Annotated in this window: 104 protein-coding genes, 1 tRNA gene, 1 rRNA gene and 2 pseudogenes (1 of these 108 running past the window's edge); 35 read left to right on the top strand and 73 right to left on the bottom strand. The window is 49.0% G+C overall.

Translation table 11 applies throughout. The features are described 5' to 3' along the window. Positions 1–591 carry the beginning of a response regulator transcription factor gene (locus BMX45_RS10505; protein ID WP_090909632.1) on the bottom strand. The gene continues 960 nt to the left of window position 1, outside the view, so only the first 591 of its 1,551 coding nucleotides appear in the window; it begins with the start codon at positions 589–591; the stop codon falls past the left edge of the window. Next, a complete protein-coding gene (locus BMX45_RS10500; protein ID WP_254778025.1) occupies positions 588–2,429 on the bottom strand; it encodes a sensor histidine kinase in 1,842 nt (613 codons plus the stop codon). The genes BMX45_RS10505 and BMX45_RS10500 overlap by 4 nt, the downstream gene beginning before the upstream one ends. Before the next feature lie 461 nt (positions 2,430–2,890). Between BMX45_RS10500 and BMX45_RS10495 the strand changes: the two genes are divergently transcribed. After that, positions 2,891–3,964: a hypothetical protein gene (locus BMX45_RS10495; protein WP_090909630.1), complete on the top strand. Its 1,074-nt coding sequence runs from the start codon at positions 2,891–2,893 to the stop codon at positions 3,962–3,964. Positions 3,965–4,096: 132 nt separating this feature from the next. Here the strand turns inward: BMX45_RS10495 and BMX45_RS10490 are convergent, their stop codons facing one another. Then, positions 4,097–4,873 carry an AAC(3) family N-acetyltransferase gene (locus BMX45_RS10490; protein ID WP_090909629.1) on the bottom strand — a complete coding sequence of 259 codons (777 nt, stop codon included), beginning with the start codon at positions 4,871–4,873 and terminating at the stop codon, positions 4,097–4,099. 202 nt (positions 4,874–5,075) lie between these two features. Further along, positions 5,076–5,630: a TetR/AcrR family transcriptional regulator gene (locus BMX45_RS10485; protein ID WP_090909628.1), complete on the bottom strand. Its 555-nt coding sequence runs from the start codon at positions 5,628–5,630 to the stop codon at positions 5,076–5,078. A gap of 166 nt (positions 5,631–5,796) precedes the next feature. Here BMX45_RS10485 and BMX45_RS10480 point away from each other — a divergent pair, with 166 nt between their 5' ends. Continuing rightward, the gene (locus tag BMX45_RS10480; RefSeq protein ID WP_090909627.1) at positions 5,797–7,245 is read left to right on the top strand and encodes a DHA2 family efflux MFS transporter permease subunit; all 1,449 of its coding nucleotides are present in this window, start codon (positions 5,797–5,799) and stop codon (positions 7,243–7,245) included. 56 nt (positions 7,246–7,301) lie between these two features. Here BMX45_RS10480 and BMX45_RS10475 read toward each other — a convergent pair whose 3' ends face one another. The 7 genes from BMX45_RS10475 to BMX45_RS10450 form a co-directional block, all read right to left on the bottom strand. Further along, a complete protein-coding gene (locus BMX45_RS10475; protein WP_090909626.1) occupies positions 7,302–7,880 on the bottom strand; it encodes a TMEM175 family protein in 579 nt (192 codons plus the stop codon). Between the two features lie 221 nt (positions 7,881–8,101). Beyond that, complete coding sequence (locus tag BMX45_RS10470; protein WP_090909625.1) at positions 8,102–8,701, bottom strand: hypothetical protein; 600 nt, start codon at positions 8,699–8,701, stop codon at positions 8,102–8,104. A 138-nt stretch (positions 8,702–8,839) separates the two neighbouring features. Next, a complete protein-coding gene (locus BMX45_RS31280; protein WP_175495083.1) occupies positions 8,840–8,983 on the bottom strand; it encodes a hypothetical protein in 144 nt (47 codons plus the stop codon). 49 nt (positions 8,984–9,032) lie between these two features. Continuing rightward, on the bottom strand, positions 9,033–9,473 hold the full coding sequence (locus BMX45_RS10465; RefSeq protein ID WP_090909624.1) for an SRPBCC family protein: 441 nt from the start codon (positions 9,471–9,473) through the stop codon (positions 9,033–9,035). Continuing rightward, positions 9,470–9,919: an SRPBCC family protein gene (locus BMX45_RS10460; protein ID WP_090909623.1), complete on the bottom strand. Its 450-nt coding sequence runs from the start codon at positions 9,917–9,919 to the stop codon at positions 9,470–9,472. Before BMX45_RS10460 ends, BMX45_RS10465 begins: the two co-directional genes overlap by 4 nt. Beyond that, entirely contained in the window at positions 9,916–10,422 is a 507-nt protein-coding gene (locus tag BMX45_RS10455) for a MerR family transcriptional regulator (protein ID WP_015738063.1), read from the bottom strand. The genes BMX45_RS10460 and BMX45_RS10455 overlap by 4 nt, the downstream gene beginning before the upstream one ends. A gap of 227 nt (positions 10,423–10,649) precedes the next feature. Continuing rightward, positions 10,650–11,570, bottom strand: a complete 921-nt coding sequence (locus BMX45_RS10450) for an alpha/beta hydrolase family protein (protein WP_090909622.1) — start codon at positions 11,568–11,570, stop codon at positions 10,650–10,652. Positions 11,571–11,728: 158 nt separating this feature from the next. Here BMX45_RS10450 and BMX45_RS31750 point away from each other — a divergent pair. After that, positions 11,729–12,001: pseudogene (locus tag BMX45_RS31750) on the top strand (MarR family winged helix-turn-helix transcriptional regulator); the annotation flags it as partial. 373 nt (positions 12,002–12,374) lie between these two features. Here the strand turns inward: BMX45_RS31750 and BMX45_RS10440 are convergent. Then, the gene (locus tag BMX45_RS10440) at positions 12,375–13,061 is read right to left on the bottom strand and encodes a TetR family transcriptional regulator (RefSeq protein WP_090909620.1); all 687 of its coding nucleotides are present in this window, start codon (positions 13,059–13,061) and stop codon (positions 12,375–12,377) included. A gap of 137 nt (positions 13,062–13,198) precedes the next feature. On the opposite strand from BMX45_RS10440, the gene BMX45_RS10435 reads away from it, so the two are divergent. Continuing rightward, complete coding sequence (locus BMX45_RS10435) at positions 13,199–14,551, top strand: MATE family efflux transporter (protein WP_090909619.1); 1,353 nt, start codon at positions 13,199–13,201, stop codon at positions 14,549–14,551. 331 nt (positions 14,552–14,882) lie between these two features. On the opposite strand, the gene BMX45_RS10430 is transcribed toward BMX45_RS10435, so the two are convergent. From BMX45_RS10430 to pnuC, 8 genes and pseudogenes are all read right to left on the bottom strand, one after another. After that, positions 14,883–15,662, bottom strand: a complete 780-nt coding sequence (locus BMX45_RS10430) for a class B sortase (protein ID WP_090909618.1) — start codon at positions 15,660–15,662, stop codon at positions 14,883–14,885. An 18-nt stretch (positions 15,663–15,680) separates the two neighbouring features. Continuing rightward, positions 15,681–21,701 carry a DUF7601 domain-containing protein gene (locus BMX45_RS10425; protein ID WP_090909617.1) on the bottom strand — a complete coding sequence of 2,007 codons (6,021 nt, stop codon included), beginning with the start codon at positions 21,699–21,701 and terminating at the stop codon, positions 15,681–15,683. Between the two features lie 453 nt (positions 21,702–22,154). Continuing rightward, the gene (locus BMX45_RS10420) at positions 22,155–22,562 is read right to left on the bottom strand and encodes a DUF7668 domain-containing protein (protein WP_090909616.1); all 408 of its coding nucleotides are present in this window, start codon (positions 22,560–22,562) and stop codon (positions 22,155–22,157) included. Positions 22,563–22,639: 77 nt separating this feature from the next. Next, positions 22,640–22,919: pseudogene (locus tag BMX45_RS10415) on the bottom strand (NADAR family protein); the annotation flags it as partial. A 112-nt stretch (positions 22,920–23,031) separates the two neighbouring features. Further along, positions 23,032–23,895, bottom strand: a complete 864-nt coding sequence (locus BMX45_RS10410) for a hypothetical protein (protein ID WP_090909615.1) — start codon at positions 23,893–23,895, stop codon at positions 23,032–23,034. 311 nt (positions 23,896–24,206) lie between these two features. Then, entirely contained in the window at positions 24,207–25,091 is an 885-nt protein-coding gene (locus BMX45_RS10405; RefSeq protein WP_090909614.1) for an NUDIX hydrolase, read from the bottom strand. Between the two features lie 77 nt (positions 25,092–25,168). Beyond that, positions 25,169–26,179 (bottom strand): AAA family ATPase, encoded by a 1,011-nt coding sequence (locus BMX45_RS10400; RefSeq protein WP_090909613.1) that lies wholly within the window; start codon positions 26,177–26,179, stop codon positions 25,169–25,171. Then, positions 26,176–26,847: a nicotinamide riboside transporter PnuC gene (gene pnuC, locus BMX45_RS10395; RefSeq protein ID WP_254778049.1), complete on the bottom strand. Its 672-nt coding sequence runs from the start codon at positions 26,845–26,847 to the stop codon at positions 26,176–26,178. Before pnuC ends, BMX45_RS10400 begins: the two co-directional genes overlap by 4 nt. A gap of 319 nt (positions 26,848–27,166) precedes the next feature. Here pnuC and BMX45_RS10390 point away from each other — a divergent pair, with 319 nt between their 5' ends. After that, entirely contained in the window at positions 27,167–28,273 is a 1,107-nt protein-coding gene (locus BMX45_RS10390; RefSeq protein WP_090909611.1) for a PRK06851 family protein, read from the top strand. Between the two features lie 545 nt (positions 28,274–28,818). Here the strand turns inward: BMX45_RS10390 and BMX45_RS10385 are convergent. The 4 genes from BMX45_RS10385 to BMX45_RS10370 form a co-directional block, all read right to left on the bottom strand. Next, a complete protein-coding gene (locus BMX45_RS10385; RefSeq protein ID WP_090909610.1) occupies positions 28,819–29,892 on the bottom strand; it encodes a hypothetical protein in 1,074 nt (357 codons plus the stop codon). A 16-nt stretch (positions 29,893–29,908) separates the two neighbouring features. Next, positions 29,909–30,982, bottom strand: a complete 1,074-nt coding sequence (locus BMX45_RS10380) for a hypothetical protein (RefSeq protein ID WP_090909609.1) — start codon at positions 30,980–30,982, stop codon at positions 29,909–29,911. A 116-nt stretch (positions 30,983–31,098) separates the two neighbouring features. Then, a complete protein-coding gene (locus tag BMX45_RS10375; protein WP_090909608.1) occupies positions 31,099–32,163 on the bottom strand; it encodes a hypothetical protein in 1,065 nt (354 codons plus the stop codon). Next, a complete protein-coding gene (locus BMX45_RS10370) occupies positions 32,138–32,725 on the bottom strand; it encodes an RNA polymerase sigma factor (protein WP_090909607.1) in 588 nt (195 codons plus the stop codon). The genes BMX45_RS10375 and BMX45_RS10370 overlap by 26 nt, the downstream gene beginning before the upstream one ends. A 797-nt stretch (positions 32,726–33,522) precedes the next feature. On the opposite strand from BMX45_RS10370, the gene BMX45_RS10360 reads away from it, so the two are divergent. The 5 genes from BMX45_RS10360 (at position 33,523) to BMX45_RS10340 (ending at position 38,560) form a co-directional block, all read left to right on the top strand. Continuing rightward, on the top strand, positions 33,523–34,377 hold the full coding sequence (locus BMX45_RS10360; protein WP_090909606.1) for a helix-turn-helix domain-containing protein: 855 nt from the start codon (positions 33,523–33,525) through the stop codon (positions 34,375–34,377). 96 nt (positions 34,378–34,473) lie between these two features. Beyond that, positions 34,474–35,346 carry an SDR family oxidoreductase gene (locus tag BMX45_RS10355; RefSeq protein WP_090909605.1) on the top strand — a complete coding sequence of 291 codons (873 nt, stop codon included), beginning with the start codon at positions 34,474–34,476 and terminating at the stop codon, positions 35,344–35,346. Positions 35,347–35,896: 550 nt separating this feature from the next. After that, on the top strand, positions 35,897–36,178 hold the full coding sequence (locus tag BMX45_RS10350; RefSeq protein WP_090909604.1) for an ArsR/SmtB family transcription factor: 282 nt from the start codon (positions 35,897–35,899) through the stop codon (positions 36,176–36,178). 62 nt (positions 36,179–36,240) lie between these two features. Then, the gene (locus BMX45_RS10345) at positions 36,241–37,287 is read left to right on the top strand and encodes an LLM class flavin-dependent oxidoreductase (protein WP_254778024.1); all 1,047 of its coding nucleotides are present in this window, start codon (positions 36,241–36,243) and stop codon (positions 37,285–37,287) included. Between the two features lie 88 nt (positions 37,288–37,375). Beyond that, positions 37,376–38,560, top strand: coding sequence for an MFS transporter (locus BMX45_RS10340; protein WP_090909603.1), 1,185 nt, complete (start codon positions 37,376–37,378; stop codon positions 38,558–38,560). Between the two features lie 284 nt (positions 38,561–38,844). Here BMX45_RS10340 and rlmH read toward each other — a convergent pair whose 3' ends face one another. From rlmH to BMX45_RS10325, 3 genes are all read right to left on the bottom strand, one after another. Then, a complete protein-coding gene (gene rlmH, locus BMX45_RS10335) occupies positions 38,845–39,324 on the bottom strand; it encodes a 23S rRNA (pseudouridine(1915)-N(3))-methyltransferase RlmH (protein ID WP_090909602.1) in 480 nt (159 codons plus the stop codon). 190 nt (positions 39,325–39,514) lie between these two features. Next, positions 39,515–40,639 (bottom strand): cytochrome P450, encoded by a 1,125-nt coding sequence (locus tag BMX45_RS10330; protein WP_254778023.1) that lies wholly within the window; start codon positions 40,637–40,639, stop codon positions 39,515–39,517. Positions 40,640–40,715: 76 nt separating this feature from the next. Continuing rightward, positions 40,716–41,294 carry a TetR/AcrR family transcriptional regulator gene (locus tag BMX45_RS10325; protein ID WP_015738090.1) on the bottom strand — a complete coding sequence of 193 codons (579 nt, stop codon included), beginning with the start codon at positions 41,292–41,294 and terminating at the stop codon, positions 40,716–40,718. 269 nt (positions 41,295–41,563) lie between these two features. On the opposite strand from BMX45_RS10325, the gene BMX45_RS10320 reads away from it, so the two are divergent. The 3 genes from BMX45_RS10320 to BMX45_RS10310 all read left to right on the top strand — a co-directional run bounded on the left by BMX45_RS10320 (position 41,564) and on the right by BMX45_RS10310 (position 42,638). Further along, positions 41,564–41,737, top strand: coding sequence for a DUF3934 family protein (locus tag BMX45_RS10320; protein WP_090909600.1), 174 nt, complete (start codon positions 41,564–41,566; stop codon positions 41,735–41,737). Between the two features lie 44 nt (positions 41,738–41,781). Further along, on the top strand, positions 41,782–42,234 hold the full coding sequence (locus BMX45_RS10315; protein WP_254778048.1) for a HEAT repeat domain-containing protein: 453 nt from the start codon (positions 41,782–41,784) through the stop codon (positions 42,232–42,234). 110 nt (positions 42,235–42,344) lie between these two features. Further along, entirely contained in the window at positions 42,345–42,638 is a 294-nt protein-coding gene (locus tag BMX45_RS10310) for a hypothetical protein (RefSeq protein ID WP_090909598.1), read from the top strand. Between the two features lie 103 nt (positions 42,639–42,741). Here BMX45_RS10310 and BMX45_RS10305 read toward each other — a convergent pair whose 3' ends face one another. The 3 genes from BMX45_RS10305 to BMX45_RS10295 all read right to left on the bottom strand — a co-directional run bounded on the left by BMX45_RS10305 (position 42,742) and on the right by BMX45_RS10295 (position 45,910). Next, the gene (locus tag BMX45_RS10305) at positions 42,742–43,782 is read right to left on the bottom strand and encodes a dynamin family protein (protein ID WP_090909597.1); all 1,041 of its coding nucleotides are present in this window, start codon (positions 43,780–43,782) and stop codon (positions 42,742–42,744) included. A 187-nt stretch (positions 43,783–43,969) separates the two neighbouring features. Beyond that, on the bottom strand, positions 43,970–44,137 hold the full coding sequence (locus BMX45_RS10300) for a CxxH/CxxC protein (protein ID WP_007129186.1): 168 nt from the start codon (positions 44,135–44,137) through the stop codon (positions 43,970–43,972). A gap of 405 nt (positions 44,138–44,542) precedes the next feature. Further along, a complete protein-coding gene (locus BMX45_RS10295) occupies positions 44,543–45,910 on the bottom strand; it encodes a S1C family serine protease (protein ID WP_090909596.1) in 1,368 nt (455 codons plus the stop codon). A 1,101-nt stretch (positions 45,911–47,011) separates the two neighbouring features. Here BMX45_RS10295 and BMX45_RS10290 point away from each other — a divergent pair. After that, on the top strand, positions 47,012–47,275 hold the full coding sequence (locus BMX45_RS10290; RefSeq protein WP_175495081.1) for an alpha/beta-type small acid-soluble spore protein: 264 nt from the start codon (positions 47,012–47,014) through the stop codon (positions 47,273–47,275). Between the two features lie 158 nt (positions 47,276–47,433). Here the strand turns inward: BMX45_RS10290 and BMX45_RS10285 are convergent, their stop codons facing one another. From BMX45_RS10285 to yycF, 5 genes are read right to left on the bottom strand one after another with little or no spacing between them, the layout of a single operon-like run. Then, on the bottom strand, positions 47,434–48,237 hold the full coding sequence (locus tag BMX45_RS10285; RefSeq protein ID WP_009591509.1) for an MBL fold metallo-hydrolase: 804 nt from the start codon (positions 48,235–48,237) through the stop codon (positions 47,434–47,436). A 7-nt stretch (positions 48,238–48,244) separates the two neighbouring features. Further along, positions 48,245–48,994, bottom strand: a complete 750-nt coding sequence (yycI, locus tag BMX45_RS10280; protein ID WP_090909595.1) for a two-component system regulatory protein YycI — start codon at positions 48,992–48,994, stop codon at positions 48,245–48,247. Positions 48,995–49,031: 37 nt separating this feature from the next. After that, positions 49,032–50,306 (bottom strand): YycH family regulatory protein, encoded by a 1,275-nt coding sequence (gene yycH / locus BMX45_RS10275; protein WP_090909594.1) that lies wholly within the window; start codon positions 50,304–50,306, stop codon positions 49,032–49,034. Beyond that, positions 50,303–52,132, bottom strand: a complete 1,830-nt coding sequence (gene walK / locus BMX45_RS10270; protein ID WP_015738098.1) for a cell wall metabolism sensor histidine kinase WalK — start codon at positions 52,130–52,132, stop codon at positions 50,303–50,305. The genes yycH and walK overlap by 4 nt, the downstream gene beginning before the upstream one ends. Continuing rightward, entirely contained in the window at positions 52,132–52,863 is a 732-nt protein-coding gene (gene yycF / locus BMX45_RS10265; protein ID WP_090909593.1) for a response regulator YycF, read from the bottom strand. Before yycF ends, walK begins: the two co-directional genes overlap by 1 nt. Positions 52,864–53,251: 388 nt before the next feature. Between yycF and BMX45_RS10260 the strand changes: the two genes are divergently transcribed. Then, complete coding sequence (locus BMX45_RS10260; protein WP_090909592.1) at positions 53,252–53,548, top strand: hypothetical protein; 297 nt, start codon at positions 53,252–53,254, stop codon at positions 53,546–53,548. A gap of 414 nt (positions 53,549–53,962) precedes the next feature. Here the strand turns inward: BMX45_RS10260 and BMX45_RS10255 are convergent, their stop codons facing one another. Together BMX45_RS10255 and BMX45_RS10250 are read right to left on the bottom strand one after the other, a co-directional pair. Next, positions 53,963–55,504, bottom strand: coding sequence for a peptidoglycan DD-metalloendopeptidase family protein (locus tag BMX45_RS10255; protein WP_254778022.1), 1,542 nt, complete (start codon positions 55,502–55,504; stop codon positions 53,963–53,965). A 306-nt stretch (positions 55,505–55,810) separates the two neighbouring features. Beyond that, positions 55,811–56,497 carry a hypothetical protein gene (locus BMX45_RS10250; protein WP_090909590.1) on the bottom strand — a complete coding sequence of 229 codons (687 nt, stop codon included), beginning with the start codon at positions 56,495–56,497 and terminating at the stop codon, positions 55,811–55,813. 253 nt (positions 56,498–56,750) lie between these two features. Here BMX45_RS10250 and BMX45_RS10245 point away from each other — a divergent pair, with 253 nt between their 5' ends. From BMX45_RS10245 to BMX45_RS10230, 4 genes are all read left to right on the top strand, one after another. Further along, entirely contained in the window at positions 56,751–57,428 is a 678-nt protein-coding gene (locus BMX45_RS10245; protein WP_090909589.1) for a response regulator transcription factor, read from the top strand. Further along, positions 57,425–58,804, top strand: coding sequence for a sensor histidine kinase (locus BMX45_RS10240; protein WP_090909588.1), 1,380 nt, complete (start codon positions 57,425–57,427; stop codon positions 58,802–58,804). Before BMX45_RS10245 ends, BMX45_RS10240 begins: the two co-directional genes overlap by 4 nt. Before the next feature lie 119 nt (positions 58,805–58,923). After that, positions 58,924–60,024: an ABC transporter permease gene (locus BMX45_RS10235; protein ID WP_090909587.1), complete on the top strand. Its 1,101-nt coding sequence runs from the start codon at positions 58,924–58,926 to the stop codon at positions 60,022–60,024. After that, positions 60,024–60,722: an ABC transporter ATP-binding protein gene (locus tag BMX45_RS10230; protein WP_090909586.1), complete on the top strand. Its 699-nt coding sequence runs from the start codon at positions 60,024–60,026 to the stop codon at positions 60,720–60,722. Before BMX45_RS10235 ends, BMX45_RS10230 begins: the two co-directional genes overlap by 1 nt. Positions 60,723–61,161: 439 nt before the next feature. Here BMX45_RS10230 and BMX45_RS10225 read toward each other — a convergent pair whose 3' ends face one another. From BMX45_RS10225 to rpsF, 18 genes are all read right to left on the bottom strand, one after another. Beyond that, the gene (locus tag BMX45_RS10225; protein ID WP_009591501.1) at positions 61,162–62,451 is read right to left on the bottom strand and encodes an adenylosuccinate synthase; all 1,290 of its coding nucleotides are present in this window, start codon (positions 62,449–62,451) and stop codon (positions 61,162–61,164) included. A 355-nt stretch (positions 62,452–62,806) separates the two neighbouring features. Beyond that, positions 62,807–64,171, bottom strand: coding sequence for a replicative DNA helicase (gene dnaB, locus BMX45_RS10220; RefSeq protein ID WP_015738106.1), 1,365 nt, complete (start codon positions 64,169–64,171; stop codon positions 62,807–62,809). A 1-nt stretch (position 64,172) separates the two neighbouring features. Then, positions 64,173–64,616: a 50S ribosomal protein L9 gene (gene rplI, locus BMX45_RS10215; protein WP_015738107.1), complete on the bottom strand. Its 444-nt coding sequence runs from the start codon at positions 64,614–64,616 to the stop codon at positions 64,173–64,175. Then, positions 64,613–66,613 carry a DHH family phosphoesterase gene (locus BMX45_RS10210; protein WP_090909585.1) on the bottom strand — a complete coding sequence of 667 codons (2,001 nt, stop codon included), beginning with the start codon at positions 66,611–66,613 and terminating at the stop codon, positions 64,613–64,615. Before BMX45_RS10210 ends, rplI begins: the two co-directional genes overlap by 4 nt. 11 nt (positions 66,614–66,624) lie before the next feature. Then, positions 66,625–67,551 (bottom strand): DUF2232 domain-containing protein, encoded by a 927-nt coding sequence (locus tag BMX45_RS10205; protein WP_254778021.1) that lies wholly within the window; start codon positions 67,549–67,551, stop codon positions 66,625–66,627. Next, positions 67,548–67,850 (bottom strand): MazG-like family protein, encoded by a 303-nt coding sequence (locus tag BMX45_RS10200; RefSeq protein WP_175320760.1) that lies wholly within the window; start codon positions 67,848–67,850, stop codon positions 67,548–67,550. The genes BMX45_RS10205 and BMX45_RS10200 overlap by 4 nt, the downstream gene beginning before the upstream one ends. 259 nt (positions 67,851–68,109) lie before the next feature. After that, positions 68,110–68,544 (bottom strand): CBS domain-containing protein, encoded by a 435-nt coding sequence (locus tag BMX45_RS10195; protein ID WP_009591456.1) that lies wholly within the window; start codon positions 68,542–68,544, stop codon positions 68,110–68,112. Positions 68,545–68,776: 232 nt separating this feature from the next. Then, positions 68,777–69,763: an LCP family protein gene (locus BMX45_RS10190; protein ID WP_090909583.1), complete on the bottom strand. Its 987-nt coding sequence runs from the start codon at positions 69,761–69,763 to the stop codon at positions 68,777–68,779. Between the two features lie 241 nt (positions 69,764–70,004). Further along, the gene (locus tag BMX45_RS10185) at positions 70,005–70,976 is read right to left on the bottom strand and encodes a D-alanyl-D-alanine carboxypeptidase family protein (protein ID WP_090909582.1); all 972 of its coding nucleotides are present in this window, start codon (positions 70,974–70,976) and stop codon (positions 70,005–70,007) included. Positions 70,977–71,196: 220 nt separating this feature from the next. Further along, entirely contained in the window at positions 71,197–72,162 is a 966-nt protein-coding gene (locus BMX45_RS10180) for an ABC transporter ATP-binding protein (protein ID WP_090909581.1), read from the bottom strand. After that, entirely contained in the window at positions 72,162–73,136 is a 975-nt protein-coding gene (locus BMX45_RS10175; RefSeq protein WP_090909580.1) for an ABC transporter ATP-binding protein, read from the bottom strand. The genes BMX45_RS10180 and BMX45_RS10175 overlap by 1 nt, the downstream gene beginning before the upstream one ends. Positions 73,137–73,147: 11 nt before the next feature. Beyond that, complete coding sequence (gene opp4C / locus BMX45_RS10170; RefSeq protein ID WP_090909579.1) at positions 73,148–74,071, bottom strand: oligopeptide ABC transporter permease; 924 nt, start codon at positions 74,069–74,071, stop codon at positions 73,148–73,150. 12 nt (positions 74,072–74,083) lie between these two features. Continuing rightward, positions 74,084–75,046: an ABC transporter permease gene (locus tag BMX45_RS10165; protein ID WP_090909578.1), complete on the bottom strand. Its 963-nt coding sequence runs from the start codon at positions 75,044–75,046 to the stop codon at positions 74,084–74,086. Between the two features lie 66 nt (positions 75,047–75,112). After that, entirely contained in the window at positions 75,113–76,876 is a 1,764-nt protein-coding gene (locus BMX45_RS10160) for an ABC transporter substrate-binding protein (protein WP_090909577.1), read from the bottom strand. A 729-nt stretch (positions 76,877–77,605) separates the two neighbouring features. After that, complete coding sequence (locus BMX45_RS10155) at positions 77,606–78,280, bottom strand: SOS response-associated peptidase (protein WP_090909576.1); 675 nt, start codon at positions 78,278–78,280, stop codon at positions 77,606–77,608. An 873-nt stretch (positions 78,281–79,153) separates the two neighbouring features. Next, complete coding sequence (rpsR, locus tag BMX45_RS10150; RefSeq protein ID WP_006207333.1) at positions 79,154–79,426, bottom strand: 30S ribosomal protein S18; 273 nt, start codon at positions 79,424–79,426, stop codon at positions 79,154–79,156. A gap of 21 nt (positions 79,427–79,447) precedes the next feature. Then, complete coding sequence (ssb, locus tag BMX45_RS10145; protein WP_009591476.1) at positions 79,448–79,942, bottom strand: single-stranded DNA-binding protein; 495 nt, start codon at positions 79,940–79,942, stop codon at positions 79,448–79,450. Between the two features lie 47 nt (positions 79,943–79,989). Beyond that, a complete protein-coding gene (gene rpsF / locus BMX45_RS10140) occupies positions 79,990–80,274 on the bottom strand; it encodes a 30S ribosomal protein S6 (protein WP_009591503.1) in 285 nt (94 codons plus the stop codon). Positions 80,275–80,512: 238 nt separating this feature from the next. Here rpsF and BMX45_RS10135 point away from each other — a divergent pair, with 238 nt between their 5' ends. Next, a complete protein-coding gene (locus BMX45_RS10135) occupies positions 80,513–80,707 on the top strand; it encodes a YjzC family protein (protein ID WP_015738119.1) in 195 nt (64 codons plus the stop codon). A 582-nt stretch (positions 80,708–81,289) separates the two neighbouring features. Here the strand turns inward: BMX45_RS10135 and BMX45_RS10130 are convergent. The 4 genes from BMX45_RS10130 to BMX45_RS10115 all read right to left on the bottom strand — a co-directional run bounded on the left by BMX45_RS10130 (position 81,290) and on the right by BMX45_RS10115 (position 82,991). Beyond that, a tRNA-Ser gene (locus BMX45_RS10130) sits at positions 81,290–81,380 on the bottom strand. 134 nt (positions 81,381–81,514) lie between these two features. Continuing rightward, complete coding sequence (locus BMX45_RS10125; RefSeq protein ID WP_090909575.1) at positions 81,515–81,736, bottom strand: DUF951 domain-containing protein; 222 nt, start codon at positions 81,734–81,736, stop codon at positions 81,515–81,517. Positions 81,737–81,800: 64 nt separating this feature from the next. Further along, positions 81,801–82,703, bottom strand: a complete 903-nt coding sequence (locus BMX45_RS10120; protein WP_090909574.1) for a mechanosensitive ion channel family protein — start codon at positions 82,701–82,703, stop codon at positions 81,801–81,803. Positions 82,704–82,718: 15 nt separating this feature from the next. Further along, positions 82,719–82,991 carry a putative Se/S carrier protein gene (locus BMX45_RS10115; protein WP_254778020.1) on the bottom strand — a complete coding sequence of 91 codons (273 nt, stop codon included), beginning with the start codon at positions 82,989–82,991 and terminating at the stop codon, positions 82,719–82,721. A gap of 242 nt (positions 82,992–83,233) precedes the next feature. Here BMX45_RS10115 and yyaC point away from each other — a divergent pair, with 242 nt between their 5' ends. Then, complete coding sequence (yyaC, locus tag BMX45_RS10110; protein ID WP_036659575.1) at positions 83,234–83,839, top strand: spore protease YyaC; 606 nt, start codon at positions 83,234–83,236, stop codon at positions 83,837–83,839. On the opposite strand, the gene BMX45_RS10105 is transcribed toward yyaC, so the two are convergent. From BMX45_RS10105 to rpmH, 12 genes are all read right to left on the bottom strand, one after another. After that, on the bottom strand, positions 83,796–84,314 hold the full coding sequence (locus BMX45_RS10105) for a DUF4446 family protein (protein WP_090909572.1): 519 nt from the start codon (positions 84,312–84,314) through the stop codon (positions 83,796–83,798). The two genes, yyaC and BMX45_RS10105, sit on opposite strands and share 44 nt — an antisense overlap. Positions 84,315–84,351: 37 nt before the next feature. Beyond that, positions 84,352–85,500 carry an aminotransferase class V-fold PLP-dependent enzyme gene (locus tag BMX45_RS10100; RefSeq protein WP_090909571.1) on the bottom strand — a complete coding sequence of 383 codons (1,149 nt, stop codon included), beginning with the start codon at positions 85,498–85,500 and terminating at the stop codon, positions 84,352–84,354. A 212-nt stretch (positions 85,501–85,712) separates the two neighbouring features. Next, the gene (locus BMX45_RS10095) at positions 85,713–86,552 is read right to left on the bottom strand and encodes a ParB/RepB/Spo0J family partition protein (protein ID WP_009591559.1); all 840 of its coding nucleotides are present in this window, start codon (positions 86,550–86,552) and stop codon (positions 85,713–85,715) included. Then, on the bottom strand, positions 86,545–87,306 hold the full coding sequence (locus BMX45_RS10090) for a ParA family protein (RefSeq protein WP_009591460.1): 762 nt from the start codon (positions 87,304–87,306) through the stop codon (positions 86,545–86,547). Before BMX45_RS10090 ends, BMX45_RS10095 begins: the two co-directional genes overlap by 8 nt. A 266-nt stretch (positions 87,307–87,572) precedes the next feature. Beyond that, positions 87,573–88,391: a nucleoid occlusion protein gene (noc, locus tag BMX45_RS10085; RefSeq protein WP_090909570.1), complete on the bottom strand. Its 819-nt coding sequence runs from the start codon at positions 88,389–88,391 to the stop codon at positions 87,573–87,575. A gap of 1,259 nt (positions 88,392–89,650) precedes the next feature. After that, entirely contained in the window at positions 89,651–90,373 is a 723-nt protein-coding gene (gene rsmG / locus BMX45_RS10075; RefSeq protein WP_090909568.1) for a 16S rRNA (guanine(527)-N(7))-methyltransferase RsmG, read from the bottom strand. Between the two features lie 3 nt (positions 90,374–90,376). Continuing rightward, on the bottom strand, positions 90,377–92,263 hold the full coding sequence (gene mnmG / locus BMX45_RS10070; RefSeq protein WP_090909567.1) for a tRNA uridine-5-carboxymethylaminomethyl(34) synthesis enzyme MnmG: 1,887 nt from the start codon (positions 92,261–92,263) through the stop codon (positions 90,377–90,379). Between the two features lie 109 nt (positions 92,264–92,372). Further along, positions 92,373–93,749: a tRNA uridine-5-carboxymethylaminomethyl(34) synthesis GTPase MnmE gene (gene mnmE, locus BMX45_RS10065; protein ID WP_036659583.1), complete on the bottom strand. Its 1,377-nt coding sequence runs from the start codon at positions 93,747–93,749 to the stop codon at positions 92,373–92,375. 190 nt (positions 93,750–93,939) lie between these two features. Then, entirely contained in the window at positions 93,940–94,728 is a 789-nt protein-coding gene (jag, locus tag BMX45_RS10060) for an RNA-binding cell elongation regulator Jag/EloR (protein ID WP_090909566.1), read from the bottom strand. Next, positions 94,725–95,615 carry a YidC/Oxa1 family membrane protein insertase gene (locus BMX45_RS10055; protein WP_009591548.1) on the bottom strand — a complete coding sequence of 297 codons (891 nt, stop codon included), beginning with the start codon at positions 95,613–95,615 and terminating at the stop codon, positions 94,725–94,727. The genes jag and BMX45_RS10055 overlap by 4 nt, the downstream gene beginning before the upstream one ends. Positions 95,616–95,690: 75 nt before the next feature. Next, positions 95,691–96,041, bottom strand: a complete 351-nt coding sequence (rnpA, locus tag BMX45_RS10050; protein ID WP_009591465.1) for a ribonuclease P protein component — start codon at positions 96,039–96,041, stop codon at positions 95,691–95,693. Between the two features lie 223 nt (positions 96,042–96,264). Then, positions 96,265–96,399 (bottom strand): 50S ribosomal protein L34, encoded by a 135-nt coding sequence (gene rpmH / locus BMX45_RS10045; protein ID WP_006207379.1) that lies wholly within the window; start codon positions 96,397–96,399, stop codon positions 96,265–96,267. A 455-nt stretch (positions 96,400–96,854) separates the two neighbouring features. On the opposite strand from rpmH, the gene gnd reads away from it, so the two are divergent. The 4 genes from gnd to gntK all read left to right on the top strand — a co-directional run bounded on the left by gnd (position 96,855) and on the right by gntK (position 101,743). Continuing rightward, entirely contained in the window at positions 96,855–97,754 is a 900-nt protein-coding gene (gene gnd, locus BMX45_RS10040) for a phosphogluconate dehydrogenase (NAD(+)-dependent, decarboxylating) (protein ID WP_090909565.1), read from the top strand. Between the two features lie 151 nt (positions 97,755–97,905). Next, entirely contained in the window at positions 97,906–98,583 is a 678-nt protein-coding gene (locus BMX45_RS10035) for a GntR family transcriptional regulator (RefSeq protein ID WP_090909564.1), read from the top strand. A 164-nt stretch (positions 98,584–98,747) separates the two neighbouring features. After that, entirely contained in the window at positions 98,748–100,109 is a 1,362-nt protein-coding gene (locus BMX45_RS10030; protein ID WP_015738131.1) for a GntP family permease, read from the top strand. A gap of 86 nt (positions 100,110–100,195) precedes the next feature. Continuing rightward, positions 100,196–101,743 carry a gluconokinase gene (gntK, locus tag BMX45_RS10025; protein WP_175495080.1) on the top strand — a complete coding sequence of 516 codons (1,548 nt, stop codon included), beginning with the start codon at positions 100,196–100,198 and terminating at the stop codon, positions 101,741–101,743. 179 nt (positions 101,744–101,922) lie between these two features. Here gntK and BMX45_RS10020 read toward each other — a convergent pair whose 3' ends face one another. Next, complete coding sequence (locus BMX45_RS10020; RefSeq protein ID WP_254778019.1) at positions 101,923–102,636, bottom strand: DUF6199 family natural product biosynthesis protein; 714 nt, start codon at positions 102,634–102,636, stop codon at positions 101,923–101,925. A 471-nt stretch (positions 102,637–103,107) separates the two neighbouring features. Between BMX45_RS10020 and BMX45_RS31585 the strand changes: the two genes are divergently transcribed. From BMX45_RS31585 to gyrB, 7 genes are all read left to right on the top strand, one after another. Continuing rightward, positions 103,108–103,254: a hypothetical protein gene (locus tag BMX45_RS31585; RefSeq protein ID WP_155984610.1), complete on the top strand. Its 147-nt coding sequence runs from the start codon at positions 103,108–103,110 to the stop codon at positions 103,252–103,254. Between the two features lie 100 nt (positions 103,255–103,354). Further along, complete coding sequence (gene dnaA / locus BMX45_RS10015) at positions 103,355–104,743, top strand: chromosomal replication initiator protein DnaA (RefSeq protein ID WP_175495079.1); 1,389 nt, start codon at positions 103,355–103,357, stop codon at positions 104,741–104,743. Positions 104,744–104,945: 202 nt separating this feature from the next. Next, a complete protein-coding gene (gene dnaN / locus BMX45_RS10010; protein WP_012818292.1) occupies positions 104,946–106,088 on the top strand; it encodes a DNA polymerase III subunit beta in 1,143 nt (380 codons plus the stop codon). Positions 106,089–106,126: 38 nt separating this feature from the next. Then, entirely contained in the window at positions 106,127–106,342 is a 216-nt protein-coding gene (yaaA, locus tag BMX45_RS10005) for a S4 domain-containing protein YaaA (RefSeq protein ID WP_090909560.1), read from the top strand. A gap of 56 nt (positions 106,343–106,398) precedes the next feature. Continuing rightward, on the top strand, positions 106,399–107,511 hold the full coding sequence (gene recF, locus BMX45_RS10000) for a DNA replication/repair protein RecF (RefSeq protein ID WP_090909559.1): 1,113 nt from the start codon (positions 106,399–106,401) through the stop codon (positions 107,509–107,511). Between the two features lie 13 nt (positions 107,512–107,524). Further along, entirely contained in the window at positions 107,525–107,776 is a 252-nt protein-coding gene (gene remB / locus BMX45_RS09995; protein WP_007129241.1) for an extracellular matrix regulator RemB, read from the top strand. A gap of 26 nt (positions 107,777–107,802) precedes the next feature. After that, positions 107,803–109,713: a DNA topoisomerase (ATP-hydrolyzing) subunit B gene (gyrB, locus tag BMX45_RS09990; RefSeq protein WP_090909558.1), complete on the top strand. Its 1,911-nt coding sequence runs from the start codon at positions 107,803–107,805 to the stop codon at positions 109,711–109,713. Between the two features lie 126 nt (positions 109,714–109,839). Here gyrB and BMX45_RS09985 read toward each other — a convergent pair whose 3' ends face one another. Continuing rightward, positions 109,840–110,652, bottom strand: coding sequence for a YheC/YheD family protein (locus tag BMX45_RS09985; protein WP_090909557.1), 813 nt, complete (start codon positions 110,650–110,652; stop codon positions 109,840–109,842). Positions 110,653–111,061: 409 nt separating this feature from the next. Here BMX45_RS09985 and gyrA point away from each other — a divergent pair, with 409 nt between their 5' ends. The 3 genes from gyrA to BMX45_RS09970 form a co-directional block, all read left to right on the top strand. Continuing rightward, a complete protein-coding gene (gene gyrA, locus BMX45_RS09980) occupies positions 111,062–113,566 on the top strand; it encodes a DNA gyrase subunit A (RefSeq protein WP_090909556.1) in 2,505 nt (834 codons plus the stop codon). 172 nt (positions 113,567–113,738) lie between these two features. Next, positions 113,739–114,851 (top strand): HD-GYP domain-containing protein, encoded by a 1,113-nt coding sequence (locus BMX45_RS09975; RefSeq protein ID WP_009591541.1) that lies wholly within the window; start codon positions 113,739–113,741, stop codon positions 114,849–114,851. A 296-nt stretch (positions 114,852–115,147) separates the two neighbouring features. Then, positions 115,148–115,343: ribosomal RNA gene (locus BMX45_RS09970) — 16S ribosomal RNA — on the top strand; the annotation flags it as partial.

The following is a 115,343-nucleotide window of genomic DNA, read 5'->3' as shown; positions in this document are numbered from 1 at the left end:
CAGGTTGGTCAGGCGGAAGAGCTGGGATACCGAGCGCTCGTCGGATATGAGCCGCAGCACGTTAACCTGGTAAGACGGATAATGCAGCGGAATGCCGAGAAGCTCGGCTCTTTGCTTGAGCTCCGAGCTTTTGATTTCGCCGTTCACCCATCGCTGCAAAATATTGCTGCGAAGAACCTTCCAATCCTCCTCGGAGCGAAACCGCTTCAGCTCCTCGCGTTCCCAATCGCCCCGGATATGCTTGATCGTTGCTTCCAGCTCCTCGATGTTGATCGGCTTCAAAATGTAATTTTGGATGCCGAGCGTAATCCCTATCTTCACATATTCGAATTCCTCATACCCGCTAAGCACAATGAACTTGGTGCGGGGATGCATGGCTTTCACCTTCTTAATGAGCTCGAGTCCGTTCATTCTTGGCATCATAATATCCGTGATCAGCAGATCCACAGGCTCTTCCCTCAATTTCTCTAGCGCCTGCAGCCCATCGTTGGCCGAACCGGACACGTGCAGATCGTATTCCTGCCAATCCACAATCGTGGCCAATCCCTGAGCAATCAAAGGCTCATCATCAACAAAAAATACGCTCCTCATGTCGTTTCCCCCTTGCGAAGCTTCGGTATTTCCATGCGGACCTCGGTTCCCTGCCCCTCCGTGCTGTGGATGGTCACGCCATAACTGCTTCCGTAATTCAGAACGATCCGTTCATGCACGTTCATCAGCCCGATCGACCGGTAGCCCTTGTCGGGAGGCTGGAGAACCTTGTCCAGCGTCTGGCGGATCTGGATCAGCTTTTCCTCCGGTATGCCCGTTCCATTGTCCGAGACGGTGATCACGACCCGGTCCTCTGCCCCATGGGCCCGGACTGAAATTTTATTGTTGTCCTCAAGCGGACGGAATCCGTGAACGATATAGTTTTCCACGATCGGCTGGACGAGCAGTTTGATAATGCTAAGGTTTTGGATTTCCGGGTCGACCTCAATTTCCGTCTCCAGCCGCCCTTCATAGCGGATGCGGAACAAGTCGAGGTAAACCGAGCACATATCGATCTCCTCTTCAACGGTAACCATCGTGCTTTTCTTCACCATATTCTTGAACATGACCGACAGGCTGTATATCATTTGGCCCACTTCCTTCGCCCCCACGAAATACGCCTTCATGCGAATGGATTCCAGCGTATTGTATAAAAAATGGGGATTGATCTGCGACTGCAGGGCAACCAGCTCCGCGTTTTTTTGCTTGATTTCCGAGGTGTACATCTTATCGATGTACTGCTCCAAACGGTCGCCCATGTCGTTGAAACGGCGGGAAATTTGCTGCAGTTCGTCTTCGCCGGACATCTGGATGCGCGTCGACAGATCGCCTTCGCCGATGCGGTTCATCGAGCGGATGATCCGCTGCACTTTTTTGGAGAATTTTCGAACGATCGTGAACGTAATCGCAAAGCTGGCCGCCATAAATACAAGCGTGACCAGGATCAGTCCGGTCCTCAAACTCTCCGTGTTCTCCTCAATCGAGGATTTCGACACGATTCCCACCACCGACAAGCCCGCATTCCCGACATTCAACATGTTCACCTTGGAGGGTTCGTCCAGCTCCACCCAGTCTCCGGCTTTTTCCGGTTCCAAGCGGTAGGGATAGGTTTGACCGTCATACACATCCTCCGAGTCGTAAATCACGGTTCCCTGGGCGTTCAACACCATGATCCGGCCTTTGACCGAAGCTCTGCTCTCGAGCCAGGTCGATATTTGCCGGGCGTCGAACTCCACGTTCAACATGCCTACCCGTTCCAGGGTCCAAGGGTCCTTCAGCTCTCGCGAATAGGAATAGGACCTTGCACTGGAGCCTGCGGCTGAACCTGAAAGCTCGTTTAGCGGCATGGTATCCCAGCTGTGCTGCTCCCGGCGGGCGAACCAGTTCTCCCACTTGCTTTTGGAACCGGATTCATTATTCAGCTGCTGGTTGGTCCGGCTGATGTGCATATCAAAATCGTTCGGATAACTGTAGATGGACACGCTTTTGGCGCTGGGCTCCTGCTCCAGGTAATTCTTCAGCAGGGTATTAAAGGACCGCAAACGCTGCTCCCCCGTCTTGGTGTACAAATCCAGGCGGTATTTGAGGTAACTCTCATATTCGTTGTTCAAAAAATAGATCAGTTCGTCGCTCAGCGTGGCGTCGCCGTAAATCTGCTGGAATATATTTTGGATGCTCTCATACTGCCGGCTCAAATAGATGTTCAGGACATGCGCGGATTTGAGATTCGCATCCGTCTGTTCACGGAGTATGCGCTGCGTCTGGTATTGATAGACCAAGGTCGCCGCAATCGCGAACAGCACGATCATGACGGCCGAATACAGCACGACGATTTTGTTGAACATCTTTCGCTTCAGATGGTTTAAATAGAATTGGCGCAGTCTGAAAATATGTAACACACCCTGTTCTATAATGGTCACTTCGGCCCCCAGTGTACACCGTTTCCGTAAACCCTGGCAATTGAATTCTGCAGCTCTGTGAATGAGCACTGCTGTACCGGGACGGCATGGACGGGCTGAGCCGCAAACGGCAGGCTTCATTCCGTTCGTTCCCACCGAACGTGTTGCAGAGTCGCTAGGCATGGAAGTGGATGTGCCGAATCCCTCAACTTGTCCGCATAGGAGATCCAGAAGCAAGCAGAAGGTTTTGCTGAAGAGAACGCAAAGGGAGGGTACCGCAGATTATTTGAGGATCCGCCGCTTATGAAGAAGGCATGGCATATCACAGCTTTTAGATAACTTCCAGCTGCCGTGAAACTAGAGGAATGCCCCGCTGGATGTTGAATATTTTATTAAGGATCCGTGTTAGCTACTGCCGTGTTCATGTTGAATGAAACCCTTACGAACCGAGGATATGACTGATGAAACTTCAATTCCTATATAATGAATATCTCAATCTGAAATTCAATAGAGGATTACCGTCCGCTCCGATAGGCGGCTTTGCATACGGCCTTCTTGAGGACGGTGGCGCTGCATTATTCTTTGCCGAGCGTAACGATGAGGCTTTTGTGGAGTGGACGTATGAATTGCAGCCGAGGGACGCCCATTATGTTGCGAGCCCGGATTGGAAGCCTGTGCTGTCCGATTCTTTTAAACAGCTGGACGTCTATGATGAATTGGTATTCTATTATCTGCTGTTTACGATCAATGCAACGACGTCCATAGCCAAGATCAACCCGTACAATGCCATGAATGATTTCATGAAGAGCTATGGTTTCTTTCAGTTGTCTCAATTGAACGGTGTCACCGGCTTGAACGAGGAACAGAGGCTGCAATTAAGAGACTTTTTCTTTTTTTTCTACCTATACGCGCACCCGGTGAATGAGGAGACCCTCTACGCCTTTTCATTCCGCGGGCAGGATTTGATCCATACGAAAACCAACATTCATGTTGAGCATTATGTAACTGCATATCACGATTACTACAGCGAGCATCTCGGCAAGCACAAAGATCAAGTATTCATCGATCCCCCTGAAATCCAGGCATGCAAACATCTTACGCTGGAGCTGTTAAGGTCCATCGAGGGCAAATCGGCCAAGCTGGAGATGCCACCGGAAGAAGGATTAGAGGCCGTACTGCGGCTGGTCAATGACGTTGATGGTTTTATGCACATGCATTCGGTGGATAAAACGATGCTATTCGGGATCATGAGCGACTTTCTCTCGGACGCTCGCTCCACCCCTTACCGCGATCATTGCTTCCGTATGCTGCTTCAGAATTATGCCTGTTATGTCCTTTATTTTGAGTTTGAGCAAATTCATCATTTGGTGGATTATTTTAAAGATACGCCGGTATGGTGCGAGAGAATGATTAATTCCCTTTTTACGGATGCTATCTTTATGCAGAAGATCCTGCGGCATCACCGGATCGATATTGCCGATTATACGAACGTGACAGCGTTCTTTAATGAGGAGGCCCGGAGGATTTATTTGTAATCGCTGAGGGAGCATTTTATGGAGACCTTGATGAAATAAACTGCAGCAAAAGGAGCGAACGCCGGGTGCGTTCGCTCCTTTTTATCATCCATCTTCCGATTCATCGCAGTCACATACGATGAAAGTCCTCGTCTAAACGTTATGCATGGTATGGTCCAAGGGTTGATTATCCGAGAACAAGTCCGGATTGTCCTTAAGCATTTCCGTTATGACATCGGCCATCGCGGCCGCATCGCATACCCGGACGACGGCATCGCCAAGCTGCCCCTTATGCATCGCGCCCCGACTTTCCAGGACCTCATCGACCTTCCAAAAATGCTCCGACCACGACAACCCGCAATGTCTGCGGGAAGGCACCGGGATCTCCGTTCCATCCGGTAAAACCGTGTACAGCTTCTCATGGCCATCTGTTAACCTGCCCGGGATGTCCACCCACTCCTCGACTCCATGAATAAAGGTGTTGCGCTTTAAATCGACACCCACTAACAAAATCGTCGCCTTGTGGTCAAGCAGCTTGCCCCAAGCGGATCCTCTGGCGCATGGCGTGTCGAACCGATGGTCGTCGTTTGTGAACGGGATGGCATCCTGGCCCAGTGCCGCCACGGAATGCGTGGGGTGCAGCGAACGCACCACATCCGGACGTTTGCGAAAAAGCTCCGGCAGGATGCCGACGCAGGATGGGGATTGGTCCACGTAAAATCTCGGATTATCCGCATTAATATAAGACCACGTGTGGGTGGGCAGCACCAGCAGCCCCTCTTTCATATACGCTGTCAGCGCATCGAGGACCGTATCCGTGCCGCCTTCGACCGGCCCCATGCTCTTCATGGAAGAATGGACCAGCAAGGTCCCTTTTCCGTCAATGCCCAGCTGCTCTAATTGCTTCATTAAGCTTTCCCATGTGTGCATGTTCTTCTCCTCCCGGGCCAGGATATCTAAACTGGCTGTCACTATTATTTTTCGATGAATTCCCAGTGCAGTTCGGCGAATGTATCTCCTTTGATAGGCTTTTACATACGATACGTCCATGATATAGAGGACTGGGAATATTTGCAATGTTCCTATGCATAGGTTCTAACGTTCCAAGCTTCGCCTCTTTGCGCCTTATCGGTTACAAATACTTTCTTCTATACATCAAGGTAATCTGATCCGCAATGTATTCAGCGCTATGCTCGGTACCATCCTTAATCCACCACATAATAATTCCCAGAAGCGATGCTGCTACAATATCAACGGAGGCAACCCGACTGGTGGAATGGATGTTTCTGGCGTCTCTGCGTTGTTCTATCGTGTTTTTCAATAGGTTCGACAAGTGGGTTTTGAAGCCCGTATGCTCAACCAACACGGCGAAAATGTTCCGGTATTCATAAAAATAATTTAAAAATGTAATCAGCTGCTCCCGTTCGTTTCTGCTCTTCACTTGTAATAACGGCTCGACTTTCATGGACAGGTCGTCAAAGATCTCATGCACGATCTGGCGCAGCAAATCGTTAATATCCTCATAATGCAAATAAAACGTGGCACGATTTAGCTCTGCGCGGGTTGCGATTTTTTGGACGGTCAATTGAGAGATTTCCAGATTGTCGGCCAGTAATGAAAAAACGGCCTGTTTCAGCAGCTTTTTGGAGCGAACGGCTCGTGGATCCACTTTTTTATGTTCAGGCATGTCATTCCTCGATTATCATTTTTTTGTCACTTCATCGACCGATCTTCCTATACTGTCGTTTAGTCGACAGTTTCAGCAGAATTGTAAATAGGAATCACTCTTCAATGCTGATAAGATATATTTTATTGACACTGTGTCGAAAAAGCAATGAAGAGAGGACAACACCATGCAAGAAGACATAAAGAACATAAATAAAGGGATATTACTAACCATCTTAATCCTTGGTTGTTTCTTATCCACGCTCAATCAGACGCTGTTAAATGTCGCCTTAAGCAATCTAATGGATGTATTTGATGTCACGGCGGCCACCGTCCAATGGATTTCAACGGGATTTATGCTGGTTAACGGGATATTGATTCCGATTACGGCCTATTTAATGAAACGCTTTACCACGCGGCAATTATTTATAAGCGCCATGGCGTTTTTATTAATCGGTTCAGCCATCTGCGCGGCGGCGCCAAGCTTTGTTGCGCTCTTGTTAGGACGGATGATCCAAGCGGCCGGTGCGGGAATTGTCATGCCGCTCATGATGAGTGTTGTGCTCGCCATCTTCCCCGTTGAAAAACGCGGCAGCGCTATGGGGCTGCTGGGACTGGCCATGATTTTCGCTCCGGCCATTGGGCCGACGCTCGCGGGATTTATTGTCGAATACCACTCTTGGCGGTGGTTATTTATCGGTCTCATTCCACTTGTCATCATAGTCATCGCATTGGCATTCAAGTATTTGGTCAATGTATCCGAAACGGCCAAGTCGAAGCTTGATGTGGGAAGCGTTCTTCTGTCAACCGTCGGATTCGGCTTTATTTTATACGGCTTCAGCAGTGCAGGCAGTAAAGGCTGGGGCGATGCCATGGTCATCCTGTCCTTAGGCATCGGGATCGTGGTTACGGCCATATTCTGTATGCGACAAGTCAGGTCCGATGATCCCCTGTTGAACCTGTCTGTCTTCAAAAACAAAATCTTTACGTTAACGTCCCTTATTAACGTATTAGTCACGATGTTGATGTACGCAGACATGATCTTACTGCCTATTTATCTGCAGGACGGTCGCGGTTTTACAGCATTCGATGCAGGACTGCTCTTATTGCCGGGTGCGGTCGTCAATGCGCTGATGTCACCCGTCACCGGCAGGTTATACGATCGTTTCGGTGCGAGGCCGCTGTTCATCATTGGTTTGCTGTTTATTATTCCATCCATGTGGGCGGTAACAAATTTATCTGAGTCGACCACGTATATGTATTTGATGCTTCGTACCATTGGCCTGCGGATCGGATTAAGCTTCATTACCATGCCGCTCAATACGGCCGGACTCAATGCGCTGCCTAAACACCTCGGTACGCACGGTACCGCGGTTAACAATACCGTTCGCCAAATTGCCGGCGCCATTGGTACTGCCGTCGTGATTACGATTTATACCGTGCAGGCGACCAGCCATGCAACTGATGTGATGCTGAACAATCCTACAACGACTGCTGAACTCCTTAAATCCCTTACATCCATTTTAGGGGCAAGCGACGCCTACTACTTCATGATGATTTTGGCCGTCATCGCGTTAGTTATCACATTATTTATGCCGATGAAAAGCAAAGCCAGGATCGAACAAAAGTCCGTTTGATAAACCTAAAAAAGCTCTTCGATACCCGCCCGCATGCGAGAATCGAAGAGCTTTTCTTAGTGGCTTCTCAAGGCGTGCTCGATTCGCTTATCCGGCATGAACCAGATTACGGCAACGAGTACGAAAAAGAAGCCGGATATCCAAACACTCACATAGGCGGTCAAGGCCGCCGTCAAGTAGAGTAAAGGAGATAGTTTCCCTTTCCGGTCTTTGCCCATCGTTCCAACGAATGAGGAATCGCCGGAATGCTGGTTCATAATCATGCGCTGAAGGAGCCAGTACGAGAGCGCAGCTAAGAATAGAATGATCCCGTACAGCGCCGTCGGTGTAGCTGCAAAATGGCTTTCCCCCATCCAAGCTGTCGTGAACGGCACAAGGGATAGCCAGAACAGCAGCAGCAAGTTGAGCCACATCAACCGCCCGTTCATCGTTCGAACCATATGCAACAGGTGATGATGATTGTTCCAGTAGATGCCGACATAGACGAAACTGAAAATATAACTAACTAGTTTTGGACCTAATTCGACTAGCGCATGCCAGTCATGGCCTTCCGGCACTTTGAATTCCAGCACCATGATCGTAATAATGATGGCCAACACGCCATCGCTGAATGCTTCCATCCGATTTGCTTTCAAATCGTCTCACCTTTTCCCCTCGCAACATATGTTTCTTATTCCATTATAGAGATCGTTTGTCCTGAGTCCACCTACTTTTCACCTGAATTTTCAGGTCGGCGAACAATAAAGAAAGGAACTGGCTCCATTGCCAGTTCCCGCGTTATTTTATGAAGCCTATAGTCATGGCTTAATGTGTATCGGTCTTAAATATAGGGGTACAAGCCAGAGCTATACACAGCTCATGCAAACTCGTATTTTTTAAACCGGTCTTTCAGTTCTTCTTCATACGGCAGCCACTCGAAATCACTCCATAAAGACATGCCTACGAGTTCCGATAGCTTATCAACGGCCTGTGCCGGACTCGTCATCCGAATGAAGTCGTCAAAAGCTTCCTCGCGGATATCCAACGCTTCCCGCAGGTAATCATCCTGAAGACGCTGTTCCTGGAGTCCATATTCGTCTCGCACCAACGGGTGACACAAGATTCTCTCGGCTTGGAGGTCCCCTTTCTCAAAAATCGACAACTCGAATATTTCATCATTGATTAAGCCGACCGTCATCACCGGCTCCTCGATAAGCCGGGACAATGATTTGCCGGCCTTCTTCACCGTACCCCATACAAAATAATCGTGAAGCACGCTGATCCAGTTTTCATTGCTGCTTATGTACATTACGGTTTTTTGCGTTTGTTCTGACTGGGCATCATCCGAAACCGCTTGGTTTGGATTGGACGACTTGCCTAATACTTCGCCCGAACCTTCGCTCAGCGCTTTTAACGCTTCAATCGTCTTCTCAAAATGGTTCGACTTGATATGCAAATTCGCGAAACTTCTTCCCACGATTTAGCCTCCTTGCCTTAAATCAATAAGATCATTAGCGTCATGATCTTCGACATGATAGCCGGCTAATATCGGTTATATAGACTCTTCAAAGCCCGGCTTTACGCGAGAGCATTCAAATTCGGTTGTGCTCACGGCTCAGCTGACGGAGAAATCAGCAAAGGCAGATCCGCCTTGATAGATAGGCGCTACAGGTCTCCACCGGTGTCTTCCGTTACCAAAATAAAAATCGCCGTCCGATTCCCCGGCAGGGATCGTGAACGGCGACCATTTTAGAGTCATCACCTAGGCAGCAGTCATTTCGGGTCAATACCGATATCACTTTACAAAGCTAGTCGGCCAATTCCGCCAGCACCTTGCCAAGTCGGTCAAGCAGCTGTTCATTAGCTTCTACGCAGAGGGGCTTAGCTTTTTCAAAATCCTCTTGTTTCTTGAAACGTTGACGGAAGGCGACCTTGGTGCGGCCATCGAAGCCCTCAAAGGTAGCCGTCACCCGAAATTCGTGAACGTTTAGATGATCAATCACGACCCGCTCCGTCGGCACGAACTCAACAAAGACATTATGGTTGGGATAATCCACGCCATCCGGTCCGTGCATGGTGAACTTCCACGTACCTCCCGGCCTCATATCGCACTCGTGAAACGTATTGCTGAAGCCTCTGGGCCCCCACCATTTTGCTAATAAATCAGGGGTTGTCCATGCCCGATACACAAGCTCCTGCGGGACATCGTACTCGCGCGCAGCGATAAATTCATTCTCACCTATGGTCATGTTCCTACCTCCCCTTCTACTACCTTGCCCAGTGTGTCCAACATGATGTTAGTCCCGTGTTCCCGTATTTCTGGCGTATCATGTCCGTCAAAGAATGCACCTTGCTCTGTGAAAATCAACTTCGTACCACCCTCCACCTTGATAAACTCGACCGTTGTGATCGAGACGGAGACACGTACGTCACCTGAATCCAATGTGTACGTATAGACAATACGCTGCTCTGGAACAAGCTCCTGGTAGCTGGCATCGAAGGTAAAGACCGGCCCTTCCGGCGGCCCGCCGCGGCTGTACTCCCGTCCCCCAACCTGGAAATCGAAGATCTCCGGCTTCGAAAACCACTTGGCTTTAGCAATCGGGTCGGCCCATGCTTGATAAACCCTCTCCGGTGTAGCCGCATAAATCCGTTCTACGACGAAGGTTCCATGCTTGACGAATCGTTCGTTCATTCATTTTCCTCCTTATGTTTCGAAATTCCATTCTCTTCGGCAAGAAAATCTCCCAACAGATCCAAATGTCGCTCCCAACCCGTTTGCCGCTCAATGACCGGTTTCTCAAATCTCATCTTCATCGCCTGCAGAAGGCTCGTGAAATCTTCAACCGTTAATTCCGCCTTGCCCTGCATAAGCTTGGATACATATCTTAGCTGCTCCAATAGTTTCTGCTGCAGTTTAATCTGTTCTTTGATTTGGTCGATCTGCAGTTCCACGATCTCAAGCGGACTAATCTGCCCGCCATTCAAGGCCGATTTAATCTCCTCCAGAGATAATCCCAGCTCCTTAAGCGATAATATCTGGTGCAAACGCGACAAATCCGATTCATTGTACAGCCTGTGGCCGGATTCCGTTTGCCCCGACGGAGAGAACAACCCGATTTGATCATAAAACCGCAGGGTTCGGACGGTAAGCCCCGTCAGCTTGGCGAGATCCCCGACCTTCCAATGTCTCTTCATGAACCATCTCCACTCTTTTGCGCTAGCTATGTACCGGTAGATCTATTGTAAAACATTACGTTACGTAAGGTTCAAGTGAAATCATGACGCTCTGCCATAATTTTTTGACGCCCTTATTTTGAACACAAGCTGTTGGTCCAGTCTTATGACAGTCCTCCAGAATAGAAACAGCCTTTGCTGACAATTGGGTATTAGCAAAGGCTGTCATATTTAATTCTCTACTTCCCTTACTTGGACTCAATACGCCCCAGCGGGATGGCGCTCTCTTCCAGAGCCGCACGAGCTGCCGGCCAGCTAGAATCTTCAAGGTCGAGCGCGTTGCGAAGGTAGGCCAACGTGAGCCGCTGGATCAAGTCAACTCGTTCGGGACTCTCATCCGTCGTCTCCGCGACACTATAGCCGGAGATCCCGCCGAGCGAGTGCTCTGCCCCGAAGAGAGTGAGCAGGCTCTTGCTGCCCGTGCTCAGGAAGTACGGGTCGGTGAACCAGTCCGGCCCCCGAGTGGACAGTCTGGACTGGTCATGGTCCCCCGCTACCACGAGGGTCGGCGTGCTCATCTCCGTGAAGCTCGGGTTCATGAAGGGAAAGTGCTCTGCCGCGAACGGACTCAAGTCAGCTCCACCCTTGCCAGTCGTGGCAAGCAGCACGCCCGCCTTGATGCGCGAGTCGGACATATCCTCTCCCGGCTCGCCGTTGTGATCGAGGACTCGCGCGCCGAGCAGCATGCTCACCGTCTGGCCTCCCCAGGAGTGGCCGGCTGCGGCGATGCGGCTCCGATCGAGGCGCCCACTAAGACCGGGAACGGAAGCTTCGATAAGATCAAGCTGATCGAGGATGCGCTTCAGGTCCTCGACTCGGAAACGCCAGATCCGTGGCGTGCGGGGATCGTCAGGAGGAAGGTTCAGCGTCCTCGAGTCGAGATGAGTGGGTTGAATGACCACGAAGCCGTGAGCAGCCCAGTAGTCGGCCAACGGGCCGTAGCCGTCCAGCGACCAGCCAAAGCCGTGCGAGAAAACAATAATAGGCAATTCACTTCCTGCCGCGGGTGCAGACACTCGCACTTGCAGATCCTCGCCGCGCCCTGGGGCCGATAGAACTACCGGTTTCACCGAGATGACCGGAGCAGACATACTAATGTTGATTTCCATAATAGATGTTCCTTTCTTGGAGAAAGATTGGCCAAACCGTTGAAGGGAAGAAGCAGTCAAGCAGATTCCTGAGATATACCGGATTCAAAGGTTGATGTATCAACCAAGGCAACAATAACACATTGAAGTTGACACGTCAACCATGCTATGATGTTTCTATGGATAAGAACGAGCTGAACGAAGAGGAAATGCGAATATGGCATATGTGGAAAGGCTCCTTTCAGAGCATTCTCGGTCGTGTAATCAAAGAGATGTCTGAACACACAGGACTATCAGAGGGTGATTATGGGGTATTGGATCGGTTAGACCTTTTGGGGAACGGTAGCCTTCGCCAACAGGAATTGGCCGACTCGATGAACTGGGATAAGAGTCGATTATCCCATCATCTGACGCGAATGGAAAAACGCAGACTTGTGATGAGGAAACCATTAGACACGGATCGTGGTGTTCAAGTCGTCATCACTCCCGCCGGAAAATCGGCATTGGATGATGCCCGTCCCATAGTCTCCAAGGCAATACGCAAACACTTCCTTGACCAATTAACGGATCAAGACATTGAGTCGATTACGAAGCTTGCGGAAAGGACAAAATCAGGGTCTTCAGGGTCTTCAGCGTCTTGTGAAGCCCCGTCGACATGACTGCATTTTTGCGGTTATTCATGAAGTGGATAAGTGAATCGGTACTCGGATGAAAGAAAAGAACTCTCCAGACTCGGAGGGTTCTTTCATTTTTATCGATATACTTCACCCTAAGAGCGGCCCCGGCTCAAGGTTATATTGGCTATGGGCCCGATCCCATAACATTCTACTTCTCCCGCTCCTTTATCACCTGCTCAATCCCGAGCAGAATCAGCTTCAAGCCGAACTCGAACGCCTTGTCGGTCCCCATCAGTTCGAACAGGCCGCTCGTGAACATTTTCCGGAACAAGCCTGCATCCGTCTCGCTCATGGATTCCAGGAGACGAAGCATTTTCCCACCCGGAAGCGCTTCCTCTCCCTGGTCTTTAAGAATCGCTGCAACATTTCGCTGGTGCTCATAATCGTCCAGAACGAAGTTGAAGACATAATTCATAAGGGTAAGAACCACTTGCATTTTCTGCTCCTGCTCAAGCGGCGTCGATTCCACACAGAGCAGCATACGGTTGTTGAGCCGGATAATGTCCGCTTCGTGGGGGAGCGTCAACATCATGAGCTGCGTGGAGCAAGGATAACGGCCGAGAACTCTTCGAACCGTTACTGCAAGCTCTTTCAGTTGCTCCTTCCAGTCTCCCTCGGAGTGGTGTTCTTCTAGAATCACCTTCGAAACGTGGTTGGCCAGACGCTGATAGAGATGCTGCTTGTTCTTGAAGTACCAGTATAGAGAGGGAGCCTGAATCCCAAGCCGGTCGGCCAATCGTCTCATGCTGAATTTCTCGATACCCTCTTCTCCAAGAAGCTCCCACGAGGTTTCCAAAATCTTATCCTCCGAAATCTGAGGCTGTTGTTTTTTCATCGGTATCCGCCCTTTTATCTAACAGTGTAAGTTTATTGTTTACAGGTTCATAAGTTCATGATATCATCTAACACTGTAAGGTTCAATCTAACGCCGTTAGATAGACACCGAAGCATATAATGAAAGTGGTGATCCACATGGATGCAGAAAACCTCCATTACTTTGAAAAAGCCCCAGTCGCAAAAGCCGTAGCTCACTTCGCTGTACCGATGATGCTAGGCACGTCAATGAGCGTCATCTATTCCATCTTAAATGCCTATTTCCTTGGTACTCTTCACAATACCGCCATGTTAACCGCACTCGCGTTAACCTTGCCGTTATTCGCAATTATTATGGCGCTAGGCAACTTGATTGGCATGGGTAGCGGTACATTCATCTCCCGTTTGCTGGGTGAGAAAAAATATGATGATGTAAAGCAAGTATCTTCATTCGCTTTTTACAGCAGTTTGGTTCTCGGTCTGATTGTGATGGCCGTCGGTCTTCCGTTGATCGATCCCATCGTTTATGGCCTGGGGGCAACGCTTGACTCCTTCGGATTCACGAAGGAGTATGTCACGATTATGCTTATCGGTTCACCAATCGTCGTATTATTCTTCACGCTGGAGAATATCGTGCGCTCGGAGGGTGCAGCCATCACATCGATGATCGGTATGATTCTCAGTGTGGTCGTTAATATTATTCTCGATTCGTTCGTCATCTTCGTGTTTCATTGGGATGTGATTGGCGTTGCGTCTGCTACGGTCATTTCCAACTTGGTTGCGAGTGCATTCTACGCCTTCCATATGGGATACAAGAGCCAATTCTTAACCGTCTCCGTAAAATGGTTCAAGGCTTCCAAGGAGATTCTGAGCAATGTATTCAAAATCGGAGTTCCCGTCTTTATTATGAGTATCTTTTTGGGTGCAATGTCGCTCATCTTAAATCGTTTTCTTATTGAATATGGGGATCCGGCTGTAGCGGCTTACGGAATTTCATCACGTTTATTGCAATTTCCTGAGTTTATTCTGATGGGCTTATGCGAGGGAGTCGTGCCGCTCATTGCCTTTTCCTTTACAGCGAATAAATTACGGATGAAGCAAACCATTGGATTTACGATCAAAACGATTGTGGCGTTAGCCATCGTATTCGGTGTCATCGTCTATCTGATTTCCGATCACTTAATCGGTTTATTTACGAATGACCCGCAATTAATTGAAATGGGCAGCTACATTTTGCATGTGACATTCTTATCCTTGTTCATTACAGGAATGACCACGTTGTTTACGGGGATTTTCCAGGGAACAGCGCAAGGAACGGCCGCGTTTATTATGTCCGTTATTCAAGGAGTTACTCTGATTCCTGTGCTCTATATCGCCAATTGGATGAACGGCTTCCACGGGGTGATCTGGTCGCTCGTCATTGCGGATGCCGTCGCATTCCTTGTCGGTGCCATCATGCTGTATGTTTTGCGGAACAAATTGCAGCCGGATTTGGATAGTTTAGTTCAGTAGAAAAATCATATAACACGCAAGCAGGCAGGATAAGGGCACTCCCCGTTTTTAGGTACATCGGCGAATAAGCATTGTCAGAATCATTAGCTTTGCGAAATAAAGAAACATATCTGTCATTAGAGGAGCTTCGTGTCATGACGGAAATGAAGCGAACAAGCGGATCAAAGGCTGTCCGTAACCCCTTGAGGATACAATTCGGGATACTGTAAATTGGTTTAAAGCAACGGACACAACTGGATAAAGGTGAGGCGTGAAAACTTCTTACACAAAAATCGCGTCCTCCAAGGGGAGAACGCGAACTGAAGCAGATTTATTTCCTGTTTCAACATCGTCATAAACGCTTTCGGGCAACCACCGCTAACCGGCCGTTTTCGGTCGAGTACTCGCACGTGGACAGTACAATAAGCTTGTCGCCATACCTGGCTGTTACGCCCGTGTCATAAAGAGCGAGTTTTTTGATGTTGTGAACATACGAATCGAACTTGGCGGGCGTACTTACATTCTCAATCTGGTAGTATTTAAAAACGTCGTCCGATTTGCGATAAACTTGTGACAGAATGACGGCAACAATCTCATACTCTTCCTTTTCGTAAAGCGTGCTGAACTGGAACGTAGCATGCTCTTTATAAAAGCTTTCGTTCTTGTACTTCATTAAATCTTTAAACATCCAGCCGCTTTTCATGTGATGGCCATGAATCAGCAAAATATCCGAACCGTTGGTCCGGCTATGCGCGTCCAAAAAGGGGAGGCCGCTTTTGTTTTCCTTTTTATCGAAATCATGATCGAGATAGTATTCCGCATCCTGTGGATTCTGCATGACCGGGTACTCAATTCGGGTGCCGTCCATCTTCAGCCAACCGACGATGTCCGAGTTCCTCTCGTAAAGCTCTCGAAATTCGGGAAGCATGACCAGCTCATTCGCCTTATGGAACAAAACGGAGGGGGATGCAGCCCCTCCGCCTTTGTGCGACCCTTCCTCCCAAGCTGTTGCCAGCTCTTCGATTTTCTGCTGCTCCGCATAATCCCGCAAGAGAGTTCTCGAAAAATTAACGAGCGAAAATACCAACACAAGGAAAGAAACGGCGATAAGAATTTTTTTGGTTTTGCTCATTTCTTACCGCCTTTCCGGTCATTGGATGTGCTTTTTCTTCTTGTTACCGAGCAGACAGAACCCGATCGTCATCAAGGACATTAGCGCCAAAGCCATATAGAAGATTGGCGATACGCTGTTGTCTCCGGTTTCCGGAGCATCGTCCAGCTCGTTATTTCCATTGCCCGCACCCTTATCGGCTAATTCGCTGACATCAGGCACGTTGTCGATGTTGCCAGGCTCCGAAGTGCCAGGTTGGTCAGGAGCAGGGCTGACAGGGCCTGGAGTTACTGGCTCTGGTGCTGGGTTAACTGGACCTGGATTCTCCGGCTCTGGAGTTGGGTTGACAGGACCTGGATTCTCCGGCTCTGGTGCTGGATTGACAGGACCTGGGTTCTCCGGCTCTGGGGCTGGATTGACAGGACCTGGGTTCTCCGGCTCTGGGGCTGGATTGACAGGACCTGGATTCTCTGGCTCTGGGGCTGGGTTGACAGGGCCTGGGTTCTCTGGCTCTGGAGTAGGGTTAACAGGGCCCGGTCCGCCGCCGGTTTTTATCGGCTTCATTGGCACGTCGTATCTTACAATGTCAAAATCGACAGAAATCGTATCACTCCTGTGCGTCTCGTATCCGTCCTTCGTTACGATCAGATAGTAATCCGCTTCAGGAAACACCATGTAAGCATAGAAGCCATTGGCGTCACTATCCTGCTCCGGGCTCTTGTTGTCATGCGGCGCAAAATTCGGAACCGGAGGGAGCGTTACTTTCGTATCCGGAATGCGGCCGTTATCTCTATTCCGCTGCGTATCCGCATAATACAGCGTAACTTTGGCTCCAGCAATTTTCTTGCCAGTGGTGGCATTTCCTGTCGTTTCATCATAAACCGTACCGTAAGGGTCGACCAATGCCTCGGAAATATTCAGCTCTCCGTTAGCCTTCACGTCAAGCTGCGTCACTTTGAAGAGCAGTTCCTCGCCGTTTTCAGCTTGATAGCGAACTTCCATGGTGTACTGCTGCGCGCTCAGCTCTTCGTCTTCTATGGAGAAGGTGCCGTTCGAAGCCAGCGGGAACGCCTTAGGACGACCGTTCTCCTGAATATAATTGCCGTCCTTGTCCTTCAAATAGATACGCATCTGGCTGGTGAACGAATCGTTGAATAGCTCTGTTGTCCCATCCAACTGCTTGAACAGAACGATCCCTACCGCCGTTATGACTGCCGGAACGGTCTCGTCTTTCACGTTGCCGTCCACATTTGCTTTTTGCGTGAACTCGATAGGCACATCTTTTCCGCCTACCGTATACACCTTCGTATACGTGATCGTATAATCGGTGTCTGCCTCGGCAGGGACGAAATATTCACCCTTCTCACTCGTCTGAATCGTCTGCTTCTCACCTGTCTTCAGATTGGTCACCGTGATGGATGCATTCGGAATGACTTCTCCTGTGTTGTTGTCACGCAGCACGCCTTCCAGATACGGGCGAGTATTTTTAAAGTGTGCCTCTGCCAATGTTTTCTCCGGAATGGTGCCTGTGTGTTCGAGACTCTCAGGATCCGTCACATAGCCGTTCTTCGAATAATCCTCCTGGGTCACCGTATACTTGAGATACGTCGGAAGACCTTCTATAACGAGCGTCTGGCCGTCGGTAAGCTCGAAGGTATCTCCGCTCGTGATTATTCCCTTGCTGCCGTCCGATTTCTCATAGGCGTAGGATTTGTCCGATCCCTCACCTGTGAAGGTGAGCGTGTACTGGAACGGCTTCGACTTGTCGTCGTCTTTGCCTTTAACCGTGTTGCTGATAAGCAGGCTGCCTTCGATAACTCGCACATTTGTGAACGGGGCAACTTCATCTTTCCCCACCATGACCCCGGTATACTGCCGTTCCTTAGGCGTGGTCACGTATTCGTCAGTTGTGTAGTCCTTCTGCGCCACCGTGTATTTCAGATCCTTAGGCAGTCCTACAATTTCCAGCGTCTCTCCATCCTTAAGTGTGAAGGATTCGCCGGACCTGATCGTGCCCGGTGTACTCGTCGCGCCATCCGACTTCGTATACGCGTAGCTTCCATCCTTGCCTGCTTCTTCAAAGGTGACGGTGTACTCGAACGCCTTCGTCTTGTCGCCGCCGTTGCCCATGACCGTATTGCTGACGGTCAGCTTGTTGACGGTCCGTTCATTGATGAAGTCCGCCTTATGATCGCCTTTATTCTCGATTGTGCCGGACAGCTCTCTGGTCCCCGGCGTGGTGATATAACCGTCAACGGTCGTATAATCGGCCTCGGTTACGGTATAGACCAAATCCGCAGGCAATGTCGGGAGCGTCACCGATTCCCCGTGCTTGAGGGTAAACTTGCCTCCGCTCTTGATCGTGCCAAACGTATTATCCGACTTCTTATAGGTGTACTCTCCGTCCTTGCCTTCGCCGGTGAAGGTCACGGTGTATTCAAAATCCTTGGAAGCATCGCTGCCGTTGCCTTCCACCTTATTGCTGATGGTCAGCTTACCTTGGGCCGGCGTAGGCACGACCAACGGATTATCGGAGGTTACTTTTACGCCATCTACCCAGATAGGCTTGCCTGGCGTATTCCCTACATACACTTGATACACATGGGTGATCGGCAGCCAGGTATTCAGATCAATGTAGGTTTCCTTCAACTCGTAATAGCCCGGATCCGGGAACAGCAGATTAAGCTTCCCTCCACTATCGGTTGTTCCTTCTGCAACTTTCGTTCCATCGCTCTTCTTATACAGTGTAAACTGTACGCCCTGCAGCGGCTTATCTTCGGGATCTACCTTTTTCAGGGGCAGCAGGGCATTGGAGCTTGAACTGCCGGCTACGTCTGAATTGTCCAGCGTGCTTTCACTTTTGGCACTGACCGTTTTCAGCTTATCATCGCCCATCAGTTTTACCTCGTTGCCCATTTTGTCGCCAGCTTTCGCTTTAGACGGATCAACCTCAGTTTGGTACACAAATTGGTAAAACTTATTAGGGTCTTTCATTTTGAATATGAGAACGGTGGTGCCTCCCACGCCTGGTGCAGCTTTTACTTGAACTTCACCATTCGGGTCGGTGAGGTCCAGCGCAGCGCCCTCTCGTTCCAGAGCACCGCTGGCAGACAGTTTAGCAGGATAGACTGCCATACTAGGCGCTGTCAGCACAAGCTTTCCGTTTTCTTCATAGCGCAGGTTCATACCTGCACCTAGGGTGTCCTGCAAATAAACGCCCTGCGTCATGTTGAATGGCGGGGTATAGTTCACCGTCCATTCCAGCACGCCTGGAACTGGCTTCGTTACCGACTTGCCCAGGGTCTGAATAGGTACAATAACTTTGCGCTGTTCGGTGAGGACCTTCTCCACGCCGCCCCATGTCATGTGCAGGTCGGCTTTGTTATACAGCACCTGCTTGTCTACGCCGTTGGTGGTGTATTCCTCCAAATATTTCTCCAGAGCCGCATTGGAAGGTCTAGCCTTTACTAAAATGACATATGGGCTTTCCAATTTAGAGAAGGAGAACGTTCCCTCGTTTCCATTATGAGAAAAGCTTACTACATGAGCACTGGTACCTGGTTCAATAAGTGTTTTGGCATCGTTTCTAACACCATATTCTGTACCCGAACCATTGTCCGAATATCCTTTCCAAAGCTCAAAATCCTTACCTTCAGAAAACGGGACGAATTCCCAGCCTTCGGGCAGTGTGTCCACTAGCTTGATATGGCTAATGACTCGATTACCGCCGTCCTTAGCCATTTCTTCTGTGTTATATCCAGGCATATTTACCCCTAGACGGAAAGTGACCGTTTTGGTTGTCCTGTCATAGGCAGAAATCGTCCATGCTTCATTGTTATCGTTTCTAATATAACTGCTAACGTTATTCGGGCTAACATTTTCAGGCGTACCATCTGCTTGCAATGGCTTTGACGCAAAGAGCATATCCTTGTTCAGCATACGCAGATGCAGGTTGGTGCTGTTTTGCGCTTGTTTTACGGTGTCGCCGTCAATGAGCAAAGCCCGATTCCAGCTTGTTTTCCCTGCGTTGATATCCTGCCTGAAGAGGATGTCTGGGTTGGTCTCAAGTGCACGGAAGCTGAAAGATGCAGCTTTATCGGTGTATCCGGTCACCTTGATCAAATCGGCCACCACTTTACCGTTCACGGTTAAAGAAATATCCTTCATGGTCAGGCCGGTTGCATTGGTCTTCAAGGTTCCTTTATGGTACTTTTTCCAAATCTGCGCGGAATTTACATTTCCTTTGATCTTTGCTATCGTTTCCGCGCTCACCTCGCCGGTTTCGTCCACAGCGTTGTCCAAGACGCTCAAATCTCCGTCATGTACCAGCACATCGTATACCGCCGCATTTGGCAGGGCATACTGCGGCGTTAGATTAACGGTCCATGTGATGGCTCCCAGGTTATAATCCTCCATCGAAATAGAACCTGCTTTTGTAAACGTGTGCGCGCCGACGTTGACAATGGCCTCATCCGTCACTGCGCTAGGTCTTGAACCGGTGATGACATCGTTGTTCTGTATGCCATCTGGCGTATCCAAATTCCAGTTGGCACGGGGATCTATACTGAAGCTGGAACCGCTTGTTACCTTGCTCTTAATCACTAATTCTACTCTACCATTAATATGCCCAAAGGAATAAACGCCGTTCGAATCTGGTGTAATTGGTTTTATTCCAGATGAAGCGCCATCCTCCCATGTCTGCCATTCAGCTGATAAAAAGTCCAGCCCAGCAGGCAATACATTGGTGATAGTAAAGTCTTTTAACCCTTTTTTGTTATACTGGTTAACCGCGACCTTCCATGTAATGGTTTCATTCGGATGGTCATACGAACCGGATGCTTGAATCCAGTCGGGTGCAACCCACGTTTCCCGTACTGCACTGGCTTTAACGTCAGCACTCGTATCTCTCAGTTCAACTTTTGGGTCAAAACGCTGTCCGCCATTTCGACCGGGATCAATTGTCACGCCCCGATACTCTTTATAATACAGATCCTTATGAAACCATGCTTGATACTCGACCTTAGGGTCCACTCCCGTTCCTGCCGGGAAGATGTAGCTCAGACTGCCATCTACATCAATGGTTGGGTCTACCTTAGTGCCGTTTACCGTGAAGGATCCCGGGACATAGACCATACGATAGTCGGAAGGCTTCGTATAGAACGTCAGCCCATCTACCGGCAACTTCATTGTTGCATCAAGCACATCAAAAGAGGATGGAGTAGCCTGGAAGGTCAAATAACCATCTTGATAGGCTGGGACGGTCACATACCACCAAGTCCAGCTCCCATTCTTAGGCCAGTTGTTTCCTGTCAAGTTGATACTATACGCCGGCGTAACATCCGGGTTCTTGAGCTCATACGCTCCCCCGAAAATCGAGATAGGCTTTGTATCACCGTAATTCATCCCCGTTACATCCGAATTGGCCGTGGTTTCAAAACCGAAGGTAACCGCACGCCCAATACCGTTAAAAAACCAATCGTCACCATTAAATACAATCTTGATGCTATCCGGGGTGAAATAAGCGATGCCAAGCTGCTTCTGACCCGTTTCAGTTGTTGCCATCAAAGGTTTGGTAGCTGTTGGCAATATCACTTCCGCGAAGTAGTCATCCCTTTTTAGTTCGATCCAGTCACCCTTCTGAATGTATAGGTTTGGATCCGCATTAGTCGGATCAGCGTCATCACCATTCACTGGCACCTTGAGGCCCTCAGATTTGAGGGTAAATGCCTGTCTGCCCTGGATTGTACCGCCGGGAGCAATGTCAGTTCCCTGCGTCACCTTCAGCGGAAAGGTTGAATTAGCATCCATGAACACCACCGTTTTGTCCGTCGGGGCTGCCATCATCACTATGGAATTGTTCGGCACATCGTACACCGCCTCAGTTACTGACGGCGGTTCGTCCGCGCTCGGCAAATCGGCTTCGCTAACAGCCGCTGCCCCAGAATCGCTTGGCGCGCTATCCGCATATCCAGTGACAGAGAACGCCACCGTCTGCAAGACAAGCATAATTGCCAGGCATAAAGAGAGTATTGCTTTACTTATGCTGCGTTTTCGTTTCAAGAAACATTTCTCCTCCATTCCCGAAACTGCTGAAATTTTTAGCGACAATAAGATCATCAACCCGATTACGCTCAACCGAATAGACATCTTCCGTTTATTTGATCCCAGCAGCCCTTTGCATCATTAAAATCTTGCGAAGTTCCCTCCTTTATACCTCCTCCCGTAGTCCGAATTTCCACACTTTCTTTTTCATAGTTTAAAAAACTAAGCTCTACAAAATCTCTACAATGCGAAGAATTGCAGACTACCTGCGTATTCATGATTACGGACTATAAGTAAAAGCAGGCCATCTGTAAACTTACAGATGACCTGCTTTAATAACCTAAATCCTTATGCCTTTTTCTTCAGTTCGGGAACAATCCTGCAAGCAACAAGATTGTATCAGCCAACAAATAGCTGTACATATTTGTAGCTGTATATGGTGGTACCTTGTTGTTCTTATATATAATGTCATTAAAGTACAGTAATCCCACTCTCAAAAATGACTTTCAAATCGTCACCTTCAACGTGAAACTCAATGCTCAAAGTCAAATCATTAGGTTCGCCATCGGTCGTCAATGCATATTCGTAAGCAATTCCGCTTCCATCGTTAAAGTGATAGAAAGATTCTTGTTGATAAACACTGCCATCTTTATAAACGGGCCTAAAGGTACACTCTACATCAAACCTATCGATCTGTTCCAACTCATTATCTTCCTTAAAACTCTCGATGACCTCTCTTAATAGCTCAACGTCCCAATTTTGCATATCATCAACGTTTCGGGCAATTTCCTCATATCGTCTGTCTGCGATGGAATCAACAATCTCTTTTGCGAATAACCGAATAACATCTTCCTCTTTGCCTAACACCCGTTTAAGCATACCCTGTGCTCCCTTATCTCCAGAATAATATGCATCTTACGGAGAGCGCCGCCCATTCACCGCTCCCTCATGACGTCTTACTCACCCTGCAGCAACTCGTCCCGCGCTTCGGGCAGCGCGAACCCCAGCAGGTTTCGGCCCCGCCATTTCACGGGGTTCTCCGCATCCGGATTGGACTGGCCCATGCCGATCCCCTATATGCGATCCCGCGGGCTGGCCTCGACGAGGATGCGATTCTTCGTCGACTTGAGATAATCGCCGAGCTCCGGATTACTGCGAAAACTTGGCCAAACTGGCTCTATTGACGATGCCGTAGCATTCCTTGTCCCAAGTATCCTTGTCAAAGTTTCGGACCGCGAATACGGGGAAAATAAAATCTCTGTCTTTGCCATGCAGCATGGCTAGAGAGGGAACTATAAAGGCGCCGCTCACAGATTGTGAGCAGCGCCTTTATTATGCTGTGCTTCTGCTAGGTCACATCTGCTTGTGACCCGAGCTTGCGGATAAATGCCTGTAAATTGTCTGTCAGAAACGTGTTGTTTGTTGAATCCATCTGAGCGATGATATCTTGTACTGTACTGGCAAACGAGCTCAAACCAGAAGTATCCACATGCTCAAATCTGTTCTGGGCAGGCAGGCTGCCTGAGGGCTGATTGGCTGCTTCATGATATTCCTTCAACCAATCCTGATTGGTTGAAGCCTTCTTCGCAAAATCCGTAAGAATGCGGCTCCAGTCTTTCCCGTTTACTATGGCGTCCTGAAGTTTGTTAAAGGTTTCGGGCTGGAACTTACGCATCATGTAATTGAGATCAACATAGTCTTCCGGTGCACCCACAGGTCTTTGCGGCGGAGTGTCGTATTGGATTTGTTTGGTTCCGGGATTGATCGTTCTTGTTGTGGAGATGGCCCCGATCTGACGAATTGTATCCATGAATGCTGCAGCCTGATCGCCCTTCATGTAGTTATCCGCTATGTATTTGGCTTGTGCAAGACCAAGTTCGAGTAAGACGGATCGTTGGCCTTCTTCTGTAATATCCGTTATGAAATTGGACTGTATGATGCTGTATACCGCCTCTTTCACCTCGGAAGATTGATCCTGGAGCGAGCGCTCAAGCGATTCATTGATCTGAACGGTGCCAAAGTAGCGTGCCGCATGATTTACGATATCAGACGTGGCCAGCTGTCTGGAAGCCGTGCTGATCTCTACGGTATCTGTGTTATGGGACAAGTCGAATTTCCCCGTGACCATTGTTGGTTGATCTGCGCGCTCTGTCGGTGGTTTGGATTGAGTGTATGCTTTGAGATCAAACAGAGTTGTATGTTGAACCTTCATTCATGAACACCCTTCGTAAAATGATTTTCGATACTTCATGTCCACATCATAATTGTCTCTTCTTGTTATCGGAATAATATTCCATATTTTGAATAGATAAGGACTAAAATAAGCAACGAACGGTTTCTTCAACCGCTCGTTGCTCTGTTCGTTTCGATTTAACCGCCGTAGATACTGTATGCAAAGTGATAAACGATATCTGAATCATTGGCGCTTGGACGATCAGTGACCTTGGCGACTACAGCACAAAGATCAAAATAATGCGAAGCTTATTGCTCCTGGCAAGTATTGACTTAGGCTTCTATCATCCATTATTCCTCCAATTTTCTCCGATACAACCGGGATGGCCGATGTCCCGCATTTTCGGTGTAATGATCGGTCTCCGCCACGAGATCGGCCACCTTGCGCCGGAAGGCCGCCTTCAATAGCTCTTTATCCATAATGACCTCAAAAACCTGCTGCAGTTCCGTCAAGGTAAAAAGCTTTGGCATCAAGTGCAATGCAATATCGGTATAATTCACTTTTCCCCGCAGCCGTTCGATCGCGCATGCTATAATCTTTGCATGGTCGAAGGCCAACCCGTTATTCGACACGATCTTATACTCCGTGCTAGTCGATGTAGTCTTCACGGTCAACGTCCTCGCCACGACCGCCGAAAGCTCCTCTTCACTGCTTAGCTTGAGTTCATACTCCAGCGTCTTAACGTATCCGTCCTCCATCAGCTCTTTCTGCTCCCGCAGCAGCCGATAGGAGACCTTGAACCAAGAGGCGTCGGCCGCATCGTCTCCCGCTCTAAGCTCCAACTTATCACTGTTGATCAGAGCCATGTAGCTGCAGCTCATCACCCAGGTTCGGGGATCTCGCCCAATATCGCTGAACGTATACAACTGCTCTAAATAAACGTCGTCCACGCCGGTTTCCTCGCGCAATTCCCTTGCCGCGGCCTGCTCAGTCGTCTCGCTCGGCTGGACAAAGCCGCCAGGCAGCGCCCATTTATCCAGGAAGGGGTGACCTCCCCGGCGGATAAGCAGGATGCGGAGTTCTTTTTCCGGTAATTTGCGATAACTGTCAGCCTCCCCATCCGTAACCGTGAAGATCACCATATCGGCTGCCACCGAAGGCCGCTCGTAATCTCCTGCCCGGTACTGTTCCAAAAATTCGCGTTCCGTAAGTCCGTTCCGATCCAACAAATCCAATGGGGGCGCCTCCTTGTTTTTTAATTCAAAACGAGCTGTGGTTATGGGTTCATTTTACTCCCTGCCTGCATTGAATGCTAACCGTTCAGCTCCCCGAAATAGTTTCGATAGGGCTCGAACTTCGCCAGCACCTCGTCTACCTTGCGCATTCGCTCCTCCAGGCTCCCCCGCAGCGTAATGTAGGGAATGCGCCGCTCCTTCAAATCCGCGATGATCTGTTTATGAAAAACATGCCGCTTCTGATCCCCGCTTCGATCCCACGTATCGTCATAAGGAATATCGTCGTCGCACAAGAAGAATAGATCGTAGCGCTGCGCATTCTCCAGAGCAATCCGGGTCAATAGCTCCGGGGCGCGGCCGTGGTAATCGAGGGCGAACATATACGTCGTAATCGCATTGGTATCAACGAACAGAAATCGGTTCGCCGTAAGCAAAGCCTGCTCTTCGCGCTCGATATGACCCACAGCGATTTCATCGAACGCTTCCAGGTCGATTCTGCGGTCCACCTGATGCTCGGTCCAATAATCGCGTCCGTATTCGCTCGCGTAGGTCGTGTTATACCGCCGTGCCAGCGCTTCGGTGATCGTCGACTTCCCCGTCGACATCGCCCCAACGAATACCACCTTCGTGATTAAGTCCCGGTACACGATATCACTTAGGAACTCCCTATACTTATATGGATTGGAACGGATCATCGTTGCAGAGATCGGAACCCGCTCACGGGCTTCATCGACCCGCCGGTCGACCGAGCCCAAAGCGAGACTCATATGCCTGCCGTAAAACTCGCTCGAATAAAAATGCGTGACTTGCTCGCCGTTCAGTAAACGGAGGATATACTGTTCTTCCCGAATCTCATGCGCTCGGTCATCCGAATACCCGTCCGGCCCGTCCCAAGCTTCAATGACCCGGACCTCCGGATATAGTTGTCGAATCCAATTTGCCCGAATATGAAGCGGGATCGGCGTGACCGTCGTCTCGTACATGACCACGATCAACTCATCGACCTCTTGCAGCGCCGTTTCGATCATGAACTGATGCCCTTTATGCAGCGGGGCAAACTTCCCCAGCGTTAATCCGAGCGTTTTCATGCCGCCACCTCCTTGGCCCCTTTGTTCCAATTGTAATAGCCGTATACCGCATTGACCAAATATGCGCTCCACATGACGATCATCAGCATGCCTTCGCTGCTGCCCTCCAGCAATCGAATCGCCCACAACAGCACCGTAAACAAATTCAACACAATATAGACCAGCCATTGCTCTTTGAATCTGCGGACCATTAAGAAGGTGGCCACAACGGACAGCACCGTCGTAGTCGCATCGATGTAAGGCGAGTTCTGTCCCGGGATGAACGAAAGCCCATATCCCAGCAGCAAACAGCCTAATACGCAGACTGCCCCAACGAGAAGCAGACCTCTAAGCTCCATTTGACGCATGATCAGCTTGCCGTCTTGGCGGTGATTGCTCCACATGTAGAAGCCAATGACGTTCATCGGAACGAAGAATAGCAGATTCAGCATGACCTCTCCAAACAACCCGTTAATATAGGCGAGATAAGCGTAACCAATGGTATTATACATGCCAAAAACATAGCTCATCAGGTTGCCCTTCGCCGCAAGCACCACGCATAGCACCCCGGTAATAAAAACGGTAAATCCGAATAAAGAGTCCTTTGAAACCACCGTAAACCCTACAGCAATCGAGGTAAACAGCGCCAACCATGCGATTTCGAACAGGCTCCAGCCGCGCGCAACCATCTTCACAATACATCCCCTCCGTTTTCTCCACTGAGTTGAACGAAAACGCCAAATCAAACTTAGGATCATTTTGTTAATAACATTTTATTACTATCAAAAATAACAGAAAAGCCTGCGCAGGGCAAGTGAAATCTGCCCATTTATTACAGGCATGATCTTTTACCTTCTGCAGCCCCGTAGTAACAAATAGCGAAAATCATGGGAGAGGACGAACACCACTTGTTACAATGCGGAATATACAAATGAATAGGCACTTATCCCAATCATGCTTACTCTGTAAACTTTGCGAATCGGAATAGGCACAAAGGAGTGTTTCAGGTTGGTAGTAAAATCATCTCACTATTTTGCCCACGGCAACACTGCGCGCGGGGCTCACTACTTGTATGGATCCGCATTTGATGGGTTGAACAAGATCTTTGTCCTTACGGGGCCCCAAGGTACGGGGAAATCGACAGTCATGCAAAGCTTGGCGGATAGCCTGCTGGATCAAGGCTTGCATGTGCAATGCTTCCACTCCCCTCTCCGTCCCGACGAACTGGATGGCATCATTTGTACGGAATTGAAGGTTGGTATTGTCGACGGGCGGGTCTGCAAGGGGATTTCGGATAGCGGGGCCGGGGAAATCGTCTTTATCCATTTCGAGGAAGCGTTTGATGACAGCCTTATTTTACCGGGAGACTTCATCACGATAGAAGATCTTAGAGGCCAGCTTGAGAGAGCCTATTCTACTGTGTATGAAACATTCGCAACGGCATTGCGGATTCATGACGAGTGGGAAAAATATTATATCGATAACATGGATTTCGCGAAGGCCGATCAGATTGCACTGGAATTAATTCAAGAATTATACGCCGGTCATGAAAGCGATACGCCAACCGCTCCGCGTCACTTATTCTTTGGAGCTGCGACTCCGAGGGGGGCATTCGATTTTATTCAAAGCTTGACCGCTCAGCTGGAAAGACGGATTTTCATCAAAGGAAGGGCGGGATCCGGCAAATCGACGCTGCTGAAAAAGCTGGCCTCCGCTGCCGAACAGAAAGGAATCGACGTTCAAGTGTTTCATTGCGGCTTTGATCCGAACAGTTTGGATATGTTGATATTCCCGAAGCTGCGAACGGCGATCTTCGACAGTACCGCTCCGCATGAATACTTTCCCGATCGGGACGGGGATGAGATCCTAGATATGTATATACGGACGATAGCCCTTGGTACCGATGAAGCCCATGCTGACGAAATAGCCGGTATCAAAGCACGCTATTCGGCAAAAATGAAAGAGGCCACCTCCCATCTGGCCGAAGCCGAAGCCATCGATTCTCAAATTAAGGCCTATTATGTAGCGGCCACCGATTTTTCGATCGTAGAGAAACTCCGCCAGCAATTACAGTCCGAATTGAATGAACTGATCGGCTCCATTCAGCCTTCATAATAAGATACCACCCAAAAGCGTGCTATTTCAGACGGGGCCAGCTGTCTAATGCAAGCTGAGCTCCGTTTGAAATTGAATCTGCTTCCGCTTCTACTATGCTCCACGGTATGGCCTTCAAGCCAAGGCCGGCTTCAGTCGCAACTCAGCGCGCCCTTCACCAATTCCAGGCATACCTCATTTCCCTATATCCGACATCCCATATTCCCTCGTTCCCCTCCAGGGTGATCGTGAACTCATTCACAGGAAGCCCCTCCGGATTACGGAGAGGCTTCCTGTGAATGAGTCTTAATCATCTCTATTTATTACTACTTCTCTAGAAGCTTTGCTAATTCAGATTATCCGGATCCACCTTGGCTTCAATTCGATTCAGTTTCAGTGTGGTGTACGAATGCTCTATCATAGAACGAATTGTTTCAGAGGCGGGCGTATCCCTTTCACCAAAATGATTGAGCGAGGTCGTAACCAATCTCTGCTCTATAATGATCAAAATCCAAGGGTTTGAATCCGCAAGTTATATAGGAGATAGGAGATTTCCACATTTAGAATTAATTCATCAATATTTTTGGTTGTTCATTGGCAGGCCCTACGATCGTGTTTCCGCCGAAACTGAGATGCTGACCATTCTTCTCTACGATAAAGCTGTTAAACGATCCATCTGCATTCATTGTGGCAATGACTGTAGGAGCCCCTTTTTTGGTGAACGTCATTTGATCCTTATCCCATGCATTTGCTCCTCTTACTCCCTTATATCCCTTCAAATCAAAATTGATCATCGTTTTTGCATCTTTCACTGCGTTCTTCATTAATGTATCCAACGTCAGCTTCTTGAGCTTTGCATCTTTTGCTTTTTCTTTCTTCTGGAATTCGTTGTAATCATCTATTCCTTCACCATTACTTTGAACATTTGCCTGGAGTAGTTCCAGCGTTTGATCCTCAATGGCAAAGCTCACATTGATCGTTTTTGATTTATACTTATATTGATACACATTCGGTTTGCCATCAAGGACAAACACACGATCCAGCTTTTCTCCTTTCTTGACCTTACCATTGGTAAGCTTGGATAATACCTGAGCAGCCTGTTTCTGCACGCTTGCCGGGGCATCGTCAGGTGCATAATTTACGCCATGTACACTCCCATCATCCTCCGTATAAACTTGTTTATTTTGTTTGGCATTCGATGAGATTGTACCCACTCGGTAGATAGACTCTGAAATACTCACGTATTTCGGTTCTTCCCCTGGGAACAACGTTTCCCATGTTTCCTTCAGTTTGCTTTGATATTTCCCACCGTTTAAATCTTCATAATTGATTGTGATACCGATATTATCTAGCTTTCCATTCTTTTTGTAGGAAATAGTATCATATTTGAAATTCTCTCTTTTAAAATTTATAACATCTTTCATGGCCGTTCCCTGAATTAACTTATAGGTATTGCCTGTTAACTCTTTCAGTTTATCCTGAGCCTGCTGCATAAGCTTCTGATCCGCCTTAACATTCTGTGAAGCATTGATACTTACCTTGTTAGCCGAATCTGCTTGAACAGGTGCCTGGCATCCCAGCAAACTTCCTGATAATAAAGCTACCCCGATCATAGGGAAAATTTTCTTTTTGTTTTTCATGTTTATAAACCCCTTTTCAGTCAATTAACAATTTGAGTTCTTCATTTGGTGGACCTTGGATGGTCATTCCGTAAAACTCGATTTTCTGATCATATTTATGAAGGGTAAAGCTGTTAAATGATCCGTCTTTGTTAAATCTGGCACTAACTGAAGGCGCCCCTTCTTTGGTGAACGTCATATAATCCTCATCCCATGCATTTGTACCTCTTTCTCCCTTATATCCTTTCAAATCCAGATCCAGCATCGTTTTTGCGTCTTTCACTGCGTTCTTCATTAAAGTGTCCAATGTCAACTTCTTCATCTCTGCACTCTTTTCATTTTCTCGCTTCTGGAATTCTTCATAACTGTCTACACCTTTACCATCCTTGTGATATACATCGGCTTGGAGCAGCTCCAGCGACTGTTCTTCAATAGCAAAGATTACATCCATCGTTTTTGATTTATACTTATATTGATACACATCTGGTTTACCATCGCGGACATACATCCGATCCAATTCAGCACCTTGCTTGACTTTTCCATCGGTGAGCTTGGAGAATACCTGAACAGCCTGCTTCTGTACGCTTGCCGGGGCTTCGTCAGGAGCATAATTCACGCCATAAATATTTCCATTCTCCTGCATATAAATTTGCTTGTTTTGCGCAGCATTCGAAGAGATTGTACCCTCATAGTTGATTGACTCTGAGATACTCACATATTTCGGTTCTTCCCCTGGGAACAAAGCTTCCCACGTTTCCTTCAGTTTGGTTTGATATTTCCCACCGTTTAAATCTTCATAATTGACTGAAATACCTATATTATCCAGTTCACCATTCTTTTTATAAGTAATAATGTCATATTTGAAATTCTCTCTTTTAAAACCCACAAAACCTTCCATAGCCGTTCCCTGAATTAACGTATACGTATTTCCTGTCAATTCTTTAAGCTTATCCTGAGCCTTTTGCATAGGGGTTTGCTCTGATTTAACACCCTGTTCAATATTTGAAATTACGTTGTTATATGCATTAGATTGATTCGATGTATCAAATCCAAGCAAACTCCCTGATAATAAGGCTGCTCCGACGATAGGAAAAATTATTTTTTTGTTCATATGAATAAACTCCTTTATTTTTTTATTTACTTACCCACAGTTTTTAACGGAACGCTTCAGCCACATTGAAATAAATCTATGAACTCAGCAGTCATCACCCCCTCTCATTGCATGAATTAGTCCGTTCCTTTCTCAGATAACTGCCTTAGATCAATTTTAATAGAATAGATCGTTCCTTTAGAGGTGTACACCGCCGTCACGTCTGGAGAACCTGCTTTGGTGAACGTTAAGGTATCGAACCGGTATTCAAGTTTGGATACGTTATAATCAGCCAAGTCCAGATTCATCCACACTTTAGCTTGTTTCACGGCTTCTTCACGAATCTTGCTCAGCTCAATCGCTTTTGTTTTCTCAACCAAGTCACGATATTTATTTTTATTATCCTGCAATTTATTGAGTTGATCCGACAACGGAAAAGCTACAATGCTTGTGATCTGATTCGTATTTTTTTGTACATCAATGAGGATTGAACCCTTGTCAGTGTTGTACACGAACTTATATACCGGGTTTTGATTGGGTCTTAGGATCATTCGACTCACTGACCGTTTACTCTGTTTAAAATCTCCCATTTTATTGAAAATGTGATCCGCTGCATCTTTTGCAGCATCTGGAACCTCGTTCTCTCCAATCGGTTGTGCCGCATAATACCAGTTACCTTTGTCAAATTGGATGGATCGGTTTTCGTTTCGCGCCTCTATGTGAAATTTGTCCTTCTCATATTCGTACATAATCACATCATGAATTGCTTCTCCTTGGGGAAAAATCTCATTCCAAACCCTCTGCAGCTGACTTTTAAAATCTTGATCCTCAATGTCATCAAAGCGAATCATCCCCGAATGAAATTTCTTATTCCCATCCGAACCTTGTACATAAAGGGTATCCGCCTTCTCATTTGGATTTACTTTCATTTCTTTGGCAAACGGATTAATATATTCAAGCAAGGACAGCCGCTCTATGGCTTGAGCCATGACAGGAGTTAGAGACACACAAAACGCAACCGATGCCGCTGCGATGATACCCACTCTTCTTGTGAAGAATGGCTTTTGTCTTGACGCTCTTTTGGATTCAAGTTTTTCTACAATCTGTTGACTCATGCTGTGCTCTGGCGTCTCCGTGTCCCGAATCATTTGCTCTACTTGGTGAATACTTACGGTTTTAGACGGATTTGGTGATCGACGCATTCACTGTCCCTCCTCCATTAACTTCCTTCGTCTGTAGTTTTTTGCGAAGGCGTTCATACTTTTTGCGCACAGTAGCGGGTTTCATATTCATAATTTCACTAATCTCGTTAAAGTGATATCGATGAATCGCACGGAGAACTAATATATGCCTCTCTTCGGCAGTCAGTAAATTTAGAAGATCCTTCAGTGTTGTTTGACTGTCTATTGGCTCAGTCGAGGTCTCAGGCTGATCATATTTATACCGATCTATAAAACGAAGCCACCTTTTTTTGCCCCGGATTTGATTCAGACTGTAATTGTAGGCAATTTTGTACAACCATGCCGAAAAAGTCATATTTGGACGATACTTATGTATTTGTTCATATACTCTAATAAATATTTCTTGGAGAGCATCCTCGGCTTCTTCCTTGCTTTTGAGCATATGGTAACAATAGATATACATTGGTTTTTCAAAGTTTCTTATAATGGAAGCGAAAGCTTCCTTATCACCAAGTTTAGTCCTTTCAACCAGCATCTCAATTTCTCCTGAGTTTGATTTATGCTCCCTGTATTGTCTATCCAAAAATCATCCCCCCCTCCTGCCTACACTCTTAAAACACCAATGCAGCTCATTTTGTGACAGCAACTTCAAAAATAATACAAAGAAAAAAACACAGCCTATAAAGGAAATAGCACTCTTCTAGATAAACCTTTTCATAACTCAAATAACGAATAACGAGAGGTTTAAGTATAGAATGATGCTTATATCTCCATACAGATGTGTTTTCCTGTCTTACCATAAGATATGAATACGTTCTAAAGTATGAAGCTTTCGCTGCAGCTGCTTAACGAGTCTATCGGCGAAAAAAACAACCATTGACGACTCTAGATCATCAATGGTTGTTTGCATTACTTATCAATCAGGTCGGTTACTTTGAGCATTCTTGCGATCAAGGCAGTTACTTCAGCACGTGTCATTTGTGCTTTTGGACTAAGGGGTTTAGGTCCATTATGTTTTATAAGGCCTGGATTAGTAAACATCTCTTTGGTGCTTTCAGTTGAAATGGGATGCTCAATCACCTTGATCGAGCAATTAGGATACATATTGTTCTACAAATACTCCTCATAGTGTTCAGGGATGAAGATCGAAATCATGCTCTCCGGTTTAAAGGGATTGACGAGGGTCTGCTCGCGCTCCGGGTCTATTTCCCCGAAACGGCCATATGTGCACGGGAGTAACAGCATCGGTACTCGTTATGGTTCTCTTTTGTGGCAACGAAACCTTAACAGAGATTATAATGATCGTATACGAAGTGCTCTGAGTCCATTTGGTTAATTACGATACGTATTCTTCCATATAAGTAATTAGAGGTGAGCTGCTTGAAAACAAATCGTTTCTCATCCGCATTGGGTGAGTTCATAAAATCGCGCAGAGAACGCTTGCAGCCTTCAGAGGCAGGGATCCAGCCGCTGCCCGGACGAAGACGCACTCCGGGACTTCGAAGAGAAGAAGTCTCTTATCTTGCCAATATAAGCGTGACTTACTATGCCTGGCTAGAGCAAGGCAACGAGGTGAATCCTTCGCCGGAAGTGCTGCTAAGCATCAGCAAAGCGCTTCAGCTTGACGAAGACGAGCAGAAGCATCTATTCGATCTGGCCAATGAAGATGTGGCGAGCGTCGTCACAGTGCCAAATAACGGTGGGCCGGATGCGGGAGTTTTGCAGAAAATCGTAGATCAACTTTATTATCCTTCTTTTATCACGGACGAAGGTACGGATGTTATCGCTTGGAATCGGGCAGCGGAACTGATCGTAGCCGATTTCGGCAGTCTGCCAGACAACGAACGGAATATGATGGACATTATGTTTTTAAAGCCGGATTACCGCAACAGACTGGTGAACTGGGAAGCCCCTGCCCGTTACGCTGTAGCCGTTCTGCGGGCAGGCTTCGATCTTTACAAGAACAACCCGTTCTATATGGAACGGTTTGAACGCTTGACGCGGGAAAGCGTGGAGTTTGTACATTTCTGGGAGCTATATGAAATCAAACAAAAACGCGTAGCCACCGCTTTATTCCGGGTTCCTGACGCACAGGAGATGGAGTTCGAGCTCCATTCCGCGGCTGTAATCGATAATGACCCAGGACTGCACTGGTGTTTCTTTGTTCCGGTGCCCGGTTCAGGTACGGAGGAGAGATTATTACGTTTACTTGAGCAGGACAGGCAGCTCCCGTAGACTGTTACTCCCGTTAATAGTATAGACGTGCTGTGGCTAGCTCCTTCCAGTTGCTTGTATGATTCAGTGGATGACAACGAATGGAGGGTGTTTAGCATGCAAACTTGGTTCATTACAGGAGCATCAGGAGGCTTGGCTTCACGTATAACTCGCCGGTTGCTGGATAGAGGGGACCGTGTAGCCGCAACGGTACGCAAGCCGGGGGTGCTGGATGATCTGCAGGCAGAGTACGGCTCCCAACTATGGCTGGCTAATTTAGATCTGACAAACCCTCAGCAAATTGCTGAAGTCGTGGAACGTGCATTTTCAGAACTGGGCACGATCGATGTGTTTGTCAATAATGCAGCCTATGGCTTGTATGGCGCAGTCGAAGAAGCAAGCGACAGACAAATTGAGCATCAGTTCATGACCAATGTGCTTGGCTCCCTGCGTGCAGCGCGTGCAGTCCTGCCCTTTTTCCGCAAGCAGGGCGGCGGTCACATGGTACAGATTTCGAGTATGGCGGGTCATTATTCTATTCCGGGTATGGGACTGTATTGCTCTTCGAAATGGGCGGTCGAAGGAGCCTTTGAAGCGCTAGCTAAGGAAGTGGCTCCGTTCAATATTAAGACCACTATGGTGGAGCCCGGCGGAATCCGAACGAATTTCATTACAAGCAACGCCATATTCGGCGAGCGGATGGACGAATACCGGGATACGGAGGCGGGCCAATTCGTTAGCCTGATGAAGGGAGAACTGCCTGGTATAGATATGAGCATGTTCAATCAAATGGTTGTCGGCGATCCGGATAAAATGGCGCAGCAGATTATTCGTCGTGTCGACCAGGGAGAGGGTCCGATACGTATGGCGTTGGGCAGTGACGCCTATGAGCAAATCCGGGCAGCCCTGCTGGACAGACTGGCCGCTCTGGAAGCACAGAAAGAGCTGGCTTACTCCACTGATTCAGATGATGTGATAAAACCATTTTAAAGGATACCAAAGCATTCGACATCCTCTACTTAAAGGGGAGCATATTTAAAACTTGCCCTTATTTGTGATACGGTTCACCTTAACGGGTCTATCTGCGAAAATAATGGCGGCCCTGTGGAAGCCAGACTTCGCTATGCCTGCTCACTTTAGCAGACTCATTTAATTAATACCGGTGCTTGGCCAGCAATGTGTCGACGTTACGCAACAAGCGATTGTATTAAAATTACGCTTGCCTTAAAGTGTACTTTAAGTCTTCTTAAGCTTATTGCTTGATGGTTAAGCCATAATCTGGTTGGCCACGGTCAGGTCCATATTTAGCTGTAAAATCCCTCTGACCTCGTCGCTTCGGCAATCGTATAGCTATGCCGAAGCGCTTTGGTGAGCGCTTCGGGCAAAATTTGAAAGTGGCATTTTCTCGGACGAGTTAAGGTGACATTTTCATAGACGATTGACAAACAGCCAAATTTTCACTTTACACCTCAGTCATTAGGTGGTAATATCATTTCTATAGTTCCATAAATATAGAAATGATGGCGGAAAGGAGAATTTAATGGCTGATGTCGATCACGATCTAGTGCAAGCTGTCAAAGTATACAAGGCTCTAGGTGAGCCTACACGACTAAAAATTGCCTTAATGCTAATAAAGCAAAAGAATCAATGCGTTACCGCGATCGGTGAACAGCTTGGACACGTAGCCGGTTCAACGTTATCCCATCATCTCAAGCAGCTGACGGAATCGGGTTTAATCCAGTCGCGAAAGAACGGTTCGTTTATTCACTACAGCGTTGATCAAGAAGTGGCAATGAAGTTTGCGCCATATTTACTGGCGTAAATTTTTTAAGCATCATTTCTATATCTTTAGAATTATAGAAAAGATAAAGGAGGGAAACCATTTTGGAAAATCGCGTGCCATTGGAACTTGGAATCTCTACATTTCTTCACACCAACCCCAAAAGAGGGGGCGTTCTGCCAGGCGAACGACTGCGACAAGCGATGGAAGAAATTCAGCTGGCTGATCAGGCCGGTCTTGATGTCTATGCGATCGGTGAACATCATCGCATGGACTACACAAGCTCATCGCCGGCAATTATTTTGGCTTCGGCTGCAGCTACTACAAACCATATTCGGTTGTCCAGTGCCGTTACGGTATTGTCTTCGTCGGATCCAGTCCGTGTTTATCAGGATTTCGCCACTCTGGATAACTTAACAAATGGGCGGGCCGAGATCATGGCCGGGCGCGGTTCTTTTGTCGAATCTTTTCCGCTCTTCGGATATAACCTGCAAAATTATGAGGAATTATTCGATGAGAAATTGGAGCTTTTACTCAAAATACGATCTTCAGAGAACGTATCATGGAGTGGCAACCATCGTGCACCGCTGCACAATATGGGCGTATACCCGCGAGCGCAACAATTCCCGCTTCCTGTATGGATTGCTAATGGCGGCAGTCCGGGGTCGGCCATTCGTGCCGGTCAGCTTGGTCTTCCTGTCATTTTCTCCATTATAGGCGGCATGCCGGAGCGTTTCGCTCCCTTAGTGCAGTTATATCTTAAAGCAGCCCAACAAGCAGGGCACGATCCTAATCAATTGCAAATCGCCTGTCATTCGCATGGTTTTATTGCCAACTCGTTTGCAGCAGCCAGAGAAAAGTATTATCCCATTATGGCCGAACAAATGAATCAAATTGGAAGGGAACGCGGTTGGGCGACTTATACACGAAGTGCATATGAGGAAGCACTGAGCCCTCGCGGCGCTCTTTATGTTGGAGATTCAGAATATGTAGCAGAAAAGATCGTGCGTGTAACCAAACAACTGGGCTTGACTCGTTTTCTTTTGTACGTTGACTTTAGTACGCTTCCGCATCGTGATTTGTTAAAAACGATCGAACGATTTGGAACAGATGTCGCCCCCCTTGTCCGCAAGGAGCTAGCTAGGCATTAAAGAAAGTAAGATGTTAAGAAATTGCAATCCTTCATTGTTATCATTTCTGTATTTTTAGATATATAGAATTATAAAGGGGAATAATTAAATGATTAAATCGTGGAAAGTTTATATTTTAGCGATTATAAGTTTTTTAGTAGGAACTTCGGAATTTGTAATTGCCGGGATATTGGATCTGGTTTCCAAAGATGTAGGCGTAACCATTGCTGCTGCCGGCCAACTCATTTCGGTTTATTCCATATCTTACGCGGTGGGTACTCCGATTCTTATTGCGGCTACCTCTAAACTAAGCCGGAGAACACTTATGCTGGCTGCTTTGGCGCTCTTTTTTATAGGGAATTTAATTACGGTGGTCTCGACGGGCTATCCGATGCTTGTTGGTGCGAGAGTGATCTTAGCTCTTAGTACAGGTGTATTTACGGTGGTTGCCTTAACTGTTTCTGCTCAAATTGCCGGACCTGGAAAACAAGGCACCGCCATAGCAACTATCATGATGGGATTTAATCTATCGCTTATTTTAGGCGTTCCTGTGGGAAGAGTCATTGCCAGCACCTACGACTGGAAAATAATTTTTTATGGAATCGGCCTTCTTAGTTTTATCGCGATGCTGGTCATTTTAATGGCGTTGCCAAAGTCGCAAGGAGAGGCAAATGTGCCTCTTAAAGAACAACTCGCCCTGTTGAAAAGGCCGCAGCTATTATTAACCTTGTCGATTAGCTTCTTTTGGATGGTCGGTTATACGATCATTTACACGTTTATTACACCATTTCTGATGAACATTACGGGTATGAGCAATGGGATGGTGAGCATCGCGCTATTTTCATTCGGTATAGCAAGTTTGCTGGGCGCTCAGGCTGGAGGTTATGGTGCGGATAAATTAGGTATTCCGCGTACGCTGAATGGAAGCTTAATGATCCACGCTGCTATTTTGATCCTTATGTCCCTCTTTGCCCATACATCAATAGCTGTCTTTCCGTTGCTGCTGTTATGGTCGTTTTTTGCTTGGTCTACGGGTCCCATTCAACAAGTTTATATGATTAGCTTGGCACCAAGCGCAGCGGGAATCCTTCTGAGCTTGAATACATCCTTCATCCAGTTGGGAATTGCTGTCGGAGCTGCCATTGGCGGTATTGTGGTGGAAAGCTTCTCCTTACAGTCAATCGGCGTGGCTGGCGCAATTGGTGTTGCAATCGCACTCCTTCCGGCTATATTATCGTTCTCGATGCGAAGTCAGTCTGCGAATGGCATACAATCCGTCACAAGCAAAGAATGAAACCATGCGTAAAATTACAAGAACAAGCAGCGGTATGTCGCTGCTTGTTCTTGTTTTCTATTTCCACTTCCTCCATCCAATGGACGCTTTGTAGAGCAAACGACTTCCCGTCTGTTGCGAAAACCAAATTGCATAGCTTTATAGCGGTTCGCTTGAGCGTATTGAATTGAGAGCCGAATGTCACTTATAACCGCAACCAGGCAGACCGGTTATACAAGAGTACGAATAACATCGACTCTAGCCTTATGTTCTGCTCCGATCTCAAAATGCACCTGAACTTCGCCCTACTTATGATACGGTTCCCCCCGATTGATCTTCACCGCTCGATAAATTTGCTCCACCAGCACCAGACGCATCAGCTGGTGCGGCAAGGTCATGCGCCCGAAGCTGAGCTTCGTCTGTGCGCGCTTCAGGACGTCCTCGGAGAGGCCGTTAGAGCCGCCGATGACAAAAGCCACGTTGCTGGTCCCGTACGTGCCCAGCTTGTCCATATGGGCTGCCAGGTCTTCGCTGGACCACAGCTGGCCACCGATCGCCAAGGCGATGACGTGGGTGTCCGGCTTGATGTGGCCGAGAATGCCGGCGCCCTCCTTCTCCTGCACTTGGCGCATCTCCGCTTCGCTCATGTTCTCGGGCGCCTTCTCGTCCGGTACCTCGTGCACGGTCAGGCGCACATAAGGCGCAAGACGCTTGCTGTACTCCGCAATGCCCTGAACCAGGTACTTCTCCTTCAACTTGCCTACGCATACAATCTGTATATTCATGGCGCTGTTTCGCTCCTTAAACTCGACTTTATGACGTTCATTCTAACATGGTGCCACTGCCAATTAAAGGACATACCATACGCATCCCACCTCCTAAGAGAGCTCTCACCCTCTTTCAATTCCACTAAACTCAAGCCGTATATTAAAAAAGAGCCCTCTCCAACGGGAGCGGCTCTTCTTCACTTCCTATCTATTTTAAAATGACCGGCAGCTCTTTCAGCGCAAACATCATCGTGCTGTCCATCCGTGCCAGCTCTACGGAGCGGTCCCGGCGGTATTCGGGGTAACGGTCCAGCAAAGTCTGGAGGGCCATTCGGGACTCCATGCGGGCTAACTGAGAGCCCATGCAGTAGTGGATGCCGCTGCCCAGACCCAAGTGAGGGTTCGGATTCCGGTGAATGTTGAATACGTCCGGCTGATCAAACACATCCTCGTCATGGTTGGCCGAAGCCATCCAGATATAAACGAACTGTCCCTGCTTCAGCTCCTGCCCCCGCAGCACCGTGTCCTGCTTCACGCTGCGGAACATCAGCTGAACGGGCGAGAAGTAGCGGAAGACTTCCTCAATGGCCCCAGGAAGCAGCTGTGAATCTCCAAGCACCGCTGCACGGACCTCAGGCAGGCTGTCGAAGGCGAGCACGGCCGAAGAGATCAGGTTGGTCGTCGTTTCGTTGCCGGCGACGAGAAGGAGAATGCAGAACCCGATAATCTCCAGTTCGGTCAGGTGTTCATTGTCGATACGGGCCTCGACCAGCTTTGTGATCAGATCGTCCTGCGGATGCCGGCGACGGTCCTCTGCGATCTCGGAGAAGTATTCGCTCATCTCGCGCTGGCATTGGTAATAGGCATCGGCATTGTCGCCAACCAGAGCATCCGACCAAGCCTTGAACCGTTCCCGATACTCCATCGATACGCCGAGCATTTCCGCGATCACCGTGATCGGTAACGGACTTGCGAGATCGGCCACGATATCCATCTTCCCCTTCTTCTCCGCTTCGTCCAGCAGAGATGTCGTGATCTCCTGGATCTTGGGGGCAAGCGATTCGATCATGCGAGGCGTAAAAGCATGGGATACCAGCTTGCGCAGCTGGCGGTGCTTCGGCGGATCCTGCCGCAGCACACTGGATTCAATAGGGTCAGCGGAGGATGAGGAGCCCTGGGAAGAGAACACTTCGTAATTTGTGAAGACCGCTTTGACATCCTCGTATTTAAATACGTTCCAGGCTCCGCCACCATCCATCGCCGCCACCGGAGATTCCGTCCGCATCTGGCGGAACCATTCCAGCGGGAGTAAACCGTTCTTATTCCATTCCATGCTTAACACCTTCGCTTTCCTCATCAAATTTGAACTGACTGGTCAGTTATAGGCATGTAAAAAAAGAAGGCCTTGCTTATTCAAGCGATATAAACAGGCCTTGGGTAATCATCGTAAAGGCAAACCGTTCCAGATCCTCGCGCGAATACCGATCTTGATGATTCAAGTAGTAATTGCAAGTGCTCTCCAGCGTACCGACGATGCTGGCAGCGGCCAGGTTGGGATCCACGGCACGGCACAGGTTCTCCTCACACTGTCCTTCCTCAATCATGCTTGCCAGAAAGCTTAAATAATTCCGCTTAAGCTCCTTTAACTCATCCAGGACATCCTGCTCAATACCGTTGGAAATCTCATTGAATACGATGTGCGAGAAATGTCGGGATTCCAGAAACAAATCCAGATGATGGCGAATCGTCCGCTCAATCTTCTCCTTCATCGGCAGGGAGGAATTCAGATCCGCTTCCGTCCGCTGCATGATATCCTCAAACCCCTGCTTCACCACCGTTTTGAAGAGCTGGGATTTGCCCGGAAAGTTGTAGTACAGTGTCCCCTTGGCAACCTGGGCGCGGGCGGCAATCTCGTCCATGCTTGCGCGGTGGTATCCGTTCTCGGAGAATACTTCAATGGCTGCTTGGATAATTTTTTCTTTGCTCACAATAGGGTCGGCCCTTTCACAGCTAAATTTAGTTCACTGTTCTTATTCTGACTGGTCAGTTCAAAAATAAGATACCATGCTGGAATAAATCAGTCAACAAATAGGTCCCTTTCCCCCATGTAAATGTTGGATTCCATCGCGATCTATTTCGATTCTTAGGTTTATTTCCGTGGTATCCTATACATATGGACCAATACGGTGTATATTTCAACAGGGCTGGTAAAGAATCAGCATATAGGAACAAGAATATACCGTAACGGAGTGATGGGTTGAGTAAATCCAAGGGCAAGGGCGGAACAGGCAGAGGCACGGGCAAGAAAGGCTGGAGCCGATGGGATGCAAGCGCAAGAAGAGCCAAGAGCAAACCCAAACCTTATACGAGTAAAGGGACCAAGCAGGCGGACAATGCAGCGGACGCCGGTAATCCTAAAGGTACCCCATAATGAACATATGGTTTTAAAACCCCTGACACAACCTAATGAAGGAGATGAACGGATTGGACAATCAAGAAGTTTTGACGGACATGCCGTCGAATTATGAGGAACTGAAAAGCTCCGCCAACCGAAACGCCAATTGGAGAGAACGCTTAAACGCCGTTGAAGAGCTGGGAAAATGGAAAAACCAGAAATCCATCGATATTTTGCTGCATAGACTGAATACGGATGCGGTTCACCAAGTGCGGGAAGCTGCCTATCATAAACTTCAGGCCTTTGGCGAGGACGTGCAGATGCCCGAAAGACGCAAAGGCGAGCTGATGAAGGACGTTTCGAAGGTGCTCCTGCGCATCAAAAAAAGTCTTCCCCGTGACCACACGTATAAAGATTTCAAAGAGAAGCTGAAGAAGATGAGAATCGACATCTACGATGCGTACGAGGGTGACAAAGGCGCCGACTTCGACAGCTGGCTGGAGCAAACGTGGTCTTCCTTGTTAAGAAGATAACGGTGAGCCCAGCCTTTCGGATGCTCACCATGTATATGAGAACTCCGGATATGTTATACTGAACACAAATATTAATTTATAGGAGTGGTACTCTGAGAAAGCAAAAGCCCATGTCGTTTGATGATCTGCTGAAGGAATTGCAAGGCCAGAAATCGGTACAGGAGGACCCGGATAACATCTCTCTGGAAAAGCTGTTCAATGAATCGTTTATGCGTAAACATTCATCCCATAACAGCTTTGGGGATTTTGTGGTAAAAGGTAACTTCCAAGTGGAAACGCACGAAGATATCGACAACATTCCGGACGAACTGTTTGACCGTCATGTCTCCAGAGAAACCGATTTCCCGGATTGGAAATCGATGCTGGAGCAGGCCAAAGCCGATCATGCGGCTGCCATGAAGTAAATAATGATAAATGTCGCTGCTATGACGCAGCTATGATCAGGGGCCGAAGGCCCCTTTTTCTATTCCATCCTTGAACGTGGTATGCATTTCGACAACAAATTGCTCACTTCGTCTCGGACTTGGATTCCGATTCTGTCCCGGCCTTTTCCCTGAATTTCTTATAGAGCTTTGTAATATTCGCCGTATTGATCTCGATGTTGTGCTCGTAAGCGTATTTCACTGCATATCCCAGCGCCATGGTTGTAGCACCCGCTACCGTCGCTCCGGCGACCGATCCAGCACCAGGGAACACCTTCACGATCTGCCGGAAAATGCTCTTCCCGATATTCCCGAATATCGTGGCAATGACGAGCTCCTTCGCCGTCTCCTTGCTGATCGGCTTATTGTACAGCACCGCAAGCCGGGTAAGCAGACTCACTTGAATGCCGGTAATCGGAATGATATCCGACCCGGGGATGGGGGATGCGCCTACTGCTCCTGCCGAGATCGAGGCACCGATGATCCACCCGTTGGCGGTCGCCGACTTTTCCTTGATGCTTTTGGCAAAAAGGATGTCTTTAGACTTTTTTTTAAGCATCTCCAGAATGCTGCTCCGCAGCCGATCGATGTTCTGGCCCGTCCGTGAGGACACCGGCATAACTTCATAACGCCCTCCGGTCTCCTTCCGGATACGCGCCACCAGGCGATCGATTTCATCCGCGGCGTCGATTTTGTTCAGCACGATCAGAATGTTCGAGTTGACGCCTTGAATTTTCTCAAATGACTTCTTCTCCGCCTCCGAGAACACGGTGCCTGCAGCGTTCAGAAAGAACAGCACGATATCCGCCTGTTTATAGTAATTCAAGGTCACCTCCGAATTGGCGGTGTTCACATCATTCAATCCGGGTGTATCGATAAAGGATATATGGTCCTTGTACTTGTGCGGATGAATCACCGTCGTTTCCCCGGGCTCGGCCCCGACGCCGGCCACCTCTTCGCCCACGATCCGGTTCATGGTGGAAGACTTGCCCGTATTCACGTCGCCAATCAGCGCAATGAGGATTTCCTGCTTCAGCTGGCGGTTGATTTCATCCATTTCCTTCTCGTAGGCCTCATCGGCTGCCCGCTTGATCTCTTCTTCCCAAGCTTTTCCGTAGTCATCCATTTCTGATCGTCTCCATTCACGATAGGTTTTCGCGCCACCGTGCAATCTATACATTCATCATACACTACGCAGGACTGTCCACCGAAGCTGCGTTTCTTCGATTCCCTCCATGATTCTCTTAAACAAAAAAAGCGTGAATTCATCACGCTTTTCCATTCGCATTATTTATTGAATTAAAAAATTCACATTACACAATTAAAAATTCAGCATGCTTCTCGCACTCCGCGCACTTCACCGGTGGGTCCCAGTCCGAAAACTCGGTCTCCTTCAGATCAACAATATCCGGAGCATCCTCATATTCATCCACGAAATTTTCGATCGCTAGTTCCACATGTTCCTTGCATACGACGTACATTCTATGCATCCTTTCTATCTTTCGCCTCATGTTGTGTTTACCTTCAAACCAGTATAGCCACTCTTCTGTTCTACCACACTCTACGAGAAAAAGAAATGTTTTTGACCCATTTATCCATCCCCGCTGTATTTCAACCCACAAATGCTTCCGATCCATCCATGGATTTCACATCCCAAGACCTTCCGCCCAACTTCATTACAGATGAGCAGCAAAAAAAGAGCGTGAAACACGCTCCTCTTTCGCGGCCGTCTCAACGGCTCGTATCTAACCTTTTTCCATCTCTATATATGGATACTATTCCATGCTAACGATAATATAACCCGCTATTTGCTTCTATAAACACCGAACAAGCACATCTTTATGAATAATGGTACACTCGCGGATCGTCCGCCAAGACAGCCTGCGTTATTCTCCAGGCTTCTCTTCCAGCTTGACCTTCAGCGACTGCAGCTTGCCGTCACGATAGAAGGTCACGTTCAGGTCTCCGCCCACCTTCGTGTTGTAGTACAGGTGCTTGCGGAGCTGGAGCGTCGTTGTAATCGGCTTGCCATCCAGCTTCACGATCACGTCGTTCAGCTGCAGACCGGCATCCAGCGCAGGTCCAAGCGCATCCAGCACGAGCACGCCTTCGGTTACCGTCTTCGGCAGCTTGAGATCCTCCTTCTCCTTCTTGCTCAGCGGAGCATACGGATTACTCAAGTCGACGGTGTATACGCCGAGATAAGGGCGGGCAATATGCCCCTTCAGCATCAGCTCGGTCACGACCTCCGTAATTTCGTTGACCGGAATCGCGAACCCGAGTCCTTCGACGCCGGTGTCGGCAATCTTCATCGTGTTGATGCCGATGACTTTACCGTTCAGGTCCACCAAAGCGCCTCCGCTGTTGCCCTCGTTAATGGCTGCGTCGGTCTGGATGACCTCCTGCTCCCAGTCGTAAATGCCGTCCTGGTTCAGGGATACCGGAATGATGCGGTTGGTATAGCTGACAATCCCGGAGGTCAGCGTATCGCCTAAACCCAACGGGTTGCCGATGGCGATCACCGTTTCGCCGAGACGAAGCTTGGAGGAGTCTCCAAATTCGGCAACCTCGCCGATGCCTTTGCTGTCAATCGACAGAACGGCAATATCGCTGACGTTGTCCGTGCCGACCAAGGTCGCTTTTTTCTTCTCGCCGCCTACCAGAACAACCTCCAGGGAATCGGCGCCTTCCACCACATGGTTATTCGTAATCACGAAGGCTTTGCCCTCGAGTTTCTTGAAGATGACGCCAGATCCAAGGGCATCCTCTTGCGAGCCGCCGAAATCCTCGCCGAAATCAAAATCATCGCCAAAGTCGAACCCTTCCGGAAGCTCGAAGTCGCCCTCATTCTCAGGCAGCGTGCCGGATTCCTCTTCCAGACCTTCACCCTCGATCCCTTCCTCTTCAGGCAGCGGTGTCTCTTTATGCGTCAATACGCTGACAACCGCAGGACGCACCTTCTGGGCAGCGCTAATAATCCGTTCATAAGGATCCCCATCCGACGTGGACAGCTGATGACTGCCATTGATCATGGTAATCGGTGACGACGTCGCAGGATGACCTGTAATGAAGCTGAACAGCATCACCGCAATCAAGGCGCTGCACACGGAACTGATCGCGGAAATCTGGAATGTGGATAAACCCTTCCTGCGGCGGGTGGTCCGCCACTTCGTTCGCTCAGATCGGTCCTCGCTGGTATTTTTGCTCCGTCTGGAAATTTTAGTTGAATAGAAATCATCGTCAAACAATCCCATTGCGATCCCTCTCTCCCCTTGGTTGCTACGCGTCAAGATACTTTACCAGCTTCAGACCTACCGCCATTACCGACTGACCTACTAAAATCATCTTGTCGTCATAACAACCGCCTTGCACCGCATGTATCTATCTTTCTATGAATCGGCAGCGTGCCACCTGTTAGATATCTCTCTAATGTATGACTCTTCTGGGGCTCAAAAAGTTGCATTTTTGAGCACAGTCTTTGAACTTTTAGTGAAATATCGCTCCTTATCCAATATTTGAACCCACAGCCAGAAATCTAGTTCCAGAAAAGGTATGTATTGACACCCGACCGTTCAAAAAAAACCCTGTATCCTTCTATTACCACAAACAGGGCGTTTTAAGCGCGAAACATCCGTTTTTTTCTAAAAAAGATGGGAATACCTGGGCCGGCTGCATTTGGCGTATACAAGCACCCCGTGCTCTAGTTCGTTGCAGGTGCTTAACCACAGCCCGCGCACCTTCCGGTGCTCCTATTGTACCACACGAACACAGGTTCACGTCAGCTTTCTTTGGTAAAAACAAATGCTAAATTGATGGCAATTTTAAGAGTCTGTGTAAAGAGAGATTTTACATTCGATCATAGCGATTGTTCGGGTGAACACAATACCCTTGTATACGAGCCAGACAGCCAAAAGGTTCCATTTTTCGAGGATTTTCCATGATCCCCTATTCCCTCATCCCCGCAATCCTGGCAGCGGCTACCCTTGATTCCTGCATTCCCCCTTTAAAGACTATACCGAACAAATGTGTTAAGAAAATGGCAGCATGGTTGGTCTTCCAAGCCAAATATTTTCATTTCGGAATGCCGCGCCACAGCTCTCCGGCGACCCACACATCATTCCTATTTGGATTCACCGTCACTTATTCTTTCCGAACCTCTCCGCTGCAAAAATACTTCCCCGTCCCCTCTGCAGTATCTACCCTGTTTGGCCTATCGAAAAAGCACATCGCCTGCGCAAGCCATAGGATTTCGATCTGCTCCTCCGTCTCCTGGCATTGGTTAGGTTATCCATTCATCTGCGGGTTGACCGCAGGGAATGTTATAAAGGGGAAATCATATGCAAGGAGGGTTAAGGATGGCAAGAAGATCACGGCGGCACCGGAGTCCCGAAATGCAGCAGTTCATGACAAACGTGATGCGGAACGAAGGCTATCAAGTCGACCCGCAGCGGCAGCAGGACCTCAAATATGAGGTGGCCAAATCACTCGGCGTACCATTGAAACCCGGAGACAACAGAGACCTGACCACCGAACAGGCGGGTAAAGTCGGCGGTGCAATCGGCGGTTCCATGGTTCGGGAAATGGTTCGTATGGCGCAAGAAAGCCTCAGCAAGCGTTAGAGACAAGCCGTTTCTCAGCACGTGATACGTCCGTCCGTAACAGCAAACAGCCCCACGTCATCAATCCATCTTGACCGTGGGGCTGTTATGTTCATGCCTATATAAAGATATCCATGTTATGAATGCTGAATTCGTCCAAGGCAAGCTGTCTCACTAAACTATTCCCCGACTTTATCCCAAGGGGTCGGACGGTCATAATACGTATCGCACAATTTAAACTCGCTGTCCTTGAAGAAGCAGCCGCGGTCTTCCATCGTATCGCGTACGGTCATTCTTGCCAGGTCCATCATGTTATGATCCAGGCTGAGGTGGGCCAGATACGTCCGTTTAGTATCGCCTGTCAGCAATTCGCTTAAAGCATCGCCTGCCGAATTATTCGACAAATGCCCCATATCGCCGAGAATCCGGCGCTTGGTATTCCACGGATACCGTCCCATCCGGAGCATCTCGATATCGTGATTGGCTTCCAGCACCAGCACATCCGATCCATCCAGCGCTTTCTTCACCTTATCGCTGACATAACCGAGGTCCGTAGCAACGCCCAGCTTCTCGTCGCCGTCATAGAAGCAGTAACCGACCGGTGCCGCAGCGTCATGGGATATTTCAAACGGCTCCACCCGCAGCGTGCCAAAATCCTTGACCTCATGACTCTCCAGCACAATCCGGTTCTCTTCCGCAATCTTGCCCAGCGACTTGCTCATCGCTTCCCACGTCTTCTCATTCGCATAAATCGGCAGATTGTATTTGCGCGCCACCGCGCCAAGCCCCCGGATATGATCCGAATGCTCATGCGTAACCAGGATTCCGTCGATTTCTTCTCCCATCATTTCGCGTTCCTTCAACAGCTCATCGATGCGCCTTGCGCTTAAGCCAGCATCGATCAGCAGTGTCGTATCCTCATTGCGGACAATGGTCGCATTGCCCGTTGAGCCGCTCGACAGCACGGAAAATGAAATCCCCATAGTCTTGTTACTCCTTTGTCGTATCGCTTTTTGGCGTCAGCACGTCCCCGCTGATGCCCTGTACATAGATCATCTCGCCATGATCCAGCGTAAACCGCCACGTCGGTGCTGCCAACTGATCCTCTGTATTAAACAACTGCCCATAATAACCAAGCTGAATATCGCGTACCGCCGAGTCAGGCGGGATGAAATTACGCTCGATAAGGGTTTCCAAGGCCTTCGATGCAGGCAGAACCTTCTGTTCCTCCATATCGCTGCTTGGCAGAATCTCAAACACGGGTTCGCGAAACGCATGGATCTTCTGGGCTTCATGGATAAACTCCAACTCCACGTTAAACAGCGGCCATTCCTTCTGCACCAACGGCCGGAATATGAAGACATTCTCCTTGTCTGACGGCTCGTCATGGCGATAGTTCCCGAGATTCGCAATCTTGCCTTCCAGTGCATTGCGCAATTCCTTCTCATCGGCATAAATCAGCTTCGTGTCCACCGGCTGCTCCAGCCCTACCGGCTCGCCCTGGGCTTCCGCGCTGTAGATATAATTAATTTTGGGCAGCTGCGGCGTTTCCGTCGGGATGGGACTCAGCAATTGAATCCCATTCTCCTCCATCACCTGCTGGGTGCTCTCGGAAAGCGAGGTGAAATCCAGATTGGAGCCGACCTGCTCGCGGTAGTCCATCCAGAGCTGATAGCCCAGCACCAGATTCAGCAGCAAAAACGCGTAAATCAGAACATTTTTGGCACGGCCCCAATCCATGAATATCCCTCCTTGTGATTCAATGTACCCCGTATGATTACTCGAGTATGACAACCGAGCCGTTCTGGAGCTTTAAAGCCCATACCGGCTTCAGCAGCAGCCCATCTCCCGTCAGCACCGGCAAATAGGCGGGATCCAGACCTGTAACCACACTCTCCTCGTAAGGCTTCAGCTTTGCTTCCAAGTCTTCGCCTCCCGTAAGCTTTACCATCTGTTTCTTCAAAGAGGCCGGCTCGAGATATAACAGCGAGCGCTCATAAGAGGTTACCGTTCCCTGCTGCAAATCCAATTCCATGACGCCATATTGGAAGCCTGGCGTATTCAGGATCGGGAATCCGCCGTAGTATTGTTGGAATTTCACCAGCGTCCGATCCTCGGATTCACCCGCTTTAGCCAGCCTGTATATGCCATTCCAGCCCCCATGCTGATTCACGAAATCGATGGCGGACAGCACATCCTTGCCGGGACTGCTCTCTCCGGATGGCGGTGCAGCCGGATCGGTATAGCTGATCCATTTCTGTCCCTGGTCCACCTGGAGGCTCCGCTTACTGTCCGTATAAATCTCGGAGCCGTCTTTTTCCCGAATGTTGCGGGTGATGCTCGGGTCAAAAAACAGGCTGCGCTGCATTTGATCAACCGTATATTCCCCGATCGGCAGCTCAACGCTGACCATATTCAGCTCCTTCTCTGGGGTATAATACCGGCCATCCACCATCTTATACGGCGTCCAGCTCAGCCCGAAGTCCACCAACTGATCCACGTCCTGTACGGTCAAATCCGCCTGGGCGGCTTCATAGACGACATCGCCTTCCGTACTGAAAAACATGACATGGATCTTCGCTTCGCCTTCCACGCTGTACAACCACATTTTGTTGATGCTTTCCCCTTCAAACAGGGTGTCCGGGACGATCTGCATCACTCTCTGGAGCAGCGTTACCGGAATGCCCGAATCAAAGCTAAGTTCAATGCCTCGATTCTCGGAACGAACCTTGGCCCAATCGATGTTGCTGACCATCCGCCGCTGGAAATTATCAAAGGTCCGGCCTTTAAGCCGGTTATACACGAGATTATAGAACGTATCGTTCGGATAAAACACCGTATGCTTGTCTTCGCCCAGATGAATGACCATTTTGTCGGGAAAGAGGAGATTCTCGGGCTTCTCTTCCGGCCCCATCTCCTCGGTTCGGATATAGGCGTCCTTCGATTGCACAACCGAGTCGCTGCCCGGAAAACGGAAAATCAACACATAACTTTGTACCAAGCTGCCAACGACCAACAGGACCAGCAGCACGGTCTTCAATCGCTCCTTCACGCTAACACCCTCCCCTCATCGTCAAGGGGCAAGGTAAATGTCACCGTGGTGCCCTTCTCCAATTCGGATTGAAGCGTAATGAAACCCCCATGTGCCCTGACAATTTCCCGGGCAATGGACAGACCGAGGCCCGTTCCGCCCAAATTGCGCGTCCGTGCTTTATCCACCCGATAGAAGCGCTCAAAGATCCGGTCCAGATCCTTCTTCGGAATACCGATCCCGGTATCCTTAACGGATAAGGATAACATGCCTTCCTCCGTTATGCTTGCATCCATGGTGATGGTGCCTCCGTCCGGCGTATATTTAAGGGCGTTGGATATCAGGTTATCGAGAACCTGATCAATGCCGTCCCGGTCCAGCATCGCCGTGGATACGCCCGGCTTCACTTCAATAATAGTGCGGATATGCTTTTGCTTCATTTGGAAAGAGAATCGGTCCTCTACATCCTCCAGCATCTCCACGATGTCCGTCCGCTCCTTATGCAGAGCGGCCTCCTTGGAATCCAGCCGGGACAAATGCAGCAGGTCCGTCACCAGCCGGATCATCCGGCCGGTCTCATTCTGGATGACGCCGACGAATCGCGGCCCCATCTGTTTATCCTCCAGCGCGCCATCCTCCAGCGCCTCGGTATAACTCTTGATCGTTGTCAGCGGCGTGCGCAGCTCATGGGATACATTCGCCACGAACTCCCGCCGGGATGCCTCCAGCTTCTCCTGCTCGGTAACGTCCTGCAGCACGGCAATCGTGCCCGTGATGCCGATCTCCCGCCGGTGAATCGGCGTGAAGGTCACGCGCATCATGAACGGTTCCCCGCCCTCGCGCGGCGTAATCTCAAGCAGCTTCGAATCATGGCCTTCGCCGCGCGCCAAGGCTTCGGATTCGGATTCTTCCAGGCCCAGCAGGGACACGATATCGTGTCCTGCCAGTTCTTCCCCCTCCACGCCCAGCATTTCGCCGGCGCGCCGGTTCATCAGGATGACACGTCCCGCTTCATCGGTTGCGATCACGCCGTCGCTCATATTCGTCAGGATCGAAGCAAGCTTCTCCTTCTCTTCTTCGTTCTGCGAGAGAGCTTCGCGCAGACGGCTGGTCATATAGTTGAACGCCTGGCTGAGCTGGCCGATCTCATCGCTGCCGAATACCGGCGTTTTCTCGGTAAACCGGCCGTCCGCGACGGCCCGCGCGTGCTTGGTCAGCTCCTTGATCGGATGGGTAATCGTATGCGACAGGATGACGCCAAGCACCGCGGTCAAGCCGAGGGCCAAGAGAATGCCCGATATAAAAATATTGTTGATCCGCTGCATCGTGCTGTACAGCTCGCTCATGCTCGCTACGATGTATATCGCGCCGACGATTTTTTCGTTGTACATGACGGGCTTGGCCACCACTTTTTTGCGGATATTATCATCGTCGATGATGTACTCTTCATTATCCTGTATTCCCTGCAAGGCCCGACTGACAACCGTCTGCGTGTTCTTGGTGCTCACATAATCGGCGTGGGAGGGCAGCGATGTGGTCAGGACCCGCCCGGTGGAGTCCAGCACCTGGATTTCGGCGCCGTTCAGGTTGAACAGATTGTTCACCATGACGCGCAGGCTCTCGATCGGATCCTCCTCGGTATCGTTCTCGCCGCCAAGGGTTTTGGCCGCCAGAACCGACATCAGCTCCGCGCGTTCCTGCAAGTCCTTCGTGAAGTTGCTGGTCAGCGAGTTCTTCATCGCACTAACAAAATACACCCCGATCAGCTGCATCGCGATCAGAATGAGAAGGACATAAATAATGATGACCTTCGCCTGGATGGTGCGGAAGAAGGACAGCCACTTCATTACAGGCCTCCGTTTTTCGCGCTGCGCATCAGGTAGCCCAGTCCGCGCCGAGTCAGGATATATTCCGGTTTGCTCGGATTCTCTTCAATCTTCTCGCGAAGCCGGCGGATCGTCACGTCCACGGTCCGCACATCGCCAAAGTATTCAAAGCCCCATACCGCCTGCAGCAAATGTTCCCGAGTCATCACTTTGCCGGCATTACGGGCCAAATAATACACCAATTCATATTCGCGGTGCGTCAGATCGAGTGCTTCCCCGCTTTTGTATACCATGTACATGTCCGTATCAATAAACAGCTCAAACAGCCGCAGGCCTTGTCCGCCTGCATTTGTGCCGCCTGTGTTATCCGCCGTGTTGTCCGGCTTCTGCTGACGTCGCAGATGCGCCTTCACGCGTGCGAGTATTTCTCTCGTGCTGAACGGCTTCGTTACGTAATCATCCGCCCCGAGCTCAAGTCCAAGCACCTTGTCGATCTCTCCGTCCTTCGCCGTCAGCATGATGATCGGGATCTGCAGGTTAGCGGCACGTACCTCGCGGCACACGTCCATTCCGTCTTTGCCGGGCAGCATCAAATCAAGTAGCATCAAATCCGGCCGCTGCGTGAGCGCAATCTCCACGGCGCTAATGCCGTCAAAGGCGCAGATGACCTCATAGCCCTCTTTTTCCAAGTTAAACTTTAAAATATCGGCGATGGGCTGTTCGTCATCCACCACCAGAATGGTTCCCTGCATCTTCCTGTTCACCTCATACCTTCTTAAAGAGGATGTTCAAAAAAGTCCCTTTTTGAACTCACACTTAAACGGTCTTCTTTTCATTTTACCACACCTGCCGTTGCTACACACCCACTGGTCCAACGTGGCTGTGCTGATTCTGGGGGTAGCCACTTTGATGATAATGTTGAAAACAGGTTAGGCCTAAGAACGCGGCTCCCCTTCGCTTTTTGAGTGTGCGTATTGAATGATGATAAGGATAGAATCGTCACTTGTATAACCGTGTACGCTTGTTGAAATTCATAACTTTTTTGGATTATCATGGAATCACCCTTTGAGAGAGATTCATCCGTTTTATTTAAGTTAAGAATGGGAGCTCAATCTATAAATACAAGGAGGAGTTATATGGATGGAAAGTACAAATATAGTTACTCATTTTAGACCCATATATATTCTGTTTATCCTCATTCTGATCATCTCATTGTTCATCATGATTTTTCGGAATCGCCATAAAGTAATCAATGGTTTTACAATTGCAATAATTACCCTTATGAGTTTGGCAGTATCCGCTCATCTGACCTATCAAATAGGTTACCTTGCAGATGAATTAGGAATCGGCGGCGACGCTGTATCCTTTAATATGTTTATTGCAGTAGTGATACTATCTTTGGTTAATCTCCTAGTCTACGCCTACAAAAGAGAATGATTCTTATCGATGTTTCCCACCCACACCACCTCCCTCGGCCGTCCCGATTCAGGGGGCGGCCACCCGCTTCGCAGCTTAGCTTGAGTGCACGGGGATGGATCCGACAGGTAAGGGAGCATGCGGTGTCATTCGGAGGGCGGCAGCGATCGCATTTGGATTCGGAAAATCTCATCGTAAGCGGCATTCCTATTTTCCGAATTCAACAGCGACGGAGGAGGACACCGCTTACGACACCACTGCAGACTATTTTCCCGTTCTGCCCCACATCCCCTTTATATCCCCTTCGCATCCCCAAATTACCGCCTGCAAGACGCAAAGATGGCCGCCCCCGTTAAGGAGCGGCCATCTTCACTATTATGATATATGAACCAATAATGGCTTATGTCGCATTGGTTTACCTAGTATAACACAGAACTACAGATATTTCATCGGATTTTGGGCAACTCCATTTTTTTGCACTTCGAAATGCAGATGCGTCCCGGTGGAACGGCCCGTATTACCCATGACGCCAAGCTTGGACCCTTGTCCAACAGACTGGCCGTTGCCGACGGAAATCTTGCTCATATGCCCATACAGCGTGCGATATCCATTGCCGTGATCGACAATGACGACGTTGCCGTAACCGCTCTGCTGACCCGCGAAAACCACTCTTCCGGAGGCCGCTGCCATAATGGTGCTTCCGCCAACCATATCAATGCCCTCATGGCTTCTTCCCCAGCGATGTCCGAAGGAGCTCGTAATGCGCGCCCCGCTCACCGGCCAAGCGAACATGCTGCCGCTGGACTTCTGGGTCACCGTTGCCGCTTTTTTCTTCGGCGCTACCTTGGTGCCTTTATACACAACTTCAGGCAGGGATTCCTGAACCACCTGTTGGCCTGTCCACTGCTTGGAGATAACCTTGCCGTTCTCTTTGGTCACGATGTAATCCACCGTCTTCACGCCGTCCTGTCCGGGACGGACGACCTTCCGTTTGCCCAGCGGGAGCTCGCTGCTCTTGCGAACGATCGTCTCTGGTTTGCTCGGCTGCTTCACCGACACCGTCTCCACCGTTCTGACCGTCAGCGGTGCTTCCGGCTTCGTCACCTGCAGCTCGGCCCCGATCTGAACGTATTTCTCTTCGAGCCCGGGATTGAGCGCCATGACGTCAGCAGACTTCATGCCAAAATGCTGCGCAATCGAGGAAATCGTATCTCCCTCTTTCACCGTGTACACCACTGGCTTGTCCTTCGTGCCGGTCAGCACCTTGACCGCTTCTTCCACGTCCAGCACCTTGTTCGGGTCAGCCTTCGTGTTGGCAAGCGAAATCTTCTCCTTGATGTCCACGGACTCGAGCCCGCTTGCGTCATCCTTCTTCTGGCTCGATGCTGATGCGGACGTTTTCGTGAAAGCGACTCTCTGCGTCTTCTCCTTTTGCGCAGCAGCCGGAGCGAACTTCAGCTTAGCCGCTTCGACGGCAGCCTTGGCCGTCTGTTGATCCTTCACGATCGCCACCGTCTTGCCATCCACCTTCAGCTCCACGCCGCGGGCATATGCTTTCAGCATGCCATCCAGCTTATGAAGCGTCTCCTCGCTGTTCACGACCGGTTTATAGGAACGGTCGGCCTTCGTGGTGATGCCGTCGGTATGAAGCACCATGGGCACATCAGGGTACTTCTCCTGATATTCCTTTTGCTTCGCTTTCAGCAGCTGGTCAAGCTGGGCATCTTCTTGAATGGTACCGATCGATTTCCCATCGACATACACATGATAGAACGAAATTGTATTCGCGTTCACGTAAGCTTTTCCGCCGGTATATATCGATCCTGCTATGAGCAATACCCCTGCCGACATCCAAATCCATCTGCGCGGTGATGTCCACCCCCGCTTTGGCGGATTCGACGACATCGGGGACTCCTGATTTGAGTTGTGATTGAGGGTAGACTGATCGGCCGCTTGCTTGCGCAAGATGCTGTCCATCCACCGTTTCCCCTTAGAACCTTTCATGTCTCTCTCCTTTAAGCCTTGTCCATATGTAAGAATCCGTTATTCGTTCATCTGAACGTGCTGACTTAGCATTGAATGTGACACAACCTGTCAAAAGGTATCAAAATTTTAACCTTTTCGATCTTCGTATACTTTAACATAGCCTTTACAATCATTTCAAGTTTACGAAAATAGCGAAAAACCCGCGCCCCGCGCGGGTTTCCTGATATTTTCCAATATGGGGCTTTTGCATGTCGGTGACAAAACGGTGACAGAGCCTGCCTGAAACCCGTCATACCGTTATTCTTTGAGCATGGTGATCAGTTTATCGAATTCTTCCGGATTCAAATATTTGGATATGCCCTGCTCGATCTCCGCAAGCTCCGCAGCGGTCAGACCGTCCTCCATCGCCTCGGAGATCTTCTGCATTTCGGATTGGGGCAGCTTGTTCATCAGCATGGTGAAAATCTCTTCCTTCTCCTCCGTTGGCAAACGGTCCTTCCGGTCCACGATGTCCCCCGGTGTCATGACAATCTCCTGACCTTCCAGGGAGGAGCGGCCGGACTCTGACGTATTCGTGCCCATGACGGGCAGGGAATTATCCGGTGCCTCTTCATCGTTCGAAGTCTCCCCTGACGTTCCCGTTGATCCTGAACTCGTCTCTTCGTCCTCCTTGGCCCCTCCATTCGTTTCGGTGCCGGCTTCCGATTCCCGTTCATCGTCCGCAGCGCCCTGATCTTCTTCCAACTGGCGATTGTCCTTCGCGGCATTGATACTGCCCGCATCCGGCTTGGTGCCGGAGCCCACGCCCAGCAACGACTTCATAATACCTCCCACCCCCATCGGCTCCGCTTCCAGTTGAATGTTAAAACTGGATAACACCGATTGAATATAGGCATTCACGACGATGCCCGTGGTCACAATCGTAAGCGTGCTCACCAGGATGGCGGTCAAGCTGATTTTGAGCAGCCATTTCATCCACTTCATCCGTATCTCCTCCTTCCTCATGCATGCTGCAATGACATGACGATGATTGCTTTCTTTTTCCAGTATTGACCGCTCGGTATCGCTTCAATCGTGGGGATCGCCAATTTTTCTATCTTCATCTGATATATTTCATGGTTCGGTTCCTTTTAGGCCACACTACTTCCATGCGATAGAGCGCTCCATCGACCGCACCAGGGAATGTATGATACATATATAGTCATTGGAACTGCTTATGAAGGAGGTCAATCTAGCAATGATTCATATATTGATCGCAGATGACGACGCGCATATTCGAGAGCTCCTGCAGTATCATCTTCAAACCGAAGGATACACGGTATTCACTGCAGCTGACGGGGAAGAAGCTTCTGCCCTTTTGGCGGAAAAACAGGTTCACCTGGCTGTCGTGGATGTCATGATGCCGAACAAGGACGGGTATCAGCTCTGCGAAGAAATCCGGCGTTATTATGATGTTCCCGTCATTCTGCTGACCGCCAAGGATCAGCTTGTAGACAAGGAGAGAGGTTTTGCCGTAGGCACGGATGATTACTTAACCAAGCCGTTTGAACCAAGGGAGCTGCTGTTTCGAATCAAAGCCCTGCTGCGGCGGTATCAAATGGTCAGCGCAGACAAAATCCGTCTGAACGAAACGACCATCGACCGCAAAAGCTACGAGGTTCAAGGACACGGAAAGGTACTGATGCTGCCGATGAAGGAGTTTGAGCTGCTCTCCCAGCTTGCGAGCTATCCGGACCGGACATTCTCGCGCGAGGAGCTGATTCAGCTCATCTGGGGAACCGATTTTGACGGAGATGATCGGACCGTTGACGTTCATATCAAACGACTCCGGGAACGCTTCGCGGACCGAGGCGGCGATTTCCGGATACGGACCATCCGGGGCGTAGGATATAAATTGGAGGCGGCGCCGCAGTGAAAACCCTCTATTCGCGCATCGTCCTCACCACCATCGCCATCATGGTGATCAGCAGCTTGATTGCTTTTGTACTGTCTAATCTGTACTACCAATACAATCTCAAGCCCTTTAACGATCAGAAGGTCACCACCATGGCCAAGGATATCGGGGACTTTTATGGCAGCCACCCGGGGACGGACATCCACGATTATCTCCATCACATCGGACAGCTCGGTTATCAATTCTATTTGGTGAACGATCATGGCAAGGAGTGGTTCTACGGCGGCATGTTCCGTGAACAGGACCTTTCGCCCGAAACGGTTCGGCAGGTGCTGAACGGGAAGGTGTACCATGGCATCGCGGAGTTTCCGTCGGAGCTGTTCATTACCGGCTTTTTCGACAATGTCCTAAGCAATTCCATCGGCATCCCCATCCAGGTCGAAGGCAGCCCTCACGCACTCTTCCTCAGGCCCGATATTACCGTCCAGTTCGGGGAGATGCGTATCTTCTTCTCCATCATCATGGTCATTGCCATCCTGCTGAGCATCCTGCTTGTCGGCATTATTACGCGCTATATCGTGAAACCGATCGTGAAGTTAACCGAGGCCACCCAGAGCGTGGCGCAGGGCCAATATGACATTAAGCTGAACGTTAGCCGGCGTGACGAGCTGGGGCAGCTTGCGGACCATTTTTCCCAGATGGCCAAAGGACTAGCGCAATTGGAGCAGATGCGCCAGGAGTTTGTATCCAATGTCTCGCATGAAATCCAGTCGCCGCTGGCCTCCATTCAGGGCTTCTCGCAGACGCTGCAAACCAAGCGCTTGTCCGAGGAACAGCAGCAGCATTATTTATCGATCATTGAGGCAGAAAGCCGCCGGATGTCGCAGCTCAGCAAACAGCTGCTTATGCTGGCGTCCCTGGATAAGGAAGAGAACATTCTCGATAAATCCACCTTCGACGTGGCCGAGCAAATCAAGCAGGTGCTGTTCCACACCGAATGGAGCTGGCGCAGCAAAGATTTGAGCATCGACATGTCGCTGCCGCCGACCTATGTCTATGGCGATCAGCAGCTGCTGCATCAGGTATGGACGAACCTCATCACCAACAGCATTAAATTCACCGCACCTGAGGGCGCCATCTCCCTGCGTGTGATCGAACACAACAAACAATGCCGCATCGAGATCTCCGATACGGGCATTGGCATTCCGCCAGAGCATCTGCCCCACATCTTCAACCGTTTCTACCGCGTGGATGAGGCTCGCGACCGCTCCCAGGGCAGCAGCGGATTGGGTTTATCCATTACCCAGAAAATCGTCGAACTGCATGGCGGACGTATTGAGGTCACGAGTCAGCCTGGAAAGGGAACCACCTTCTCCGTGATCCTCCCTAACGTATAAACAGCCTAATCTCAAGTTCATGCTCTGTTCATATTCCATTCCTATACTTGGGGCATATCCCGCAGAGATTAAAAACCGAGGGATGTGCCGCTTAATGATCAGGAATGGAGATGAGAAACATGTTTCTTGCACTGCGTGAACTTCAACATGCGAAGCTGCGCTATCTGTTGATTGGCTTCATTATGGTACTGATTGCCTGGCTCGTCCTGTTCGTCACGGGATTGGCTCAGGGGCTCTCCTCCGATAACGCCTCTTCCATACAAAATATGAAAGCCGACTACCTGGTGCTTCAGGAGGAGTCCGATCATCGGATCAATCGTTCCGTACTAACCGGCGAGATCTGGAACGAAGTGCAGAGCCGCCCGGGTGGAAACCCGGCCACTCCGCTCGGAGTACACATGAACACCTTGACCAAGGAAGGCTCCGCGGCCAAATTCGATGTAGCTTTTTTTGCCATTGATGTGGAGAGCATGCTGGCACCCCGAGTCGTTGAAGGCACGATGATTAGCAATACGGATGCAGACCTTGTGATGGCCGACCGCTCCTTGAAAGAGGACGGGTACCGGCTGGGCGACCGGATCGTGGATCAGGCTACAGGCGCCACGTTTACGATTGCTGCCTTTACGGAGGGACAATCCTTCAGTCATGCCCCGGTCATTCACATGAATTTTGAGGGGTGGAAGGCGCTTCAGCCAAACCCGGCGAAGCCAGCGCCTATCTATAATGCCATCGCTTGGAATGGAACTCCGGAGCAGAAGGAAGCCTTGGTCCGGGACGTATCCGGCATCGAGATGATCACGAAAGAGGAAGCCCTGCAGGGGATTCCCGGTTTTCAGGAGGAGCAGGGTTCTCTCACCATGATGATTGTGTTCCTGTTTGTGATTGCAGCCTTCGTGCTGGCCGTGTTCTTTTACGTCATGACGATTCAGAAAATAAATCAGTTCGGCGTCCTGAAAGCCATCGGCGCGGGGACCGGTTATCTGGTGAGGAGTCTGATCTTTCAGGTCCTTACCCTTACCATCGTCAGTCTTGCGATCAGCATCGGCCTGACGTACGGGGTTTCGCTCCTGTTGTCCGGCATCGTGCCGTTTTCGCTAACGCCTTCGGTCGTTCTGCTCTGTTCCTTGCTGTTCCTGGCGGTTTCCCTGATGGGATCGCTATTGTCGCTATATCGGGTCATCAAGATCGATGCAATCGAAGCTATAGGGAGGGCTGCATAATGACATCATCCAAGCTGTTGATGGATCAGGTGAGCAAAGAATTCGGTGACGGGGAAACCTCAGCTAAAGTACTGGACAACATTTCACTGGATATCAAGGGTGGAGAATTTGTCGCGGTGGTCGGACCTTCCGGTTCGGGCAAAAGCACCTTTCTCTCCATTGCCGGGGCACTGCTATCCCCTACCCGGGGACGAATATGGATGGGCGATCAGGAGGTCACCCGGCTCCCCGCCAAACAAATGAATCAGCTGCGGCTGCGCCATATCGGTTTTGTCTTTCAATCTTCCAACCTCATTCCGTATCTGACGGTCCGCGATCAGCTGCTCTTGATGGCCAAGCTGGCTAACCAGCACGGCCAGGAGCCGCAGCGTCGGGCGGATGATCTGCTTCACCGGCTGGGCTTGTCGCATCGCAAGTCTCGCCATCCCGAGAGCCTGTCCGGCGGCGAACGGCAGCGGGTTGCCATTGCCCGGGCATGGATGAACGATCCGGAGCTCATATTGGCAGACGAGCCGACGGCAAGTCTGGATTCCGAGCGCGGCCGGACGGTCGTTCAAATGCTCGCCGATGAGGTGAAGCTGCGCCGGAAAGCTGCCATCATGGTCACGCATGACAAGCGCATGCTGGATCTATGTGACCGGGTTGTCTATATCGAGGACGGCAAGCTGTCCGAACGAACGCAGCCGATTGTGTTGTAGCATGACAAAAACCGGATTCATCCCTAGGCAACCTAGTCGATGAATCCGGTTTTTTACTATGCTGGACCGCCGTGTACCTTGTCCAGCGCTCAAGAAGGCCATACGTCTATTCGATGGTTCGTATGGCTTCTGTCCCCCCTACATGGATCTGACTGCATTCATCCGCTGTTTTTAGCCCCAATTCCAAATGATCAGCGTGCTGCCCTCTATGTCTATCTCCATTATAGGGTGGATGGGCGGATGACTAGGGGATAATATTCTTTAGCTGAAGGGACAAATTCTTCTACCTATTGACCAGCGATGGTATACTCGAAAGCCATCTCCTATCCCGGATCTTTCACAGCCATAAAAAAGCCCGCCGAACCCTATCTTCGGCGGGTGTATTTCACATATCTTAAGGTTGAACTTTCACTCTCTCTATTCTTGGTCCAACGCTTGATTACTTCTCATAAATCGGCAGCACTTGATTCGTCTGCTCCCGGTTGCGGCCGACGGAGAAGATGGCAATCGGAATGCCGGTCAGCTCGGATACCCGCTCAACATAACGGCGAGTGTTCTCAGGCAGATCCTCCAGCGTCTTCGCGCCGGTAATGTCTTCGCTCCATCCTGGCAGCTCTTCATAGATGGCTTCGCACTCGGCTAACATTTTCAAGCTGGCCGGGTAGTGCGTAATCTCCTCACCGCGGAATTTATATGCGGTACAGATCTTCACGGTCTCCAGTCCGCTGAGCACATCCAGCGAGTTCAGGGACAGGCCGGTAATTCCGCTTACGCGACGGGCATGGCGCACAACTACGCTGTCGAACCAGCCTACGCGACGAGCACGCCCGGTTACCGTGCCGTACTCATGTCCTTTTTCACGGATATATTCGCCGATTTCATTATCCAGCTCCGTTGGGAATGGTCCGTCTCCTACACGCGTCGTATAGGATTTGGCCACACCGATGACTTGTTGAATCTTCGACGGCCCTACGCCGGAACCGATGCAGACGCCGCCTGCAGAAGGATTCGAAGATGTAACAAACGGGTACGTACCTTGGTCGATATCCAGCATGACGCCCTGCGCGCCTTCGAACAATACCTTTTGATTCTCATCGATGGCATCATTCAAGACAACGGAAGTGTCGCGCACATATTTACGAATAACCTCGGCGTACTCCAGGTATTGCGTCAGTATCTCTTCAACATCAAGCGCTTCCCCACCGTACACCTGAGTAATCACTTGGTTCTTCTCCTTCACCAGATGGCGAAGCTTCAATTCGAACTCTTCCGCATCCATCAGATCTGCGATCCGGATGCCGTTGCGTGCCGCTTTATCCATGTAGCAAGGGCCGATCCCCTTGCGCGTTGTACCGATTTTGTTCGGACCTTTGCGGTCCTCTTCCAGAGCATCCAATACCATATGATAAGGCATGATAACATGAGCACGATCGCTGATTACCAGATTGTCCGTGCTGAACCCGTTATCATGAATATAATTAATCTCTTCAATGAGTGCAGCCGGGTTAACGACCATACCGTTACCGATTACACAGGTTTTGTCTTTATAGAATACTCCGGATGGAATCAAGCTAAGCTTGAATTTTTTACCGTCAATCAGAATGGTGTGGCCGGCATTGTTGCCGCCTTGGTAACGGGCTACCACGTCGGCGCTTTCCGCCAAATAATCCGTGATTTTCCCTTTCCCTTCATCTCCCCATTGTGTTCCCACAACGACTACCGTTGACATATTCATTCCTCCGCCCGGGCTGTTACACCCTTATGATTTCGCGTAACACTGATGAAATAAATCTCTGCATGCTGATTAAAGTTCAACCTCACTGCACTAAAGCAGCAATACCAGTGTAACAGTCCCCATTTTTAAAGTCAAATACAAAAACGAACAATCGCACATCAGTGTGTACGATTGTTCGGAATTAGGACGAGATTATCGATTGATAACCATATTATTCGGGGAACTGGTATAAGAAATGCCCTATACTTACAGCGAGCGGCAGGTATTGGCCTGATCTCCGAACTTTACTTTTAGGGCTTCCTGTTTCATTAAGCAACCATGAAAGCCCGGCTAAGGGTGAATACCGTCGTTACCCGGCGGCAAAGGCATCGGCATGCGTTCGCTCGTAATTAACGAATTTATTAAAGTTCTTAAGGAAGACCAATTCCACCGTGCCTACGGGACCATTACGCTGTTTGGCAATGATGATCTCAATGATATTCTTCTTCTCGGTTTCCTGATTGTAATAATCATCCCGGTATAAGAACGCAACGATGTCGGCATCCTGCTCGATCGAACCGGATTCCCGCAGGTCACTCATCATCGGACGCTTGTCCTGACGCTGCTCCACGCCCCGGCTGAGCTGAGACAGCGCGATGACCGGCACTTCGAGCTCACGGGCAATTTGCTTAAGCGTACGCGAGATTTCGGATACCTCCTGTTGCCGGTTCTCTCCGGGCTTGCCGCGCCCATGAATGAGCTGGAGGTAATCGATCAGAATCATGCCGAGCCCCTTCTCTTTTTTCAAACGGCGGCACTTCGCACGGATATCGGCTACCGTGACGCCAGGTGTATCATCAATGTAAATCTCCGCTTCGGATAAAGCGGCGATGCCCATCGTGAGCTTGGACCAATCCTCATCGCCTTTGAAATCGCCGTTCCGCATCACGCCCGCATCGAGGTTCGCCTCGGCACAGATCATACGCTGAACGAGCTGTGGCGCGGACATCTCCAGACTGAAAATGGCTACCGTTTCCTTGGCGCGAATGGCCACGTTCTGGGCGATATTCAGTGCGAAGGCCGTTTTACCTACGGAAGGACGAGCCGCCACGATAATCAAGTCGTTGCGCTGGAATCCGCTTGTCATTTTGTCCAGATCCACAAAGCCGGAAGGAATCCCTGTCGTATTCCCCCGGTTCTGATGAAGGACCTCCACCTTCTCGAAGACTTCCATCAGCACGTCGCGGATCGCAATAAACCCGCTGCCCGTGCGTCGATTGGAGATCTCCAGAATGCGGCGCTCCGCCTCGCTGAGCATACCGGATACATCTTCTCCTCCGGTATAGCCTTCACTGACAATCTGGGTTGCCGTTCGGATCAAACGCCGCAGCATCGATTTCTCTTCGATGATTTGGGCGTAATAATCCACGTTCGCAGCCGTCGGGACGGCATGGGCCAGCTTCGCTAAATAGCTGACTCCACCGATCTCTTCCAGCTGTCCTTTATCTTGCAGAAGAGATGTAAGGGTCACCAGATCGATCGGTTGATTGCCTTCCCCGAGCTGCACCATGACTTCATAAATCATCTGATGTGATTTATCGTAGAAGTCTTCAGCCTGCACCCGCTCCATCGCCGTGATCAGCGCTTCACTCTGCAGCAGAATGGCACCCAGCACGGCCTGCTCTGCCTCAAGGTTCTGCGGGGGGACCCGATCGAAATAGAGTTCTCCTCCCATATTACTCCTCCGTAATTTGAACCTTGAGCGTCGCCTTGACGTCAGGATGCAGCTTCACCGGAACCTGGGTAACGCCCAGGCTGCGGATCGGGTCGCTAAGCTCAATTTTGCGTTTGTCGATTTTAATCTTCTGTCCTGCCAATGCTTCCGCAATTTGTTTGCTGGTAATGGCGCCGAACAGACGTCCGCCCTCTCCAGCTTTGGCTTTCAGAACCACCGTCATCTCTTCCAGCTTCTTGCCGAGCGCCTGCGCCTCTTCCTTCTCCTGCGCCTTGCGCTTCTCCTCGGAGGCCTGCTGCTGCTCCAGCGTTTTCATGTTCCCGTCGGTAGCCGGACGAGCAACTCCCCGCGGAATCAGGAAGTTTGTTGCATATCCTTCCGAAACTTCCTTCACTTCGCCTTTCTTACCTTGACCCTTCATATCTTTTATGAAAATGACTTTCATTCAAATAACCCCTCTTTCGCTTCGATGTCCTTCAGTACCTCCATCAACTTCTCCTCGGCTTTCTCAGGCGTCGTATCCAGTTGTACTGCGGCGTTCGTTAAATGTCCGCCTCCCCCGAGACGTTCCATAATCATCTGAACATTCATCTTGCCCATCGAACGGGCGCTAATGCCAATCTTGCCGTCGGTGCGCTCGCTAATGACAAAGGATGCCTGCACATCCGTCATATTCAGCAGCATATCCGCCACTTGAGCAATGAGCAGCTGCGGCATGGGCTCCCCGCTCTTCGCCACCGCGATAGCGATATGGTCAAATACCATTTTAGCATGTTTCACGATTTCTGCCTTCGCTATAAATTCTGTCAGATCTTCCTTGAGCACCCGCTGAATCATCATGGTGTCCGCTCCGTGACGCCGCAGGAACCCGGCTGCCTCGAACGTCCTTGATCCCGTGTGGAGGGCAAAATGCTTGGTATCCACCGTAATCCCTGCCAGCAAGGCCGTCGCCTCAACCGGAGTAAGGGATACCCGGTCATGAATATATTGCAGCACCTCCGTCACCAGCTCGCAGGTTGAAGAGGCATACGGCTCAAGATAGATCAGCACCGCGTCATTAATAAATTCTTCGCCGCGCCGGTGATGATCCATCACGACCACCCGGCTTGCGCGATGAACCAGCCTCGGCTCCATCGTCATGGAGGCTTTATGGGTATCCACGACAACGAGCAGCGTGTGCTCCGTCATCATCTGCATCGATTGTTCGGTGGAGATGAATCGGCTCATCAAGGCGTCATCCTTGCGGACCTCTTCCATAATCCTCGAAATGGACGGATTCATTCCCTCCATCACGATATAAGCCTCGACTTTATACATTTGGGCTGCTTTCAGGATGCCGATCGCAGCGCCGACCACGTCCATATCCGGCAGCTTGTGGCCCATGATGATCACTTTGTCGCTCTCCTGCATCAAATCGCGCAGCGCATGGGAAATGACTCGCGCTCTTACGCGCGTTCGTTTCTCTACCGCGTTGGATTTACCGCCATAGAAGGAGAGCCTTTGGCCGGCTTTGACAGCGGCCTGATCTCCGCCCCGGCCCAGTGCCATATCCAGACTGGATTGGGCTAGCTGTCCCAGCTCCGTGATATCGTCTGAACCGAAGGCAAGACCGACGCTCAGCGTAAGCGGTACCTTCAGATCGGCCGTCATCTCCCGGACTTCGTCCAGGATGAGAAAACGGCTGTTCTCCAGCGCATCGAGCGACCTGTGGTTCAGCATCATCAAATAGCGGTCCGAGGAGAGCCTCCGTAAGTAGACATTGAACTCCCGGGCCCAATTCGTTATCTCGCTGGTGACCTTTGCAATGAGTGCCGTCCGCTGTTGATCATCCATTCCCTGCGAGGCCTCATCGATGTTATCCATCATGATAATGCCCAAGGCCAGCCGCTCATCCTCGTACTGCTGCCTGAGCACCGCCAGCTCGGTGATCTCATCCAGATAAATGAGTCGCTCATCCGGAATGACCGTGGCTCCATAGTACTTATCCTCATGGGAAATCTCCAGCCGAATTTCCTTCGGCGGCTTCTCTTTGCTATCCTTCTTCTCCTGGATTTCCTTTAGCGCTGTCACCAGCTCGGGGAACAGCTCCTGCAAGGAAGCGCCAACCAGCGGCTGTTGGGGAAACATATTGACTACGAATCGGTTATGCCATTCCACGGTCTTATCCTCGCTGTACAGCACAATGCCAAATGGCAGCACGCTGACCGCTTCGCCCTCGACCCGCTGAATCCGAAACGACAGATCTCCGATATAATCCACCAGCTCGCGGCGAAACTTCATCTCCGCCTTCAGCATCGCGTAGCCGCCTACCACCGCAAGCAGCAGCCCGACCAGTCCCAGGATCGTATTGTAGAACGACAGAAAAATAACAAGCAGAAGCACCAGCGCAAACGCCCAGACGGTATGATAGCCGTGCCAGCGTTTCTGCAGAAATTTAGGCATGACTCATCACCCTATCTTTTGTTTTTACTAAATGCCTGACGAAGTGGGAACGCCAGATCCAGGATTCCGATAATCATTGCCGGCGGGAACAGAACAATCGGTATGGCCGTCAAAAGCGGCGCGATGGGATGCCACTTCCGCTCGTGTGCCAAATAATAGAAGAAGCTCAGCGCTTGAATCATGAAGCAGATCTGCAGCAACGGCGTAGCGTTGGCCACTATCATCTTCATGAAGGTATTGTCCGAATTGACGGTTGCTATGTTGATGAAGAAAATGAGCAGGTAGTACCAGATCAGTGAACGCGGGAGCATCCATTCTCTGGCTGGCTTCAGCCGCGGCACGGATAAGCCCATGCTGCTGAGGGTGGGCCGTGCCAAAGCATGGGTGACCACCGTCATAAGGAACGAGCTGATAATCATCGCGAACGGTACCAAACGCATCGTTTGATCTTTAATGAGTTGTGTATCGAGTTCGGTGCCAAGGAACTGGCCGCCCAGGCCGCCTTCAACACCCATCTCGGTAAGCGGAGCGGTCGTCATCTTTACGATCTCATCCACATATTCCGACAGGTTCAATTGGAAGAAGGCCGTGCCGATCATCAGCAGGACAAGCAGTTCCACCAGCATGACGGCCATGCCATACTTCAGCACCTGCATGGCTGCCTTCCGTTTCCGGTATAAATACCCCATCACGATCCCCGGAATGGCAAAATAGATCGCGAGCAGTAAATAAATGGGATGAATCAGAAGAGCAATCAGCCACACCGGCACCACATGCATGATAAATGATTTTGTATTCAAAGCCGTAAACAGAATCGCAACCGGCAGAACCAACAAGAAAGCCGTTACGATCGAAAAGGGTGTGAGTAGTGACAGCAGCAGCAGCAAATATACAACGCTCCATACCGCCGTAGTCCAGCGCAATTTCAATATGTTCACCTCTTACGCAAATGTTCTTCGAGCGCGGAAATATCCTGGTACCAATCCTCCAGCTGATGTCCTTCCTGCTTATGCTTTTTCAATTTCTCCAACAAGAGATCGTCCAAATCCCGATAGGTCAAGCCGAGCCTTCGGCCCAGTATGTAGGAGCTCATCATCAGGCTTGCCAAACTGTCTCCAACCTTTGTAGTGCTGCCTTCCCATAGAGCTTTGAATAACCGGGATACATGATCAATTACTTCGGTTTTAAGCCATTCAATCACTTTGGCGCGTTTCGCTACATCCAAGTCCTTCGGCATATTCGGCATATCCATCTCTCCCTGAAAACAGCTTTATTCTCCATTATAGCATAAAAAAAAGCCGCCCACACAAAGGCCCTAGGGCACCCTGTCCAACCTTATTCCCCATGGCAGAGATAACTTACCTTCTCTTTGTACTCCAAATGGCCACCGGTTATTCCCCTGCATGCCAGCTACTGCCCCGATTCTATAGAAATAGGACGTGTTACCCACGATGTCCCCGTGGTCCCACGCCCTTTGTTGTTTCGTTCCTGCTTGATTATGTTGCCCCTTGGGATTCCATCGTCTCCTTGGAAACAAAGCGTTCGCAGTACTCGATGATTAGGCTTCTGCGGACAATCCCGATAAATCGGTTCATGTCGTCCACCACAGGCACAAAGTTCTGTACCTTGGCCAAATTAATCAGATCCTCCATCCGGGCATCGATCGATACCGGCTTGATATCCATGCGGAACGGAACATCCTTCAGCAAAAATTTCGAAGCGTTCTCAAAAGTGATTTTGCCTTCCGAGTTCTTCATATGCCATAACAGATCGCCTTCGGTTACGGTGCCTGCATATTGCCCGTTCTTATCCAGCACGGGCACCGCCGTGTACCGGTGAAACTCCATCCGTTCCAGCGTCTGCCTGAGCGTGGAGTCCAGCGTTAAACAAATCACTTCCTGCTTCGGTAATAGAAAAAAAGCGATATTCATAATGCATTATCCTCCTTATGACTCCAACCTCATGGAGTCATGTTAAGTAACCTTCCTGATCCAAAAGCTTGGTATGCAGGTTACTCCTTCCCCTATCCATACTCATACATACGTTAACTCCGTCGTTTCGATTCCCTTGTATAGGGCACAAAATCAGCAGCCAGGCAATCCGGACTGCTGATTGAGATGAAGCAACGTACTATGACATCATTCGGATGTACCGGTGTTTATGTTATTGCAATTTCTGTTTCTCTGCATCTTTAGGCTGCAGCAGCTGGTCTGCCGGCGTATCTGGGTTCATCCAGTTGTCGATTAGATCGCGGGCTTCCTGCACGTCCTCCATGTCGGCCTCATTATAATAGATGCCGTTAATTTTCATGCCTTCTCCCATGATCGTATAGCTGGTCATATCCACTTTCCCCCCGGTCAGCATCTGCTTCGCCAGGTCAATAATGAATTTAGGCTGCATATCGGTCTGGAAATTATCTCCCATGATCTGGATCAGTTCAGGCACCTTGCCGATCTGATCCAGCTTCATGACCCGCTTAGCCGCTACATCCAAAAATACTTGCTGTCTCTTCGCCCGATTAAAGTCGCTATCTTCACGATAACGGACATAATTCAAGGCTTCCTCGCCATTGTAAATCGGCTTGTTGGCTTCAATCGTGAATTTCTCATGATCCCTGCCTTTGTTGACGATATCCTTGCGGATCGGCAACTCGACGCCGCCAATGGCGTCAACGACATCCTTCAAGCCTTGAAAATTAATGGAGGCATAATAATCAAGTTCCTCATCGAAAAATGCTTCCATCGTATCTTTCGCCATTTGATGACCGCCAAATGCAAACGCATGGTTGATCTTGTCTTTCTTGTCCTTGCCGATAATATCGACGTACGTATCCCGCGGTACCGAGATTAGGAGCACTTTGGACTCCATGGGACGTACAACCGCATAGATCAACGTGTCCGAACGAGCCGGCTCGTCTTCCCGCTGGTCGCTTCCCAGCAGCATGACCGAGAACGGCTTGCTCTGGAGTACGACCGGTTCAGGCGTCTTGTCGCTCTGAAGCGGCTTATACGATTTCTGTAATGATTCCTCTACGTCCTTTGCCATAAACAGATCAAATGCCACGACCGCAAGCTGCGTTCTGAACAGAAATGCGGAAGAGCCCAGCAATATGACAACAGCGAGCGTAATATATAATGATTTCCTCTTCATGAGTTCAATTCCTTCTTTATTATAAAATAAATTAATGGATAAGTCAGATCGTTAAAGGTCTTTGCTTGCACCCTAAGCTGCTTGGCTCACCCTCCTCTCTTATTAAACGGGAACTCCTCCCGTTGACTCACTTCATACTAGTAGGTCAGTTGCAACACATCATCTATTGTAAACCAGAATATTGTCAAATGTGAACCCTTCACGGGCAGTTCTATAAATCTACCAAATCCTCATTGATTCGTTAAACCGGTCTGTTCACATGCTGACGAGTGGCTGCGGTCCCCGAATATTGGAACCAGTCATCCAGCCGCTCTCTCCACGTCAAGGTTTTAGAAAATCCGTAATCGAACAGCTTTCGCGTCTCTTCGAACCTTGCTTCTTTGGATTCGGTACCCATGACAACGGCAATAAGCCGGCTGCCTTGCTTCTCGGCTGTTCCCGTAAAGCAGTACCCTGCATTCGCCGTGTACCCTGCTTTTAATCCATCGGTGCCTTCGTAGGAATATGGACCGCCAAGCGAGGGCAGCATCCAATTGGTGTTGCTCAAATATAAATTGCGTCCGCTTATCTTCGTCTGCGTTTTGCTGGAAGTGCTTAGAATATCCGGATGGCTTCTAATGAGATGTGCGGCTAGTTTAGCCGTATCTTCTGCAGTCATTACCGTTTCTCCATCCGATGACCAGGCGTGACCATTGGCGGTGCCCTGCTCGACGCCTGATGCGTTCACGAAATGGGTGGCGCTGGATAAGCCAATCTCTTTGGCCTTGGCATTCATCTTCCGGACGAACGCTTCCTCGGAGCCCGCAAAATGCTCGGCAAGCGCCACGGACGCATCATTGGCGGAATAAACCGTTATGCTCTGGAACAATTCGCGAACCGTCAAAATTTCGCCGGGCTTCAAGGCGATTTTAACGCCTCTGACATCACTTGCGGTATCGCTTATTTTGACTTCATCGTCCCAGGATCTCTTCCCGGTCTTAATTTCATCCAGTATGACCAATTCGGTCATCAGTTTGGACATGCTAGCAGGCGGTAAGGGTACGTCGCCATTCTCGCTGAGCAAAATACGCCCGGTGTTTAAATCCATTAAGACGACGGCTCGCGCGTCGACCTTCGGTTTAAACCCCGCTCGTTCTATATTTCCTATGACAACCGCCCCTATGGGGACGATAATTAGCAACATCATGACCAGCCAAAGCCACCGTTTTTTCATAGAATTAGCCCTCCATAGTTATAGACGGTTGAAAGAGGCATTTGGTCTGCTTTTTTTTGAATTTTCTGTTTAGAAATTTTTGTAAATGAAACGACTGTGTCAGGAAAACGAAAAAGACCTCCTAACCGTCCGCAGACGATAGGAAGTCCTTCTATGAATCTGTAAATCTTCTAATCATCACGCTGATTGCTGTCAGAAAATCTGGATATGATGAGTCCTATTAAGCGTAGTGACAAGCAACAAAGTGATCATTTCCTACATTGCGGTATTCCGGTACTTGCTGTTTGCACAGGTCCGAAGCCAGCGGGCAGCGTGTGTGGAATTTGCAGCCTGAAGGCGGGTTCGCCGGGCTTGGAATGTCGCCTTTCAGTACGATCCGATCACGCTTCAGCGTTGGGTCCGGTACCGGTACGGCAGACAGCAATGCTTTCGTATAAGGATGCAGCGGGTTGCGGAACAGTTCTTCCTTGCTGGCCATTTCTACCATCGATCCCAGATACATTACCCCAATTCGGTTGCACAAATGCTCTACAACACTGAGATCATGAGAAATGAACAAGTAAGTCAGCTGCTTCTCGCGCTGCAAATCACTTAATAAGTTGATGATTTGTGCTTGAATCGATACGTCCAATGCAGATACCGGCTCATCCGCGACGATAAAGTCGGGATTCAGAATCAACGCACGGGCAATCCCGATCCGTTGTCGCTGTCCGCCGGAGAACTCATGCGGATACCGATCGTAATGATAGGCAGCAAGGCCGCAAATTTCCAGCGTTTCAATCACGCGGTCTTTAAGTTCCTTACGATTAACTAACCCATGATCAATGAGTGCTTCGCCGATGGCTTCGCCCACTTTGATTCTTGGATTCAGCGAGCTGAATGGATCCTGGAATACGATCTGCATCTTCGGACGCAGGGCACGCATCTTCTCCTTGGACAAGGTATGGATGTCGGTACCGTTGAAGATGACCTTGCCTTCCGTTTTTTCCAGCAATCGAAGAATGGTTCGTCCAATGGTGCTCTTGCCGCAGCCCGATTCACCTACGAGCCCGAAGGATTCACCTTTGTTGATGGTAAAGCTGACTCCGTCAACGGCCCTTACATTGCCCACGGTTCGTTGAAATACGCCGCCGGTGATGGGAAAGTATTTCTTCAAACCGTCTATTTCGATCAGTGCTTGACTCATTAGGCTTTCCCCTCCTCTTCATACAGCCAGCAAGCGACCTTATGGCCGTTAGGATCCGTACCGAGCGGAGGCGTTTTCTCCTTGCAGATCTGCATGCAGAATTCGCAGCGATCATGGAAATGACAGTTGTCTCCAAGATCTACCGGGTTAGGAACTTGTCCCGGAATCGAATACAGACGTTCTTGCGTCTGATTAATGACCGGCTTCGCCTTCAGAAGACCTTTGGTATATGGATGCTTCGGCTGTTTAAACAGCTCGATGACCGGAGCCTCTTCTATGACTTTGCCTGCGTACATTACGACAACATAATCCGCCATCTCGGCAACAACGCCAAGGTCATGCGTGATCAGCATAATCGAAGTGTTGAGTTTATCTTTAATGTCGCGCATCAGATCCAGAATCTGGGCTTGAATCGTAACATCAAGCGCCGTTGTAGGCTCATCCGCGATCAGCAGCTTCGGATTACAGCTGAGGGCAATCGCGATCATGATCCGTTGGCGCATACCGCCGCTGAGTTCATGCGGATAAGAGTCGAAAATCTTCTCCGCACGCGGGATTCCAACCAGATTAATCAATTCGATGGCGCGTTGTTTTGCTTCTTTACGGTTTACGAGCTGATGAAGCAGGATCGGCTCCACAATCTGCTCTCCGATCGTTAATACCGGGTTGAGCGAGGTCATGGGTTCCTGGAAGATCATGGCGATATCATTGCCGCGAATCAAGCTCATCTCGCGCTTGCTCATCTTCAGCAGGTCCTTGCCTTCATACAGGATTTCTCCTCCTACCGGAGGCGTATCGATCAAACGCATAAGAGACATGGCTGTTACGCTTTTACCACAGCCTGACTCCCCCACCACACACAGTGTTTCACCTTCACGGATTTTGAAGCTTACATCGTCGACGGCTTTCACGGTGCCTGCGGAGGTTTGAAAATGCGTTTTTAAATTACGGAATTCTACTAATTCTTTTGCCATATTCGCATCTCCTACTTCTTCATTTTCGGGTCAAGCGCGTCGCGAAGCCCGTCACCGATCAAGTTGATTGCAACTACGGTAACCAGAATACACATGCCTGGCGGTATCCACAGCCACGGCCGCTTACGGAAGTCGATGAGATTGTTAGCGGCAGAAATCATATTCCCCCATGACGGCGTCGGTGGAACAACACCAATCCCGAGAAAGCTTAGTGAAGATTCAAAAATAATCGCGCCTGCTACCCCTAGGGTTGCAGATACAATAATGATAGGGACCGTATTAGGGAGCAGATGGCGGAAAATTTTCCGGCGATCTTTAAGCCCTAAAGCTTCTGTTGCTTGCATGAACTCCTGCTCGCGGAGCCCTAAGATTTGACCACGTACAAGACGGGAGATACTGCTCCAGCCGAGCACCCCGATAATCAACATCAGGAAATAGATACGATCTGACGGTTCAACCTTCAGGTCAGACAATATCGCGCCCAAAATGATCAGGATCGGCAGCGTAGGCAATGCCATAAAGATATCAGCAATACGCATAATCAGCGTGTCCACCCATTTACGATAAAAACCTGCTAAGGCTCCCAAGGTTGCTCCGATGATGACCGAAATGCCTGTCGCAACAAGACCAACCAAAAGAGATATTCGTCCAGCAAGCATCATGCGCAGGAGAATGTCGCGTCCCAGCTTATCCGTTCCCAGCCAATACTTCGAGCTTGGCGGCAGGTTCTTGTCCAGTACACTGTAATCATACAGAGAATAAGGTGAAAAGAAAGGGCCAATAAAACACAGCAAAAACATAAATACAATTATGAAAAGTCCGATGACAGCAAGACGGTTTCTGGAAAAACGGCGAATAGCGATCCGCCACGGGGAATCCGGCTGCTTCTTCGGAACTGGTAGATTCGTTTTTAAAGGTGCAGCCTCTGCGGACAAATGAATCTCCTCCTACTTTAAGCGAATTCTTGGATCTGCAGTTCCGTACAGAACGTCAGACAACAGGTTGCCGAGAAGTGTCAGTACGGATATGAATACCGTGAAACCAAGCATAAATGGATAGTCTCTCATGTTGATCGATTCCAGATATACCTGCCCGACCCCAGGCCAAATGAAAATTTTCTCCATGATGATGGCGCCGCCGAACAAAGAGGGCAGCTCAAAGCCCATCAGCGTGATCGCAGGAAGCATGGCATTACGCAAAGCATGCTTGAAAATAACCGTACGTTCCTTCAATCCCTTTGCACGGGCTGTGCGGATATAATCCTGACGGATAACCTCCAGCATGCTTGTACGGAAATACCGCGTCAAACTGCCTGTGCTCAGCATCGTGAGTACGGTAACTGGCAAGAACATATGCCATGCAATATCGATCAATTGATCCCATGTACTTCCATTCATTCCCGAAGTCTTCATACCGCCAACAGGGAACCATCCTAAATCCAAGGCAAAAAACTTGATAAGCAGGAGTCCGATAAAGAAAGAAGGCAGTGACATGCACAAGAAAACTAATAAAGTTATGATCTTGTCAAACAAGGAATACTGAAACTTCGCTGAGAATACGCCAGCAAAAGCAGCTATAACCCAACTCAAAATTAAACTGAAAATCGCAATAAAAAAGGAATTCCATACATAATTATTCATTACGGTTGTGACAGGTTGTTTGTGCACAAGGGAATCTCCGAGATTACCCTTTAACATATTGCCGACCCATGTAAGATAACGCTCTACCGGCGGCTTATCCAAACCATAAATTTCCCGAAGCTGAGCTGCTTTCTCAGCAGTCATCGTCGGGTTGTCCACTGCAGTGATATAATCACCAGGTACTAAAGATGATATCGCAAATATGATAATCGAAATCCCGATCAATGTCGGAATGATCTGCAGCAGCCTCCGGATAATGTACTGCTTCATAATATTCCTCCCGGCTTATAAGTGCATATGCCCAGCTCTTGCGAGCTGAGCATATGTTTCTTGATGCTATTGTTGAATTTCTGCTTTGTACAGGTCAATTGCAAAGTTTTTGTAAGGTGTGATGTCAACGCCTGTCAATCTGGAGTTGATTGCCCAAGCATCACGTCTTTGGTAGATCGGAAGATCCGGAACGTCTTTATTCAGCACTTGATATGCTTCAGCATAAGCCGCTTTACGTTCTTCCAGATCAAAGGCGTTCAGACCTTTCTTCATAGCAGCATCATAGTCGGGATTGGAATATCCGATGTCGTTTTGTGGTCCATTCGTGATATAAACTGTTGAGTCTGGATCTGGAGTCAAGCCCCATGCAGCAAAGAACATTTCGAAATCGCCTTTGTCCTTCTTATCCATGATGGCGTTAAAGTCCAAAGTTTCAGCTGTCAATTTGATGCCCAGCTCTTGGTAGTTCTGTGTCATGACCGGAATCAAAGCATCAATTACTGGGTTGTCAGCTGTTGCCGAGAAATGAACCTCGAATTTCTTGCCGTCTTTTTCACGGATGCCGTCAGCACCTGGAGCCCAGCCTGCTTCATCAAGAAGCTGCTTCGCTTTCTCGATATCAAACTCATGAGGCTCAATACCTTCTTCCGTGTAAGCCCAAGATACGCTGGATTGTGGAATGTTAATGACGTTTGCATATTTACCATAGATAATTTCAACAACTTCGGCGCGGTTCAAACCATAAATCAACGCTTGACGAACTTTAGGATCTTGGAATTTAGGATCTTTATGATTCATCGCCACATAACCATAACCATTGGTTGGGAAGATGTTAATATCCAAGAAGCCCATCTCTTTCAACGCTTCTACGTTATCTTCGTTAACGGTTACCATATCCATATCGATTTCACCGGATTGGAACATAGCCAATTTGGTTTCGTCAGTTGTAGTCTTGTAGATGACGTTCTTAATTTTTGGAGCGCCCAGGAAGTAGTCCGGATTAGCTTCCAGAACAACCTCTTGTCCAGGAGAGAAGCTCTTCAGCACATATTGACCGCTACCAACTGGTTTAGCATGCAGGTCTTTCATGTACTCCAGGTTGCCTTGCTTGTAACCTTTTCCATAAACGGATTCTGGAACAAAAAATACAGTACCCAGGTTATCCTTTGTCATGGCATTTGCTTCGGTAACTTCGATTTCAATGGTATTGTCATCGATGACTTTAATACCGGAGATTTCATCAGCTTTACCTTCGTTATACTCTTTTCCGCCTTTAATGTTCACGGACAGCAGATCGGATTGACCGTCGTAGCTGGAGTCATGATAAACTTTCATTGCGAATGCATAGTCTTTCACAGTAACCGGTTCGCCATTAGAGTATTTTACACCCGGCTTCAATTTAAACGTGTATTTCAATTTGTCTTCGGATACTTCAACGCTCTCAGCCAGGCGATTATTATAAGTTCCATCACCGTTCAGCGAGAAGAAAGAATCGAAAATTGCATCTACAACATAACGGTCATACGCTGTTTGCCAGTAGAATGGGTTAAATACCCCTTTAGGTGCTGTCATACCAACGACGAGTGTGTCTTTACGTGCCAACGCATTCGCGGGATTAGCAGATGGATCTTCTGCCTTGAAGTAGCCTTGGCTGTCGTTTCCATTTTCAGCCGGCGGTTCTGTAGTATCTTCGCCTTCAGCTGGTGGAGTTTGCTCTGTTTGATCCCCTTGACTTGGTGGCTGTTCTGCTGTTCCTCCGCCTCCGCAAGCTGCTAATACCGTGATGGCCAGAAGCATGATTGCCAGCAGGAGTGACATTCTTTTCTTCATGCGAATCCTCCTCTTAAAAAATGTTGTTGCAATATAAATTATCAGGACGAATATTGAAATCATCCTTAAATAATTTCGGTACTGAACGTTTCGTTCTCTAGGATGTCATTGCATGATGTGAAATAACTTGAAAGTTTTACAGAAAATATACCATTGGTCAATTAGTGCCAAAGTCTCTAGCAATATCTTCTTGCCTATAAAATTAATGTTATGATACGTGTAAATTTAGGTAACGTCAATTACTTTTTTTCATATTTCTCAAAAATCATGTTTTTATCGTCGTTTTCGAGGTTAATAATTCAGTTTATCTCCGTTGTATATCCTTAGTTTACTGAAAATGTATGTAATATCAAGATTTATTTACATTTTATAACTATAATCGCTTTCGATTTTGTCGGAATTATGTGATGTTATATCACAAATGATTTGAATTCATCTCTAATATTTTGATTAAAAGTGTTATAAAACGAATTATATGTTATATTATATCACACAATCATAGTTTAATCTCTGCTCAATCTAAATAAAGCCCATTTTTATGTAATATTTTATCCTAACCGTATGCTTCAATTCTGTATTAGGTGACGCCTGTTTGGAGGTATTACATTTCATGATTTCGTCTCTCTATTGTATTAAAGCTTAAAAAAGCAACCCGGGGGCATCTTCCGGATTGCTTTCATGTTCTGTTTCATGTCAGATAAATCAACTTCGTTCTTTCATACTTACGAACTACAGATTCTTCACCCAAGCTAGCTTCAAATCCATTTCTTCAATGCACTGTTGATGATCATGCGTGTCGTCGGCCACTAAAGGCGTTACCGGATATATGCGCATCTGTCCGCGGTAAGTATGGAGCAGCGGATGAACTGCATGCCTTCCCTGGATTTCCGGGTCTAGCCACTTGGCCATGTTTTCTTCCGACAAGATTGCCGGCATCCTTGTTTCGAACTCCGATATCGCTTCATTTGCATCCGTCATCAGCACCGTGCAGGTTCTCATTTCATTTCCCCTGGCATCCCGCCATGTCTCGTATAGGCCCGCCATACCAAATATTTCATTCTCTCCGATCACGGTCCGTACGGCATAACTCCGTTTGCCGACCGTTCTCCAGTAATATAGTCCGTTGCAAGGTATAATGCATCGCCTCGTATCAATCGCTTTGCGATAAGTGGGATTCTGATCAACTGTTGTAATATCGGCATTGACCGCGTCTTTTCCCCAATATGGAACCAAGCCCCACCGATACTCATCGAGTACCCGCTCCCCCTGTTCCTGTACAATGACGGGCATGGTTTGGGTAGGACTAATGTTGTACCGGCTTTTGTAGTAATACATGACCCGGTGGATGCCAAAGTGTTGATTCACTTCTTCGAGCCCTGCGGACAGCGAAAATCTTCTGCACATACGACTACCTCCTTTTTCCTTTATCGTTTGGATAATGGAGGAGGAATATGCATAATAAGACTAACATCATGGAGCTTCCACTTCATGTCCGCTTGTATCCCTGGAGAGGACATCACCAGTTTGAAAAATTTCTGCAATTTTAATGTAATCGCATTATTAAATTTTTCTTACCGCATGGTCACGGCCATATTCGTCTATCATGTTTGTACACGATAGACATCAAACTTCATATGAGAATAAGATATAGGCCCTTACCATTCTCTTTTTTCGATATAGGAGAAGGATCGCATTCTACATACAAGACAAATATCATTTCACCCTGCATGCGGAAAGGCTACAGATACTTATATATAATAGAAGGAATTTTTTCAGCCTACTTTGCGATCGGCCTACATTCATGGATTCCTTTGTAGCAGGAGCACCCATTGTTCTTATCATTGTATTGCTTACAATAGACACTGTCCCTTCAAAGCAGACATGATTTCAGGGCTTTAAAACTGGAAAGCTTTACACTAGGCTTGTATTTATTGATCGTTGCTACACTTTAACAATGTACACTCAGAGGAGACACGATTCTTCCATGAAGACATTATACCCCAACATTTGGATAAGCCTGTTTGAGATCCGAATAGTCTGTACCTGCTCTAGTTTTATATCTGATTAACCTCTGCCTCTCAACATGGATGCTTTCACAATTCCCAATGGGCAGCGACGTGTGATCCTGAAACCATCTGCCTGACGTTGCTTACTCTACCACAGACCGCATATGGCCAATGTTATCCCTTGCTAGATGTTGAAGTAAGCACTTGCGTTGTACCTAATAAAAAAGCGGCCCAGCCAATGATTAGGCTGAACCGCTTTACGCACAAAAGATTACTCCGTTGTGTATGGAAGCAATGCGATTTGACGGGAGCGTTTGATCGCGATCGTCAGGGCACGCTGATATTTAGCGCTAGTACCTGTTACACGACGAGGCAGGATTTTTCCGCGCTCGCTGATGAATTTCTTGAGCAGGTCTGTATCTTTATAGTCAATGTGAGTAATTTTGTTCACAGTGAAGAAACATACTTTACGACGCTTGTTGCGGCCGCCGCGGCGTGCCGGTCTTTTGTCGTTGTCTCCGCCTTCTCTTTGTTTAAAAGCCATGTGTTGTCAGTCCTTTCCGTATTAAAATGGCAAATCATCATCCGAAATATCGATCGGTTTTCCTTCATCGGAAAAAGGATCCTGATTGTTGTTTCGCGAGTAGTTATTGTTCCCCCGGTTTCCGCCACCGCTATTGCTGTTGCTTCCTCCGTTAAACGATGATTCCTCACGATTTCCTCCGCCACCGCTTGTTTCACGGTTTGACTCCAAGAAGCGAACATTATCGGCAATGACTTCGGTGACGTATACACGCTTACCTTCGTTATTCTCGTAATTTCGCACTTGAATGCGCCCTTCTACAGCCGTCAGACGGCCTTTGCGCAGATAGTTTGCACAAGTCTCCGCAAGCTGTCTCCAGGTCACGACCGGAATGAAATCCGCTTCGCGCTCCCCGCCTTGTCCAGTAAACGGACGATCAACAGCAAGTGTAAATTGCGTTACAGCAACACCTGAAGGAGTATATCGCAGCTCGGGATCCTTAGTCAGTCGGCCAATCAAAATGACACGGTTCAACAATCCAATCCCCTCCTTAGAACGAAATCAATTACAAAGTTTGGTCCGTATTAAGCAACGTCGTTCGTGATGAGATAACGAATGACTTCGTCAGAAATCTTCATGAGACGCTCAAGCTCAGCTACAACTTCAGGTGTTGCGTTGAAGTTTACCAGAACGTAGACGCCATCACGGAATTTCTTGATCTCATACGCAAGACGGCGTTTACCCATTACGTCATGCTTTGTAATTTCTCCGCCGTTGGAGATGATGCCTTGGAATTTATCGACTGCAGCTTGAACAGCTTCTTGTTCAATGTCAGGACGAATAATGTACATCACTTCATATTTGCGCATATGTTTCACCTCCTTATGGACTTCGGCCCTCAATCGATGTTGAGAGCAAGGAGCGAGTCTAACTCGCACCATAATACTATACCAGAACGGATGATCGGATGCAAGTTTCTTTTCAAAACCAAACATGCCCTCTTCCCTTTATTACCGTGCCTTTCTCTCTTTCCCTGCAATGATTTCAGGTCTGTTGGCGCATGATAATACATGCAGTCCATCCATCATAATGAGGAGGAATTCCATAATGGGAGAACAGACCGAATTTCGTGCAGGCGACAAAGCGCCAAACAACGGCATTTATATGGAAGTTGGCGTTAGAGACCATATTATGGGCATCGAGAACCCGCGTCAAATTAAAATGAGCAAGGGCGACACCTTTCCTGAAACTCAAAATGATGATCGCGTATGGTTAAACAAGCGTCGGGTGCAGCCTAAATAACAGCCAGGAGTGTTCCAGCCCCATGGTATTGTTCAGTGTCCGTCCTATTAGATCCTGAGCACTGCCCCACGATCGAGCTTTGCCTATATGGCTGTCGTTCAAGCAATGAATGCGGACCATTTACTCTAAATTGTTATCCGTTGAAATTAGCATGTATACAAACAGCCTTTAGGCGCACATTATAATCAGGCGGTGCATGAGAGAGGTGTGGTTCCGTTGAACGTTGCAACTGAACAACGCAGAAGGTTTCTGATCGTCGCACGAATTGCAAGCTGAGGAAATGAGCCGAGTGCTTGACCTTCAGGACAAGTGAAGCTGGTTGACAAGGTTCGCAGAAGTGCTGATAAAATGATTCCAATTCGCAAGCACCGCCTACCCAGAAGGAAGGGCCCATTAGGGCCCTTCTTTTTATGTTCATATCCCGCTTCCTGATCTGGAGTCATCCTCTCGACAACGAAAAACACCCTCATGCAGGCTAACCTGCATGAGGGTGTTTTATTCAAAGGCGTCCGTACAGCTTATCGCCTCGGCTTATGTAACAATATCGTCTGCATCCATAACAGCGGAACTTAGAACGATTGGTGGCGGAAAGGGTGGGATTCGAACCCACGCACGCCTTGCGACGCCTAGCTGATTTCGAGTCAGCCCCCTTGGGCCTCTTGGGTACCTTTCCACAGCAAGTTTGATTATATCATGGAAACGTTATCTGGTCAATAGCTTGTCTCCATCTCTTTTTAGCTGCTCGATCAGATTCGCCTTACCGGCTTCATGAACACTGGCTTGGGAAGATCTTTCGGGGAGGAAATATTAAGGTGTATCTCCTGCCCCTTCCGATTCCTGTGCCGAACGTAAAACCTTCTTCATATTCTTCTCGAACTTTACACGGGGGATCAACACGCTGTGCTGACACTTCGTGCATTTAATCCGAATATCCATCCCCATGCGAATAATCTCCATCTCATTATTTCCACAAGGATGGGGCTTCTTCATCTGAACGATATCCCCTAACTGAAAAACCTTGCGCTCCATGGTTACCGCTCCCTTTTGTTTCGTCGCTTAATATCTATTATATAACATCGGATTACCGAATAGATCAACCCTGAGCGCGTTCTTGCCCCAGCTCGCGTGCTTCAATGGCCTGTTTGATATCGGTAAAAATCTGGCGTTCCACAGCTTCCCTGGCATTCGGATTACACTCGGCTACGATGCGAACCACATATTCCGACGTTGTCAAAGACTGGATCCCCAGCACATCCGGCGAACGCTGCACCTCGGGCCGGCGGTCCATGATTCCCGTAAGTGCCGATTGAATCAATGTGATCGTATCCTTCACCTGCTGATCGTTCTTCACTGGCAGATCCACTATCGCGAGCGAGTTGGAAAGAGAGTAGTTCGTAACGCTGGTAATCATCCCGTTCGGAATGATATAGGTTTCCCCGTTCAACCCCCTGACACGCGATGTGCGCAGTCCGATCATTTCGACCGTTCCCCGATACTCGCCGCTCTTAATCACGTCACCTACGGCGAACTGATCCTCGAATATAATGAAGAAGCCGGTAATAACATCCTTCACCAAACTTTGTGCACCGAAACCGATGGCAAGACCCAGTACACCGGCACCAGCCAACAGCGGTCCTAGCTTGAAGTTGAACTCCGACAGAATAATTAAGATCATGACAAAGTTACATACGACGGAGGTTACATTTTTTAACAATTCCCCTACCGTGACAAAGCGTCTTGAGTTCACCTGGATTCGGCTCTTCTCCTGCCGGAGCAGAAACTGATCAATCATTTTATACACAACCCGGATCACGAGACGCGTCAGAATAAATATGATGATTACCCGAATGCCGGATGATAGAATATTCGTCCACATCTCTTCATTCGTTAACCATCCCCAGATCTTATCTTTCAAGCCCTCTGCCTCCTCAGCTATCGTTTGCAAATCTACACCATCTTCTGTAGTTTCCCCAGACAAGTAACCAAAGCCCCTCATCCCTGATGTCCTCCCTTATTCTTCGATGTTGATATACCTCTCGTTGTCATCAAGCGCAAAAATGCCCCGGATCTCCACATGCTCCAGCCGGATGATCTCTTGAACTTCCTTTAACGCATCAGGGGGGAATTGAATCGATAATGCACAGCCAGCCGTGATCTCTTTCGGCGTAGGGAACAGATCTATTTCGATATCCGCATACTCCAGCAGCATTTCCGCGCGCAGCGCCTGCTGGGTGGAATCGAATGCGATCACCATCGCACCTTCCACTGCCCAATCCTCCTTCATGCTGCCTATCATTTTAGTTGTATGTATCTCTCATCATCATGTCCGGCAAACAAGAGTTTTATATAAAACTCTTAAAATAAATCAACATTTCATAGAACTTCTGCGGGTCCATGTCCTATACATATTCAAAGCACGGCCATCGCTCGAAATGATGAAATCGTATTTTTAGCAAAACGCAAAGTATAAAAACAGTCTTTCATCCATATACTGATACTACCAAATGCAGACGAAAGGAAGATTCTATGAACCGTCTATCTAAAATCACGTCTCGCCCGGAGGCTTCCAGCTTAAAAATACCACACACGGACCCTAATATCCATTCTGCTATTATACATCGCTTGCTCTTTCATCTCTCTGACGCCCGTATTCAGCACCGGCCGCTTGTCATTGTCTGCATCGGCACCGACCGGTCCACCGGTGACTGCCTGGGACCGCTGGTCGGCACTTCGCTTGCCCGCTACAACAGTTCGCTGTTTCATCTCTACGGGACGCTGGACGAGCCTGTCCACGCCATGAATCTGAAGGATACGCTGACCGCCATATATGAGAAATTCGATAACCCTTTTGTGATCGGTATTGACGCCTGCTTAGGCCAATCAACCAGCGTAGGCTCCATTCAGATCGCCGATGGCCCTCTTAAGCCTGGAGCCGGCGTACATAAAGAATTACCGCCGGTTGGCGATATCCACGTCACGGGAATCGTCAATGTCGGCGGCTTTATGGAATACTTCGTATTGCAGAACACTCGATTAAGCTTGGTCATGCGTTTATCTGATATTATTGCAACCTGCCTGTTTGCAGGGATCAAAGAGTGGAACCGTTCTTCCCTTCTTGCAGCGCAAGAGTAACGGCCTCCTTTTCTTCCGGAGACAATGGATATTTGGATTGCCCATCCTTCAATGGTTTGGCGTACACATAGGAGCTCTCCCGGTTATGCAGACCGGTCAGAACGATCCCTTCCTCCTCCTCACTCAGGATAGCCAGGGAGAAGCTCATTTCGTTCCCCCGCTCGCCAAATGCATTATATCTGACGATGCCAACTTTGGATTTCATTCCTTTCAAGCTGCCGTTGATGGAATCCAGCATTTTTTGATGACTGGCATGCCCTTCTTCAATTTCATCCATTTGGATTTTCAACTGGACCAGCAGCGATTCGATATCTTCCACCCCGCTGCCTGCCATCATCGCATCGTATCTGCGCTTCATCTTGCGCAATTTTGCCCCTTGAACAATTAAGGTTATCCATAAGATCAAGATGATCATGACCATTCCGACGACAAACCAATGAAGCTGCTCCATGATCAATTCATTTAATTCAGACATGCTTTCTTCCTTCCTCTTCTCCATCTTGATCGTTTGTTCAACTGTGAATTTCCTTGATCGCTTTTCGCATGAATTCGATTTCGTCACGGCTCGTAGAAATCCCAACGCTCGCTCTGACTGCACCCGTATGTTCCGTTCCTGATGCCATATGGGCAAGCGGTGTACAATGATAACCGGCACGCACGGCAATCCCATATTCCCGGTCCAGTCGAAAAGCTATTTCGGACGCGTCGAATTTTTCAGACACAAAAGCCACGATGCCTGTCCGTGCTTTTCCAAGAGCAGGACCGAGTAAACGAAGGCCTCTTACCTCTTGCAGGCCCTCCATCATATATTGCGTCAATCCCCATTCATGCCGGTAAATATGCTGCGGTGTCCATTCAAGCACCTTCCGCACACCTGCTTGCAATCCCGCATATCCAATCGTATTCGGCGTTCCTGCCTCATATCGATCCGGACGCACCGTCGGCTGTTCAATTGCCTCCGATTGACTGCCGGTACCTCCATGCAGCAATGGTTCCAGATCAATATCAGACGAGATATACAGTCCCCCTGTTCCTTGAGGCCCCAAGAGCCCTTTATGCCCGGGAAACGCCAGCATACCCACATGCATCTTCTCCACATGAATATCCAGCATACCGGCACTCTGGGCAGCATCCACGAGCAGTATAGCCCCTTTCTTCTTCGCCAGTTCTCCTATCTCAACAAGTGGAATAATGGAACCAAGCAGATTGGAACTATGACTGCACACAACAAGCCTAGTATTAGAACGAAAGGCTCCCTCGATTCGTTGCAGATCAAGCTGACCCTCCTCATCAACGGGAACATAGTCTACTTGTATCCCCCGGGTGCGCTTCAAATATTCAAGCGGCCTGCGCACAGAATTATGCTCAATCATCGTCGCAATGACATGATCGCCTTCACGCAAACACCCTTTGATGGCTAAATTAAGCGCTTCGGTCGTATTCGATGTCAACGCAATATCGTTGGGGTTCTTCACTCCAAACAAATCTGACAGCGTCTTCCGTGTTCCATAAAGGACACGGGATGCCTTCACCGCCATTCGGTGACTGCCTCGCCCCGGATTTGCAGCCGCCTCTTCCATGGCCCTCTTCATTGCCTCAAACACTTCAGGAGGCTTGGGCCATGATGTGGCGGCATGATCCAGATAAACGATCGGGTCCATGATGTTTCCCCTTCATTTTTCCGTAGTATTTTCCCTTTACAATACATATTCAAGCATCTTCAACTTCCACCGATAAATGAAGTACCTCACGTTTAGTTAAATAAAGACATATCTCATTCCCTTTCAGGAACGTCGACATGTCTTTGGTTTTAATCAAACTCAATCTTTAACCAGCCACTCATCAACGGAGTCTTCAGATACTAAGCCTGCTCTTATTGAAGCAGTTCCAACAACCGCTCCAAATCCTGCTTGCTGTAATAATTAAGCTCAATCTTCCCTTTATCCTTATTGTGCTTAATTTTGACGGTCGTTTTAAACCGTTCTCTAAGATCTTCTTCCAGATGATCGATATAAGGATCGCGATTCTTGACCTTAGGCTTCGCTTTATCCGCTGGTTTGCGGTCCAGATTCTTAACCGCTTCCTCCAATTCGCGGACACTCCATTCCTGCTCCACGCATTGTTTCGCCAGCTGTTTGACAAGAATCGGATCCTTAATTCCCACGATCGCTCTAGCATGTCCCATCGACAATGTTCCACGTGAAACATTTTCCTTCACTTCTTCTGGTAATGAAAGCAATCGCAAAAAGTTAGCGATATGGGAACGAGATTTACCGACCTTCAATGACAACTCTTCTTGGGTTAAGGAAAATTGTTCCATGAGCCCTTGATAAGCTACCGCAATCTCCATGGCGTTCAGATTCTCGCGCTGCAAGTTCTCAATGAGGGCAATCTCCATTACTTGTTGGTCACTGAAGGAACGAACCACCGCCGGAATGGTTGCTTTTCCGCAATATTGGGATGCCCGGAATCTTCGCTCCCCGGCAATAATCTCATAGCCCTTCAGCACGCTGCGGACGATAATCGGCTGAATCACACCATGCTGACGGATCGATTCCGCCAGCTCCTGGATCGCCTCATCGTTAAAAGTCTTTCGCGGCTGATACGGATTCGCTCGCAATTGACTGAGCGGAATTTCCACTACCTTGTCATCATCATGAATAGACAAAGATGGAATCAGCGCATCCAGCCCTTTTCCCAAACGTTTACTCATAAGAGATCACTTCCTTTGCCAGCTCCAAGTATACTTCCGCTCCCTTTGAACGGGGATCATACGTAATGATCGACTGTCCATGAGACGGCGCCTCACTCAAACGAATATTTCTCGGGATAATCGTTTTGTACACTTTTTCCTGAAAATACTTTTTCACTTCTTCAATCACCTGAATGCCCAGATTCGTGCGCGCATCCAGCATCGTCAGCAATACGCCTTCTATCTTGAGTGATGTATTCAGATGCTTCTGAACGAGGCGAACCGTATTCAACAGCTGACTCAAACCTTCCAATGCGTAATATTCACATTGAATCGGGATGATGACCGAATCGGCCGCCGTCAATGAATTGATCGTTAAAATGCCAAGCGATGGAGGACAATCAATCAAAATATAATCATACTGGGGTTTGACTAATTGGAGTGATTTCTTCAATCGTACTTCACGAGAAATCGTAGGAACAAGCTCAATCTCGGCGCCAGCCAATTGAATGGTGGCCGGAATGATGTCCAGTCCTTCGATATTCGTCCCACAGATGGCGTCCTTCGGGTGTACTTCATTGATGATAATATCGTAAATGCAATTTGCAACATCGGCTTTGTTAATGCCAACCCCACTCGTTGTGTTACCTTGGGGGTCTATATCCACCAAAAGCACCCGTTTGCCTAGCGAAGCCAATCCAGCTCCCAGATTGACGGAAGTCGTCGTTTTGCCGACACCGCCCTTTTGATTTGCTATGGCAATTATCTTTGACACTCATTTCACCTCAATGTAGGAAGACTCTTCTAAGTAGTCGCAATAGATGATATACAGCGAAAAGCTGTATATGTAATATGTGAGCGATCCCGTAAAATACGGGATGCCCAGGATATAGCGCTCGATGAAAATGAGTAATAATTAAAATTACATATTTCTCATCTGCAGCACAAAACCTAACAAGCAAAGATATCGCTGCTGCAGAGAATCTCGATCTCTTGATCAACAGAAAAAGCGGTACGATGCATACCGCTTCACACCATATCTTAACGTTTAGGTATTTTTATAACGATTTCATAGTGATCTTCGTGATCATTCTCCGTTGTTTTGATAGCCATCCCTGATCCGGATACCATATCAATCGATTGACGAATCGTATTCAGGGCCAGGCGAACATCTTTACTATACGATATGCGCTTGGCCTTCTTCATTGTCGTTACTTCTTTATAAAAGGCGATACGAGCCTCCGTCTGTTTCACATTCAGTTCTTTGGTAATGATTTCTTCCAGCACTTTAAGCTGGGTTTCTTCATTATCCAAGGAAAGCAGTGCACGCGCATGACGCTCCGTCACCTTGCGTTCCATTAAAGCCACTTTGGCCGCTTCCGGCAGCTGCAGCAAACGAATCTTGTTTGCAATCGTGGACTGGCTTTTGCCTAGTCGCTGTGCCAAGCTCTCCTGTGTTAATTGGTGAAGATCGATCAGCTTCTGGTAAGCGACTGCTTCTTCAATTGAGGTAAGACCTTCACGCTGCAGGTTCTCGATTAACGCAATGGAGGCTGCTTGTGAATCGTTGAACTCCCGAACAATGGCCGGAATCGTGTCCAGACCCAGCTTCTTAACCGCACGCCAGCGGCGTTCCCCTGCAATGATCTCATACACGCCGTTTCGGACGCGAACGACGATAGGCTGAATGACTCCATGGGTTTTAATCGTCTGAAGCAGCTCATCAATCTTCTCGTCATCAAAAATCGTCCGTGGCTGGTATGGGCTGCTGACAACCTCGTTTACCGGGATTTGTTTCACTTCATCCCCTTGGTTCCGCTCTGCCGCTAAGCCAAACAATCTCGAAAATTGTTCTTTCATTCCGTATATTACCACCTAATTTCATGATAGCACGGATAAGCCTCCGGTTTATCCCGGAATCGGTTAAACGATTGAACAACCACAATGTGGAGCATACACGGATCGTTCCAGACACCATCTAGAACTAGTCATTCAAGTTGTTACGGTACTGGAAATCATTGTGATGTCAGGCATTTCCCTGCAAAAACAGATTTCATGCTGATTAGAGAAAATCGTCTGTGGCGATAGCCGTGTTTTCTCTGATCAAACCCGCTGCATGAAGCGGTTGCTTCTTGAGAGATAGATCAGGAGGTAATATCATGATGTTTACTATCAATCGATATCTCACAAGCGGTATATATTTTGTTCTACTTCGCATGAGGCCAAGAACCCCTTGGGTTAATATGGCACTTCCAAAAAACAGCAGTCACAACGATCAATGGTTGTTGACTGCACGAAGCAAGGATGGAAAAGTCACCAAACCAGGATTTATACTCTTTCATCCCTTCAAGGAACGGGCAAAAGGGCCCGCCAGCTCAAATGGATACTACGATTCTATTCTACCACTTTTTGTCCTATAACTCTATTCTCCAATATCACCTTTTTTCCTGCATTTCTCGCTTGCTTTATACAGGATTGTGCACAGTTCCAAAGTTTATCCGTCAAAATCATGTTCTTGAACCGTATCTCCCCTTCCATTGCCTTATCTATGATCACAGCATCTATAATAATTGTAGGATTTGCCAATCATGAACTCGCTTCTATCATCATCTGCAATGAAAGCAATTGACCCTATAAAATGGGAACTTTCATTCATGATAGTTCCATCCAACTTATTCCTTAAAAAGTGTCTTGGCGCAGGTTACAACTCTACCAGGAAATATAATCCTGCCATAATAATAGATATCATATATTCAGCGTACCTCAAACATTTGAAATGTTTCACGTGAAACATTCAAAGCTTAACAAATACATCCAAGGGACTAATGCTTAGTAGCCAATGTGTTACACCTGTTTTAGAAACGAAACATTTCCGAACTCAGCCTTTCGCTATCCAACGAATGACACTTCCTATTATTCAAGACGATGGTTAGCAAACTAAACACCCGGATTTAAATGCGAGCCTCACGGTATTACTCCATATAAGGATGAATGCATCAGTTCACTAACATGCCCTCTCTTAATCAATAATACAAATACAGTAAATAAAAAAAGAGAGGACTCTTATAAGAGTCCTCCTCTATAATCTGTTCGCATCTCATTTCCGAAGTCGCTTTTGCTTACACGATCGGCGTTTTGCTGGCCGTACCCGCCTTACGGGGATACTTGGAAGGCGTCGCTCCCTTTTTATCGATCACCACGATATGCCGGCCAGATTCCTCTACAGGCAAAGAGAACGAATGAACCTTGTTCAACGCCCCTCTCAGCTCTTTCAAACTGCGGGCCGCCTCCTTCACCTCTTCCGTAGGGTCGCTGCCCTTCATCGCCGCGAATTGTCCCCCTACCTTCGTGAAAGGCAGGCAGAACTCATTCAATACAGCCATTCGAGCTACCGCTCTTGCTGTGACCAGGTCGAACCCGTCACGGTACCCATGTTTGCGGGCAACCTCTTCTGCGCGCCCATGGATCAGCTCAACCCCGGACAGTCCGAGGGTATCAATAACATGCTTCAGAAACGTAATTCGTTTATTCAGCGAATCTACAATCGTCAGTTTGAGATGGGGAAAGCAGATTTTTAACGGGATTCCCGGGAAGCCGGCACCTGATCCGATATCCGCCAGATTGCCGATCTTGTTCATATCCACGTAAAAGGCAAGCGTAATCGAATCATAAAAATGCTTCGTATAAACCTGCTCCCGTTCGGTTATCCCGGTTAAATTCATTTTCTCATTCCATTCCACCAGCACTTCGTAATACATCTCAAACTGATGAAGCTGTTTCTCGTCAATCGTGATCCCGTGCTCGCCGAGCCGGTCAACAAAAGCTTTCTGAATGTCGTCCATTCCTTATCCTTTCGCTGCGGTTACCCGGTTATAATGCTCCAGGTAAACGAGAAGTATCGAAATATCCGCTGGCGTTACGCCGGCAATGCGCGATGCCTGGCCGATGGAAATCGGTCGGATCTTGTTCAGCTTCTGCCGAGCCTCCATGGCCAGTCCGTTGATCTCGTCGTAAACGATATCCTCCGGAATGCGTTTCTTCTCCATCTTCTGCAGCTTTTCCACATGTCCCAGCTGTTTCTCAATATAACCCGCATATTTGATTTGAATTTCGACTTGCTCCTTCATTTCCTCATCCAGCTCGTAAGGAGACGGCGAGAGAGACTCCACCATGGCAAACGTAATCTCCGGACGACGCAAAATGGTCAGCATATTGCTTCCGTCCACGATCGGTGCTGACCCGGCGGCTTCCAGCATCGCATTCACCTCAACCGGTTTCACCTTCGTTTGACGAAGACGTTCGATCTCCTGCTCAACGAGCTGCTTCTTCAGCACGAATTTGGCATAACGCTCTTCCGAGATCAGTCCGATGTCATGACCGATTTCGGTAAGGCGCAGATCGGCATTGTCATGACGGAGCAGCAGACGGTATTCTGCACGGGAGGTGAGCAAACGATACGGCTCATTCGTCCCTTTCGTCACCAGGTCATCGATCAACACTCCAATATACCCCTGGGAGCGATCCAGAATGACAGGCTCTTTGCCCTGCACTTTACGAGCCGCATTGATTCCAGCCATAATACCTTGGCCTGCTGCCTCTTCATATCCCGAGGTTCCATTGATCTGACCGGCCGTGAACAGGCCCGGCAGCTTCTTGGTTTCCAGAGAAGGCCACAGCTGCGTTGGCACCATGGCATCATACTCAATCGCATAACCGTTACGCATCATTTCTACCTTCTCCATTCCGGGAATGGAACGAAGCACCGCAAGCTGAACATCCTCAGGCATACTGGTGGACAGACCTTGCACGTAGTATTCTTTTGTATTTTTACCTTCAGGCTCCAGGAAAATCTGATGTTTCGGCTTATCGGCAAAACGAACGATCTTGTCCTCGATGGACGGGCAATAACGCGGACCCGTTCCTTCTATAATGCCAGAGAACATCGGCGCGCGATGAAGGTTGTCATTGATGATCTTATGCGTATCCACCGACGTATACGTCAACCAGCAAGGAAGCTGCTCATTGTCGGAGGATTTCGTTTCGTAAGAGAAGAACTTAGGCTTCTCATCCCCAGGCTGAATTTCGGTCTTGGAGAAATCAATCGTATCCTTATGCACCCGCGGCGGCGTACCTGTCTTGAAGCGAACAAGGTCGAATCCAAGCTCGCGCAGGTTATGCGCAAGTTTTACCGAAGGCTGTTGATTGTTCGGACCGCTCTCATACATAAGTTCGCCCATAATGACTTTACCGCGCAGATACGTACCGGTTGTCAGCACAACGGCTTTGGCGCGATATTCCGTACCCGTCTGGGTCACTATCCCCACGCACACGCCATCCTCCACGATGAGTTGATCCACCATACCCTGACGAAGGGTAAGCTTCTCTTCCTTCTCCATCGTTTCTTTCATCGTATGCTGATAAGAAAACTTATCCGCTTGAGCGCGAAGCGCGTGGACAGCCGGACCTTTACCCGTATTCAACATGCGCATTTGAATGAAGGTTTTATCGATATTGCGGCCCATTTCTCCGCCCAGCGCGTCGATTTCGCGTACGACATGTCCTTTGGCAGGACCTCCAATGGACGGGTTACAAGGCATAAAAGCAACCATATCCAAGTTGATAGTAACCATCAACGTTTCAGCACCCATACGCGCGGATGCCAGTGCAGCCTCACAACCGGCATGACCCGCACCGACTACAATCACGTCATAAGTGCCACCCATATAACTCATAGCTCACCCTCCTGTTCTTATTGTGTTATATACGTTATCAAGGGGCATCCACCTCGGATATCCCTGAAATTGTTGAGCTGTTCCTACTCTATATAGTAAGCCCTGGAGCTTATTTACCCAAGCAAAACTGTGAAAAAATTTGATCGATGAGCGAATCGCCAACCGCTTCGCCCAGGATCTCGCTTAACTGTTCCCAGGCCATTCTCACGTCGATTTGAATCATATCGATCGGAATGAGCTGTTCGGCCGCATCGTAGGCATCCTGCAGGGACTGCTTGGATTTCTTCAACAAGGCGATATGCCGCACGTTGCTCACATAAGTCAAATCCCCGCCTTCAATCTGGCCGCTGAAGAACAGGTTCGATATGGCCTCTTCCAGCCGGTCAATCCCCTCCTGCGCCTTCACCGACATCGGAACGATCAATTCATCGGGATAATACCGATGGAGAATGTCCAGATCGAGATTAGACGGTAAGTCCATTTTATTCATAATGACAATGCATTGTCTACCGCGTATTTGTTCCATCAATTCCAATTCGTCCTGATGCAGCGGTTCGCTGGCATTCAGCACGAGCAGAATGAGATCTGCCTCGTTTACCGCATGCTTGGATCGTTCCACGCCGATCTGCTCCACCACATCCATCGTCTCCCGAATGCCTGCGGTATCCAGCAGCTTCAACGGAATGTTGTTAATGGTGACAAATTCCTCAATCACATCGCGAGTCGTGCCCGGTATATCCGTGACAATCGCCCGATTATCCTGAGCCAGCGTGTTCAGAAGCGAGGATTTGCCCACGTTAGGACGCCCGACAATGGCAGTCGTAATCCCTTCCCGCAGAATTTTCCCTTCTTGCGCGGTCTTGAGCAGTTTATCGATTTCCCCCATCACCAGTTTGCTTTTCTCTTTAATGAATTCCGAGGTGAGCGACTCCACGTCATGCTCGGGATAATCGATATTCACTTCGATATGGGCCAGCGTTTCGACCAGGGTATGGCGCAGCTCGTTGATTTTGCGTGATAATGTACCTTCGACCTGCTTGAGGGCAACGGAGAAGGCACGGTCCGATTTCGAACGGATCAGGTCCATGACGGCTTCGGCCTGAGACAAATCTATCCGGCCATTTAAGAAGGCCCGCTTCGTAAATTCTCCGGGCTCCGCCAAACGGATGTTTAATTGAAGCAGCAGGTCCATGACCCGCTTCACGGAGATGACGCCGCCATGGGCGCTGATCTCCACGACATCCTCGGTCGTGAACGAACGAGGGGCACGCATGACGGTCACGAGCACCTCTTCCAGGTTTTCCCCCGTTTTCGGATCCACAATATGACCGTAATGAACGGTATGGGACTCCACCTGCGTTAGTTTGTTTTTACTTTTGAATATACGCTCCACTTCCCGAACGGAGTCCGGCCCGCTGACGCGAATAATCGCGATGCCGCCTTCACCGACTGCCGTAGAAATGGCTGCAATCGTATCGCTAAACATCGTTTCCTTCACCTCTTTCTATTTAAAAAACCTCGGGATTATACCCCAAACGGTGTACTCCCCCGCTGCTTGATCTATCATCTTAAACAAAAACCTCCTGCGGAAGTCTTTGCGTATAGGTCTCTCTAAAAAACAATGACTCCCTCTCGAAGCTTAAGGAGTCATTGTTTATATAGGCTCTTCAACTCATTTAGGACGACTTGGGCGTGATGACAACCCGCCGGTTCGGCTCTTCGCCCTTGCTGTACGTCTTCACGGCTCCATGGGACTGAAGCTTGGCGTGAATCACCTTCCGCTCCGCAGCAGGCATAGGCTCTAGCACAATCTCTTTGCGGGTCTTCAGAACCCGTCCCGCCAATCGATCGGCCAGATCCTCCAGCGTCTTCTTGCGGCGGTCGCGGAAGTTCTCGGCATCCAGTACGATGCGCAGATAACTATCGGAGTACCGATTCGCTACGATATTCGCCAAATACTGAAGTGCATCCAACGTCTGGCCCCGGCGGCCGATCATCAGTCCGAGTCCGGCTCCGGAAATTTGAAGCGTCGTAAAGTCTTTTCCCTTCTCCATCTCAACGGAGATATCAAGCCCCATGGCTTGTCCAGTATCGATAAGAAAGGCGATGGCTTCCTGGTAAGGGTCCTTGCCTTCAAGAGAAGCTGTTCCGGGGCTCTCGGCAATCGCGATGCCCGCAGGCGCTGCCTGCGTCGCCACGGAGGCATGAGAGACCCGAACCGTTTTGGCCGGAACAGCTTGCGTACCCGAAGGAGAAACTTCCTTCACAGATGGTTCGCCGCCGGCACCGTCAGGCAGGAGCGTTAGTTCGACTTTCGCTTCCTTGACCCCGAACAGGCCCAGGAATCCTCTTGATGGCTGACTCAATACTTGAACCGATACTCGGTCTTGACTTACACCCAAGCGGGCCAGCCCTTGTGCGACAGCATCTTCAATGGTTTTTCCTGTTGCGACGATTTTACTCATCTCGACTTCTTGGCTCCCTTCGAACCTTTTTTCCCGCCTTTGCTGCCACTCTTCTTCCCGCCCTTGTTACCGCTCTTGTTGCTCTTATGACCTTCGGTTGCGCTGGCAACGCTTGCCACGACTGCAGCCTTGTCATTGTTGCGGTACAAGAAGTAGTTCTGCACGATCGTGTAGAGGTTACTGTAGAACCAGTACAACGGAAGTGCGGATGGGAACTGGAAGGACATTACAAAGATCAGAATCGGATAAACGAACAGCATGAACTGCATCATCCCCATTTGCGGAGACGGGTTCATCTTCATCATCATTTTCGTTTGGAAATAAGTGGTTGCAGCGGCAAGCACCGGCAAAATAAACAGCTTGTCCGGTTGACCCAATTGCAGCCACAGGAATTCGTGATCACGAAGGAGATTGTTATAGTAAATCGAATGATAGAGTGCGATAAATATCGGCATTTGTACGATCAGCGGCAAACATCCCGCCATCGGATTAACCTTATTCTCCTGGAAAAGCTTCATGGTTTCCATTTGGACTTTTTCAGGCTGATCTTTATATTTCTCGCGAATTTTCTGAATTTCAGGCTGGATGGCCTGCATTGCCTTCGAGCTTCTGACCTGTTTCAGAGTCAGCGGTAAAATCAAGGTACGGACGATAAGCACCATCACGAGTACGGACAATCCGTATTCGCCGTTAAACCATGTCGCAAACGTATCAAGTGCCCATGTAAAGTAATAAACAACGTTGCTTTGCCAAAAGCCCCCATTTTTCAAGTCTTCAATGGTACGCGTTTGGTCAGCTCCAGGCGCACAACCTGATATAACGGCCACTGCGAGTATTACAGCGGTGAGGAGGAACCATTTTCCTCGTCTTGTCTTCATGAACGACACTTCAAAACCCCTCTCTTCGCCATTCCATTCCACGGTAAATCATAACATATTTATATGGACAAATAAACACATGGTTCAGCCCCTCTTCGCTTTCAAAAGGGACGATTTCCTCAATACATGAAGCACGCTTTTCTCCAGCTCCTGATAGGACTTGTCGAGCGCTCCCTTTCGAACGATAAAAATCAGGTCGATATGCTCGATAATCTGGTGCTGATGGTGCCTGACAATCTCTTTAACCAGCCGTCTCATCCGGTTGCGGACAACCGCATTGCCGATCTTTTTGCTGCACGAAACGCCGACGCGAAACTGTTCTACCTCTTTTTTGCGCGACCAATAGACAACAAATTGATGATTGGCGAAGGACTTTCCGTGTCGATATACCCGGCTGAAATCAGCGCGGTTCCGTAAACGAAGTTTTCTATGCACAAGTTTCTACCGCCCTGCCGTTAATCAAGTTCATTACATCCTGCGCTGCTGTGACATCCCTACTATTATAATAGTATAGGCATGCCAAAACCGCGCTAAACACCCGATTGCGAACCTTTACCACTCCATGTAGCTTATATTCTGCCGGTTTCAAAGGAAACTCCTCACACCGCAGCAGATATTACGAAAAAAAGACCACCTCGGTGGTCTTCGTGGCACAATATTAAGCGCTCAGTACTTTTCTGCCTTTTTGACGGCGGTTAGCCAATACTTTGCGTCCGTTCTTCGTGCTCATTCTTTTACGGAAGCCGTGTACCTTTTTGCGTTTGCTTACATTCGGTTTGAAAGTCGGTCTCATGAATTAATGCACCCCCTTACAGGAATATCGCTTACCCATATTTTAAGATCAAAACGTCAATCGACGCACTTTCACGGAAGAATAGACCGCGATTTGTTGAACCGACGTCTATGGACGTATCTCTTGTAAACAGACCGCTACTTGCTAGCGGATAATGTTCTCATCTTCACAGAAAATGCCTTTATACATTTAATCACGTTCAGGCCCAAAAGTCAAACCAAACTTGACTTCGACCAGCTCATAAGTTTTCCACAAGTAGTCATTATTGCTAGTTTTGAATTATCCACATGGGGATAACCTATTTGAACACGTTGTGGATGGTCCCTTTTAGGTCAATATTACGCCCTCCAGCCCTCTTCATCTCCCATGTTTACACCAGAGCCATAAAAGAGTAGTATAAACATTGAATTTAAGTTGTATACAAGTATACACCTAAGAAGGAGCTGCATTGTTTTATGAAAATAGGCATGATCGGTCTGGGGAAAATGGGCCTCAACCTGGTTCAGAATCTGATTCACCATCAGCATCAGGTCGTAGCTTACGACTTAAATACGGAACTGGTCGCTCAAGCCGCCGAGTGCGGCGCGGAAGCTGCGGCATCCACCGAATTGCTCGTAGCTAATCTGGATAAACCACGCATCGTTTGGATGATGGTGCCGGCCGGTAAGATCGTGGATTCGGTCATCGAATCGCTTACGCCCCTGCTCGAGTCCGGCGATATTTTGATTGACGGCGGCAATTCGCATTATAAGGATTCCATCGCCCGTGCAGCACGCCTGGCGGAGCAGGGCATTCATTATTTCGATGCCGGCACTTCCGGCGGCATGGAAGGCGCGCATAATGGAGGCTGCTTCATGATTGGGGGCAACCGCGACGTATTTAGCGGCGTTGAGCCCTTGTTTAAGGATATGGCTGTCGAGAACGGTTACTTGTATGCCGGTGAAAGCGGCAGCGGGCATTTTCTGAAGATGGTCCATAACGGCATCGAATACGGTATGATGCAGTCCATTGCGGAAGGTTTTGAAGTGTTGGAAAAGAGCGCGTTTGATTTTAACTATGAGGATGTCGCGCGGGTATGGTCGAACGGCTCCGTCATTCGCAGCTGGCTCATGGAACTGACGCAAAACGCTTTTTCCAAGGATCCGAAGCTCGAAGGCATTAAAGGCGTGATGAAATCATCCGGCGAAGGCAAATGGACGGTGGAAACGGCACTCGAAGTTCAAGCCAGCGCACCGGTCATCGCCATGTCGCTGTTCATGCGCTATCGCTCCCTTGATCAAGATACGTTCCACGGCAAAGTCGTTGCCGCGCTTCGCAATGAATTCGGCGGCCATGCCGTTGAGAAATCGGAATAACCTATATTCTCTTTCAGCACCCTGCTGTTTCTTTAGGGCATGTTCCCTGCAGACATTATGACCAAGCTGGGCATGGTCCCCCTTTCATTCCTTGTGGTATGATGATCACTGGAGAACGTCAAGAATCAGTACTGGATTGGAGAATTACGCTATGAAATTTCCCTCAACGTGGCTTCAGGGAGCCTCTCTCGGAGAGGCCATTGCCAGCGAACTCAGATTGCAGATTATCAGCGGCACCATCAAGCGCGGAGAAATCCTATCCGAGAACCGGATCGCGGGTGAATTCGGCACGAGCCGATCCCCTGTGCGGGAAGCGATGAAAACGCTGTCCAGCGAAGGGTTGATTCAATTGGAGCGCATGGGAGCCGTCGTCATGGGCTTATCGCTCAAGGAAGTCGAGGAATTATACGATGTCCGTTTTCTTATCGAGAGCTTTGTGCAAGGACATGTGTTTGCGAATCCGCAGCCGGAACTGATCCAGCATTTAAAGCAAATCGTCGATCGGATGGAGCTTGCCGCCAAACATCAGGATCCAGTGGAATTCTCCTATCAGGATTTGGCTTTTCATGAACGGATTATAACGGAAGCCAACCATAAACGAATTCTTCATCTGTGGAAGAGCATTCGCCCTATCGTGATCACGGTGATGCTCATTACGACGCGGCAGGTATTCGGTGGCGGGGGCGCCAAGGTTCGCTATGTCATGGACAAGCATCTTCAGCTTATTGCGGAGATGGAATCCCTGGATCCGGCACGGATCCAAACGGCGGTTCAGCATTACTTCGATGATTCCCGTCGGACGCTTCATCTTAGTTTTCCGGAGGGTTAATATAATCCTCCCTTCCTCCGCACTGACATTACATGTGTATGCTCTAAGTTGTCGACAAGTATACAATAGAATTCGCTTTTGTTTTGGGTATACTACCGCAGAACAGCCCGATGATATTAACCATTTCCCAATTCAACTGGGTAATCTATAGGAGGAAGCAAGATATGAATTCACTATTCGGTCTCAGTCATAACGCTACCTTAATGATCTGGACACTGCTGACGATCGTCTTCCTGATCGTGCTGATTTCCAAATATAAATGGAATCCTTTCGTAACCTTACTGATCTCCGCACTGATCCTCGGTCTATTGACGGGCATGCAGCCTGCGGATGTGATTACTTCGATAACCGGCGGTCTTGGCGGAACGCTCGGAACGATTGCGATCGTTATCGCCCTTGGTACCATGCTGGGAAAAATGATGGCCGAATCCGGCGGCGCCGAGCAAATCGCCACCACCCTCGTGGACCGCTTCGGCGAGAAGCGCGTCCACTGGGCCATGATGATCGTCGGCTTTATTGTCGGTATTCCCGTATTTTTCGAGGTTGGCGTCATCCTGCTGATTCCTATTGTGTTCACGGTTGCACGCAAAACGAAAATGTCCCTGCTGCACATCGGCATTCCGATTCTAGCCGGATTGTCCACCGTTCACGGGCTGGTGCCTCCGCATCCCGCTCCGATGATTGCCATTGAAGCTTATGATGCGGACCTTGGCATGACCATTCTCTATTCGTTCCTGGTCGGAATTCCTGCAGCGATACTCGCCGGTCCTGTGTTCGGTAAATTTATCGGCAAACGGATTCGAACCGAACCGCCCGAAGAGCTGGCCGAGCAGTTTTCAAGCAAAGCGGAACGAGGCTTGCCAGGCTTCGGCATCACCTTGTTTACGATTCTGCTGCCGGTCATTCTGATGCTTATCGGGTCCGCGGCCGATATTATCGATCCGGAGTCCACCAGCTTCATTTCCGTGTTCTGCAAGTTTATCGGTCATGAAATCATTGCCCTGCTCATTGCTGCGGTCTTCTCCTTCTTCTCGCTTGGATTCGCCCGCGGCTTTAATAAACATGATCTTTCCCGCTTCACCAGCGAATGCCTCGCTCCGATCGCCACGATCATTCTGATCATCGGTGCAGGCGGCGCTTTCAAGCAGGTTCTGATCAACAGCGGCGTCGGCAATGCCATCGCCGAAATTGCAACCGGCGCCAACATCAACGTGATTCTGTTCGCATGGCTTGTCGCGGCACTCATTCGCATCGCAACCGGTTCTGCAACCGTAGCCATGACAACCGCCGCTGGAATCGTTGCTCCCGTGCTTGCGATGACGCCGGGCGCCAATGTGGAGCTAGTGGTGCTCGCTACCGGAGCAGGCTCCATCGTACTGTCCCACGTGAACGATGCCGGCTTCTGGATGGTAAAAGAATTCTTTAATATGACCGTAGCCCAGACGCTAAAATCCTGGACCGTGCTGGAAACGATTCTCTCCGTGACCGGGCTCGTGTTGGCCCTTGTTCTGAATGTAATTGTATAATGAAGCAATAAGACACATGAGGGCTCCCGAAGCGCTGTTTTTTAAGCAGCTGCCGGGTGCCCTTACGTAGAAAGAAGGTAGGTCTCTTGAGTACACATAACTATATGATCGGCGTCGATATCGGAACAACAAGCACCAAAGCGGTGCTTTTCAGGGAGAACGGTGAGGTCGTTGCCAAGGCCGGCGGCGAATATCCGCTGCTTACCCCGACGCCCTCTACGGCCGAACTAGACCCGGAACAAATCTTTCAAACCGTCATCGCCTCGGTTCAAGGCGTCACGACGCAGAGCGGGATCGATCCGGCTCGAGTGCTGTTCGTATCCTTTAGCGCAGCCATGCACAGCGTCATTGCCGTGGACAGCCAAGGCACCCCGCTGACCCGCTGCATTACCTGGGCGGACAACCGAAGTGCAGCCTGGTCGGCGAAGCTCAAAAAGGAACTTGGCGGCATGGAGCTGTACCTTAGAACCGGCACTCCGATACATCCCATGTCACCCGTAACCAAGCTGATGTGGATGCGGCATGAGCTGCCCTCCCTCTTTTCGCAAGCAGCCAAATTCATTTCGATCAAAGAATACGTTTATTTCAAACTATTCGGCCAATATGTCGTTGATCATTCCATTGCTTCCAGCACCGGGATGATGAACCTCGAGGCATTGGCATGGGATCCGCAGGCGCTGGAGCTTGCCGGCATCACCGAGGACCATTTGTCGACCATCGTCCCTACTACACATATCATGGAGGGCTTAAAAAGCGAGTATGCCGCAGCCATGGGGCTCTCCGTCTCCACGCCGTTCGTGCTCGGCGCTGCCGACGGAGTTCTGTCGAACCTGGGCGTGAACGCCATCCAGCCTGGCGTCGTTGCGGCCACGATCGGTACGAGCGGCGCCATCCGTACGGTCGTCGACAAGCCGATGACCGATCCGAAAGGACGTATTTTCTGCTATGCCTTAACGGAGAAGCATTGGGTCATCGGCGGCGCGGTCAATAACGGAGGCATGATTTTCCGCTGGGTTCGCGATGAATTTGCCGCCTCCGAGATCGAAACGGCCAAGCGTCTGGGCATCAATCCCTATGATGTGCTGACCAAAATCGCGGACCGTATTCCGCCCGGCTCGAACGGACTCCTATTCCACCCGTACCTGACGGGAGAACGCGCGCCATTATGGGATCCGAATGCCCGCGGCTCGTTCTTTGGTTTAACGCTCAATCATAAAAAAGAGCATATGATCCGCTCCGTGCTGGAGGGCGTGATCTTTAATATGTATACCGTTCTGCTGGCGATGGAGGAACAAATCGGCCGGCCGGCCAAAATTCATGCCACCGGCGGTTTCGCTCGTTCACCGATCTGGCGTCAGATGATGGCGGATATTTTTGACCAGCAGGTGATCGTGCCGGAAAGCTACGAGAGCTCTTGTCTTGGCGCAGTGGTCCTTGGACTGTACGCCACAGGCAGAGTGGAATCGCTCGATATCGTCGAGACGATGGTCGGCGGCACCCATGAACACCAACCCGTGAAAGAAAGCGCCGATATTTATAAAGCGCTACTGCCGATTTTCATCCGCATTTCCCGGAAGCTGGAGGAAGATTATGAGGCCATTACCGAATTCCAGCGCCGATTCGAGAACGCGTAAGCTTACTATAGTAAGAAAAACACCGTTCGACGTATCTTCTCAGAAAACAGCAGGCTTCCGATGTTGTTTTCTTCAATAACAGTCAGGTAGGCCATGCTTTGAAGTTCTAAACGTTCGTATATCATAAGGAAAGCCCGTTTTCGCTGGATCCGATCCATGACGAAAACGGGCTTTTTTTGTCATAAGGCTTGCGCAAAAAATATCCACAGCGAGAATCCCATACCGAAAATCCCCCCTGCCTTGCACATAAAGAAGTAGAAATCGCTGGGCTCCGGATTATCATACATCCAGTTTGATGGTGAAATATGAAACATAAACCGCTGGAAAGGCTCATATCTGAAGAAGCACCAGTTCATGATCCCTATCCCGAGCGCCAACAAAAAAAATCCTATGCTGCCATTCGGGTCATGAAACCGCTCGTCAGCAGCCTTGGCCAGCTCCGTTGGGAAATAGCGGGGCTCATCCGGATCGGATCGATAAACTTGGCCGCTGCCGTCCATGAACCTCATGCCGGGTATCACCATCTCCCCCTTCTCGTCGTATGCAAGAAAGCTCCGGTCCCCAAACGGTTCCACGCGGTAGACTTTCCCGTCAGGATAGATCACTTCATAGGACGAAGAATGCCCCGTTCCGTGGCCATATGCCCGTATTTCGTATATTTCGCCGGCAATCTCAACCCTTTTCCCTTCTTCACCGGTATGGACATAGATTGGCTCCCCGCGGCCAAATGATCCTCTGTACTCGATGGTCCCATTTCCCGAATCGGCATATTTCGCGTACTTTATGTCTTCCATATGAAACACTTTCTTCGAATAATAGCTCTGAGCCCATACCGCGATTAGAACCAATAGGGCGGCCAGTGCAAGAAGCACCCCTATTTTTCTCCAGCTCATGCCCTTCCCTTCGGTCCGCATCCATGGTTCCCCCGCTCCATTTTTCCTTATAGTACGGTCGTCCGCAAAGAAGGTTGCAATGGAACAGCCTATACTCAGATGTTTTTAACTTCTGCGCACACTGCGCGGGTGAGGTCCGAGTCATTCCTGGACGCTCGCCGACCATTCGACGCCATAAGCGTTCTGAATCTATCAACTGAAATCGACTAGAGAGCCATTATTAAGTTGAGCAACAAAAAAAGCCCTCGAAAGGAAACTTGGAGATTCCATTTGGGGACTTTGGATGACTATCCACAGCTATTTTTCACCTTTGGTCGATTGTGCGGCTGCTAGAACATTCAACCAGAAGTTATGAACAGATGGTGAGAGAAGAAAATTCTGCTTGCCAATCGGACAAGCTGTGAATAATTTTTCGCGCTTTGAGGCCAATGATGTCGAATGCCGAACAGATTATAAACAATATATAGTGGTGTGAATAATAATTATGCACAACGTATTGAATTTGTGGATAAATTAGCGACATACATTGAAAATAAGGCCTTCTTTTGCTATGATGATATTACTTTTGGTTGTGAATATGTGAATGAAGCTATAATATTATCAACAGGCTGTGGATAAAGTTGTGAACAATTTCAATTTATCCATATTTTTTTGTTTCCACAGGAGTTGGTTCTGGGGATAATTAGACATCATTCATTTTCTTTCGACAATTCCACACATGGCTCTAGCCACATTTGGAAGATTTAAAGGAGTGACAGTTTTGGAAAGCCATACTTCCGAATTATGGCAAGAAATATTATCGATCATACAAACCAAGCTGAGCAAACCGAGTTTTGACACTTGGTTTAAAGCTACCAAGGCATTGACCATTAACGATCACTCCGTCGTCATTTCCGCGCCGACAACGTTTGCTGTGGAATGGCTGGAGAGCCGATACACCAAGCTGGTTAGTGCAACCGTGCTGGAGGTGGTGGGCAAGCAGGTCGACGTTCGCTTCGTGATCGAAGAGACGAAGGCACACGAACCTGCTCCGCAGCAGCCCTCGCCGCCGCTTGAAATATCCGGTGAAGAAATTCAGTCCCATATGCTGAACCCGAAGTACACGTTCGACACGTTTGTCATCGGTTCGGGTAACCGGTTCGCACATGCTGCCTCGCTCGCCGTTGCCGAAGCTCCGGCTAAGGCGTATAACCCGTTATTCCTTTATGGTGGAGTAGGCCTTGGAAAAACGCACTTGATGCATGCCATCGGCCACTACATTTTAGAGCACAATCCCAGCAGCAAAGTCGTGTACATTTCCTCCGAGAAATTCACCAACGAGTTCATCAACTCCATTCGGGACAACCGTGCAGAAAGCTTCCGCAACAAGTACCGCAACGTTGATATTCTGCTCATTGATGATATCCAGTTCTTGGCCGGGAAAGAATCGACGCAGGAGGAATTTTTCCATACGTTTAACGCCCTGCATGAAGAGCGGAAGCAGATTATCATATCCAGTGACCGTCCCCCCAAGGAGATCCCGACGCTGGAAGAACGGCTCCGTTCCCGCTTCGAATGGGGATTGATCACCGACATTCAACCGCCGGATCTGGAGACGCGGATCGCCATCCTTCGCAAGAAGGCCAAGGCCGAGAATCTGGATATTCCGAACGAAGCCATGATGTATATCGCCAATCAGATCGATACGAACATTCGTGAGCTTGAAGGTGCCCTTATCCGTGTCGTCGCTTATTCCTCCCTGACCAATCAGGACGTTACAACGCATCTGGCAGCCGAAGCCCTGAAGGATATCATCCCGTCCAGCCGGCCGAGAATGATTACGATTCAGGATATCCAACAAAAGGTCGGCGAGTTTTACAACCTGAGACTGGAAGACTTCAAAGCCCGCAAACGGACCAAAGCCGTCGCGTTTCCGCGGCAAATTGCCATGTACTTGTCCCGCGAATTAACCGACTACTCTCTTCCCAAGATCGGAGAGGCATTCGGAGGCCGGGATCATACCACTGTCATTCATGCCCATGAGAAGATTACCCAATCTCTGAAAACGGACCAGGAGCTTTTCAAAGTGGTCAATAACATTACGGAGAAAATCAAAAATCCAACCTGAACAAGTTCAAAGCCTATGCACAATCTATACACATGTGGATAGGCTTAATTTTATGCCTTTTACGAGGCTTATCCACATATTCAGTGTCCCTATTACTATTACTAATAATAATTAATAAATAAATTAACCATAAAGAGGGGAATCCCCTTGGCTTTCGCCAAGAGAAAAACCCCCTCTCATTTTTCCGTAAGGAGTGAACTTGATGAAAATCAGCATATTAAAAAATGTATTAAACGAATCCATTCAACACGTATCGAAGGCGATCTCCAGCCGAACCACGATTCCGATCCTCAGCGGCATTAAACTGGATGTCACGTATTCGGGCGTCACGCTAACAGCCAGCGATACGGATATTTCCATTCAATCGTTTATTCCTGCGGAGGATGAGAAGCATACCATCGTTCAGGTAGAGCAGCCTGGCAGCGTTGTGCTGCCAGCCAAATTCTTCGTTGAAATCATCAAGAAACTGCCTTCCCAAGAAATTCAGATGGAGGTCAAAGAAAACTTCCAGACCTTTATTTCTTCGGGGGCCACGGAAATCCAGATGGTCGGCTTGGATCCGGAGGAATTCCCGGTATTGCCTAACATCGAGGGCAGCCAAACCGTTTCTTTGCCAGGTGATCTGTTGAAAAACATGATCAAACAAACGGTATTCTCCATTTCCACCCATGAAACCACGCCTATTTTGACGGGGGTATTATGGAGTCTGAACGACAATGAGCTGAAATTTACGGCCACGGACCGTCACAGACTGGCTACTCGCTCCGCCCATCTTGAGGGAGCTGACGGCATTTCGTTCAACAATGTCGTGATTGCGGGCAAAACGCTGAACGAGCTGAGCAAAATCATTCCGGACCAAAATACGCTGGTTGATATCGTTGTCGCGGATAATCAGGTATTATTTAAAATTGACCGTGTTCTGTTCTATTCCCGTATATTGGACGGCATTTATCCCGATACTTCTAGAATTATTCCAACCTCGCATAAAACAGAACTGGTTTTGGACACAAAAAAATTAAGCGAGTCGATCGACCGTGCCTATCTGCTCTCCAAAGAGGAGAAAACAAACATTGTTCTCCTGCAAACGATGGAGCATGGCGGCATCGAGATCTCTTCCAGCTCCTCCGAGCTTGGTAAAGTTCGCGAAGAATTGGACCTGATCGATTTCAAAGGGGAGCCGCTGCGCATCTCGTTCAACTCGAAATACATGCTGGACGTGCTCAAGGTGGTTGAAAGTGAACAGCTGATGATTGCTTTCATGGGCGTCATGAGCCCGATCATCCTGAAGCCGCTCGACGACAGCAAGAGCCAATATATTATTCTGCCGTACCGTACGGCCAATTAAAGTTATCCCCATGTTGATAGGGATGAAAGGACGAAGTCATGAAACAAATTTTTATCCACAGTGAATATATCAAGCTGGATCAGTTCTTGAAGCTATCCGATTGCGTATCCACAGGTGGGATGGCGAAGGCGCTGCTCGCGGAAGGGGCAGTTCTGGTCAACGACGAGAAGGAAGAGCGGCGCGGACGCAAACTGGTTCCCGGCGACATCATCAAGGTAGAGGATTGCGGGACGTTTCAGGTGGCAGCACAATAGACAGCCTCCCGCAGCCGCTTTGGCGCTAAGCGCGGAAGACGAGGGAGAGGATAAGCTTGTTTGTCAAAAATGTCAGCCTGCAGCATTACCGAAATTACGAGAAGCTGCAGCTTGAGGCATTTGGCGATGTCAATTTGATCATCGGACGCAATGCCCAAGGAAAGACGAATTTGATGGAGGCGCTCTTCGTGCTTGCTTTAACGAAGAGCCACCGTACCTCCAAGGATCGCGAATTGATCGGGTTCGAGCAGTCTAGCGCCCATATATCTGCCGAGATTGATCGCAAGTACGGCACTTTGAGGCTGGAGCTGAGCTTGTCTCAGCAGGGGAAGAAGGCAAAAATCAACGGGCTTGAGCAGCGGAAGCTTAGCGATTTCATCGGCTCGCTCAATGTCGTGATGTTTGCTCCCGAGGATCTGGAGATTGTCAAAGGCACGCCGGGGGTCCGCCGCCGGTTTCTTGACATGGAAATCGGGCAGGTGGCCCCCAGCTACCTGTTTCATCTGCAGCAATACCAGAAGGTGCTCGTGCAGCGCAACAATCTGCTGAAGCAATTGTGGGGGAAGGGCAGCGCCGAGCAGGCGATGCTTGAAATTTGGAACAGCCAATTGGCAGAACATGGTGTTAAAATCGTCAAGAAGAGGAAACAATTTATAAAAAAGCTGCAAAAGTGGGCGGAAAGCATCCATCAGGGGATCACCAACGGCCTGGAAGACCTCTCTTTGCACTACCTTCCATCCTTTGCCGACGCGGAGGAAGAAGATGAAGCTGTCTTATTTGAGACATTTATGATAAAATTATCACAAATGAAAGAGCAAGAAATACGGCGTGGTATGACATTGGCAGGTCCTCATCGAGATGATCTGGCTTTTTATATTAATGGCAAAGAAGTCCAAACGTATGGATCTCAAGGTCAGCAGCGGACGACGGCGCTATCTTTGAAACTGGCTGAAATCGAGCTGATACAGGAAGAGATCGGTGAATATCCGGTGCTGCTTCTGGATGATGTGCTTTCTGAATTGGATCCGTACCGGCAGACACAATTGATTGAGACATTCCAGAGCAAAGTGCAGACATTCATCACGGCGACGGGCATTGAGAGTTTGAATACCGACAAATTGAAGGGTGCCAGCATTTATCATGTCCATGACGGACAGGTGGGCTCTTAAGGAGTGATTCCATATGTATATTCATTTGGGCGGAGAGAAGATCATCCGTTCGTCAGAGCTGGTTGGGATATTCGATATCTCGATAGAGAAATCCTCGAAAATCTCCAAGCAGTTCGTCACGCATGCCCAGCAGCATAAAGTCGTGGAGTTGATTGGCGAAGAGGATCCGAAATCCATCGTGGTGACGAAATCGATCGTCTATTACTCTCCGATTTCCTCTGCAACACTTAAGAAACGAGCGAATCATTTTGTAGCTCAGGCATAACAGAATCTGTAGAAGTAGGTGAAGGCATGTCTATGAATCAACCGACATATGATGAGAATCAGATTCAGGTACTGGAAGGATTGGAAGCCGTTCGTAAACGGCCGGGTATGTATATCGGATCTACCAGTGCCAAGGGTTTGCATCATTTGGTATGGGAAGTTGTGGACAATAGTATTGACGAAGCGATGGCGGGAATATGCGACCATATCGAAATCATTGTCCATGAGGATAACAGCATAACCGTTATCGATAACGGTCGCGGCATTCCGGTCGGCGAGAACGCCAAGCTGAAGAAGTCGACGCTGGAAGTGGTTATGACCGTCCTTCATGCCGGCGGTAAATTTGGCGGCGGCGGATATAAAGTATCCGGCGGTCTGCATGGTGTCGGCGTTTCGGTCGTGAATGCACTGTCTTCGAAAGTCGTGGTTCAGGTCAAACGTGACGGGCACATCTACCAGCAGGAATATCATCGCGGCGTACCCCAATATGACATCAAAATCATCGGGGATTCCGACGATCACGGGACTACGGTAACCTTCCTGCCGGATCCGGAGATTTTCACGGAAACGACGGTCTATGACTATACAACTCTCCTGACGCGGATCCGTGAGCTGGCGTTCCTGAACAAGGGCATCGCGCTTACGCTGACGGACGAACGTACCGGGGCCTCCGACTACTTCAAGTACGAGGGCGGTATTATCGAATACGTCAAATTCCTGAATGAGAAGAAGGAAGCTCTGCACGAAGACCCGATCTATGTGGAGGGTTCCCGGGATAACATTCAGGTGGAAGTGTCGCTTCAGTATAACGACAGCTATACCGAGAATATTTATTCTTTTGCCAATAATATCAACACGCACGAAGGCGGAACGCATGAATCCGGCTTTAAGAGCGCGCTCACCCGGATCATCAATGACTATGCCCGCAAAACGGGATTGATCAAAGACAACAGCAGCAACCTGTCGGGTGACGACGTGCGTGAAGGATTGACGGCGATCATTTCGGTCAAAGTGCCGGAGCCGCAATTCGAAGGACAAACGAAGACCAAGCTCGGCAACAGCGAAGTGCGCGGGATCGTGGAATCCTTGTTCGCGGAGAAACTGCAGGAGTTCCTGCAGGAGAACCCGGCGGTTTCCCGCCGGATCCTGGAGAAGGCGCTTCAGGCATCGCGTGCCCGCGAAGCGGCTCGTAAAGCCCGCGAGATGACGCGCCGGAAGAGCGCCCTTGAAGTCAGCGCATTGCCGGGTAAACTGGCGGACTGCTCCTCCAAGGACGCTTCCATCAGTGAGCTGTACATCGTCGAAGGCGACTCTGCCGGCGGTTCCGCCAAGCAGGGGCGCGATCGGCATTTCCAGGCGATTTTGCCGCTGCGTGGTAAAATCCTCAACGTCGAAAAGGCGCGGCTTGACCGCATCCTGTCCAATGCGGAGATCCGAGCCATCATTACGGCTCTGGGCACGGGGATTGCGGAGGATTTCGATCTCTCCAAAGCCCGTTACCACAAAATCATTATCATGACCGATGCCGACGTCGACGGTGCGCATATTCGTACCTTGCTGCTGACGTTCTTCTACCGTTACATGCGCAAGCTGGTGGAAGCGGGTTATATCTACATCGCCCAACCTCCGCTCTTCAAGATCGAGCGCAACAAGGTGATCCGGTATGCCGGCAGCGAGAGAGAACGCGACGAGATCATCAAGGAATTCGGCGAGAACGTCAAAATCAACGTACAGCGTTACAAAGGTCTTGGCGAGATGAACGCCGGCCAGCTGTGGGAGACGACGATGGATCCCGAGAGCCGTACGATGCTCCAGGTGACGATCGAGGATGCAATCTTGGCCGATACGTTGTTTGATACCCTGATGGGCGACAACGTGGAGCCGCGCCGGGATTTCATACAGGAGCATGCGAAGTCGGTCCGGAATCTGGACGTATAAAGTACTGCAAGCTAAAGAGGGGGATCCCCAAGGTCTGTGAAGGCCTCAGGGGATACCCCTCTTTTTTAATAACGGGCAAAGGCCGTGAGTCGTTGCATAACAGGATCCAAGATTCAGAGAGACTTTCTAACCGGTTTTTTTGGTTTTCTTCTTGCTTGATAAGTTACGTCCGTAAGCGTTAGCGTATTTTTCTACCTGTTTGTAGATGCTGGGATCCTTGAAGAATTTCTTGAACGGGAACAGGGCAGGTTTGGTATTAACCTCCAGGATCCAAATGTTCCAGCGAGCGTCAATCGCAACATCCAGGCCGATTTCTTTCAGGTTCGGATACGTTTTTTGCAGCTGCGAAGCGACATTCACTCCAAGCGTATTCAGTTCTTTACGGATATTCCCTGCTTCTTCAGCCGTCATATGCTCGAGCATTAGCGGTTTGTAATGATGAACCACGCCGCCGCTGTGATGGTTGGTAATGATTTTATTTTTGGCCGCGACCCGGCCGATTATTCCTGTGCTCACCCACTGACCGGAAGGACTCTTCTGGGTAAGTACACGAAGATCAAAGGGACGGTTTTTATGGCGGAGCAGGTGGATGCCTTGCTGAATCAGATAGTCCTTGCCCTGAAACAAGGCGCTTAATGTTTTATGGAGACTCTCCAGAGAGGTAAATACTTCGGTTTTATGGTCGTAACGAAGCATGTAGGAAGCATTCGTTGTTTCATCAGTATCCGCGGTTTGGGAATGGAGCTGTTCGACCGACATCACGCCGATGCCGTAGGTCCCTCGGTCAGGCTTGATATACACAAGCGTATGCGTATTCAGCATGTCTTCAAGCGTCTCCAATGAATATAGGCGGGTAGCGGGAACATAAGAGGCGAGGCCTTTGTTTTTCAACAGTATTTTCGTTTTCGCCCATTTGCTTGCAACGCGTTGGATAGTCAAACATCTTCATCCTTTCTTAGCTGTATGATTGGAGTGACAGGATTTGCCTGTCTCGTAATACAAACTCGTGCTACCGGTTGATTTAAAAGACTGTGGCCGCCTCTGACAAGAGAGGGGATGCCCGGAAAACATAGGACAAGTATGACAAACAGTGGTATAATATAAAGATGTGATGATTCGAAAAGTCCTTTGCAATGCATTGTATGTGAAAAGGGGCACGGAGGACAGGGCGTATATCCCGGTTTCCGGGCAAAAATCATGCTTTCACTTGATCCATCCCGTGTTTAATTGTGCGATGTTTGTGAAAGTAATATAATAAAGGTTAGTGCGTTTCTAGGTTTCTGATCACTATTCTGCTTTTTTCACATAGATCAAGGCATGGTTGATAGGAAAATGAAGGAGGTCCAGCATGGCGGAAGAAAATTTCTCCCAAATCAAAGATCGGGACATTGGTACCGAGATGCGCGAGTCCTTTATGGATTACGCGATGAGCATCATTGTCAGCCGGGCTTTGCCGGATGTACGGGACGGAATGAAGCCAGTACACCGTCGTATTCTGTATGCGATGTCCGAACTTGGAATGGCTCCGGATAAACCGCATAAGAAATCGGCAAGAATCGTAGGCGAAGTTATTGGTAAGTACCATCCTCATGGTGATTCCGCAGTTTATGAATCCATGGTCCGGATGGCGCAGGACTTCTCCATGCGTTACATGCTTGTTGATGGGCACGGGAACTTCGGTTCCATCGACGGCGATATGGCAGCGGCTATGCGGTATACCGAGGCTCGTTTATCGAAGATTGCCATGGAAATGCTGCGTGATATTAATAAAGAGACGATAGACTTTGCTCCGAACTATGACGGCGAGGAGCAGGAGCCGGTGGTTCTTCCTGCGCGTTATCCTAACCTGCTGGTAAACGGCGTGTCGGGGATCGCGGTAGGGATGGCTACCAATATTCCGCCTCACAATCTTGGTGAAGTCATCGATGGTGTACAGGCGATGATTCGTAACCCTGACATCACGCCGATGGAACTGATGGAATACATCCAGGGACCGGATTTCCCGACAGCGGGTTATATTCTGGGACGCGAAGGCATTCGCCAGGCTTATCGTACGGGACGCGGTTCCGTTACGATGCGGGCGAAGGCGACGATCGAAGAGAATAATAACAAGGCGCGCATTGTCGTTCATGAGATTCCGTATCAAGTGAACAAGGCTCGTCTGGTAGAGAAAATTGCGGAATTGGTTCGCGAAAAACGAATTGACGGCATTACGGATCTGCGCGATGAATCGGACCGTAACGGCATGCGGATCGTTATTGAGCTGCGCCGGGACGTCAACCCGAATGTCGTTTTGAATAACCTGTACAAGCATACGGCCATGCAGTCGAATTTCGGCATTAATATGCTGGCCATTGTGAACAATGAACCGAAGATATTGAATCTGCGCGACGTGCTGTTCCACTATTTGGAGCATCAGGTCAGCGTTATCCGCCGCCGGACCGAGTTCGAACTCAAGAAGGCGGAGGCCCGCGCTCATATTCTCGAAGGTTTGCGGGTTGCACTGGATCATCTCGATGAGGTCATTGCCCTCATTCGCGCTTCCCAAACCACAGAGGCTGCCCGTGAGGGCTTGATGGAGCGTTTCGGTCTCAGTCATGAGCAGGCACAGGCCATTCTGGATATGCGTCTGCAGCGTCTGACCGGACTCGAACGTGAGAAGATCGAGAACGAATATCAGGAATTGCTTGCCAGAATCGCGGAACTCCGTGAAATCTTGGCTAATGAGCATCTTGTGCTTCAGATCATCAATGATGAGCTGCAAGAGATTAAGGAACGCTTTGCGGATGAACGCCGTACCGAAATTACGGTCGGGGAAGACAGCATCCTGGACGAGGATCTGATTCCGCGCGAAGAAGTGATCATCACCATTACGCATACGGGTTATATCAAGCGTCTGCCTGCGAACACCTATCGCAGCCAGAAGCGGGGCGGACGCGGCGTTGTGGGGATGGATACGAAGAGCGAGGACTTTGTCGAGCATCTCTTCGTCACGAATTCCCACCATTACCTGATGTTCTTTACAGACAAAGGGAAGGCGTACCGGTTAAAAGCCTATGAAATTCCAGAGCTGAGCCGCACCGCCCGCGGAACGCCGATCATCAACCTGATTCAGATTGAACAGGGCGAATCGATCAATGCCGTGATTCCGGTGGAGAACTTTGACAGCGATAATTACCTGTTCTTTGCAACACGCCAGGGTGTCGTTAAGAAAACCCCGCTTGAGGATTATGTGAATATCCGCAAGGGCGGTCTGATTGCGATTAATCTGCGCGAGGACGATTCCCTGATCGAGGTGAAGCTGACGGACGGTCAGCAAGAAATCATTATGGGAACGGCGCAAGGAATGTCCATCCGCTTCAAGGAGAGCGATGTTCGCTCGATGGGAAGAAGCGCGACCGGGGTGAAAGGGATCACGCTGGATGACAATGATGAAGTCATTGGCATGGACGTAGTGGACCAGGAGCTTGATATCCTCATTGTAACGACCAAAGGTTACGGCAAGCGGACGCCTGCAAGCGACTACCGCAGCCAGACCCGTGGCGGTAAAGGGATCAAGACCATCAATATTACGGAAAAGAATGGACCGGTTGTGGCACTGAAGGTCGTGAAGTCGGAAGAAGACCTCATGATCATTACGGCAAGCGGCACCATCATCCGTACGAGCATGGAGGGCATCTCCACCATGGGCCGCTATGCTCAAGGCGTGAAGCTGATCAACATCCGCGAGGACGATGCCGTAGGTACCGTCTGCCGTGCGGATAAGAGCGATGAGCCGGATGCCGACGAAGAGGGAGAAGTAGGCCAAGACGGCGCAGAACCAATCGAGCCGGCCGAGCCGACCGAAGAATAACGAAGAAGCTTGGCATGGATGCAGATTTGCATCCATGCTCTTTTTTTGTTTTATCGGATTACAAATTCAGGGAATTGGTATTGTACAGGCTGCGGAAGACGAACTATAATATGTATATTATAAGGTGAAGTTAGCTGCCATGACGCAGCTTATTAGATGGAGAGGGTTGATCATGACGATCAAAGCCGTAAATGAAGTAGTGGCCGGAGTAAAGCTGGCTAAAGATGTACATACGCCTCTGGGGGGACTGTTGCTTCAAAAAGGCAAGGTCTTGCTTCCCCGGGATCTGGAAGTGTTAAAGGCTTTCATGGTGGACCATGTTACCGTAGAGTCCGTTGAAGCGGAGAGCACAAGAATACCGACCGTAAAATCCGCAGGGCAAAAGCCTTCACTGATCTTTACGGGGAATCAACAGGGCAACGGGAACGAAGAAGCGCCTGCCCGAAAAGATCTGGCCTTGCATGAGGAATATGACAAGACCATGACCTTGGTCAAAAACTGTTATCAATCCGCAATAACAGGCGAGCTTCGAATGTATGAAGTTCGTAATCAGATGGAAAACTTATTGAAGCACCAACATGAGTATCACATTCTTAAATTTATTCCACGCATGACGAATCGCCATGATTACCGGTATCACAGTGCTGTGCTTTGCGCCCTTTCCTCCTATAAGCTGGCACAATGGGTGGGGCTTCCGCAGAAAGATTGGATGCAGGTCGCTTTTGCAGGATTGCTGCATGATATCGGAAATGCCAAGATTGATCCCATTGTGTTGAATAAACCTTCCAAGCTAACCGAAGAAGAGAACGAGGAAGTACGTCAGCATACGACCTATGGTTATCAGATTCTCAAGAATGTGGCGGCAGTGAATGAAGGAGTACGGCTCGCAGCTCTTCAGCATCATGAAAAAGTGGATGGCTCTGGATATCCACTCCGCCTTGAGGGGAACAAGATTCATATCTATGCCAAGATCGTCGCCGTTACGGATATCTTTCATGCAATGACATTGGATAAGTTCTATCGGAATGCCCAATCGCCCTATGTTGTGCTGGAACAAATCCAGCTGGAAGCCTTCGGCAAGCTGGACCCCAAGATCGTCCAGACGTTTATTCAGAAGGTAACCGCCCTCCATTCAGGTACTTGCGTGCGCCTGAGCAATGGGACTTCGGGAGAGATTGTTTTTACCGATAGCCAGCATCCAACCAGACCGATGGTATCCGTTCAGGGAGAGATCATTAACCTGATGCAGCAGCGGCAGCTCTATATAGAAGAAGTCATTTACTGATTTATTTAAAAAAGGGTTGACCTACATAGAAATGCTGTGGTATATTATTTTTTGCCGCTTCTGAGCGGGAATATATCGCAGCTTTCAATGAATTAAAAGTTTTTCGAAAAAAGCTTGCTAAGTAACTGAGAATGTGATATATTATAAGAGTTGCTGGTGCGACGAGATTCGCCGGTGACGAAGAAGTTGATCTTTGAAAACTGAACAACGAGTGAGTAAAACGAACCACTTCGGTGGGACGTTGAAATAGAGAATTGAACAAATTCTCGTCAGTTAAGAAATGAGCAAGTCAAACTTTATTGGAGAGTTTGATCCTGGCTCAGGACGAACGCTGGCGGCGTGCCTAATACATGCAAGTCGAGCGGACTTGATGGAGTGCTTGCACTCCTGAAGGTTAGCGGCGGACGGGTGAGTAACACGTAGGCAACCTGCCCTCAAGACTGGGATAACTACCGGAAACGGTAGCTAATACCGGATAATTTATTTTGCAGC

The organism is Paenibacillus sp. cl141a (genome assembly GCF_900109305.1).
In the GTDB taxonomy this organism is placed as follows: Bacteria; Bacillota; Bacilli; order Paenibacillales; family Paenibacillaceae; genus Paenibacillus_AQ; species Paenibacillus_AQ lautus_A.
Note: the sequence above shows the minus strand (reverse complement) of the source record. Positions and strands in the feature narration are given on the sequence as shown.

Excerpts from the sequence above, each read along its gene's own strand:
- BMX45_RS10310 (WP_090909598.1), top strand. The coding sequence starts at position 42,345 with ATGTCGTTTGATGATCTGCTGAAGGAATTGCAAGGCCAGAAATCGGTA.
- BMX45_RS10120 (WP_090909574.1), bottom strand. The coding sequence starts at position 82,703 with ATGAGGGGCTTTGGTTACTTGTCTGGGGAAACTACAGAAGATGGTGTA.
- rpsF (WP_009591503.1), bottom strand. The coding sequence starts at position 80,274 with ATGCGCAAATATGAAGTGATGTACATTATTCGTCCTGACATTGAACAA.
- rlmH (WP_090909602.1), bottom strand. The coding sequence starts at position 39,324 with ATGAATATACAGATTGTATGCGTAGGCAAGTTGAAGGAGAAGTACCTG.
- BMX45_RS10295 (WP_090909596.1), bottom strand. The coding sequence starts at position 45,910 with ATGGGATTGTTTGACGATGATTTCTATTCAACTAAAATTTCCAGACGG.
- walK (WP_015738098.1), bottom strand. The coding sequence starts at position 52,132 with ATGAAGTGGCTGTCCTTCTTCCGCACCATCCAGGCGAAGGTCATCATT.
- BMX45_RS10235 (WP_090909587.1), top strand. The coding sequence starts at position 58,924 with ATGTTTCTTGCACTGCGTGAACTTCAACATGCGAAGCTGCGCTATCTG.
- BMX45_RS10135 (WP_015738119.1), top strand. The coding sequence starts at position 80,513 with ATGGGAGAACAGACCGAATTTCGTGCAGGCGACAAAGCGCCAAACAAC.
- rpmH (WP_006207379.1), bottom strand. The coding sequence starts at position 96,399 with ATGAGACCGACTTTCAAACCGAATGTAAGCAAACGCAAAAAGGTACAC.
- BMX45_RS10180 (WP_090909581.1), bottom strand. The coding sequence starts at position 72,162 with ATGAGTCAAGCACTGATCGAAATAGACGGTTTGAAGAAATACTTTCCC.
- gyrB (WP_090909558.1), top strand. The coding sequence starts at position 107,803 with ATGTCTATGAATCAACCGACATATGATGAGAATCAGATTCAGGTACTG.
- BMX45_RS10115 (WP_254778020.1), bottom strand. The coding sequence starts at position 82,991 with ATGAAGGAGGATTGGGCAGTGGAAGGTGCGATGGTGATCGCATTCGAT.
- BMX45_RS10245 (WP_090909589.1), top strand. The coding sequence starts at position 56,751 with ATGATTCATATATTGATCGCAGATGACGACGCGCATATTCGAGAGCTC.
- rpsR (WP_006207333.1), bottom strand. The coding sequence starts at position 79,426 with ATGGCTTTTAAACAAAGAGAAGGCGGAGACAACGACAAAAGACCGGCA.
- gyrA (WP_090909556.1), top strand. The coding sequence starts at position 111,062 with ATGGCGGAAGAAAATTTCTCCCAAATCAAAGATCGGGACATTGGTACC.
- BMX45_RS10430 (WP_090909618.1), bottom strand. The coding sequence starts at position 15,662 with ATGAGCAAAACCAAAAAAATTCTTATCGCCGTTTCTTTCCTTGTGTTG.
- BMX45_RS10290 (WP_175495081.1), top strand. The coding sequence starts at position 47,012 with ATGGCAAGAAGATCACGGCGGCACCGGAGTCCCGAAATGCAGCAGTTC.
- BMX45_RS10195 (WP_009591456.1), bottom strand. The coding sequence starts at position 68,544 with ATGAATATCGCTTTTTTTCTATTACCGAAGCAGGAAGTGATTTGTTTA.
- BMX45_RS10380 (WP_090909609.1), bottom strand. The coding sequence starts at position 30,982 with ATGAACAAAAAAATAATTTTTCCTATCGTCGGAGCAGCCTTATTATCA.
- BMX45_RS09975 (WP_009591541.1), top strand. The coding sequence starts at position 113,739 with ATGACGATCAAAGCCGTAAATGAAGTAGTGGCCGGAGTAAAGCTGGCT.
- BMX45_RS10125 (WP_090909575.1), bottom strand. The coding sequence starts at position 81,736 with ATGGAGCGCAAGGTTTTTCAGTTAGGGGATATCGTTCAGATGAAGAAG.
- BMX45_RS10200 (WP_175320760.1), bottom strand. The coding sequence starts at position 67,850 with ATGCCGAAGGACTTGGATGTAGCGAAACGCGCCAAAGTGATTGAATGG.
- BMX45_RS10100 (WP_090909571.1), bottom strand. The coding sequence starts at position 85,500 with ATGGACCCGATCGTTTATCTGGATCATGCCGCCACATCATGGCCCAAG.
- BMX45_RS10435 (WP_090909619.1), top strand. The coding sequence starts at position 13,199 with ATGGATGCAGAAAACCTCCATTACTTTGAAAAAGCCCCAGTCGCAAAA.
- BMX45_RS10260 (WP_090909592.1), top strand. The coding sequence starts at position 53,252 with ATGGAAAGTACAAATATAGTTACTCATTTTAGACCCATATATATTCTG.
- yycI (WP_090909595.1), bottom strand. The coding sequence starts at position 48,994 with ATGGATTGGGGCCGTGCCAAAAATGTTCTGATTTACGCGTTTTTGCTG.
- BMX45_RS10185 (WP_090909582.1), bottom strand. The coding sequence starts at position 70,976 with ATGAAAAAACGGTGGCTTTGGCTGGTCATGATGTTGCTAATTATCGTC.
- BMX45_RS10020 (WP_254778019.1), bottom strand. The coding sequence starts at position 102,636 with ATGAGCTGGAGAAAAATAGGGGTGCTTCTTGCACTGGCCGCCCTATTG.
- BMX45_RS10465 (WP_090909624.1), bottom strand. The coding sequence starts at position 9,473 with ATGACCATAGGTGAGAATGAATTTATCGCTGCGCGCGAGTACGATGTC.
- BMX45_RS10190 (WP_090909583.1), bottom strand. The coding sequence starts at position 69,763 with ATGAAGAGGAAATCATTATATATTACGCTCGCTGTTGTCATATTGCTG.
- gnd (WP_090909565.1), top strand. The coding sequence starts at position 96,855 with ATGAAAATAGGCATGATCGGTCTGGGGAAAATGGGCCTCAACCTGGTT.
- BMX45_RS10030 (WP_015738131.1), top strand. The coding sequence starts at position 98,748 with ATGAATTCACTATTCGGTCTCAGTCATAACGCTACCTTAATGATCTGG.
- BMX45_RS10450 (WP_090909622.1), bottom strand. The coding sequence starts at position 11,570 with ATGGAAATCAACATTAGTATGTCTGCTCCGGTCATCTCGGTGAAACCG.
- BMX45_RS10105 (WP_090909572.1), bottom strand. The coding sequence starts at position 84,314 with ATGTCTGAATTAAATGAATTGATCATGGAGCAGCTTCATTGGTTTGTC.
- BMX45_RS10305 (WP_090909597.1), bottom strand. The coding sequence starts at position 43,782 with ATGGATGACTACGGAAAAGCTTGGGAAGAAGAGATCAAGCGGGCAGCC.
- BMX45_RS10230 (WP_090909586.1), top strand. The coding sequence starts at position 60,024 with ATGACATCATCCAAGCTGTTGATGGATCAGGTGAGCAAAGAATTCGGT.
- yyaC (WP_036659575.1), top strand. The coding sequence starts at position 83,234 with ATGAACCGTCTATCTAAAATCACGTCTCGCCCGGAGGCTTCCAGCTTA.
- BMX45_RS10095 (WP_009591559.1), bottom strand. The coding sequence starts at position 86,552 with ATGAGTAAACGTTTGGGAAAAGGGCTGGATGCGCTGATTCCATCTTTG.
- BMX45_RS10340 (WP_090909603.1), top strand. The coding sequence starts at position 37,376 with ATGATTAAATCGTGGAAAGTTTATATTTTAGCGATTATAAGTTTTTTA.
- BMX45_RS10330 (WP_254778023.1), bottom strand. The coding sequence starts at position 40,639 with ATGGAATGGAATAAGAACGGTTTACTCCCGCTGGAATGGTTCCGCCAG.
- yycF (WP_090909593.1), bottom strand. The coding sequence starts at position 52,863 with ATGCAGGGAACCATTCTGGTGGTGGATGACGAACAGCCCATCGCCGAT.
- yaaA (WP_090909560.1), top strand. The coding sequence starts at position 106,127 with ATGAAACAAATTTTTATCCACAGTGAATATATCAAGCTGGATCAGTTC.
- BMX45_RS10440 (WP_090909620.1), bottom strand. The coding sequence starts at position 13,061 with ATGAAAAAACAACAGCCTCAGATTTCGGAGGATAAGATTTTGGAAACC.
- BMX45_RS10480 (WP_090909627.1), top strand. The coding sequence starts at position 5,797 with ATGCAAGAAGACATAAAGAACATAAATAAAGGGATATTACTAACCATC.
- BMX45_RS10350 (WP_090909604.1), top strand. The coding sequence starts at position 35,897 with ATGGCTGATGTCGATCACGATCTAGTGCAAGCTGTCAAAGTATACAAG.
- BMX45_RS10155 (WP_090909576.1), bottom strand. The coding sequence starts at position 78,280 with ATGTGCAGAAGATTTTCGCTGTCCGCAGGGCTCGAAGAAGTGAATCAA.
- BMX45_RS10410 (WP_090909615.1), bottom strand. The coding sequence starts at position 23,895 with ATGAAGGTTCAACATACAACTCTGTTTGATCTCAAAGCATACACTCAA.
- BMX45_RS10175 (WP_090909580.1), bottom strand. The coding sequence starts at position 73,136 with ATGGCAAAAGAATTAGTAGAATTCCGTAATTTAAAAACGCATTTTCAA.
- BMX45_RS10400 (WP_090909613.1), bottom strand. The coding sequence starts at position 26,179 with ATGAAAACGCTCGGATTAACGCTGGGGAAGTTTGCCCCGCTGCATAAA.
- BMX45_RS10495 (WP_090909630.1), top strand. The coding sequence starts at position 2,891 with ATGAAACTTCAATTCCTATATAATGAATATCTCAATCTGAAATTCAAT.
- BMX45_RS10375 (WP_090909608.1), bottom strand. The coding sequence starts at position 32,163 with ATGCGTCGATCACCAAATCCGTCTAAAACCGTAAGTATTCACCAAGTA.
- BMX45_RS10355 (WP_090909605.1), top strand. The coding sequence starts at position 34,474 with ATGCAAACTTGGTTCATTACAGGAGCATCAGGAGGCTTGGCTTCACGT.
- BMX45_RS10300 (WP_007129186.1), bottom strand. The coding sequence starts at position 44,137 with ATGTACGTCGTATGCAAGGAACATGTGGAACTAGCGATCGAAAATTTC.
- BMX45_RS10035 (WP_090909564.1), top strand. The coding sequence starts at position 97,906 with ATGAAATTTCCCTCAACGTGGCTTCAGGGAGCCTCTCTCGGAGAGGCC.
- jag (WP_090909566.1), bottom strand. The coding sequence starts at position 94,728 with ATGAGTAAAATCGTCGCAACAGGAAAAACCATTGAAGATGCTGTCGCA.
- dnaA (WP_175495079.1), top strand. The coding sequence starts at position 103,355 with ATGGCTCTAGCCACATTTGGAAGATTTAAAGGAGTGACAGTTTTGGAA.
- noc (WP_090909570.1), bottom strand. The coding sequence starts at position 88,391 with ATGAAAGAACAATTTTCGAGATTGTTTGGCTTAGCGGCAGAGCGGAAC.
- BMX45_RS10210 (WP_090909585.1), bottom strand. The coding sequence starts at position 66,613 with ATGCCTAAATTTCTGCAGAAACGCTGGCACGGCTATCATACCGTCTGG.
- BMX45_RS10385 (WP_090909610.1), bottom strand. The coding sequence starts at position 29,892 with ATGAAAAACAAAAAGAAAATTTTCCCTATGATCGGGGTAGCTTTATTA.
- BMX45_RS10420 (WP_090909616.1), bottom strand. The coding sequence starts at position 22,562 with ATGCTTAAACGGGTGTTAGGCAAAGAGGAAGATGTTATTCGGTTATTC.
- BMX45_RS10160 (WP_090909577.1), bottom strand. The coding sequence starts at position 76,876 with ATGAAGAAAAGAATGTCACTCCTGCTGGCAATCATGCTTCTGGCCATC.
- pnuC (WP_254778049.1), bottom strand. The coding sequence starts at position 26,847 with ATGGTTGCGCGCGGCTGGAGCCTGTTCGAAATCGCATGGTTGGCGCTG.
- BMX45_RS10315 (WP_254778048.1), top strand. The coding sequence starts at position 41,782 with ATGAACGGATTGGACAATCAAGAAGTTTTGACGGACATGCCGTCGAAT.
- BMX45_RS10455 (WP_015738063.1), bottom strand. The coding sequence starts at position 10,422 with ATGAAGAGACATTGGAAGGTCGGGGATCTCGCCAAGCTGACGGGGCTT.
- BMX45_RS10460 (WP_090909623.1), bottom strand. The coding sequence starts at position 9,919 with ATGAACGAACGATTCGTCAAGCATGGAACCTTCGTCGTAGAACGGATT.
- BMX45_RS10225 (WP_009591501.1), bottom strand. The coding sequence starts at position 62,451 with ATGTCAACGGTAGTCGTTGTGGGAACACAATGGGGAGATGAAGGGAAA.
- mnmG (WP_090909567.1), bottom strand. The coding sequence starts at position 92,263 with ATGAGTTATATGGGTGGCACTTATGACGTGATTGTAGTCGGTGCGGGT.
- remB (WP_007129241.1), top strand. The coding sequence starts at position 107,525 with ATGTATATTCATTTGGGCGGAGAGAAGATCATCCGTTCGTCAGAGCTG.
- dnaB (WP_015738106.1), bottom strand. The coding sequence starts at position 64,171 with ATGGGAGGAGAACTCTATTTCGATCGGGTCCCCCCGCAGAACCTTGAG.
- rsmG (WP_090909568.1), bottom strand. The coding sequence starts at position 90,373 with ATGGACGACATTCAGAAAGCTTTTGTTGACCGGCTCGGCGAGCACGGG.
- BMX45_RS10255 (WP_254778022.1), bottom strand. The coding sequence starts at position 55,504 with ATGGACAGCATCTTGCGCAAGCAAGCGGCCGATCAGTCTACCCTCAAT.
- BMX45_RS31280 (WP_175495083.1), bottom strand. The coding sequence starts at position 8,983 with ATGACTCTAAAATGGTCGCCGTTCACGATCCCTGCCGGGGAATCGGAC.
- dnaN (WP_012818292.1), top strand. The coding sequence starts at position 104,946 with ATGAAAATCAGCATATTAAAAAATGTATTAAACGAATCCATTCAACAC.
- rplI (WP_015738107.1), bottom strand. The coding sequence starts at position 64,616 with ATGAAAGTCATTTTCATAAAAGATATGAAGGGTCAAGGTAAGAAAGGC.
- BMX45_RS10485 (WP_090909628.1), bottom strand. The coding sequence starts at position 5,630 with ATGCCTGAACATAAAAAAGTGGATCCACGAGCCGTTCGCTCCAAAAAG.
- BMX45_RS10250 (WP_090909590.1), bottom strand. The coding sequence starts at position 56,497 with ATGAAGTGGATGAAATGGCTGCTCAAAATCAGCTTGACCGCCATCCTG.
- BMX45_RS10285 (WP_009591509.1), bottom strand. The coding sequence starts at position 48,237 with ATGGGGATTTCATTTTCCGTGCTGTCGAGCGGCTCAACGGGCAATGCG.
- BMX45_RS10490 (WP_090909629.1), bottom strand. The coding sequence starts at position 4,873 with ATGCACACATGGGAAAGCTTAATGAAGCAATTAGAGCAGCTGGGCATT.
- BMX45_RS10165 (WP_090909578.1), bottom strand. The coding sequence starts at position 75,046 with ATGAAGCAGTACATTATCCGGAGGCTGCTGCAGATCATTCCGACATTG.
- mnmE (WP_036659583.1), bottom strand. The coding sequence starts at position 93,749 with ATGTTTAGCGATACGATTGCAGCCATTTCTACGGCAGTCGGTGAAGGC.